The organism is Acidovorax sp. T1, assembly GCF_002176815.1.
In the GTDB taxonomy this organism is placed as follows: domain Bacteria; phylum Pseudomonadota; class Gammaproteobacteria; order Burkholderiales; family Burkholderiaceae_C; genus Acidovorax.
Genome location: NZ_CP021648.1, coordinates 1,481,966 through 1,594,753, shown reverse-complemented (window position 1 = coordinate 1,594,753; position 112,788 = coordinate 1,481,966). Strand labels below are relative to the sequence as shown.

Genomic DNA, 112,788 nt, shown 5'->3' with positions numbered 1-112,788 from the left:
CCAATGCCCAGGGCGAACGCGTTTTCCTTGATGAAGCCACCCGCAACGCGGAATCGAAACGCGTTGACGGCATTATGGCGAGCGATTGCGCACGGTAATTAAGGGATGACGGCGCAGCCATCGCCGCTGTTGCCCGGACCTCAATAGCCCGATTTACCGCCAGGGCGCTGGCGCGCAAACAGACCGGTGGTGCGTGCGCCCTGGCGTGCAAAGCGCTCGCGCCGGGCCACCTTGGGGTCCACCTTGAGGGGGCGATACACCTCTACCCGGTCCCCCGGTGCGAGTGTGCAATCCAGTGCCACCTGGCGCCCCCATATGCCGACAACGGCACAAGTCTCCCCTTGCGGCAGCAGCGACGTCACCTCGCAGGCCTTCAGCGCTTCAGCCACCGTGGCGCCTGCAGGCAGGTGCAGCGTCCACTCGCCAATGCTGCGCGGCGCTGTGCAAACAACCACCGTGATTTGCAGCGCGCCGCCTTCGTCACCCATAGACCTGCTCCGCGCGCTTGACAAACGCATCGACCATGCTGGCGGCGATGCGGTCAAAGATGGGGCCCACCAAGGCCGCCAGCGCAGCGCTTTCAAACCCGTAGTTGAGCAACAGCTCGACCTTGCACGCGCGCTGGCTGCCATCCGCCACGGCATGAAAATGCCAGTCGCCCTCCAGGCGGGAAAACGGGCCCTTGATCAGGTGCATCTGCACGCGCCGGCCCTCTTCATGGGTGTTGCGGGTCACAAAGGTCTGCCGCAGCCCCGCCATCGCGATGCCGACCTCGGCGGTCATGCCTGCATCATCGCGCTCCAGCACGGCCGCATGGTCGCACCAGGGCAGGAACTGGGGGTAGTGCTCCACCCCCGTCACGAGGGCAAACATTTCTTCGGGGCTGTACCAGATGAGGACGGATTTGTGGACGGTTTTCATGCAGACGCTGCTTCGATGCAACTGGCCCATTGAATCGGCCAGGGCATCCGGAGGAAATTAGAATCGCTCTTGCGCGACCCAACCATTGTAGGGAGGCCTTTTATCTCCCCGTTTGCGCCGCATCTAATCTTTCATGGCCAAAAAACCCGATCCCACGTCCCGCATTGCCGACAACAAGAAGGCGGCCTTCAACTACTTCTTCGAAGAGCGCCACGAGGCCGGCATGGTGCTGTATGGCTGGGAAGTCAAGGCGCTGCGCGAGGGCAAGGTGCAGCTGACCGATGGCTACGTGCTCATCCGTGACGGCGAGCTGTACCTGCTGGGCTGCCTGATCAACCCCCTCAAAACCGCCTCCACCCACGTCAACCCCGAGGCAGCGCGCACCAAGAAGCTGCTGCTCAAAAAAGACGACATCAAGCGCCTGATCGTCAAGGTCGAGCAAAAAGGCTACACCCTGGTGCCGCTGAACCTGCACTGGAAGAACGGATATGTGAAATGCGAGATTGCGCTGGCCAAGGGCAAGGCCGAACATGACAAGCGCGACACCATCAAGGACCGTGAAGGCAAGCGCGAGGTCGAACGCGCCATGAAAAGCCGCAACCGCTGAAAATTTTTGCAAGGCGGCGGGAATAAACCACCGCGTCCATGTGTTTGTCTGCGTGCAGGGCCGCATTTCGCACCCGCCTGCACCATTACCCGGAGAAACCCATGAAAAAGCTCTTGCCCATCGCCGCACTCTTTGCGCTTGCCGCCTGCTCCTCCATGGCCCAGTCCCCTGCCAAACCCATGGATGGCGTGCTGGTCGGCGCCGGCGACATGACGCTCTACACCTTTGACCGCGACACCGCGGGCAGCGGAAAGTCCGTCTGCAACGGCCCCTGCGCCACCAACTGGCCACCCCTGATGGCCACACCGGCCCAAGCGGGCGGCGACTACAGCGTCATCACCCGCGATGACGGAACAACCCAGCTGGCCTACAAGGGAAAACCGCTGTACTACTGGTCCAAGGACGCCAAGCCCGGCGACAAAACCGGCGATGGTTTCAACCAGGTCTGGCACGCTGCGCGCCCCTGACCCATCCCATCCCTGACATCGCGACATGGACCGCACCCAGGTAGTCGAACAGCTTCCCGGCCTGCGTCGCTATGCCCGCGTGCTGACGGGTGACGCCTGGGCGGCCGACGACCTCGTGCAGGACACGCTTGAGCGGGCCTGCAGCAAATGGCGGCTTTGGCGCAGCGGCAGCGATCTGCGCGCCTGGTTGTTCACGCTGATGCACCACCTTTATCTCAACCAGCGCCGGGCGATGCCCTCGCTGCAACGGCTGGAAATGGAGGACGTGCAGGACAGCCTTCAAGCCCATGTGCCCCCATCGGACGATGCGCTGGACCTGGAGCGCTGCCTGCAGCGCCTGCCGGCCGAGCAACGCGCCGTGTTGCTGCTGGTCACGCTGGAAGACCTGAGCTACGAAGACACCGCCCGCATTCTGGCCATTCCCGTGGGCACCGTCATGTCGCGGCTGTCGCGCGCACGCAGCCGCCTGCGCGCACTGATGGAACACACACCCAGCGCGGTGCCGGGCCAGCCACCGGTGCTGCGCCGCCTCCAATGATTTCGGCCTTTGCCATGGACCACTCCACCCCCTTTTCTGCCGGCCCCTCCCATGACCATGCGTGGCATGCACTGGCGGATGGCCGGCTGCCCCCCGCCGACACCAAGGCCCTGCAGCAGCAACTGGCCGCCGACGCTGCGGCGCAAGCCACTGTTGCGCAGTGGCAGGCGCAGCGCCAACAATTGCGCGCCCTGCACCAGGACATGCTGGAGGCCCCCCTGCCGGATGCGCTGCTGCAGACCCTTGCAAACGCCACGGCGCGCAGGGCAGAACAGCATCGCCAGTGGTGGCGCTGGGGCGGCATGGCGGCCTCGGTGCTGGTGGCGTTTGCACTGGGATGGGTGGGCCGGGGCCAGTGGCCCGCGGTGGCACCCACCGGTCTCCTGGCCGTCAACGCCAACGCACCGGGCCAGCGATTTGCAGCGCAAGCCGCCATGGCCCACGCGGTGTACCAACCCGAGCAGCGCCACCCCGTGGAGGTGCCCGCCGCCCAGCAGGAGCATCTGGTGCAATGGCTGTCCAAGCGATTGGGGCGGCCCCTGAAAGTGCCATTGCTGACCGCGCAGGGCTATGAGCTGGTGGGCGGGCGGCTGCTGCCCGGCGACACCGGCGCACGCGCGCAATTCATGTACCAGAACGGCGCGGGCGAGCGCGTCACGCTCTACCTGGGCGCCCTGGCGCCCGCCGCCGCCACGAAGGCATCGCCCCCTGCAGGATCGGCTGCACCGGCCACCAACCCGCCGCAATCTGCAGACACCGCCTTCCGTTTCACCCAGGAAGGCCCGGTGCCGGGCTTTTACTGGACGGACCAGGGCTTTGGCTATGCGCTGAGTGGGCAGCTCTCGCGCCCGGCCCTGCAGGCGCTGGCCACGGCGGTGTACCAGCAGCTCGGCGCTTGAGACCAGCCCAACGGCCCGCAAAGGCGGGTGAAAAAGCGCCCTCACCGACCCGATCCGACGGGCCCGTGGCGCGCCCGCCGCGCGCACCGCGCAACGCCCTTCAGCGCAACGCAGCCAACGGATGCGCGTAGGCCGGCCAGGGGCTGACGAAGAACGGGGCCACCATCTCCGGTGTCACGTCTTCGATGCGCGCGGGGCTCCACTTTGGCGCGTGGTCCTTGTCCACCGCCAGTGCGCGGATGCCCTCCACCGTTTCGCTCTGGCCGGCGCGCAGGAAAAAGCAGTGGCGCACCATGTCGCGCTCCATGCGCAAATCGTCGGCCAGGCCCATGCTGCGAGCACGGCGCACCTGCTCCAGCACCACATGCAGCATCAGCGGCGATCGCTTGCGCAGCGTGGCCGCCGTCGTGCGGGCCCAGTCGGAATCCGTGGCCTCCAGCTGGTCCACGATCTCGCGCACGGCAGGCAACGCGAAATAGTGGTCAATAGTGCCTCTAGCGCTTGATAGCATTGCGCCAACAGCTATAAATTTAGAAGCAACATAGTTCTTGATGGCCGCACCATCGGCAAAGTGTCCCGATCCCAGGGCCTCCCACACCGGCGCCTGCTGGTCCACGGGCAGGCAACCATCGGCCAGGCCAAACTCCACCGCATCGCCGGCACCGATGGTGTCGCCCGTCAACGCCAGCCACTCACCCACACGGCCCGGGCAGCGGCTCAGAAAATAGCCCCCGCCCACATCAGGGAACAAGCCGATCGCCGTCTCGGGCATGGCCATCCTGGTGCGCTCGGTCACCACGCGCAGGGCCGCGCCCTGGCTGATGCCCATGCCGCCGCCCATGACGATGCCATCCATGAAGGCTATGTAGGGCTTGCCGTAGTTGTGGATCAGGTGGTTGAGCGCATATTCCTCAGTGAAAAAATCCTCCAGCAGCGGGTTGCCCTGGCTACCCGCCTGGTGCAGAAAGCGGATGTCTCCGCCCGCGCAAAAGGCCCCAAACGGGCCTTCCTTGTTGCTGCCGCGGATGGCCACGGCCAGCACCCGCGCGTCGTTTTGCCAGGCCAGCAGGATGCCCATCAGGTCCCGCACCATACCCAGCGACAACGCATTGAGCGCCCGGGGGCGGTTCAAGGTAATGAAGCCCACCTGGCCTCGCACCTCACTGAGCACTTCACTGGCCCCTTCCACTGTCACTTGCACTTTCATCTCCGTCATTTTTGTTCCTTCCAGCCTAAAAATTCATTGATTACCAAGGCGCCAATCACCAGCAGGCCGCCGGTCAGCACGGCAGCCCCAGGGCGCTCACCTGCACCGGCCCAGGCCAGCAAGATACCGAAGATCACCTCCAGCAAGCCCAGCAAGGCCATTTCGGGGGCCTTGAGCACACGCCCACAGCGCACCGCCAGAACGCACGGAATCGCCAGCTGAAACAGCCCGAGCAGCGCCAACAGAAGGATATCGTGGCCCGTTGCCTGAAACGGCAGTGCCAGGGGCAACGTAGCCAGCGCCGACAACACGGCGCCCACCAGCACCGCCGGCACCAGGTCCACCGCGTGGCCATGCTGCTGGGACGATTGCACCACCGTCCAGTTCGCCGCTGCCGCCACCGGAATGCACAGGGCCACCAGTGTGCCCGCCAGCGGCAACCCGGCCATCTGCGCCCCATACATCCACGCCATGCCCACGCCGGCAATTCCGATGGCCACCCAGGTGCGCAACGCAATCCGGTGCCCGATAAACAGGCGTGCAAACAGGGCCGTGAGCAGCGGGCCTGCCGCCATGGTCACCAGCACATTCGCCACGGGCATGAGCATCATGGCCACCATGAAGGTGGTGAACATCACGCTCCAGCACAGACCCGACAGCCACAGTGCAGCGCCGCCGCGGCGCATGGCCGAAAACACGCTGCGGCCCTGCAGCGCAGGCAAAATCACCAGCAGCGACACCACGGTAAAAAAGCTGCGCCAGAAGGTCACTTCAAAGCTGCGCGCATGCTCCAGATGCCGCGTCACCACACCGGCAATGGACCACAGCAGCGTCACAACCAGCATCAGCGCGACCGCACGGGAATGCGTGAGTTTCATGATTTTTCGTCGGCAAACATCGCTTCAGACGGCAAAAGGGCCACTGCACTGCAGTGGCCCTGATAGAGGCGGCCAGGGGCATTTGAAAAGCCCCTGAACCCGGAATCAGCGACCAGCGCGCTTGCGATCGCTTTCCTTGAGGTGGCGCTTGCGGATGCGGATGGACTTGGGCGTGATCTCGACCAGCTCATCGTCCTCGATGAACTCCACGGCGTATTCCAGCGTGGCATCGATGGGCGGGGTGATCTTGATCGCGTCTTCCTTGCCCGAAACGCGGAAGTTGGTCAGCTGCTTGGTGCGCGTGGCATTCACCACCAGGTCGTTGTCACGGCTGTGGATGCCCACAATCATGCCTTCGTACACCGGGTCGTTCGCCTTCACGAACATGCGGCCACGGTCGTCCAGCTTGCCCAGGGCGTAGGTGAAGATTTCACCGTCGTCCATCGAAATCAGCACGCCGTTCTTGCGGCCGCCGATGTCACCCTTGTGGGGTTCGTAGCTGTCGAAAATGTTGGCAATCAGGCCGGAACCGCGCGTCAGGTTCAGGAACTCGTTGGTGAAGCCGATCAGGCCGCGGGCAGGAATGCGGTATTCGAGGCGCACACGGCCCCGGCCGTCCGGCTCCATATTCACCAGCTCGCCCTTGCGCTCGCCCAGGGCCTGCATCACGCCACCCTGGTGGGCTTCCTCGATGTCGGCGGTGACCAGCTCGATAGGCTCGCACTTCTCGCCATTGATCTCCTTGAACACCACGCGCGGCTTGGACACTGCCAGCTCGTAGCCTTCACGGCGCATGTTTTCCAGCAGGATGGTCAGGTGCAGTTCGCCCCGGCCCATCACTTCAAAGATGCCTTCCTCGTCGGTTTCCTTCACGCGCAGGGCCACGTTGTGTTGCAGCTCCTTTTGCAGGCGGTCCCAGATCTGGCGGCTGGTCACATATTTACCTTCGCGGCCCGCCAGCGGGCTAGTGTTCACGCAAAAGTTCATGGTCAGCGTGGGCTCGTCCACCTTGAGCATGGGCAGCGGCGCAGGCTTGAGCGGGTCGGTGATGGTCACGCCGATGCCGATATCGGCAATGCCGTTGATCAGCACGATTTCGCCGGGACCGGCTTCGGTGGCCTGCACGCGGTCCAGGCCCTGGAACGTCAGCACCTGGTTGACGCGGCCCTTGATGGTCTTGCCATCGGGGCCTTCCATGACCAGCACATCCATCATGGGCTTGATCGTGCCCTGGCTGATGCGGCCCACGCCGATGCGGCCGACAAAAGTGGAGAAATCGAGTGCGGAAATCTGCAACTGCAACGGAGCAGCGGGATCACCCTTTTGCGCGGGCACATGCTTGAGCACGGTGTTGAACAGAGCCGACATGTCGGGGCCCCACTGCTCACCTGGTGCGCCCTCTTCGAGCGACGACCAGCCGTTGATGCCCGAGGCGTAGACCACGGGAAAGTCGAGCTGCTCGTCGGTGGCACCGAGCTTGTCGAACAGGTCGAAAGCCGCGTTCACGACCTTGTCGGGGTTGGCACCGGGCTTGTCCACCTTGTTGACCACCACGATGGGCTTGAGCCCCAGGGCCAGCGCCTTCTTGGTCACAAAACGCGTCTGGGGCATGGGGCCCTCTTGCGCGTCGATCAGCAGAACCACACCGTCCACCATGGACAGCGCGCGTTCCACTTCACCGCCAAAGTCCGCGTGACCGGGGGTGTCAACGATGTTGATGTGCGTGCCTTCCCAGCTCACGGCGCAGTTCTTGGCCAGGATGGTGATGCCGCGCTCTTTTTCGATGGCGTTGTTGTCCATCACGGTGTCGACCACTTTTTCGTGGTCGGCGAAGGTGCCGGACTGGCGCAGCAGTTGGTCGACCATGGTGGTCTTGCCATGGTCCACGTGGGCAATGATGGCGATGTTGCGGATTTGTTTGCTCATAGTTTTTCCAATATGCCGCTGGCTTGTAGGTGCGGCGTGCCTTCCAAAATTTGTTGAATTTCCAGCGGACTCAGGAGCCTGTCGGGCACCAGTTCACCGTTTTTGATATGACCGACGCCCAGCAAGGCCGCAGGGGCCTCGCTGAAAACCGCCACGGCATTGGCGTCGGGCCAGTCGCCCCTGCGCCGCAACCCCGAAAGGAAACGAGCGGTATTGTCGCCGTCCAGCGTGACACGCATGTGTTGTGCCAGCAAGGATTCGGGCGCTTGCAGGCTGGCCAGGCGATCGTCCTCGGGCATGGCCTCCAGCTGCGCCAGCGTGATGCAGCGCTCCACGCCCAGGCCGCCGGTGTCGATACGGCGCAAAAAAGTCAGGTGCGCGCCGCAGCCCAGTGCCGCGCCGATGTCTTCGCCCAGGGTGCGGATGTAGGTGCCTTTGCTGCAGGTTACTATTATTTTGATAGCTGCCTGCGCTTTATCCGTAAGCGCTAGCGTCAGATTCAATGCATGAATGACCACATCGCGCGCCTCGCGCTCTACCGTGACGCCTGCGCGGGCGTATTCATACAGCGCCTTGCCATCCTTCTTGAGCGCGCTGTGCATGGGCGGCACTTGGCGGATGGGGCCGGTGAACTGCCGCTGCACGTCCGCCAGGCGCTCAGGGGTGAGCTGGGCGCGGTCCACATCGCAGCGCTGCACGACATCACCCTCGGCATCGCCAGTGGTCGTGGTGGTGCCCAGCAAGGCGATGGCCTCGTAGGTCTTGGGCGCATCGAGCTGCAGCTGGCTGAACTTCGTGGCGGCGCCAAAACACAGCGGCAGCACGCCAGTGGCCAGAGGATCGAGCGTGCCGGTATGGCCCGCCTTTTCGGCGCGCAGCAGCCACTTCGCCTTCTGCAAGGCGTCATTGCTCGACAGGCCGAGCGGTTTATCGAGCAGCAACACCCCATGCACAGGGCGCCGCTGCACCCTGGTGCGTGGCGCGTTCATGGCTAATCTTCCTGTGCGCGCGAGGAAACAGCCTTGGCAATCAAGGCATTCATGTCGGCCGCACGCTCGGAGGTGCGGTCAAACACGAAATGCAGCGTGGGCACCGTATGGATGTGCAGACGCTTGAACAGGCCATTGCGCAGAAAACCTGCAGCCTGGTTGAGTGCCGCCTGCGTTTCCACCGGGTCGCCCACCAGCAGGCTGAAGAACACCTTGGCGTGCGCATAGTCGGGAGTCACCTCCACACCCTGCAGCGTCACCATGCCCACGCGCGGGTCTTTCAACTCGCGCGCGATCAGTTCCGTCAGATCACGCTGGATCTGATCGGCCACCTTGAAGGCGCGGTTGGGGGTGGAAGATTTCTTGGCAGCCATGGATTACAGCGTCCGCGCGATTTCCTTGATGTCAAAGAATTCGAGGTGATCGCCTTCCTTGATGTCGTTGTAGTTCTTGAGCTTGATACCGCACTCGAAGCCTTCCTTGACTTCCTTGACATCGTCCTTGAGGCGCTTGATCGAATCGACTTCGCCGGTGTAAGCCACCACGTTGTCGCGCAGCAGGCGGAACTTGGCGTTGCGGTGCACCATGCCGGACGTGATGTACGAGCCGGCAATCGTGCCGATCTTCGTTGCCACGAACACGGTGCGGATCTCGGCCGTACCGATGATTTCCTCGCGCTGCTCAGGTGCCAGCATGCCCGACATCGCCACCCGCAACTCGTCCACAGCGTCATAAATGATGCTGTAGTAGTGCAGATCGACGCCATTGCTCTCGGCCAGCTTGCGCGCACCAGCGTCGGCACGCACGTTGAAGCCAATCACGATGGCCTTGGAGGCGATGGCCAGGTTGATGTCCGACTCGCTGATGGCGCCCACTGCGGCATACACCAGCTGCACCTTGACCTCGTCGGTGGAGAGCTTGAGCAGCGACTGCGCCAGCGCTTCCTGCGAGCCCTGCACGTCGGCCTTGACGATGATGGGCAGCATCTTCACTTCGCCCGCCGTCATGTCAGCAAACATGTTCTCCAGCTTGGCCGCTTGCTGGCGCGCCAGCTTGGTATTGCGGAATTTGCCAGCACGGTAGGTGGCGACTTCGCGCGCACGGCGCTCATCGGTCAGCACCATGAAGTCGTCGCCGGCCTGCGGCACTTCGGTAAGGCCCTGGATTTCGACCGGAATCGACGGCCCCGCCGTCTTGGCGACCTTGCCGCTTTCATCCAGCATGGCGCGCACGCGACCGTAGGTCTGGCCTGCCAGCACCACATCGCCCACCTTCAGCGTACCGGACTGCACCAGCACGGTCGCCACAGGGCCACGGCCCTTGTCCAGCTTGGCTTCGATCACCAGGCCCTTGGCCAGCGAATCGACTGGCGCCTTGAGTTCCAGCACTTCGGCTTGCAGCAGCACCTGCTCCAGCAGGGTGTCGATGCCCATGCCGGTCTTGGAGGACACGGGCACGAAAGGCGAATCGCCACCGTACTCTTCAGGAACCACCTCCTCCACCACCAGTTCCTGCTTGACGCGGTCTGGATTGGCATCGGGCTTGTCCGACTTGGTGATGGCCACCACGATAGGAACACCCGCCGCCTTGGCGTGCTTGATGGCTTCCTTGGTCTGGGGCATCACACCGTCATCGGCAGCCACCACCAGAATCACGATGTCGGTAGCCTGCGCACCGCGGGCACGCATGGCCGTGAAGGCTTCGTGACCGGGGGTGTCGAGGAACGAGATCATGCCGCGTGGTGTTTCCACGTGGTAGGCACCAATGTGCTGCGTAATGCCGCCGGCTTCGCCTGAAGCGACCTTGGCGCGGCGGATGTAATCGAGCAGCGAGGTCTTGCCGTGATCGACGTGACCCATCACGGTCACCACCGGAGCGCGCGGCAGAACCGCCACGTCCAGCTGGGCCAAATCCTCGTCGGTGAATGCTTCCGGATCGTCCAGCGCCGCCACCACGGCCTTGTGGCCCAGTTCCTCCACCACGATCATGGCGGTGTCCTGGTCCAGCGGCTGGTTCATGGTGACCATCTGGCCCATCTTCATGAGCGCCTTGATGACCTCGGAGGCCTTGATGGACATCTTGTGGGCCAGCTCGGCCACGGTGATGGTTTCAGGCACGTGCACTTCAATGGTGCGCGCCTCCACCGGAGCGGAATGCTGGTGGTGGTCATCACGGTGATCGCGGCCATCGCCACGGCGGCCACGCGGGCCACCACGCCAGTTGTTGCGACCGACACCGCCGCTGCTGTCGCCGCGGGTCTTGATTTCTTTTTTCTTGGCCGTATCGCCTGCCCAGCTGGAAGACAGCTTGGCCGACTTGACTTCCTTGCCAGCACCGGGCGCGGCTGCGCCTGCAGCCGCCGGAGCGCCCGCGCGGGCAACACCCGTCCCGACCGCAGGCTTGTGCAGCGTGCCCTTCTTGGCATCACCCACGGCTGCAGGCTTGGCCACAGGCTTGGGTTCCTCGGGCTTTTTGGCCACCATGACCGCCTTCTTGGGCGTGGCCATCATGGACCGAATAGCAGCCGCTTCGGCTTCCGCCTTGCGGCGGCGTGCATCCAGATCGGCAGCACGAGCCGCCTCTTCGTCGGAACGGGCCTTGGACTCGGCTGCAGCTTTCTCACGGGCCTCGGCTTGTGCAGTTGCGCGTGCCGCTGCTTCTGCCGCCTGCTCGCGGGTGGCTTCCTGCTTGACTGCAGAGGCCTGTGCCTTTTTCTCGGCTTCCTGGGCTGCGTAGGCGGCGGCGCGCTCTTCGGCTTCGCGCTCGCGCTTCTCACGTGCTTCGCGATCGGCACGCTTTTCGGCCAGCTCGGCTTCCTGGCGACGAATCAGCTCGGCCTGGCGGCTCGCTTCTTCTTCGCGGCGGGCCAGTTCGAGGTCTTCGCCGGCGGCAGCGACGTCTTCCACCGGGGATTCCCTGGATTCGGCAACACTTTCGACACCTTCATCGCGCTGGATGAAAGTGCGCTTCTTGCGCACTTCCACCTGGATGGTGCGCGCCTTGCCGGTGGCATCGGCTTGCTTGATTTCACTGGTGGACTTCTTCACCAGCGTGATCTTCTTGCGATCGGCAGAAGCCGTGCCATGGCTGGCCTGCAGATAAGCAAGCAATTTTTGCTTGTCCGACTCGGTCAACGCGTCGGACGGGGCAGCCTTGCCCACACCCGCAGCCTTGAGCTGATCGAGCAGGGTTTCAGGCGATTTTTTGAGTTCGGTTGCAAACTCGGCGACAGTATTACTGGACATATGTGGTTCGTGCCTCCCTGACCTTACTCTTGCCCTGCGAACCAGTGTTCGCGCGCCTTCATGATCAAGGCTTTGGCATCTTCTGCGGACTGTCCGGTCAGGTCGGTCAGTTCATCAATGGCCAGATCGGCCAGGTCGTCACGCGTGTGCACACCATTTTCTGCCAGCTTGGCAATCAATTCGGGTGTAAGGCCTTCGAGATCGCGCAGATCCTGCGAAACCTCGCCAACGCTTTCCTCGCGGGCGATTTCCATGGTGAGCAACGCATCCTTGGCACGGGTACGCAGCTCGCTCACGGTATCTTCGTCGAAGCTTTCGATTTCCAGCATTTCCTGCAGTGGCACATAAGCCACCTCTTCCAGGCTGTTGAAACCTTCGGCGATCAGGATGTCGGCGATTTCCTCGTCCACATCGAGCTTTTCCATGAACAGACGGCGGGCCGTATCAGACTCGTTGGCCTGCTTCTGGGCCGACTCGGCGGCGTCCATGATGTTGATTTTCCAACCAGTCAGGTCGGAGGCCAGACGCACGTTCTGGCCGCCACGACCGATGGCGATGGCGAGGTTTTCCTCATCCACCACCACGTCCATGGCATGCTTTTCCTCATCGACCACAATGGACGAGACGTTGGCCGGGGCCAGCGCACCAATCACGAACTGGGCCGGGTCTTCGGACCACAGCACGATGTCCACGCGTTCGCCGGCAAGCTCGTTGGTCACCGCATTCACACGGGTGCCGCGCACGCCAACGCAGGTACCGATGGGGTCCACGCGCTTGTCATGCGACAGCACGGCAATCTTGGCGCGCGAACCGGGGTCACGGGCGCAGCTCTTGATCTCCAACAGGCCTTGCTCGATCTCGGGCACTTCCTGGCGGAACAGCTCGACCATGAACTCGGGGGCCGAGCGCGACAGGATGATGGGCGCGCCGCGCAGCGTCAGGTCCACTTCCATGATCATGGCGCGAACGCGGTCGCCACTGCGCAGGTTTTCCTTGGGGATCATCTCGCTGCGACGCAGGCGGCCCTCCACGCGGCCGGATTCGACAATGATGTCGCCCTTGTCCATGCGCTTGACGGTGCCCGTGAAAATGCGCTCGCCACGCGACATGAAGTCGTTGAGCAGCATTTCGCGCTCGGCGTCGCGGATCTTCTGCAGGATGACCTGCTTGGCCGCCATAGCGCCGATGCGACCGATGGGCACCGACTCGACGCCTTCTTCGATGTATTCCCCGACTTCGATGTCGGCGATACGCTCCTTGGCGTCCATCAGCAGCTCTTCGGCTTCGGGATTTTGCAGACCCGCCTCGTCAGGCACCACCAGCCAGCGACGGAAAGTCTCATAGTTGCCGCTGTCGCGATCGACGGACACGCGGATGTCCACCTCGCCCTGGTACAGCTTCTTGGTAGCCTGGGCCAAGGCCGACTCCACGGCGCCCAAGACCACATCGCGCTCCACGTTCTTCTCGCGCGAAATGGCCTCAACCAACATCAACAATTCGCGATTCATGCGACGACTCTCCTGTTTCTATCATCCGCAGGCAACAGCTGCCAGCAACTGCCCACCTACTCCAAACCATCCAGCGACTCAGTCCGGTACTTGACCAGCCTTTGCCCCCCGCCCCTTGAAATCCACAATGAGCGCCAGTCGGGCATCCCTGAGCTCATCCAGCGCGAACCCCAGCGCCTGCAAGGGGGCTGGCACACGCTTCTTGCTTATTTTCTGACCAGGCTTGACCGCCGGCTCATCGCTCCAGACGATCTGCCAGCCACCTGATTCGGCCCGCTCCAGCGTGCCACGAAACTTTTTGCGGGTGGCATTGACCTGCCCCACCGCCGCAGCGCCGATGGGCGCTTTCAGAGTGAGGTCGATGACCGAACCTTCAAAACGCACAAAATCCTGCTCGTGGCGCAAGGGGCGATCAATGCCCGGCGACGAGACTTCGAGCCGTTTGTACTCGACCCCATCCACCTCCAGCGCAAACTGCAGCTGGCGGGTGACCTTTTCACAGTCTTCCACCGTGACGTATTGCTCGATGGCCGGCTCTGGTGCATCCACCGCGGGCTGAACCCATGGCAAATCGATGGTGACGCGCAGCAAGCCCCCCGGAGATCGCTCGATCTCCACCAGGTCATAACCCAGACCCGCCACAATTTGTTCAACGACTTGCTGTAATGCCACGTGTTCAGTTCAATCCCGGAAAAACAACACAACTTACGCAAATCAGGATCAGGCCAGCTGCCACCCCATGGAAGCACCCCTCGTGCACCCTTGTTTGCGTAAGTCCAAAACAAAAAACCCGATAACCCCCGGAGACTCTTCCCCGACAGCTTCGAGCTCCAAAAGCATTCGACCAAAAAAAACGGGCGGTTGGTACCCGCCCGTTTGGTCGTGAGACCCGTATTGTAGCGTGCAAAGTGTTGTTTTGCAAAGATGCACACGGGGAAAGCTGTTGTCAATGCGCCCAGGCCAGTGCCCACGCGGCCTGCCGGACGATGCGATACCAAAACGGCACCTGGCGCTTATTCAACAAGCGCGAGCAGCTACAACCGTGATAGCGGCTGCAGCAGTTCTGCGAGGTCGCTTTCGGTGAACATCGGCTCCTTGCGCGCAGCCGCGCCGCCATACAGGCTGCCTGCCAGCTGCGCCTTGCGCTCCTGCAGCGCCAGAATCTTCTCTTCAATCGTGCCTTGGGCGACCAGCTTGATCACCCACACGCTCTGTGTCTGGCCGATGCGGTGGGCGCGGTCGGTGGCCTGGGCTTCCACAGCGGGGTTCCACCACGGGTCGTAATGGATCACCGTATCGGCCTGGGGCAAATTGAGCCCCACCCCGCCCGCCTTGAGACTGATCAGAAACAGCGGCACCTGCCCGCTGGTGAACTGCTCGATGATCGCGTCGCGCTTTTGGCTTTGGCCGGTGAGCTTGACCCAGGGCAGTTTGCGCCTTTTCAGCTCGGCCTCGATCAGCGTGAGCATGCTGGTGAACTGCGAGAACAGCAAAATGCGCCGCCCCTCGGTCAGCATTTCGGGCAGCAGCGCCATCAACTGCTCCAGCTTGGCCGAAGTCTTGACCTTTTTGGCGGCATCCAGCGGAACCAGTTGCGGGTCGCAGCACACCTGGCGCAGCTTGAGCAGCGCATCGAGGATGGTGATCTGCGACTTGGCCAGCCCCTTGGACTGCAGTGCCTCGCGCACGGTTTTTTCCATGCCTAAGCGGATGGTTTCATACAGGTCGGCCTGCGCACCGGTCATTTCCACGGGCATCACGGTCTCGACCTTGGGCGGCAGTTCGCCGGCCACCAGCGCCTTGGTGCGGCGCAGCATGAACGGCGTGACGCGCGCGCGCAACTGCGCCATGCGCGCGCCGTCGCCCTGTTTTTCAATCGGCGTGCGAAACAGCTCGTTGAAGTGCCGCTGGCTGCCCAGAAAGCCGGGCATCAGAAAGTGAAACAAACTCCAGACCTCGCCCAGGTGGTTCTCCATGGGCGTGCCCGACAGGCACAGTCGGTGGCGCGCCTGCAGCTGGCTCACCACCTGTGCGGCATGCGTGCTGGCGTTCTTGATGTTCTGGGCTTCGTCGAGCACCACCAGATGCCACTCATGCGCCAGCCATCGTTCCCGGTCGCGCTGCAGCAATGAATACGGGGCAATGACCAGGTCGTGCTCGGCCAACGATTCGGCCACCTCATGGCGGCCCGCGCCGTGCAGCACCAGGCTGCGCAGGCCCGGGCAAAACCGAGCGGCCTCGTGCTGCCAGTTACCCATGAGGCTCACGGGCGCAATGATGAGTGCGGGGTGGGTCAGGCGGCCCGCATCTTTTTCGACCTGGATGTGCGCCAGGGTCTGCAGCGTTTTGCCCAGGCCCATGTCGTCGGCCAGCACACCGGCCAGGCCATGCGCACGCAAAAACTGCAGCCAGTTCAGGCCCTGCTGCTGGTAGGGCCGCAGCGTGGCGTGCACGCTGGCCGACAGCGGCACTTCGGGCAACGCCTTGGCGCCCTTGAGCTGCTCCACCATGGCGCGCAAAGCACCGGCACCCTCCCACACGGCCCCCTCGCCCAGCGCGGCGCTGGTGCGCAACGCATCCATGCGCGAGAGCTTGAGGCTGTCGCCGGTGAAGTCATGGGCACGGTCGCCCACCAGGTCCAGCAGCGCCGCCAGCCACGGTCGCAGCGTGTCGGTGGGCAGGCGCACAAAGCCGGGGCCCGCCTGCGACGGCAGATAGACATGCGATGGCAACTGGGGCAAGCCGGTTTCGGGGTCTGGCGGGTGGGCCGCAGCGGCGGCGATCAGGTCGGGCAGCCAGGGCAGGATGTTGTGGCGCACGCCGTTGATCTCGATGCCCAGCGACAGCGCAAACCAGGGCGATGTGGCCTCGTCGTCGCCCTCGGGCTGCAACGCCACGGCCAGTGTGTCGGCGTGCGTGATCCAGCCAGAGAGCGCGGCATCGAGCGTGACGTCAAACCCCGCCTCGCGCAGCACCCCGAAACCGTTGTCGGCCCAGTGCATCCAATCGTTTTGCGGGCGGTCGCCAGGGATGCCGAACAGGCCATCGTCGGTGGCCAGCAGGCCCAGGTCCATCAGCCGCTCGATGGCACCGAGCTCGGCTTGTGCATCGCGCTGCAGCAACACTTGGCCGCCATCTGCCGCCGGCACCAGCACATCCAGCTCCTGCCCCACCCACCAGCCCACATGGCCCTGGTAGTCGAACCGCAGCTGTGCGGTGATGAGGCCCAGGTCGGGCACATCGCCCGCCGGCACGGGCGCCAGATGCAGGCGCGCCACGGGTTGCACGCCCTGCACCCGCGTGAGCGGCCCGAGCACCGGCGGCAATGGCAGCACACCGCCCAGGCGGCTGGCGACCTCGGCCTGGTGCTTTTGCAGCGCGGCGGCGCTCAGCGCGGGCGCCTTGAGCAGCAGGGCGAGCCGTGCAGCGCTCAGGCCTTCGGCCTGCACCGCGCCAACCACGCCGTGGTCGGCATCGAGGTACAGCGGGGGGCTGTTGCCGCACAGCGTGGCCGACGCCGCAGGCAGGCTGGCACCCAGGGCCCAGGTGCTTTCACCCCCTGCGGCTGGCGTGGACTCGCGCCATGCCCAGGTGATGGGCAGCGGCTCGCCCCAGCGCAGCGGCGCGCCCACGGTGGAGCCCCCCACGTCGGCAAACAGGCGGCCGGTGCTGGCCGCCTGCTGCAGCGCGAGAACGCCCGCCGCGCCCTCCAGCACCCCCGATGGCGCAAGGCTATAGGCCGAGTAGTAACCCAGGTTGCGCGGCATGGCCCGCAGCAGTTGCAGCACCTGGTGGTCGGCATCGCTGGCGCGGTCATACACGGCCTGCCCCGGGCCAGGCTGCGTGCGAATCGGCTTGGGCTTGGCCCAGCCGCCGGTGACTTTGGGGTAAGACACCACGGCCTCCAGCTGCATTTGCGGCGCGGTGGCGCGCGGCAGCGTCACGGTGGAGAGCAGGTACAGATACTGTTCGGGCCGATCCGGCCTGGCTCCCGGGGCTGGCGTGGCTGGCACGCCCGAGGCGCTGTCCCAGTCGTGCAACCAGTGCACCAGCCGGGCTTCGGCCTCTGCGCGCGCCAGGGCTTCCTTGCGCTGCTGCAGCGCTTTGAGTCCATCGGCGGAGGGCGCAGGGGGTTGCTCCAGCGCCGGGTTTTCGTGCGCCGCTGCCAGCGTCAGCGCCACTGCATGCTTGCAATCCACGCCCACGGGGCAACTGCAGTCACCCGACCATTGCTTGACCTGGCCATTGGGCGCGATGACCAGTTCCACCGACACCTCATAGGGGTCGAACAGGCTGCCCTGCACCTCGCCATCCATCAGCCAGCGGCCATCGCCATCGGGTTCGATATCGACGTGGAGCACGTCCGCGTTGCGATAAAGCCCCATGCCACGCGACCAGGCGCCCTTGTCGCACTGCGCCTGCAACGAACGAAGATCAAACCACGAAGAGCGCACCATAGGAAAACCAAGTAAAAAGTGCCTCTAGCGCTTTATGAATAAGCGCCTGCAGCTATAAAAACAGGAGTAAAAACACCCACCGAGCCCGCAACACGCATCGCTTCCGCTCCGCGCCTGCGCGCGCACACTGGTGCCAACAGGTGCCACAAGACCCGGCGACTAGGCCCCGCGCGCGGCGCGCACGCGCTCAAACAGTTCCTGGGCCTCGCCCCCTGCCCCGGCGGCGCTTGGTGCACCGGCCTGCAGGCTGGTCAACAGCCTGGCCAGCACAGGCGCCTGCGGCAGCAGCGGCCCCAGGAACAAGGCCCGGCGGCCGTCGGCAATCAGCAGCGTGGGGAAGGTCTCCACGTCCAGATCGCCCGCGATTTCGGATTCGTCCTCGATGTCCACCCACTCAAAACGCACGCCGGGGTGCGCACGCGCCAACTCGTCAAACAGGGGCTGGTAGTCGCGACAGGTGCCGCACCAGCCGGCGCACAGGCACACCGCCCACCAGCCGCTGCCAGGGGCCGCTGGGTGGATTTCTGGCAACGCGGCCGGGCTCTGCATCGGGGGGTTCTCCTTCAAGACCCGCGCCGCTCCCGGGCACGGTAAACGCCAATGGTACCCACTGCGCTCGCCTGGTTGCCCCAGGCATTGCGCACAAAGGTGCTGACCGCCGCCACGTCCTCGTCGCCCAGCACCTGCATGAAGGGCGGCATGCCGTGCGGGCGCGGGTTGCCCGCCGTGGCCGGCAGATAGCCGCCCTGCAGCACCATGCGCACGAGGTTGGTGGGGTCTTGCAGCATCACGGCGCGGTTGCCGGCCAGGGCCGGGAACGCACCCGGTTGACCCTCGCCCTTGTCGCCATGGCACTGCGCGCAATGCTGCTCATACACCTTCGCACCGCGCTCCAGCGTGGCGTCCGCTGGTTTGGCCACCGCCGTGGCGGCGGGGGCCTGCTGCGGCAGCGCCCGCAGATACACGGCCATCGCCTGGGCGTCGGCATCGCTCAAATACTGCGTGCTGCGAAACACCACCTCGGCCATGGGCCCGGTGACCGAGCCCTGCGGCGCCACGCCGGTTTTGAGCAGGGCCACCACGTCTTCGACAGGCCAGTGCGCCACGCCCGCCTCGGCAGCGGCATTGAGTGCCGGCGCATACCAGTTTTGCACCGGAATCAGCCCGCCGCTGAAAGCCTGCGCGGGGTTGCTGGCGCCCAGCGCATTGCGCGGTGTGTGGCAGGCGGCGCAGTGGCCCAGGCCGTTGACCAGATAGGCACCCCGGTTCCATTGCGCCAACTGCGTGGGCTCGGCCGGTGGCGCGCCGGGCGCAAGCGTGGCCCCCCTCGCTCCGCCGCTTTGCGGGTCGCCGCCCCCCAAGGGGGCCGCTTTTTCAGCTGGGGGCGGCCCGGCGGTAAAAAACAACGCCCGCCACACGCCCAGGGCCGCCTGCGTGCTGTAGGGAAAGCGCAGCGCGTGCGGCCGGTTGGCCTGCGCCACGGCGGGCAGGCTTTGCAGATAGGCATAGATGGCGTCGGAATCCTCGCGCGTCACCTGCGTGTAATTGGGGTAGGGAAACGCCGGGTACAGCAGGCGCCCGTCTTTGGAGCGGCCGTTGTGCAGCGCGCGCCAGAACTCGGCGGCCGACCAGTTGCCGATGCCCGTGGCCTTGTCGGGCGTGAGGTTGGAGGTGTGGATGACGCCAAACGGCGTGTCGATGCCGCGCCCGCCCGCATAGGGCGCGCCGCCCTGCACGGTGTGGCAGGCCATGCAGTTGCCCACGCGCGCCAGGTATTCGCCACGGGCCACCAGTTCGGGCGTGCTTTGCGGGGTTTCGCCGGCGGTCAACGGCGCTTCGCCGCGCAGGTTCAGCGCCACCACGGCGGCGGCGCCCAAGCCCAGGGCGGCCATGGTGGAAGAGATCGTCCAGAGGATGCGTTTCATGGTGTTCCCCTTCAACGCGCCGCCGCGTCCACCACCGGCACACCATCGACACCACCGCAGCGCACGGGCATGGCCGCTGCCAGCCGGTCGGCGGGCTTGCCATCCCCCGGCACCGGCTGGGCCGCCAGCCAGGCCGATACCGCACTCACCTCCGCGGGCGAAAGCTGGCGCGCAATATCGGCCATGCAATCGGGCGCCTGCGCGCGGCGCTGGCCGGTTTGCCAGGCCCCGAGCTGGCTGTTGAGGTAGTCGCGCGGCAGGCCCAGCAAGCCGGGAATCGACGGCTGCAGCCCCGTCATTGCCTGGCCGTGGCACTGCACGCAGGCGGGCAGCCGGCGCGCCGCATCGCCCTGCTGCACCAGCTGGCGCCCGCGCTCCAACACCTGCGGCGCGGCCTGGGGCGCCGGGGGCGGCGCATAGGGCACCTGCAGCGCGGCAAAGTGGGTGGCGATCTCGCGCAGATAGTCGTCCGTGAGGTGCTCGATGAGGTAGCCCATCTGCGGGTAGCTGCGCCGCCCGTCCCGAAAATTGAGCAGCTGGTTGTACAGGTAGCCCGCCGGCTTGCCCGCGATGCGCGGAAAGTAACCGTCTGGCGTAGCGCGGCCTTCCTTGCCGTGGCAGGTGGTGCAGGCCAGCACGCGGGGCGCCATGGCGCTGGCGGCCATGGCCGGCGTTTCAGGAGCAGCGCGGGCCGGCGTGGCAACCAGGGCGGTTGCGCCCAGTGCGGCAACCCATAGCAAGGGCAACAAGGAACGCCGTGATTGAAGCAGGCAATAGGTCATGGGCGGATTCTGACGGGAAAGCAATGCACCCATACGGGTGCGAGCAAGCTACAAAAACAATAGCTGCATGCGCATACTGGTAAAGCGCAAACAGCCATTTTTATCTAATTATTGACTGGTTTCTCAAGTCGCTCATTCCAAGTGGTGGATTGCGCCAAGAACCTGTTCACGAACTCAGCCTCTCAGCGCAGCACGGTGATGGACCCGAACCGCAGGTGGTGCATGAACTCGCGCAGGATCAGCAGCGCGGCAGCGAAGTCGGCGCCTTGTGGCAAGCCCTCGCGCGCAACCGGGCGCCCTTCGGCCACGGCGGCCAGGCGCTCAAACACCCGTTCCATGGCATCGAGCGGCATTGCCATCGATTCACCGGGCGCCACACCCGCCAGCAGGGCCATCTCGCGCACCACCGCGTCGGCACACAGCAAGGCCGAGCCCGGCGCCAGCATGGGCACCGCCCGGATCACCTCGTCTTCGACGGTGGCAATGGCGTTTTCCATCTCCAGCGGCGTGGGCGGGCTGCGCTTGAAAAATTGCCGCGCCGTTTTCTGCGCGCCAATGTCCAGCACCAGCCAGGCAGCGGCCTCATCGCCCGGCCCCGTGGCAACGGCGGTGTGTTCGGCGCCGATGTGCAGCACCGTGACAGCCCCTTGCAGCCCCGCACCGGCGCGCAGGTGGCGGAAACGGGCGCGGATGTCGGCCTGGGCGGCCAGGGCATCCGGTGCGGGTGGCGAGTGAGCGGGTGAGGGTTCGTTCATGGGTGTTCCTTGTGCAGACGGGGCCCGGGTTGGCTGCGAAGTCGGTGCGGCTGTTCAGCGCGCCTGCTCGAAATCGATGAAACCGCGCTCCACGTTCGTGCTGACCAGCTTCACGCGGATTTTCGCCCCCACGTCGAGGTTGAAATCCCCCGCCACCAGCAGGCCCTCGGCCGGCGGCGTGAAGATGCGCACCCAGGTGGCGCTTTCGCTGCGGCCGGTGACGATGGCGTCAAACCGCTGGCCGATCAACCCCTGCATGAACAGCGCTGCCTCGGATTTGCGCACGCTGCGCTCCACCTTTTGGGCCGCGTCTTCCTGGTGGGTGCAATGCTCGGCCAGCGTGGTCAGTTCGGCCAGGCCATAGGGCGCACGCTCGCCCGACAGCAGCGCCTTGACCATGCGCAGGCTCACCAGATCAGGGTAACGGCGGTTGGGCGCCGTGGAATGCGTGTAGTCGCGCACGGCCAGGCCGAAGTGGCCGATGGGCTCGCCCCGCGCGTGCTCCACCACATACTCGCCCGACCCCATCAGCTTGACGATGACCAGCGACAGATCGGGAAAGCGCAGCGGATCGGCCTTGCGCTGGCGCGCCAGAAAGCCCTCGAGCGCGCGCGAATCGGGCTCTTTGGGCAGCGCCTCGCCATACTTGCTGGCCACTTCCACGATGCGCAGCCAGCGCTCGGGCGAGCGCACCACCCGCCGCAAGGCGCTGCCGCCATGCTGCGCCAGAAACTGCGCGGTGCAGGTGTTGGTGGCGATCATGAATTCTTCGATGAGCTGGCGCGCCCGGTTCTGCGCTTGCTGGCGAATGTCCACCACGCGGTCGCCGTCGAACACCGCGCGCGGCTGGAAGGTCTCCAGATCGAGCGAGCCCTGCTCGCGCCGGCGCGCGCGCATGCGCTGGGCCACCGCATCCTGGGTGCGCAGCTGCTCGTCCATGCCGGGCACCGCGCGCGCGGCCTCGGGCAGGTCACCCGCGCCGTCGATCCACGCGGCCACCGCGTCATAAGCCAGCTGGGCCTGGTTGCGCACCCGCGCACGGTGCACGGTGGAATGGGTGACGACGCCCTCGGCATCCACCACCATTTCGGTCACGATGGCGATGCGCTCCTGGCCGGGGTTCAGCGAGGTGAGGTCGGTGGACAAGCGCTCGGGCAACATCGGAAACACCCGCGCCGAGGTATAGACCGACGTGGTGTTGGTGTGCGCGTGCTGGTCGATGGCCGAGTTCTTTTTGACCAGGGCGTCCACATCGGCCACGGCCACAAAAATCTTCACGGCACCATGGCCCAAGGGGCCGCAGGCCGTGAGCTGGTCGAGGTCGCGCGAGTCGTCGTTGTCGATCGAGCACCAGGGCAGCGCCGTCATGTCGCGGATGCGCGGGTCGTCGTCCTGCGCGGCGGCGTCGATGGTCTGCAGCTGCTGCAGGGCGCGCGGCGGAAACTCGGGCTCCAGGCCGCGCTCCTTCATGGCATCAATGGCAATGCGCACCAGGTCGCTGCGGTGAAAGGTGTGTGGTTTGTCCATGGCCCAAATGTAAGTTGCCGCTGCGATCAGCGCCCCCCGACTGCGGCGGGCTTCGACGCAATAAACACCACCATGGCCGCCACCGACAGCACCGCGGCCAACCCGAAAGCCAGGGCTGGCGCCACCGCCCACAGCGCGCCCGCCATCAGCGATGCGGGCAGGTACAAGCCACCCGTGACGAAGTTGTAGACGCCCATGGCCGTGGCGCGGCGCTCGGGCTCCAGGTCGGCGATGAAGGCCTTGCTTTGCGACTCTTCGATGGCATAGAACACGCCATACAGGCAAAAAATGCCCACCATTTCCCCGCGGCTGGCCGCCAGCACCAGCCACACATTGAGGGCCGCATACAGCGCATAGCCCAGCACCACGATGCGGCTGCGCCCCACCCTGTCGCCCAGCCGCCCCACCAGCGGCGCCGCCACCACGCAGATGGCATTGAACAGCGCATACAGCAGCACGATGTCGGTCATGCCAAAGCCCACGGCATGGGCCTTGAGCAAGACAAAGCCCAGGCTGAAATACGCCAGCGCAAACACCCCTGCCGGCACCAGAAAACGCTTGAACGCCGGGCTGAGCTGCTGCCAGTTCTGCCGCACGCTCTCGCGCGCATGGGGCTGGCCGCGCTGGTCGGGGATGCGCGTGAGCACCACCACGGCCACCACCGCCGGCACAAAGGCCACCAGAAACAGCAGGCTGTAGGTGCTGGCCGATTCGCCCAGCGATTGGAGCACCGCATAAGCCACCAGCGGGCCCAGCACGGCGCCCGCCTTGTCCAGGGCCTTGTGCACGCCAAACGCATAGCCACGCGACTCCTTGGCGGCCATCGACGACAGCCAGGCATCGCGCGGCGGGCCGCGAAAGCCCTTGCCCAGCCGCTCGATGACGCGAAAGACCGACAACCCCACGATGGACGACGACACCAGCAAGATCAGCTTGGCCAGTGTCGAAAAGCCGTAGCCCGCCGTGGCAAACCACTTGCGCCGGCCACTGCGGTCTGAAAGCCAGCCGGCCAGGTAATTGAGGGAAGACGCCGAAAAATCTGCCAGGCCCTCGATCAACCCCAGCAACGCCGTCGAGGCACCGGCCACCGTGGTGAAGAACACGGCAAACACCGAGAAGATCATCTCGGAGCTCAGGTCGGTCAAAAAACTCACCAGGCCCAGCCTGAGCACATCGGGATGGATCGTGCCGCGTGCGGTGATGGCGGTGGTGGCCGGGTCGGCAGCGGAATCTTCGCGAACGGACGGGCGCATCGTGTTTCCTCAGCGGTACGGTGCTCGCATTGTGCAACGCCATCGGCGTGAAGATGCACCACGTCACTATTAAAACAATAGCTGCTAGCGCTTGCTACATAAGCGCTAACAGCCTATTTCATTCCAACCACCAAAACCGCAAGCCCAGCGCCATCTCGCATCCCTACACTGGCGGCAGGCCCTGCTACGAAGGGAACCGGCGGCCCACCATGGCCTATTAACCCATGAGGAAGATTGCGATGCCCACCAATCCAGCCCCACCGCCCCGCGCAGCGTCCATGCCACCAGGCTTGAGCACCGCCGAGGCGGCCCGCCGCCTGAGCGCCGAAGGCCCCAACCTGCTGCCCGGCAGCGCACCCAAATCCATGCTCGCCATCGTGCGCGATGTGCTCACCGAACCCATGTTTCTCATGCTGCTGGCAGCTGGCGGCATCTACCTGGCGCTGGGCGACCGCGCCGAGGCGCTGTTTTTGCTGGGCTTTGTGTTCGTGGTCATCGGCATCACGCTGGCGCAAGAGCGCAAAACGCAGCGCGCGCTCGAATCGCTGCGCGACCTGTCGGCCCCGCGCGCGCTGGTGATTCGCGACGGCCAGGAGCAGCGCATTGCCGGGCGCGACGTGGTGCGCGGCGACCTGCTGGTGCTGCACGAGGGCGACCGCATTGCCGCCGACGCGTTGCTGCTCGACGGCCAACTCGAAGTGGACGAATCCCTGCTCACCGGCGAAGCCGTGCCCGTGGCCAAACTGCCCGCAGCACCCAACGAGCAGCCGCCGGCAAGCATGGCGGCTATCTACGCCAGCACCGTGGTCACGCGTGGCGTGGGTGTGGCCGAGGTGTGCGCCACGGCGGCCCACACGGCCGTGGGGCGCATCGGCGCCGATCTGGCGGCAACCACCGAGCCGCCTTCTGCGCTGCAACAGGGCTCGCGCCGGCTGGTGCGCACGCTGGGCACGGCCGCCGTCGTGCTGGCGCTGGCGCAGGTGCTGCTGGGCTGGTGGTGGAACGGCCGCCCGCTGCTCGACAGCCTGCTGTCGGGCATTGCGTTGGCCATGGCCATCCTGCCCGAGGAGATTCCGGTCATCCTGACCGTGTTTCTGGCGCTGGGGGCCTGGCGCATTGCACACCAGAAGGTGCTGACGCGGCGCGTCACCGCCGTCGAGGCACTGGGCGCCATCACCGTGCTGGCGGTGGACAAGACGGGCACGCTCACCCTGAACCGCATGGCAGTGGCCGGGCTTGCCACCGCCGACCAGCATTTCGACCCCGAAGGCGCCAGCGACTTGCCCGAGCACTTCCACCTGCTGACCGAGTTCGCCATGCTGGCCACGCCGGGCGACCCGTTCGACCCCATGGAAAAGGCCATCCAGCATTTTGGCCACCAGTGGCTGCAGGGCACCGAGCATGTGCATGACGGGCGCGAGCCCGAGTTTGAATACGCCCTGTCGGGCGAGATTCTGGCCATGACGCGCGTTTTTGCCAGCGATGAGCCCAACATGCACCTGCTGGCCACCAAGGGCGCGCCCGAGGCCGTGGCCGACCTGTGCCACCTGGATGCAGCGCGGCGCGATGCCATCCGCCGCCAGGTGGAGGCCATGGCCGAGCGCGGCCTGCGCGTGCTGGGTGTGGCGCGCGGCCGCTGGAAGGGCGTGGCCCCGGCCGCCAGCCAGAGCCCGCCCTGGCCGCAGAGCCAGCACGACTTCGACTTTGATTTTCTGGGCCTGGTGGCGCTGGCCGACCCGCCGCGCCCCGAGGTGCCTGCCGCGCTGGCCGAATGCCGGCGCGCGGGCGTGCGCGTGATCATGATGACTGGCGATCACCCCGCCACGGCCCGCGCCATCGCGCAGCAGGTGGGCCTCTCAGACCGCCCCGACGTCATCACCGGCGCGCAGCTGCAGGCGCTGGACGACGCTGCCCTGACAGAACGACTGCGCCATGTGGACCTGTGCGCGCGCCTGCAGCCCCAGCACAAGCTGCGCCTGGTGCAACTGCTGCGCGCCAGTGGCGAGGTGGTGGCCATGACGGGCGACGGCGTGAACGATGCGCCCGCCCTCAAGGCCGCCGACGTGGGCATTGCCATGGGCGAGCGCGGCACCGACGTGGCGCGCGAGGCCGCCGCGCTGGTGCTGCTGGACGACAGCTTTGCCCGCATCGTCGCCGCCATCCGCCAGGGGCGGCGCATCGACGGCAACATCCGCAAGGCCATTCGCTTCACCTTTGCGGTGCACGCCCCCATCATTGCGCTGGTGCTGGTGCCCACGCTGCTGAAATGGCCCACGCTGCTGATGCCGGTGCATATCGTGCTGCTGCAGTTGCTGATCGACCCCACCTGCGCCGTCGTGCTGGAGGCCGAGCCCGAAGACAGCGCCAGCATGGAGCGGCCGCCACGGCCGGTTTCCGACTCGCCCTTTGCCATCGGCCCCCTGGTGTCCTCGGTGCTGCAGGGCCTGGGCATGGCCGCCCTGCTGTTGGGCGGTCAGTACTGGCTGGCTGGCCAGGGCTGGGGCAGCGCGCAAAGCCGCACCGTGGTGTTTGGCACGCTGGTGCTGTGCGTCATGCTGCTGATTCTGGCCAACCGCGACCTGTCGCGCACTGCGCTGCAAAGCATCACCACACCCAACCCCTGGCTGTGGCGCATTGCCGCCGCGATGGTGGTGTTGCTGGCGGCGGTGCTGGGCATTCCCTGGCTGCGCACACTCATGGGGCTGGCGCTGCCCGGCACCCCAGGCGTGGTGGTGGCCGCTGGCCTGCTGGCGCTGTGCCTGGCCTGGCTGGAACTGGTGCGGCGGGCAGCTCGGCACCGCCTGATTGCCTGATTGCCTGATTGCCTGATCGCCTGATTGCCTGTGGCAGTTACGCAGCGCCACCGCCGCGCGCGGGCTGCGCGGCATGGTCCAGGTCAGGCTTGCGCCACGGGTCCACATGGGTCATGAGGTTGAGCACGCGGTGGCGTTGCAGCACGCGCTGGCGGGCCTGCACGGCGATGTCGTGGCCCGCTTCCACCGTGAGCGCGGCGTTCACCTCCAGGTGCGCATCCACCACGATCATGTCGCCCATCTTGCGCGTGCGCACATCGTGCACACCGCTCACGCCAGGGGTTTCGAGCAGCGTCTGGCGGATGGCCTGCACCTCCTGCTCGTCCACCGAGCGGTCCATCAGGTCGTGCAAGGCGTCCCAGCCAAACTCCCAGCCCATCTTGGCCACCATGAAGCCGACGATGAGTGCTGCAATGGGGTCCAGGATGGGGTAGCCGGCCAGGTTGCCCGCAATGCCGATGCCCACCACCAGCGACGAAGCCGCATCCGAGCGCGCATGCCAGGCGTTGGCCACCAGCATGCCCGACTTGACGCGCTTGGCCACGGCCAGCATGTAGCGAAACAGCAGCTCCTTGCCCACCAGCGCGGCCCCCGCCACCCACAGGGCGATCACATGCACCTGCGGCACGGCTTGCGGGTTCTCCAGCTTGACCACCGCCGACCACACCATGCCCGCGCCCACCCCCAGCAGCAACAGGCCCAGCACCAGCGAGGCCGCCGTCTCGAAGCGGTGGTGGCCGTAGGGGTGGCCCTCGTCAGCGTCTTTTTGGGCATGGTGGTTGGCGAACAGCACCACGAAATCGGCCACCAGGTCGGACAGCGAGTGGATGCCGTCGGCAATCAGGCCCTGGGATTTGGCCAGCACCCCCACCACGATCTGGATGGTGGACAACACCAGGTTGACGCCCACACTCACCCAGGTGCTGCGCGATGCGGCGGCCGCACGCTGCGCGGGGGTGTGCGCGGTGTCTTCAGCGTCGTCGGCAAAGTCGTTGAAATTCATGGTGGATGCCTGTCAGACAGGCCGAGAACAAAAGGAAACCGCAAGGGCCAGTGTCTGGGAAACAGTGCGGGATGCCCCGCGTCGAGGCGTATTTTGCCCCGTGGCTGCAAGCCAAATGCTGTGTGATTCAGTCAATGCCGGTGCGTGTGGTGGGCGTCGGGCACATGCGCATGGGTGTGCGTCTGCGGCCCGTGCTGGTGCCCATGGCTGTGGCTGCCCTGCGGCATCGGGTCGTGGCGGTGGTTGTGGTGCCCGTCGTCATGCCGATGTGCGTGTTCGTGCTCCAGGGCGTCGTGGTCGTGCGGGTGCTCATGCGTCTCTGCCAGGTGCAACACCACCCCGGCCACCATCAGCAGGCCGCCCACCACCACCAGCCCACCGGCACTGCGGTCGCCCATGGCAAACGCCAGCACTGCGCCAATGAACGGCGCAAACGCAAACACCGAGCCGGTGCGCGCCGCACCAAACGCGCGTTGCGCCAGCAGGTAGCAACGCAGGCTGAGCCCGTAGCCCGTGGCCCCCACGGCCACCAGGCCCCAGGCCGCCGCCGCAGTGGGCAAGGGCTCGCCCAAGCCCCAGGCCAGCAGCGCCGTGGCGCAGGCGCCCAGTGCCGCCTTGACCAGCACCACCTGCGCCGGGTCGCGCTCGGCCAGGGCGCGCGACAAGGTGTTGTCCGCCCCCCAGGCCATGGTGGCCAGCAACACCGCCAGCAGGCCGGCCAGCTCCACGCCACCGAGGCGCCCCTGGTCCACCACCAGCGCCACGCCCCCGGCCAGCAGCAACAGCATGGCCGCCCACACCCGCCGGTCCATGGTTTCGTGGTAGAGGCGCCAGGCCAGCAGCGCGGTGAAAAGCGCCTCCAGCGTCAGCATCAGCGAGGCGCTGCTGCCGCTGGTGCGCTGCAAGCCCCAGGCCAGCGCCACCGGCCCCAGCACGGCACCCAACCCCGCCATGGCCAGCAGGCGGGACGCATCGGCACGCCGCAAGCGCGCTTCCTGCTGCACCGGCTTGCGCAACACCGCGCCCATGCCGGCAGCGCCCGCATACAGCAGCGCCGCCGTGCTGAAGGCGCCCAACCCCGCGCCCAGGTGCTGCACCAGCGGCGTGCTGACGCCAAACAGCACCGCCGCCAGCAGCGCCACAGCGCCTCCGCGCAAGGCGGGTCCATGGATATCGAACACCAAACACTCCTGATTTGATAGCTGGTAGCGCTTACTGCATAAGCACCAGGGCCACATTTTTATCAAACCGTGGCGCCAGGCTGCATTATTGACGCGTTCAACCCAAGCAGGCCGATGGGCCCAACACGCCGCCTACAGCAACCACCCCTGCAGCTCTGCACTGGCCAGCGGCCGCAGCCGGGCGTAATCCAGCAGCTCGGCCAGGTGCGCGCCCTTGGCCTGCCACTCGTGCACCACGTTCTCGGCCAGCAGCACGTAATGCCAGGGCAGGCCTTGCCGGTGTTCTGGCGCCAGGGCGTTGATGCGCGCTACCCAAGCCACGGCGGCTTTCAACTTGCGCTGCACATTGGGGTGAATGGCCTGCTGCTGCGCCTTGGTTTCCACCAGAAAAATGCCGCTGGCCGTGCGCACCAGAAAATCGGGGCTGTAAAACGCGGGCAAGCCGTCGTCCTTCACATAACGCAGGCGGGCAAAGTGGTGGCGGTTTTCGCTGATCTTGCAAAACGCCAGCACCTGGCTATCGGCCTGCGCCCAGTGGATGAAACTGCGCTCCAGCCCGCCATTGCGCGCGGGCCAGCCCAGGCGGGTGTAGATGCACTTGCTGACTTCTACCGAATGGGCCTCGCGCAGCATCAGGCGCGGCACCTCGCTGATCCAGCGCGCATGCACCTCGGTGTGGCCGCTGGTGTGCTGCTCTTCGGATTCGAGCAGCGCCACGGCAAACACCTTGGTGATGTGCTCCACCACCGGCTGCAGCAGCAACAGGCGCCAGTTTTCATCTTCAAGCGGGTTGAAGGCGGCGCCAAACAGCCGCGTCCAGATGTAGTCGTCCAGCCAGCCGGTCAAATCGGCGGTGTTGACTTGCAAATAGGGTTTGGCCAGGTGCGTGGCAATTTTGTTACCTTTGGGCAGCGGCTCGCTCAGCGCCTGGCTGATGCGCCGCGTCAGGCGCGCCAGATAGTCGTTGTAGCCGCCCACGTTCATCACTGCGCCATCCACGCGGTAGTCGCCAAACAACGTGGCGCTTTGCAGGTCTTGCGAGATGAAGGTGTCGCCCTTGCCCAGCAGGCCGCGCAATTCGTGCGCCGACAGGGCGGTGAAGGCGGGCAGCGCCAGCACATCGATGGCGGCGTGGTCCCGCAGCTCATCGGCCTCGCGCAGGATGAACGGGATGCCAAAGTCAAATGCCTCAAAGCCCTCGCGCAGCTCGGCGGCCATCACGTCGCCCGTGCTGGAGGTGTCGTCCATGCCCTCGCCCGTGGTGCCCGCCAGGCCTTCTTTCAGCAAGTCGTCGTAAAACGACTGAAACGCCGGGTGCTCGACGATGCTCAGCACGTCGATCAGGTTGGCAGGCTCTTGCCCGGCGTTGATGCGCTCGCGGTTTTCGCGCTTCAGGTCGGCGTATTCGGCATCGCGCCACATCAGGCGCAGGCCCCGGCCAATGGTCTGCTCCAGCAAAATTTGCGCTTGCGAGCTGCGCAGCGGCACGATGACGCAAATGTTGTTCACGTCAAAGCCCTCGCGCAGCATCAACACGCTGACAATGACGCGCGGCGTGGCGTGCCGGTCCACGCTGAACAGGCGCTCGCGCACGGGCGCCCAGTCTTTCTCGCCCAGCTCGGCTTTTTTGCCCGAGTCGATGGTCATCACCTCATCCGCCTGCAAGCCTTCCTGCTCTTGCAGAAACTGCGCCACCAGGGGCGACACCGTCGTGTCCTCGCACACCACCAGCATCTTGGGGTGGCGGGCGGGGTCGATACGGGCGAAGTCGGCTTCGAGCTTGCGCAGCTTTTGCAGCCCGGCGCGCAGCATCACGCGCTGGCCCTCGCTCAAGATGGGGTTGCCCGCCTCGTCGCGCTCGGCCTTGAACTCCAGCGGCAGCGCGCCAATTTCCTTGCGCCTGTCCAGCACCAACGACTTGACCAGCCCCGCGCGCATGGCCGACTTCAGGTCAAAGTCGGTGACGATGTGCGCAAAGTACAGCTTCTTCTTGTTCTTGCCACTGCCCACGTCGTTGTACGGCGTGGCAGAAAAGTCCACCTGCACAAAGCGTCGGCCCTTGGTTTCGGCAATGCGGGTCAGGCTCTTTTGCCACTCCACCTCGGTCACCTCGCCTTCGCGCTTGAACTCATGGATGTGGTGTGCCTCGTCGTTGAACACCATCAGCTCGGGCAGCGCAGCCAGAAACTCCAGCACATTGCCGCGCGCATAGCGGCGGTCCAGCACGTCCAGGCTGTTGCCCGTGGCGCGGCCCGGCATGAGCGGCAGCACGGCGGCCACCACCTGCTGCGGTTCCAGCGGCGCGCCTGGGGTCTCCACTGTTTCCACGTCGTCAACCACCTCGCCTTCAGCCAGCCCATCTACCAAAAGGTGCCAGTTGGTAATGGCGATCATGCCGTTGCCCGTAGCCTTCAGGCCAATCTCGCCCTTGCCACAGACGTTGCCGCGCACAAAGGCAAACACCGCATCGCGGTGCGCCTCGGGGATGAACAGGTCGGCAAACTGCGCCATGTCAGAACTGGCGAAATCCCTTGCCCCGCTTGCGCTGCCTGCTATCAATTTTCAGCAAAACGCATCCAGCAGCCGCTCGTAAACAATTAGCCCCGGCGCCACCACCATGAACTGGCGGGTAAAGCGTGCGTCGTCCATGCCCTCGGCCAGCGCCGCCGTCTTGTTGAGCAACTGCCAGATCAAGAGCGCCTGCAACACCCAGGTCTTGCCCGTGCCCGTGGCCATCTTGAAGCAGTATTTGGGGTGCGCGTGTTTGCCCGCCGACACCTCGGCCAGCCGGGTGCCCGCCAGCAGCGCATCGGGCGCCACCTGCTGGTACAGGTCTTTCAGCGTCCAGCTTGCCTTCCCGGCGCCCAGCACCTCGTGCGCCACGATGGCGTTCAGGATGGCCTGCTTTTGCCCGGCATGAAAGTTCAGCCCGCCGCGCGCGTCCACCATGTCCTGGCCGAACCACCACAGCAGCAGCTCGGCCGTGGTGGGGGTGACGAGGTCCAGCAGATCGGCGGCGCCGGATTCAAGCCCCAGGGCCAACTGGTTGGTTTTGGCCGTGAGTGCGGCGGAGAGGGCGAGGGGGTTATCGGTAGGTGTCATGGGAAGGTTGAATTCAAAAAAACAGTGTGCGTGGGAGAATTCCGGCCATGCCTGCCACCTTTCACCCACCTCGCACCGCATGGGGCGCGTTTCCTGATGTCGTGATTCACGCCACAGAATCTGCCGTCAAACAGCACCCGGCCTACAAAGCCGCGAAATCGGGTAACGACGATGCAGCCACAGATTTGGTTGTGGATACATTCAGTCTTGATAAAACGCATGTGCTGGAGGAATTGCTGGGAGGACGCGCACCGACATTGGTCAGTGCCCACGCCGTTGAGCGCGAAGGTGTCAATGCGATTCCTGAGGTTTTTGCGGAGCTGCTGGGAAAGGTGCTGGACTGGCCTGTGGATACAGGGGTTGTTCAGGTCAATGTGGTGGGGCATACCAGCGCCAAGGGTTTCTGGCGCATGGCCCGCCAAGCTGAATTCCAAGGCCCAGTGAAGGCCGGATGCGAATACGTGTTGGTTGATGACTTTGTGGGAATGGGTGGCACCTTGGCGAACTTGAAGGGCCATATCGAATCCAATGGCGGGCGTGTAGTGGCAGCGGTAACGCTGACAGGAAAGCCCTATTCGGCCAAATTGACGCCGCTGCCTCAAACTTTGCAAGCACTGAGGGAAAAACATGGAACAGAACTTGAAAACTGGTGGATCGGACATTTCGCTCACACCTTCGACGCGCTTACTGAATCAGAAGCTCGGTACCTCGCCCGAACCGAGGCGGCTGACACCATCCGAGATCGCATTGCTGAGGCAGAGCAAGCAGGAGATGGCGCAGCGCTTTCCTGAAAACTATGGTCGCCATCAAGCCAATGGCTGATGGAATCAAAGACAGCATTCGCCATGACCACCTCTCGGCCTCTCGGCAAAAGGCCCCGGCTGTCCGCACCATCCGCCGGGCCGTGCGCGACAACCCGGATTTGCAGCTCGCTTTCATTGCTGCCAGCCATGCGTAGCCAAGCGGTGGTGTTTCTTCCCTTCACATCGCGAAGAGGTACAGCCACGACAGCGCCATCCGGGCGGTCACACATGGATGCGCCCTGAGCGTTACGCCGCGCAGGCAGCCGGCACTTGTGCCACCACCTCGGCCTCAAACCCAAACACATCCACCACCCGCACGCACACCCGGCGTGGGCCGCTGTGGGCGGGCACGCTCAAAGTGGCCTGCGTGACCACGCGCAGCGCATCGGCATCGTTGGCGGTGTTGCCCCGGTAGTCCTGCCACACCGAGCGGAACACGCGCCCGTCGTAATCCGGGTCCACCGCCCAGTATTCGATCAGCGCCAGCGGCTCGGCGTTGGCCACGGCCTGCAGCTTGGCGCGGTTGGCGTCGTCGAGGTTGATGGCCTCGGGCGAGAGCAGCACGTAGTTTTTCAGGCGCACGGTCAGGGTTTCTTCGTTCATGCCGTCCGTTCGGGCTGAGCTGGTCGAAGCCTTGCGCTCGATCGGGTGAACCGTCAGGTATTGCAGCGACGAAAACCGCACCTGCCCGCGCAGCTTGTCGATGCCGCCCTTCTTTTTCAGACGGTCCATCAGGTCGGGCGGAATCACCAGCACTTCCAGACGGCTGTCGTTCAGCGCGGTGATGGTTTCGCCAATGCTGGGCTCAAAGTTCCAGCCCAGCACCACCACGCGGTCCCAGCCGCCCAGCAGGTTGTCGCGCTGGGCGATGGCTTTTTTCAGCGTGGCTGTGCCGGTGAGCTTGTTGGGCGAATCGGCCAGCACCAGCGTTTTGCTGCCGCGCCGGCCGTTCAGCTCCACGCCCGCAATCTGGCCCAGGTTGCGCTGCGGGTTGGCCTCGGGCGGCAGGGGCAGCGCGCCGTAGAGCGACAGCACGATTTGCGACAGGTCGCCAATGCGGAAGTCGCGCCCGAGCGTGGCCTTCGCGGCTTCGACCTGGTAGTCGCCGATGGCTTGGTAGAGGAAGGGCTTGGCCTCCAGGTCGATCAGGCGCTTGCGCATGATCATGCAGGCGGGCTTGCCGAGGTCGGTGGTGATCCAGCGGCGGCCGAGTTTTTCGGCTGCTGCGGCGGTGGTGCCGGAGCCGCCGTTGAAATCGGCAACGATGCCGCCCACCGGACAAGAAGCCCCTATGACTCTTTCCAAAATTCGCGGATCTTTTGCTGTGTCGTAATTCCCAGCTGCCGAACGATCAGCCGCTGGGATATGGCTCCCGCTTCGAATATCAGTCCAGTAGTCCTCGATCAGCTTTCCCTGCTCATCAAGCATTTCGAGGTAATCATCCTCGGCTCGTTTTGTAAGAGCTGTTTTCCCCGTGGCCTTGTTTGATTTCTTATAGTCCACGCGCACTGCATCTGCATCAAAGTGACGCGTGGCAGATTTCTCGTAAAAATAAATAGTGTCGTGCTTTCGGGGGAAGTTACTTTTTTGGTTTGTCGGCCCTGTGTAGCAAACGATGATTTCATTGACAAAATGACCCTTCCCAAACACCTCATCCATCACCAGCTTGACGTAATGCCCCACATGCCAATCCAGATGCACATAAATCGAGCCGGTATCCGCCAGCAGCTCCCGCATCAGGATCAGGCGCGGCGTGATCATGGCCAGGTAGGACGCGGTGCCATCGCTCCAGGTGTCGGAGTACGCGAACTGCTCAATCACCGTGGGCTTTTGCTCCAGCTCCACGCCCGGTAGCGTGACCTTGGTGCGGTAGTCGGCCTTGCTGTCAAACGGCGGGTCGATGTAGATCAAATCCACCTTGCCGCGCAGGCTGGGTGTGTCTTCATCGCCCGCCAGCAGCGCGGCCATGGCCAGCAGGTTGTCGCCGTAGATCAGGCGGTTGGCCCAGGGTGCGGGGGCCGGTGCATCGGGCGCGGCGCCCAGCATGGCCTGCGCGCTGGACAGCAGGCTGGCTTGGCCCGGCGCAAACACCTCTTGCTGCGCGCTGCGCCGCTGCTGCGTCACCCAGTCCTGCGCGGCGCTGTCTTTGGCGGGCAGCACCACCTCGCGCGTTTGCAGGCGCACGCGCTGGCGGCTTTCCAGGCTTTCGAGGATTTTTTCGGCTTGCTTGCGCCCGTTGGCGACGATTTCGGGGAGTTGTTCGAGCAGGGACTTGGGCATGGAGAGGCGCTGACATCCTCTGGCCCGCCAGACTCGTCAACGTGACTGATAGTTACGCTATTTTGGTAACTATACAGGCCTGTTCCCTCTGTGCACAAAGCCGCGAATAGCGTAACCGCATGGAAAACGCAAAGAACATGTTTGCGAACCGGTTACGTGACGCCATGAAGGCTGCGGGCTATGAGCCCAAGCCTGCGGTGCTGGAACGGGAGTTCAATACGCGCTACTGGGGCAAGCCCATGACGCTGCACGGCGTGCGCCGCTGGCTGCGCGGCGAAACGCTGCCCACGCACGAAAAACTGCTGGTGCTGGCCGAGTGGCTGGGCGTGCCACCGCAGCAGCTCAACTTTGGCGATGAAATCCAGCGCAAGGTGGAGCAGCGCCGCTCTCGTTGGGACAGCGGCATTGGCTACCAGGACAGGGATATTTTTGAGGCGTTCCTGAAACTGCCCATTCCCCAGCGCAAGCTGATCCGCGAGGTCATCCTGACCTTTGCCAAGGTGCATGCCAGCGGCACCGATGCGGGCGCAGACCCGCTCAGCAAACCGGCGCCGCGCTGAATCAGGAACTCATTTTTTAATAGCTACCAGCTCTTTACCAGTAAGCGCCAGAGCCATTTTTTGCCCTTAAAATTCAGTCGCAACCTCTGGCACCGTGGCCGCCGCCACCAGCCGCTGCGTGTAGGGGTGCTGCGGCGCATCCAGCACCTGGGCCACGGTGCCGTGCTCGACAACGGCGCCGTCTTTCATCACCAGCACGTCGTGCGCCATGGCGCGGATCACATCCACGTCGTGCGTGATGAGCAGGTAGCTCAGGCCCTTGTCGCGCTGCAGGCGCTGCAGCAGGCCCAGCACCTGCTGCTGAATGGTGACGTCGAGCGCGCTGGTGGGCTCGTCGAGCACCAGCACCTGCGGCTGCACGATGAGCGCGCGCGCAATGGCCAGGCGCTGGCGCTGGCCACCCGAAAACTCGTGCGGGTAGCGCGCCAGCAGGCCGGGGTATTGCGCTTCGGTCAGGCCCACCTCGTTCAGCGCGGCCTCCACGCGGGTGCGGCGGGCAGCCACACTCAGCGCCGCCTCGTGCACCTTGAGGCCTTCGCCCACGATCTCTTCAACGGTGAGGCGCGGCGAGAGCGACGAAAACGGGTCCTGGAACACCACCTGCACCTTGCGGCGCAGCTGCTGGTTGGCGGGCGTGTTGCGCGTGGCGGGCTGCTGCCACCCCTGCCCCGCCACGGCCAGCGCGCCGCCATGCGGCAGCAACCCCAATATGGCCAGCGCCAGCGTGGACTTGCCCGAGCCCGATTCGCCCACCACGCCCAGCGTGCGGCCGGGCAACAGTTGCAGCGTGGCGCCCTGCACGGCCACGAATTCGCCTTTTTTGAACCAGCCGCGCACACCGGGCAAGGGGGTGGGGTAAGCCACGCGCAAATCCTGCGTCTTCATCACCGGGGCGGTGCCTGCGGGCGCATGGCCCTCGACCACATCGCGCCGGGGCAGGCTGGCGATCAGGCGGCGGGTGTAATCGTGTTGCGGGGCGCCAAACACATCGGCCACGCGGCCCTGTTCCACCAGCACGCCCTGCTCCATCACGGCCACGCGGTCGGCAAAGCGGCGCACCAGGTTCAGGTCATGCGTGATGAGCAGCACGGCCATGCCGCTTTTGCGCTGCAGGTCGGACAGCAGGTCGAGAATCTGACCGCGCAGCGTGACGTCGAGCGCCGTGGTGGGCTCGTCGGCCAGCAGCAGCGCGGGCTCGCTGGCCAGGGCCATGGCGATCATGGCGCGCTGGCGCTGGCCGCCGCTCAACTGGTGCGGAAAGCTGCCCGCGCGGCGCCCGGGCTCGGGGATGCCGGTTTTTGCTAGCAGTTCAATAGCTGCTTGCGCACACTGGGCGGGGCTCAATGCCTTTTTGAGCGCTAAAACCTCGGCAATCTGCTGGCCGATGGTCATCAGCGGGTTGAGCGCCGTCATGGGCTCCTGGAACACCATGGCGATGTCGCCGCCGCGAATGCCGCGCATCTCGCGCTCTGACAATGAGAGCAGGTCGCGCCCGCGCAGCAAGGCCTTGCCGCTGATTTTGGCATCACCCGCCAGGCGCAGCAGGCTGAGTGCCGTGATGGTTTTGCCCGAGCCCGATTCACCCACCAGGGCCAGCTTTTCGCCGGGCGCGATGCTGAAGCTGGCGCTGCGCACCACCTCTTTGGCGCCAAAGCGCACGGAGAGGTCGCGCACCTGGAGCAGCGGGTTGATGGCTTCGCCCGTCATTTTTCGGCCTTTCGCGGATCGAGCGCATCCCGCAACGCGTCGCCCATGAAGGTCAGCAGCAGCAGCGTGACCACCAGCACGCCAAAAGTGCTGAGCGATATCCACCAGGCGTCGATGCTGTTCTTGCCCTGCGAGAGCAGCTCGCCCAGGCTGGGCGTGCCGGGCGGCACACCCAGGCCCAGGAAGTCGAGCGAGGTCAGCGCCAGGATGGCCGCGCTCATGCGGAACGGCAAAAACGTGACCACCGGCGTGAGGCTGTTGGGCAGGATGTGGCGCCAGATGATCTGCCCATTGCCCACGCCCAGGGCGCGCGCAGCCTTCACGTAGTCGAGCTGGCGGTTGCGCAAAAATTCGGCGCGCACGTAGTCGCTCAGCCCCATCCAGCCGAACAGGCTGAGCAAAATCAGCAGCAGCGAGATGCTGGGCGCGAACACGGCGCTGAAGATGATGAGCAAATACAGCTCGGGCATGGAGCCCCAGATTTCGATGAAGCGCTGAAACGCCAAATCGGTCTTGCCGCCAAAAAAGCCCTGGATGGCGCCCGTGACCACGCCCAGCGCCACGCCCGTGACGGTGAGCGCCAGCGCGAACAGCACGCTCACGCGAAAGCCGTAAATCAGCTGCGCCAGCAGGTCGCGTCCTCTGTCGTCGGTGCCCAGCCAGTTGTCGGCGGTGGGTGCCGAGGGGTTGGGCGATTTGGCGAAATAGTTGAGCGTGTTGGGGCCGTAGGGGTTAAGCGTGTACAGCGCCCAGTTGCTGCCCTGCGTGATGCGCTCGCGAATGAAGGGGTCGAGGTAGTCGGCAGGGGTTTCAAAATCTCCGCCAAAGGTTTTCTCGGGGTAGTCCTTGAGCATGGGGAAATAAGTCTGCCCCTCGTAGCGCACGATGAGCGGCCGATCGTTGCTGACCAGCTCGGCACACAGGCTCAGCGCCACCAGCACGCAAAAAATCAGCAGGCTCCAGTAGCCCAGGCGGTTGCGCTTGAAGCGCAGCCAGGCACGGCGGGAGGGGGAGAGCGAGACAGGTGCAACCATCGTCATGCCAAATTTTCAGGCGCCATCACGCTGCAGCACGGCCTTGCTGTATTGCAAAAAATCATCCAGATGCTTTTCGATGATGGCCACCGTGATGGGTAATTGCAGCACCTTGTAATCATGCACAGCGATATTGCGAAACCCCACCATGCGCTGCAGGCCTTCGGCCAGGTGCGCTTGTATCCAACCGCCTTGCGCCAGTAACGAAAAAACGTCCCGTGCGCTTTGCGGAACGCCAAGCCGTTCGCGCCGGATCAGGTGCTGGCCCATGTCCAGCGCGGCCTCGCAGGCGCGCTGGATATTCAGGATGGCGGCATCCTGGCGCGTGAAGTTGGTGGCAAAGGTGCCAGGCTCGCTGAAATATTCTTCGCGTGCGCGCGCCACGCAGCGCTCGATCGTGGCGGCCTTGTTCAACAGCACGTCATCTGCCATACACGCTCCCCCGCTGCGCAATGTCGGCCAGCAGACCGGCGCGCGCAGTGTCCAGCGCGGTTTTTTCGCTCAGGATGGCGCTTTCAAACAAGGCAGCCTGCGCATCCCGTGCCCACCAGCGCATGCCGGTGGTGATGATCTGGTACTGCATCACCGTGGACGCGGCGCGCAAATCCAGCAGATCCACGGGGCACCCGGCCACATCGCTCAAATCTGCGGCCCAGCGCCACAGGCTGAGCGGGTCGGCATAGCCGGCCACCAGCACCGCCACATCCAGGTCACTGTGCGGCCCGGCCACGCCCTGCACGCGGCTGCCAAAGCCGTAGATGGCCAGGAGATCAGGAACACAGGCCTGCAGGGCCTGGATAATTTCCTTGGTGCCCTCGTCGCTGGTGGACTGAAAGGTTCGGGGCAAGCGCGGTGGCAAGTTCATGGAAACCTTTATTCCGAAAAAGGATTGAGCACCGCAATGCCGCAGCCGTCAAAGTCGCGCACGTTGCGGGTGACGAGTGTGAGCGCGTGCACCTGGGCGGTGGCGGCGATCAGCATGTCGGCCTGTTCGCACACGCGCCCCTGGCGGGCGAATATCGCGCGCAATTCCCCGGCGCGTCGGGCGATGTCGCCACCCACCGAGAGCACGCTGACGCGCTGCAAGAAAAGGTCAAACCAGCGCATCTTGGCGGCATGGGGTCGCCAATGCAGGCCAAAAACGATTTCATCGACCGTGATGGCACTGACGACCACGGGCAGGTCATCCTGCTCCAGGCGTTGCATCCACTGCAGCACTCCCGCATCGGGGCGGGGGCGCATCAGTTCACTGACGGTGTGGGTATCGGCCAGATACATGGTGGCTCAAGGGTGGGCCGGTTGCTTTGCAGGGTCATCCCAGTAATGGGGATCGTCCACCATGGGGTTGTAACGCGTGGTGCGCGGTGGCAGCTCGATCCCGTCCGCGCCCTCGGCAGCCAGGATGGCGCGGATCTCTTCGAACAAAGCACTGAGCGTTGGCCGCTTGTGCTGCGCCTGCCATTGTTTGAATTGCGCATAGTCCTGCGCCGAAATCAGCACAGCCACGGGCTTGTCGCGGTTGTAAATGGCTTGCGGCTCCTCGGCGGTGAGCCGCACCACTTCAGAAAACTGCTGTTTGGCGCTGGCGATGTTCCATGTCATGGTGGCCTCCTGCGGTTGGATATCCAATATGGACATATTACCTACAAACAATGTCCAACTTCAATCAAACTTGACCCGCGGGTCTACCCACACATAACAAAGGTCGCTGACCAGCTTGGTCACCAGCCCGATCAGCGTGAACAGGTAGAGCGTGCCCAGCACCACCGGGTAGTCGCGGCGGATCACGCTTTCGTAACTCAGCAGGCCCAGGCCATCGAGCGAGAACAGCGTCTCGATCAGCAGCGAGCCCGCAAAGAATGCGCCGATGAACGCCGCCGGAAAGCCCGTGATGATGGGAATCAGCGCGTTGCGGAACACATGCTTCCACAGCACCTGGCGCTCGCTCAGCCCTTTGGCGCGTGCCGTCAGCACATATTGCTTGCGGATCTCTTCGAGAAAGGCGTTCTTGGTCAGCATGGCTGTGACGGCAAAGCTGCCCAGCACCATGGCGATGATAGGCAAGGTGATGTGCCAGAGGTAATCCACAATGCGCGCGCCCCAGCCCAGTTCATCCCAGTTGGCCGAGGTGAGCCCGCGCAGCGGAAACCACTGCAGCTGCCCGCCAAAGATGACCAGCAGCGCCACGCCCAGCACAAAACCCGGAATGGCATAGCCCACCAAAATGAGCAGCGTGGTCACCAGGTCAAACCGCGAGCCCGCGCGCACCGCCTTGGCCACGCCCAGCGGCACGGCCACCAGGTAGCTGATGAAAAACGTCCACAACCCCAGGCTGATGGAGACGGGCAGCTTCTCGACCACCAGCTGCCACACATCCTTGTTCTGGAAGAAGCTCTTGCCCAGGTCAAACCGCGCGAACTGGCCCAGCATCTGGAAGAAGCGCTCGTGCGCAGGCTTGTCGAAGCCATACAGCGCCTTGATCTGCTCCAGCCGTTTCGGGTCCACGCCCTGCGCGCCCCGATAGGCCAGGCCACCACCTTCGGCACCGCCACCACCCGCGCCGGCCTTGGCCTCGGCCATGTACTGCTCCACCGGGCCGCCGGGCACGAACTGGATCACCACGAAAGTCAGCAGCAGCACGCCCAGCAGGGTGGGCAGCATGAGCAGGATGCGTTTGAGGATGTAGGCGAGCATCTTTGATCAACCCTTGCTTTCTGTAGCGATGATGGCGGCCGCAGGGCCGGGCCGCCCCAAGCAAGGCCAGCCCCCTCGGGGGGCAGCGACCCGTGCAACGGTGGAGCGTGGGGGCCACATTACCGGGCCCACCAGGTGTCGATCACCCAGCCTTCGCCACTCGAATACGGTGGCACGGTGGCTGGCTTGGCCAGCCGCCAGGCGTTGTAGGCCATCCGGTGGGTGCCGGCCGTCCACTGGGGGAGCAGGTAGTGGCTGTGCGCAATGATGCGCTCCAGCGCATGGCAGGCTGGCAGCAGTTGGGCCTCGGTCTTGGCGGAGGTCATGGCGGTGATCAGCGCATCGACGGCCGGGTTCTTCACGCCAGCAAAGTTGCCCGAATCCTCGGTGTCGGCCGCCTTGCTGCCAAACAGGTCGGCAAACTCCTGGCCCGGGTTGTGCGTGCCCTGGAAGGCCATGGAGGTGATGTCGAAGTCAAACTTCTGCAGGCGCTGCTGGTACAGCGCAAAGTCCACCGAGCGAAAGCGCAGCGTGATGCCCAGCTTTTCGAGGCTGCGCATCCACGGCGTGATGGTGCGCACGCCGCCTTCGTTGCTGTCCATGTATTCGAGCACCATGGCCTGCCCCTGGGCGTTGCGCAGGGCGCCATCGCGCACTTCCCAGCCGGCGTCCTTCAAGAGCTGCTGCGCGCGGCGCAGGTTGGCGCGCAGGGACGATTCGCCATCGGTGCGCGGTGGCACGGTCATGGGGCCAAAGGCGGCAGCGGGGATGTCTTGGCGAAACGGCTCCATCAGTGCCAGTTCTTCAGGCGAAGGCGTGCCGCGTGTCTCGCAGGCGGTGTTGCCAAACAGGCCGTTCACCCGCTGGTAGGCGCCATAGAACATCTGGCGGTTCATCCACTCGTAGTCGATGGCCAGCCCCAGGGCCTCGCGCACGCGCAGGTCCTGCAGCAGGGGGCGGCGCGTGTTGAGCACATAGCTCTGAAAGCCCGAGGGCAGCTTGTGCGCGAATTCGCCCTTGACCAGTTCGCCGGTGTTGAACTTCTTGCCGTTGACACGCCGCGCCCAGTCGCCCGCGCTGAAAAAGCGCATCAAATCAAACTCGCCGGCCTTGAGGGCTTCGAGCCGGGCGGTGGCGTCCTTGTAGATCTTGACGGTGATGCGATCGAAGTTGGCCGTGCCCTTGCGCACGTTCAGGTCGCGCGCCCAATACTGCGGGTCGCGCACGTAGGTGATGTCCTTGCCAAAGCGCACCGGGCCGATTTTGTAAGGCCCGCTGCCGATGGGAATGTCCATCACCACCTGGTCAAAAGGCTTGGGTTGGCCGCCTTCCATGCCCCAGTCGCGGCTGAACACCGGCAGGCCGCCCACGGTGATCGGCAGCTCGCGGTTGGGCTGCTTGAAGCGAAAGCGCACGGTGCGGTCGTTCAGCACATCCACCCCCGCCACATCGATCAGCGTGGTTTTGTAGGCCGGCGATGTGAAAGGGCCCACCAACGTGTCGTAGCTGTGCTTCACATCCTGCGCCAGCACCGGCTTGCCGTTGTGAAAGCGCGCTTCGGGCCGCAGGCGGAAGGTGGCCGACAGGCCGTCGCCCGCCACCTCCACATCCTCGGCCAGCAGGCCGTAGCCGGTGGCGGTTTCGTCCATGGAGCCCACCAGCAGCGAGTCGAACATCAGCGCCGACAAATACGCCGGCGCGTTGCCCTTGATGGTGAACGGGTTGTATTTGTCAAACGTGGAAGTGCGCAGGTTGCTCACCAGCCGCAGCTCGCCGCCTTTGGGGGCATCGGGGTTCACGTAGCTGAAATGCGTGAACCCGGCGGGATAGCGCGGCGCGCCCCACAGCGCATACGCATGCGCGGCCCAGGCTGGCACAGCGCACATCCACAGCGAAAAAATCAGCCAAAACCGCATGCGACAATTCTGCACTACGTCGGCGGGGCCTTTGCGCAGACTGCGGAGATGCCCTCCGCAGCCGGGCCGTCCACGCCGCACTCCCCTTACCCCGCATTCCACAGGAGAACAACCATGGGTTTTCTGACCGGCAAAAAGCTGCTCATCACGGGCGTGCTGTCCAACCGCTCCATCGCTTACGGCATTGCCAAGGCCTGCCATCAACAGGGCGCCGAGCTGGCTTTCAGCTACGTGGGCGAGCGCTTCAAGGACCGCATCACCGACTTTGCCGCCGAGTTCGACTCGAAGCTGGTCTTTGATTGCGACGTGGGCAGCGACGAGCAGATCAACCGCATGTTTACCGACCTGGCCCAGGTGTGGCCCAAGTTTGACGGCTTTGTGCACGCCATTGGCTTTGCGCCGCGTGAAGCGATTGCTGGCAACTTTTTGGAAGGCCTGTCGCGCGAAGGTTTCCGCATCGCACACGACATCAGCGCCTACAGCTTCCCGGCCATGGCCAAGGCCGCCCTGCCCTATCTGAACGACAAATCGTCGCTGCTGACGCTGTCGTACCTGGGCGCGCTGCGCAGCATTCCCAACTACAACACCATGGGCCTGGCCAAGGCCAGCCTGGAAGCCAGCGTGCGCTACCTGGCCGAAGCCGTGGGCCGCACCGAAGACGGCCGTGCCATCCGCGCCAACGGCATCAGCGCCGGCCCCATCAAGACGCTGGCCGCCAGCGGCATCAAGGACTTTGGCAAGCTGCTGGGCCGCGTGGCCGATGCCGCGCCCCTGCGCCGCAACGTGACGATCGAAGACGTGGGCAATGTGGCCGCCTTCCTGCTGTCCGACCTGGCCAGCGGCGTCACCGCGGAAATCACTTACGTGGACGGCGGCTTCAGCCAGACGGCGGGCCTCTCCGCCGATCAGGTCTGAGCACCGCCTTCCGGGTATTTTTGATCAAATCGGCTGCTAGCGCTTACGGATAAAGCGTTAGAAGCTACACAATCAATAGCACCATGCACCGCAGAAATTGCCTCGCCTGGCTGGCACTGACCGCATTTCCTGCACTGCCCGCGTTGGCCGCAGACGCCCCAGCCCTGCTGCTGGCGCAGGTCTATCGCCCAGGCCTGCCGCTGGCCGATTACTGGGTCAGCGAGAAATACGATGGCGTGCGGGGCTTCTGGGACGGCCACACGCTGCGCACCCGGGGCGGCGAGACGGTGGCGGCGCCCGCCTGGTTCACCGCCGGCTGGCCCGAGGTGCCGATGGACGGCGAGCTGTGGGCCGGGCGCGGGCGCTTCAGCCACGCCCAGTCCACCGCGCGCCAACAGCAGCCCGATGACGCGGCCTGGCGCCAGATGCGCTTCATGGTGTTTGACCTGCCCGCGCATGGCGGCACATTCGACCAGCGCCTGCCCGCCCTGAACGTCCTCGTCGAAGGGCTGCACCAGCCCTGGGTGCAGGCCGTGCCGCAAAAGCGCGTGGCCAACGACGCAGCGTTGCAGGCCCTGCTGCAGCGCACCGTGCGCGCTGGTGGCGAAGGGCTGATGCTGCACCGGGGCGCATCGCTGTACCGCGCGGGCCGCAGCGACGATCTCATCAAGGTCAAGACGCACGAGGACACCGAGGCCCGCGTGGTCGCCCACCTGCCCGGCAAGGGCCGCCATGCGGGGCGCATGGGCGCGCTGCTGGTGGAAATGCCCTCGGGCCAGCGCTTTCGGCTGGGTGCGGGTTTCAGCGATGCCGACCGCGACCGCCCGCCGCCCGTGGGCAGCTGGGTGACCTACCGCTTTCGCGGCACCCACGACGGCGGCCTGCCGCGCTTTGCGAGTTTTGTGCGGGTGCGTGAGGACATGCCGGCCAGGTAAAACCCGCACGGTGAGCGGGCGGCTTTCGCGCCGCAGCGCCAGGCCACGGGTTGATGGCAACAAGGCGCCAACTCGCTACAAAACAATGAGCTACCAGCGCTTATCCATCAAGCGCTAGCAGCCTATTTGACCCATATTCCGGCGACCGCCAGGGCCGCCGGAGCCGTCATACGTTGCGGCCGTAGGGGCTGTCGTCGCCCATCTGCACCATGTTCGCGGTGGTGGCGAGCGGCTTGGGCTGCTTGGCGAACTTGTCGGCCACGCAGTCGGCGTAGTAACGCACTTGCCCGTTTTCGTCTTCCACCTCGACCAGGCCGTGGATATCGGTTTCAAAACCAGGGCACAGCTTGGCGAATTCGCGGGCGAACTTGAGGTAGTCCACGATCTTCTTGTTGAACACTTCACCCGGAATCAGCAGCGGAATGCCCGGCGGATACGGCGTGACCAGGCCCACGGTGATGCGGCCTTCGAGGTGGTCGATCTCCACGCGCTCGGTGGTGCGGTGGGCGATGTGGGCATAGGCATCCGAGGGCTTCATGGCCGGCGTGAGGTCCGACAGATACATCTCGGTTGTCAGGCGCGCAATGTCGTACTTGGCGTACATCTCGTGCACATGCTGGCACAGGTCCTGCAGGCCCATGCGCTCGTAGCGCTTGTGCTGCTGGCAGAACTCCGGAAGGATGCGCCACATGGGCTGGTTCTTCTCGTAGTCGTCCTTGAACTGCTGCAAGGCCGTCAGCATGGTGTTCCAGCGGCCCTTGGTGATGCCGATGGTGAACATGATGAAGAAGCTGTAGAGACCGGTTTTTTCAACCACCACACCGTGCTCGGCCAGATACTTGGTGACGATGGAGGCCGGAATGCCGGTCTTGTCGAACTCGCCATTGAGATTCAGCCCCGGTGTGACGATGGTCGATTTGATCGGGTCGAGCATGTTGAAGCCATCGGCCAGCGAACCAAACCCGTGCCACTTGCTGGCGCTGTGCTTCTTGCCTTTGCCGTCGCTGCGGATGATCCAGTCTTCGGCGCGGCCAATGCCCTCCTCGACCAGCTTGTCCGGTCCCCAGACCTTGAACCACCAATCGTCCTTGCCAAACTCCTCTTCAATCTGGCGCATGGCGCGGCGGAAGTCCAGCGCTTCGAGAATGCTCTCTTCCACCAGCGCGGTGCCGCCGGGCGGCTCCATCATGGCGGCCGCCACATCGCAGCTGGCGATGATGCTGTACTGAGGGCTGGTGCTGGTGTGCATCAGGTAGGCCTCGTTGAACAGGTGGCGGTCGAGCTTGGTGGTCTGCGAATCCTGCACCAGCACATGGCTGGCCTGGCTGATGCCGGCCAGCAGCTTGTGGATGGACTGCGTGGCGTAGGTCACCGAATGCTTGGGGCGCACGCGCTTCTTGCCCATGGCGTGGTAGCTGCCATAAAACGGATGGAAGGCCGCGTGCGGCAGCCAGGCTTCGTCAAAGTGCAGGTTGTCCACGTAGCCATCGAGCATGGCCTTGATGGTCTCGGTGTTGTAAAGCACGCCGTCGTAGGTGGATTGCGTGAGCGTGAGCACGCGCGGCTTGACCTTTGTGGCGTCCACGCCCTTGAGCAGCGGGTTGGCGCGGATCTTGGCCTGAATGGCCTCGGGCTCGAACTCGCTTTGCGGGATCGGGCCGATGATGCCGAAGTGGTTGCGCGTGGGCTTCATGAACACCGGCACGGCCCCGGTCATGATGATGCTGTGCAGGATGGACTTGTGGCAGTTGCGGTCCACCACCACCACGTCATCGGGTGCGACGGTGTGGTGCCACACCATCTTGTTGGAGGTGCTGGTGCCATTAGTCACGAAGAAGCAGTGGTCGGCATTGAAGATGCGCGCGGCGTTGCGCTCAGATTCGCCGATGGCGCCGTTGTGGTCCAGCAGCTGGCCCAGTTCTTCCACGGCATTGCACACGTCGGCGCGCAGCATGTTTTCGCCATAGAACTGGTGGTACATCTGGCCCACGGGACTCTTCAAAAACGCCACGCCGCCCGAGTGGCCAGGGCAGTGCCAGCTGTACGAGCCGTCTTCGGCATAGTCAAGCAGCGCCTTGAAGAACGGCGGCTGCACGCTTTCCAGATAGCTCTTGGCCTCACGGATGATGTGCTTGGCCACAAACTCGGGCGTGTCCTCGAACATGTGGATGAAGCCATGCAGCTCGCGCAGGATGTCGTTGGGCAGGTGGCGGCTGGTCTTGGTCTCGCCGTGCACATAGATCGGCACCTCGGTGTTCTTGCGCCGCACTTCGCCAATGAAGTTGCGCAGGCTCAGCACGATGGGGTCAAGCCCCTCGTCCGCGGTGAACTCCTCATCGTCAATCGACAGGATGAAGGCACTGGCGCGGCTTTGCTGCTGGGCAAACTGGCTCAGGTCGCCATAGCTGGTAACCCCCACCACCTCGAAGCCCTCGGCCTCGATGGCTTGCGCGAGCGCACGAATGCCAAGCCCCGAGGTGTTCTCGGAACGATAGTCTTCATCGATGATGATGATGGGAAAGCGAAACTTCATGCGCAGCCTCCGTGCAACCGTGCCATGCCGGCCAAAAAACGAAACAGGCGCGAAGTGTAAGGAATAACCGCGACACGCCTTTGAAGTGCCATTCTTTTGACCCAGAATGTGGTGCACTAAAGACGAACAAAAAAGGAGTCGGCATGGAGGAATCCACTATCTGGTGGCTGCTGGCAGGCGTGGCGGTGGTGACCGAGTTGCTCACGGGCACGTTCTATCTGCTGATGCTGGCAGTGGGGCTCGCAGCCGCGGCAGTGGCTGCCCACCTGGGTCTGGCGATAACCGTGCAGATCATCACAGCCGCTGTGGTTGGCGGCGGTGCGGTGGTGGCATGGCACCAATTCAAAAAGAAACGCCCTGGCGACCCGTCTGCCCGTGCTGACCGCAGCGTGAATCTGGATGTGGGCGAAACCGTCATGATCGACAGCTGGAATGCCGACGGCACCGCCAGCGTCAAATACCGCGGCACGCAATGGACCGCGATCCATCGCCCCGGCGTCACGCCTTCCTCCGGCATGCACCGCGTGGCCGAACTGGTGGGCAGCCGCCTGCTGGTAGACCCGCTCTGAAGTCACTTCTCACTTACTCCCGGAAAGGCTCCCATGGAAATCGCCATCGTCATCTTTGTCATCGCCGTCATCTTTATCGCGCGTTCCGTCAAGGTCGTGCCGCAACAAAACGCCTGGGTAAAAGAGCGGCTGGGCAAATACGCCGGCACGCTCACGCCGGGCCTGAACTTTCTGGTGCCATTTGTGGACAAGGTGGCCTACAAGCACAGCCTGAAAGAAATCCCGCTCGACGTGCCCAGCCAGGTCTGCATCACCCGCGACAACACGCAGCTGCAGGTGGACGGCATCCTGTACTTTCAGGTGACCGACCCGATGCGCGCCAGCTACGGCTCCAGCAACTACATCATGGCCGTCACGCAACTGGCCCAGACCTCGCTGCGCAGCGTGATCGGCAAGCTCGAACTGGACAAGACCTTTGAAGAGCGCGACATCATCAACGCCCAGGTGGTCCAGGCCATCGACGAGGCGGCCCTCAACTGGGGCGTGAAGGTGCTGCGCTACGAAATCAAGGACCTCACGCCGCCCAAAGAAATCCTGCACGCCATGCAGGCCCAGATCACGGCCGAACGTGAAAAGCGCGCCCTGATCGCTGCCTCCGAAGGCCGCCGCCAGGAACAGATCAACATCGCCACCGGCGAGCGCGAGGCCTTCATCGCCCGCTCCGAAGGCGAAAAACAGGCCGTCATCAACAAGGCAGCGGGCGAAGCCGCCTCGATCAAGGCCGTGGCCGAAGCCAACGCCGAAGCCATCGAGCGCGTGGCCGCCGCCATCCGCCAGCCCGGCGGCGAGCAGGCCGTGCAACTCAAGGTGGCAGAAAAAGCCGTCGAAGCCTATGGCAAGGTGGCGCAGGATGCCACCACCACCCTCATCGTGCCCAGCAACATGACCGAGGTGTCGGCGCTGATCGGATCAGCCATGAAGATGGCCCAGGTCCAGAAAGCCAGCTGAAACCGGCCTTTTTTGGCGCCAGCACGGCAACAGGCGCAAACACCCATTGACCTATGGCTATAATCGAGGGCTTCGGAGAGGTGGATGAGCGGTTTAAGTCGCACGCCTGGAAAGCGTGTGTGGGCTAATCCCCACCGCGGGTTCGAATCCCGCCCTCTCCGCCAGAACATGCCCTAAGTGATTGATTCACTTAGGGTTTTTTCTTTTCTGGCCGATCATCCCCCGCAGTGTCCCCCGCAGCAGATTGCGATTCATGCGGTCATGAACAAACAGCACCGTCGTTTTTTTCGCGCCGACACTTCCCAGCGTTGCGCCGGGGCAAACCTTCAAAAGCGACATAACCTACTGCGCGTCCAACAAAAAAGCCCCACGGCGGGGGCTTCGGTCGGTGCATGTAGATCAGCCCGGCGGGTGCATGAACGGCATCCTTTTCTTTTGTTGAGGATTCGCGCCATGAACCGCCGCCACTTTCAACCAGGTACCCGCGCCATCGTGGCATTCACCCTCACGGTGGTGTTGGCTGTGCTGGCTGCTGTGCTGGGCCTGTTGCCCGACTTTGTAGTGCAATCGGCCGACTCCACGACGCACTTGCCCAGCCAACTGGACCAGTTGTTGCTGACCGGGGTGTTCGAATAAGCCATACCACTCCCGCTGTGGCGGACTTGACCAGACGTATTGAAGCAACCCCGTTGGCGACGGCATCCGCCGCCAGCAGCACCCCCGTCAATCCGGCCTGCCACCGCGCTCCACGATGGCGATGCGCCGCTGCAATCTGGCGACGGCCTCGGTATCACCGGCGGCCTGCGCGCGCTGCGCCTGCACCATCAGCCAGGCCAGCAAGGGCCTGCGCCAGCCCTGTGCCGACGCCGCTTCCACCGCGATCGACAGGGTGGCCGGCGTGGCGCGGCCTGTTTTGAGCAAGACGCCCGCTGCCACCAGGCGCGACAGGGGGTCCTCGATGCCGGAAAGCGGAGCCCCAGCATCTGTTTGCACGGCCTGGGCCACGCTGCGCTGGGCGGCGGGCAATTGCGCCGCGTCCAGCGCGGCCAGCTGGCCGGCCAGGTAATCGGCGTAGGCCTTTTCGGGCGCAGCGGCATCCTGGCGCAACGCTTCAAACCCTGCGCACGGCTCAAACACCAGGCTGGCCACGCGCCCGGCGCAGCGCAGCAGCTCCAGCCGCGCCAGCAGGTCCAGGCGACCGGTGCGGGCCAAGGCTTCGCGGGCGCGGTTCCATTCCAGCTGCTCGACCCGGTTGTCGCCGGCCAGGTAGGCGTCCTGGGCCTTTTGCGCTGCCCCATGGGCGTTCATCTGCCATTCGGGGGTGGGCGGGCCGCTGGCACAGGCCGCCAGGGCCAGGCCCAGGCACAGCACGCCCCAGCGGAAAGCGCCCTTCGTCCATGCGGCGGCAATGGTCATGGCAGTTGCAGCTCCGTGTTGCGCGCAAAGGGCCATTTGCGGTTGATTTCGTTGACCAGGCTTTCCACTTTGCGCAGACTGCTTTCCACCTCGGCGCGCAAGGCGCCCAGGTCGGTGGTGGCTTCGCGGGCGTTGGCGCCAATGGCCTGCGCCTCGACCAGCACCGCGTCCACCTTCTTGAGGCTGGCGCGGGTTTCTGCCAGCAGGCCATTGAGCTGCACCACGGTGGCCCGCACCTCGGGCACCAGGGCGTCCTTGCCATCCTGGCCAAAGACCTGGCGGTCGGCGCGCGCCACCATGCCGTCGAGGCGGGCGAGCAAGGCATTGGTGCGGTCCAGTGTGGCCACGATTTTTTTGGCGTCGGCTTCGTTGCCCATCAGCACGCCCAGCGCGCCGCCCGGCCCATTGAGCCGCGCGGCCAGTTGTTGCAGCTGGCCCAGGCTGCTGCCCAGTGCGGCGTCCTGGGCCGTGAGGGTGTTGAGGTTGCCCAGCAGCTCGCGTGCCGCTGCCATGAGCTGGGGGATTTCGGCCGTGGCGTCGCCGCGCAACACGGGCCGCACGGCGCCATCGGGCAACAGCGGGTCGTTGAGCATGCCGGTGTAGGCGCGGATGTTGGTGCCGCCCACGATGCCGCGCACCAGCGTGAAAACGCTCGACTGGCGCAGCCAGTGCGCGTCCTTGCGCGGCACGTCCACGACGATGCGGGCATTGCCGTCGTCCGACAGTTCGATGCGCCGCACGCGGCCAATCGGAAAGCCCGAGAACGTCATGTCCATGCCCACCACCACGCCTTCGGAGTCGTCGGCCGTGAGCACCAGCGTTTGCGTGGGCTCGAAGGCGCCGCGCGCATACAGCAGGTACAGGCCCGAGCCCACGATGAGCGCCAGCGTGAACAACAGCAACGCCGCGGCCTTGATCTGCAAATGGGCCACCGGGCGCAGCGGCTCCACCAGCGGTGGCTGCTGCGGCGGCGGTGAAGAAGGGGTTGGTTCTGTCATGGAGCGCTGCCAGGGTTCGGTAAGGCCATCGGTATCAATAGTAGTTGCCGACGAGCGAGCCCACCTCGATCAGCAGCAGCACGGCAAACATGCGCGCGAGGCCGCCCAGCTCGGAGTCGGGCGCGGCGCCGTCGCCCGCGTCGTACATGCCGGCCGTGGTGGGAATCAAGGCCACGGCCAGGCTGGAAAACAGCGTCTTGAGCACAAACACCAGCGTCACCGCCGGCGAGAACACATGGCCGAACATGCGCGTGTAGCTGGGCAGGCCCGCCAGGTTGAAGCCATACACGCTAAGGTAGGCCATGACCAGCGCCACCACACACGACAACGCCGCCAGCGTGATGCTGGCAAACACGCCGGCCACCACGCGCGGCAGCAGCTCCATGCGCACCGGGTCGCCACCTTGGGCCCGCAGCGCGTCAAAGTGGCCCGACTGGCGCAGCAGCGCCAGTTGCGTGCCTTGGGGAATGGTGCAGCGCATCGCAACGAACAGCGTGGCCGTGAGCGGAATGAGTTCAAGCACCAGCACCCGGATCACCATTTCGAGCGCATAGCGCGACAAGCCATAACTCAGCGCCGTCACCACCACGATGCGGGTGATGACCAGGGCCAGCAATGCTGCCAGCACCGTGAACCCCATCAGGATGGGCGCTGTATCAAGGTAGATATGGCGCGCCAGCGTGCGGCGGGCCGCCCGGGTGTAACTGGATGGCGACAGCACCAACACCAGAACCACGGCACCCAGGTACACGATGCGCCCCCAGGCCAGCGCCCAGCGCCGTGCGGTGCGCCACAGGCGCTCGGGCAACGAATAACCGGGCAGGTGGGAGAGCATGGGCGGATCATAGCGTCCGCGCCACCGCGGCATTTGAAACAAAATACCGATCCAGCGCTTGACTGCAAAGCGCAAGCAGCTATCACTTCAGTAGCGTTTCAGGGTTTTGCCAGATGGCCCCGGCCTGCGTCACCAGAAAGACCTTTCCACTGCACAAAACACGCCCAAGCGCTTACTACATAATCGCTAGCAGCTATCAGTTTCATTGCAAACTCAGCCCACCCGACACGCCCAGGGTTGACGCAAAGCAAGCCGGGCACCGCCCTTGCATGCTCCAATCCACTCCCGCCCCGCCCGACTGCCATGACCCGCCCGACCACTGCCCCCCGCCCCCACCACGACACCGCCCGCCGCCAGCGTGCCGCACACCGCCACCGAAGACGCGGTGGCGATGTTCACCGGCGTGCTGCTGATCTCGGTGGGCGTGGCGTTTTTCACCAGTGCCGGGCTGCTGACGGGTGGCACGGCCGGGCTGGCTTTTTTGCTGCACTACGCCACGGGCGTCGGCTTTGGCAAGATTTTCTTCGTGCTCAACCTGCCGTTTTACTGGCTGGCCCTGCGCAAGCTGGGGCGTGAGTTCACGCTCAAGACCTTTGCCGCCGTGCTGCTGCTGTCGGTACTGACCGAGCTGCAGGCGCAGTTGCTGCAGTTCTCGCAGCTGCAACCCCTGTATGCCGCCATCGCTGGCGGGTTGATCACGGGCACGGGCTTTCTGGTGCTGTTTCGCCACCGCTGCAGCCTGGGCGGTGTGGGCATTGCGGCCCTGTATCTGCAGGACCGCTACGGCTGGCGCGCTGGCAAGGTGCAAATGGCCGTGGACTGCTGCATCGTGCTGCTGGCGCTGTGGTCGGTGGAGCCCGTGCGCGTGCTCTGGTCCATTGCCGGCGCCGTGGCGCTGAACCTGGTGCTGGCCATGAACCACCGGCCCGGGCGCTACATGGCGGTGTAGCCGCTGGATTGCGGCACCAGCCCAACGCAACAAGGGCTGCCCCCCAGCACCACGGAACCTTTTCGCGCTTGCGCCTATCATTCACCCATGCGTCGCATCCTGTCCCTGGCTTTGGTGGTCATGCTGGTCCTTCGGGGTCTCATGGGCACTGCCATGGCCGCCGGGGTGATGCCCACACTGCCGGTGCAAGCCGTGCAGGGTGCCATGCTGCAGATGCAAGCGAGCTCAGCCGAGAGCCACGCGGAACACACATTGCACGCAGAGCATGGCGATGCCCATCAGGCAGCAGCCCCGGCCAGCTGCCACGACACGCCCGCCAACGGATGCAACCCGCACGAGCACAGCCCAGCCTGCGCTGACTGCGACATCTGCCATTCGGCCATGCTGGCGCCACCCACGCTGCCAGCGCAGCCCCTGCACCTGCGTGGTGCGGTGCGGTCTGCCAATAGCGTCCCGTTTGCCAGTGTGCAAGCGGCGCGCACCATCAAACCACCCATCGCCTGATCTCCGACGCCCGAAGTGCGTCTGCCATGGCCTGATGCGTACGCATCGGGCGGTAGCGCAACGTTTTGTTCGTTGTCTGGAGATCGCCATGCGCGCCCCTGATTCACTGATTTTTTCGCCCCGACATGCGGCATGTCTGGCGCTGCTGACGCCGCTGATCGCGCTAGCCCAGGCCCCCGATTCCATGCGGGATGCGGCCAACCCCGATGCCCCTGGCGCCCCGCTGGTTCACCTCGGGATGACGCCCATGCCGCTGGGGAACGACGCACCCAGCCCCAACGCCTGGCGCGAGGCCCATGACGCGGTCGCCGCCTTCCCGCGCGGCCACGCCGACATCCTGGCGTGGGAGCAGCAATCGGCAGCCAAGCCACCCTTGGCCCCGACCAGTGCGCCGCCATCTACTGGCAGCCCGCCGCATTCAGGCCATGGCGCCCAGCCCATGCAACCGCACCAGCACATGCCCATGCAGGGGAGCAAGCCATGAGCGCCATCCATCGCCTGTCCCTGCTGGGCGCTGTCGCCTTCCTGGCCGGCTGTGCCAGCGTTTCGCCCGACGGCCTGCGCGGCGACGTGGCTGCGCTCACGGCGGGCCGCACCGGTGGTGTACAAGCCGCCCTGCCCGCTGCCGACCCAGCCGCCCGCGCCCAGGCGCAGCAATCCATCCAGGGTTGGCTGGCCCAGCCCCTCACGCAAGACGCTGCCGTGCGCATTGCGCTGCTCAACAACCCCGGCCTGCACGCCAGGCTGGCCGCACTGGGCGTGGCCGATGCCGAGCGCGTGCAGGCCATCACGCTACCCAACCCGCACCTGGCGCTGGGGCGATTCACCAACAGCCAGGAGCGCGAAATCGAGCGCACCCTGAGCTTCAGCCTGCTGGACCTCGTCACCCTTCCCTGGCGCACCGCCCGGCAGGCCGAGCGCATGCAGGTTGCCACGCTGCAAACCGCACAAGAAGTGGTCACGCTGGCCTCCGACACGCGCCGCGCCTGGCTGCGTGCCGTGGCTGCCGAGCAGGTGGCCGCCGCGCACGAGCGCATGGCCGAGGCCGCCGAAACCGGTGCCGAGCTGGCCCGCCGCATGGCGCGCGTGGGCAACTGGAGCCGCCTGCAACTGGCGCGCGAACAGGCCGTGCTGCACGAAACCCGCGCCCAGCTGGCCCGCGCTCGCCTGGCCGCCGCCACAGAGCGCGAGCAGCTCAGCCGCCGTCTGGGCGTTTGGGGCCTGCAGGCGCAGTACCGCCTGGCAGATCAATTACCCGCCCTGCCCGCCACTGCATTGCCTGCGGACGGCATCGAAGCCACCGCGCTGCGCGAGCGCCTCGATGTGCAGGCTGCCCGCCGCCAGCTCGACACCCAGGCCATCCGACAAGGCTGGAGCCGTGTGGGGGCCGTGTTTGGCGATATCGGCCTGGCTTACACCCGCAACACCACGACCGAAAGAGCGACGGGCGAGCGCGACGTAAAGCGCGGCTGGGAGCTGGACCTGCCCCTGCCCCTGTTTGACTGGGGCGGAGCCGCCCGCACCCGCGCCCAGGCCGAGGTAGAGCAAAGCGCCGCCCAGCTGCAAGACACCGCCGTGCGCGCCCGCAGCGAGGTGCGCAGCGCCTGGCGCACCTACCGCACCGCGCTCGATCTGGCACGCCAGCAGCAAGGCGAGGTCGTGCCCCTGCGCCAGTTCATCAGCGACGAGACCACGTTGCGCTACAACGGCATGCTGGCCAGCGTGTGGGAGCTGCTGGCCGAGGCCCGCGCCAGCACCCAGGCCGTGGCCAACGCCATCGAAGCGCAACGCGACTTCTGGCTGGCCGAGACGGATCTGCAACTGGCACTCACTGGCACGTCGCCAGGCGCATTGCAGGGCCTCACCTCCGGCGCCGCAGCCACCACCACCCCACAAGGCCACTGACATGAACCGTCGCAATTTCTTCTCTGGCGCCGCCACCGCCGTGGCCGCTGCCTCCGTCAGCCGCGTGGCCCTGGCCGCGCTGCCCGAGCCCGCCCTGCAGACCAGCGCCGACACCGCGCCGCCGCTGCACCCGCCCACGGGCCGCCCCTACAACCCGGTGGTCACCCTGAACGGCTGGACCGCCCCCTGGCGCATGAACGCTGGTGTCAAGGAATTCCACCTGGTGGCCGAGCCCGTGGTGCGCGAGGTGGCGCCCGGCTTCGTGGTGAATATGTGGGGCTACAACGGCCAAAGCCCCGGTCCCACCATCGAGGTGGTCGAGGGCGACCGCGTGCGCATCTTCGTCACCAACCGCCTGCCCGAGCACACCACCATCCACTGGCACGGCCAGCGCCTGCCCAACGGCATGGACGGCGTGGGCGGGCTCAACCAGCCGGGCATCCAGCCAGGCAAGACCTTTGTCTACGAGTTCGAGGCGCGCCGCCCCGGCACCTTCATGTACCACCCGCATGCCGACGAGATGGTGCAAATGGCCATGGGCATGATGGGCCTGTGGATCACCCACCCGAATGTGGGCAAGGGGGCCGCGCACCCGCACATCGCCAAGGTGCAGCGCGACTACGCTTTTTTACTCAACGCGTTTGACGTGGAGCCCGGCAGCCTGACCCCCAAAGTCAACACCATGCTAGACCACAACATCTGGTGCTTCAACAGCCGCGTCTTCCCCGCCATCAGTCCGCTGGTGGCACGTCAGGGCGAGCGCGTGCGCATCCGCGTGGGCAACCTCACCATGACCAACCACCCCATCCACCTGCACGGCCACGAATTTGAAGTGACCGGCACCGACGGCGGCCCCGTGCCCAAAAGCGCGCGCTGGCCCGAGGTAACCACCGACGTGGCCGTGGGCCAGATGCGGCAGGTCGATTTCATTGCCGACGAGCCCGGCGACTGGGCGCTGCACTGCCACAAAAGCCACCACACCATGGGCGCCATGGGCCACAGCGTGCCGACCATGATTGGCGTCGATCATCGGGGCCTGGTCGGCAAGATCCAGAAGATCGTGCCCGACTACATGGTGATGGGCGAGCGCGGCATGGCCGACATGGGCGCCATGGAGATGCCGCTGCCCGACAACACCTTCCCCATGATGACCGGCACCGGGCCGTTTGGCCCACTGGAGATGGGCGGCATGTTCACCACGCTGAAAGTGCGCGCCGACCAGAGAGCGGGCGACTACCGCGACCCCGGCGACTTCAAGCAGCCGCCGGGCACGCAGGCCTATGAATGGACGGGCGCACCCGCCAGCACGCCACGCCCCGCACGCACCGACACCCCTGGCACCGCCCCCGGCGCCGCCAACGCACGCAAGCCCGCCGCCAGCGGCCACCCACATTGAACCCGCACCCAACGAGGACTTCACCATGAAAACTATCAAATTCATAGCTGCTTGCGCTTTATTCATAAGCGCTAACGCCTCTTTTGGCCATGAAACCATGCCGCACCATGCCGCCAGCGCCGCCGTGGTCAAAGAGCAAAAGGACTGGGGCATTGCCGGCGATGCCGCTGCCGTGGGCCGCACCATCACCATCCGCATGGGCGACGACATGCGCTTTTCCCCGAGCCATATCGAAGTGCAGGAAGGCGACACCGTGCGCCTGCGCGCCCAGAACAAGGGCAAGGTGCTGCACGAGATCGTGCTGGGCACCCAAGCCGAACTCGACCAGCATGCGCAGATGATGCAGAAGTTTCCCGACATGGAACACGACGCGCCCTACATGGCCCATGTGCGCGCGGGCCAGCGCGGCGACATCGTCTGGCACTTCAACCGGCCCGGCACCTTTGACTTTGCCTGCCTGATCCCCGGCCACTACGCGGCCGGCATGACCGGAACCATCACCGTGCGGCCGCGCAGCCGTTGACTTGCCAAAACAAGTTGCTCACAAGTTTCTCCATTCACATCGAAAGCCTCCACCATGTTCAAAACCCCGGTTTTTTCTGCCGCCCCCACCACCCCCCACAGCGGCCTGAGTCGCCGCCATCTGCTGCTGGCCGCGTTACCCCTGACCGGCGCAGCCCTCATGGCGCCGCGCCTCGTGCGCGCCGCCACCGGCACCGCCATCGAGGTCTGGAAAGACCCCAGCTGCGGCTGCTGCCATGACTGGATCGCCCACATGGAAGCCAACGGTTTCAGCTTCACCATCCACGACACCGGCAACAACGCGGTGCGCTCCCGCCTGGGCCTGCCGCAAAAGCTGGGCTCGTGCCACACCGCACTCGTGGGCGGCTACCTGATCGAGGGCCATGTACCCGCCAGCGATGTGCGCGCGCTGCTGCAGCAAAAACCCAAGGCGCTGGGCCTCACGGTGCCAGGCATGCCGGTGGGCTCGCCCGGCATGGACGGCGCGGTTTACGGCAACCGCCGCGACCCCTACGACGTGCTGCTGGTGGCGCGCGATGGCAGCACCCGCATCTTCAAGAGCTACAACCAGAAGGCATCGTCATGAAACCACTCGCCCACTCCACCGCCGCACTGTTGCTGGCCAGCGCGCTGGCCCAGGCCCTGGCGCAGGCCCCCGCCGCGGCTGACGACCATGGCAGCCACCACCCCGCCACGGCCCCTGCCTCACCGGCCGCACAAGAATCCCCTGGCATCGCGCCAGCAGACCATAGTGAGCTGAGCGAAGGCGAAATCACCCGCTGGGACCCGCGCACGCTCAAGGTCACGCTGCGCCATGGCGAGATCAAGAACCTGGGTATGCCGCCCATGACCATGGTGTTCCGCGTGAACGACGCGAGCATGCTCGCCCCCTTCCAGCCGGGCGACAAGGTGCGCTTCCGGGCGGAACAGCAAAGTGCAGGGTACTTCGTCACCCGCATGGAAGCCGCGCGCTGAGCCACGACACCTTTAGAATGTGTTCACGTTCTTACCCGTGCATCCCGCCAGAAAGGCCCGCATGAACCCGTCCGATACCCCCACGCCCAGCCACCCGAATGGTCCTGCGCACCACGGCCATGGCACGCAGCCCCCATCGGCACAGGCCCCAGCGGCCCCTGGCACCATCTACACCTGCCCCATGCACCCCGAGGTTCGGCAGGACCACCCCGGCAATTGCCCCAAGTGCGGCATGTCGCTGGAGCCGCTGATTCCCGAGCTGACCGAAGAAACAAACCCCGAGCTGGTGAGCTTTCAGCGCCGCTTCTGGTGGACGCTGCCGCTCACGGTGGTGGTCACCTTCCTCGCGATGTTCGGCCACCAGTTGGGCTGGTTCGACATGGCCGTGCAAAGCTGGATCGAGCTGGTGCTCACGCTGCCGATTGCGCTGTGGGCGGGCTGGCCGTTTCTGGTGCGCGGCGTGCAGTCGGTGGCCCACCGCAGCCCCAACATGTGGACGCTGATCGGCCTGGGCACCAGCGCGGCCTTTTGCTACAGCGTGGTGGCCACCGTGGCGCCGCAGGTGTTCCCCGACTCGTTCATCTCGATGGGCCGGGTGGCGGTGTATTTTGAAGCGGCGGCGGTGATCATCTCGCTGACCTTGCTGGGGCAGATTCTGGAGTTGAAGGCGCGCTCGCAGACCTCGGCCGCCATCAAGTCTCTGCTTGGCCTGGCGCCCAAGACGGCGCGCCGCATCGCGCCCGATGGCAGCGAAGCAGACATTCCGCTGGCCCATGTGCATGTGGGCGACCGGCTGCGCGTGCGCCCCGGCGAGAAGGTGCCCGTGGACGGCGTGGTCGAGGAAGGCAGCAGCGCGCTCGACGAATCCATGCTGACCGGCGAGCCGCTGCCGGTAACCAAGCGCGTAGGCGACAAGCTGATTGGCGCCACGCTCAACACCAGCGGCGCGCTGGTCATGCGCTCCGAGCATGTCGGCGCGGCCACTGTGCTGTCGCAGATCGTGCAGATGGTGGCGCAGGCCCAGCGCTCGCGCGCGCCCATGCAGCGCATGGCCGACACCGTGGCCGGCTACTTTGTCATGGCGGTGGTGGCGGCGGCGTTGCTCACCTTCTTTGGCTGGGGGCTGTTTAGCCCGCAACCGAGCTGGGTGTACGGCCTGATCAACGCCGTGGCCGTGCTCATCATTGCCTGCCCCTGCGCGCTGGGCCTGGCCACGCCCATGTCCATCATGGTGGCCACCGGGCGCGGCGCCACCCAAGGCGTGCTTTTCCGCGACGCTGCGGCCATCGAGAACCTGCGCAAGATCGACACCCTCATCGTGGACAAGACCGGCACGCTGACCGAGGGCCGCCCGGCCTTCGAGCGCGCGGTGGCTGCGGCCGGTTTTGCCGAAGACGACGTGCTGCGCCTGGCCGCCAGCCTGGACCAGGGCAGCGAGCACCCGCTGGCGGCGGCCATTGTCAATGCGGCGCACGAGCGCGGCCTGCCGTTGACCGAGCCGGAGCAGTTCGATTCGGCTTCGGGCATTGGCGTGCGCGGCATCGTCGCCGGGCAGGCACTGGCGTTGGGCAACACGGTGCTGATGCAGCAAAGCGGTGTGGATGTGGCGCCGCTGGCCACCCAGGCCGAGGCCTTGCGCAGCCAGGGCGCCAGCGTGATGCACCTGGCGGTGAATGGCCGACTGGCCGGCCTGCTGGCGGTGTCCGACCCCGTCAAGGCCAGCACGCCCGAAGCCCTGGCCACCCTGCGCGCCGCCGGCCTGCGCGTGGTGATGGCCACGGGTGACGGCCTGACCACGGCGCGCGCCGTGGGCCAGCGGCTGGGCATTGACGAGGTGCATGGCGAGGTCAAGCCCGCCGACAAGCTGGCGCTGGTGGAGCGCCTGCAAAAAGAGGGCCGCACCGTGGCCATGGCGGGCGATGGCATCAACGACGCACCAGCGCTGGCGCGTGCCGATGTCGGCATCGCCATGGGCACCGGCACCGATGTGGCCATGAACAGCGCGCAGCTCACCCTTGTCAAGGGCGACCTGCGCGGCATTGCCACGGCACGCGCGCTGTCGGTGGCGACCGTGGCCAACATGAAGCAGAACCTGGCCTTCGCCTTCGTCTACAACGCCCTGGGCATTCCGCTGGCGGCGGGCCTGCTGTACCCGTTCACCGGCTGGCTGCTGTCACCCATGGTCGCGGCGCTGGCCATGAGCCTGAGCTCGGTCTCGGTGATCGGCAACGCGCTGCGGCTGCGCCGGGCGAAGATCCTCTGATCCCACAACGGAGGGTGCCGCGCCGGGCACCATAATCACCGGCCATGAACGCACGCCTTCCCGCCAGCGACGCTGGCAGCATCACCCGCGTGGCCGGCATCGAGGTAGGCCACTTCACCGACACGCGCCGCCCCACGGGCTGCACCGTGGTCATGGCGCGCGAAGGTGCCGTGGGCGGCGTCGATGTGCGCGGCGCAGCGCCCGGAACGCGCGAGACAGATCTGCTCGACCCGTGCAATCTGGTCGAAAAGGTGCACGCCATCATGCTGGCCGGCGGCAGCGCCTGGGGGCTGGACGCCGCCACCGGCGCCGTGCGCTGGCTGGAGGAACGCGGCGTGGGTTTTGACGTGGCGGTGGGCCGCCTGCCCATCGTGCCCGCCGCCGTGCTGTTTGACCTGCTGGTGGGCGACATGCGCATCCGCCCCGACGCCGCTGCGGGCTATACCGCTTGCGCTGCCGCATCCACCGCAGACCCGGCCGAGGGCAATGTGGGCGCCGGCACCGGTGCCGCCGTCGGCAAGGTTTTTGGCATGCAGCGGGCCATGAAGGGCGGCGTGGGCACCGCGTCGATCACCGTGGGTGGCGTCACCATGGGTGCCCTCATCGCCTGCAACGCCCTGGGCGATGTGCTCGACCCCGACACCGCCCAGCTGATTGCCGGCGCCCGCACCACAGACGGCCTGCATCTGCTCGACACCCGCCGCGCCCTGCTGCGCGGCGAGCTTCCACAACCCTTGCTGGCCGGCACCAACACCACCATCGGCGTGGTGGCCACCGATGCGGTCATCACCAAGGTGCAGGCCCATCGGCTGGCCGTGGCCGCCCATGACGGGCTGGCGCGCAGCATCAACCCGGTGCACACCCTGTCCGATGGCGACACACTGTTCACCCTGGGCACCGGCGTTTCGGGCCAACACCTTGGCATGCTGGTGCTGGCCACCATGGCGGCCGAAGCCACGGCCATCGCCACGGCCCGCGCCGTGCGCGCCGCACAGGCCCTGACCACCTCCGACGGCATGCACCTGCCCTGCGCAGCTGATATGGCCTGAGAGGCTGACTGACTCGCACCCTCGGTCCAATTGACCACAAGACCCATGCCCCAGGCTTTTCGCAACACCCTGCTCACCCTGCGCGACCTCATCGTCTCTGCCGGCCCGCTGGCCTTTCTGGCCCTGGCTCTGGTGGTGGCCGCCTACTGGTGGCTGAACCCCAACCCGCCCAACCAGGTGACGCTGGCCACCGGCCCCGCGCAAAGCGCCTACGAAGAGTTTGGCAAGCGCTACCAGAAAGCCCTGGCCGCCGACGGCATCGAGGTGGTGCTGCTGCCCAGCGAGGGCTCGTCGGCCAACCTGCAGCTGCTGCGCGATGGCAAGGCCGACCTGGCCTTTGTGCAGGGCGGAACGGCTGAGTTGCAGCCAGACGACCGCGAGCAGCTGGTGTCGCTGGGCAGCCTGTTTGTCGAACCGGTGTGGCTGTTCTATCGCGCCGATTCCGCCCTGAAGATCCACCGCAGCGGGCGGCTCGACAGCCTGCGCCAGCTGCGCGGCCTGCGCGTGAACGTGGGCTCGGAAGGCAGTGGCGTGCCCACCCTGATGGACCGATTGCTCGATGCGAACCGCGTGGAAAAGGGGCAGGTGAAACTGTCGCGGCTGGAGCAAACGCCCGCCACCATGGCTTTTCTGGCGGGCAAGCTCGATGCGCTGGTGTTTGCGTCGGCGCCCGAATCGCTCATGGTGCAGATGCTGCTGCAGACGCCCGGCGTGCACCTCATGGACTTTGCCCAGCACGAGGCCTATGGCCGCAAGTTTCCGTTTCTCACCCCCGTGACACTGCCCCGTGGGGTGGTGGATCTGGCGGGCAATGTGCCCGCGCACGATGTGCGGCTGGTGGCATCCACTACGTCGCTGCTGGCCCGCGAGGGCACGCACCCCGCGCTGCTGACGCTGTTTGCCCAGAATGCGCAAACGCTGCATGGTGGCGCGGGCTGGTTCAACCGGGCGCGCGAGTTTCCCAGCACCCGGCACAGCGAACTACCCATGGCCAAGGAGGGCGAGCGCGCCATCAACGAACCGGTGCCGCTGCTGCAGCGCTACCTGCCGTTCTGGATTGCCAACCTGATCGAGCGCATGTGGCTGGTGCTGGGTATCTTGCTGGCGGTGATGCTGCCGCTGTCGCGGGTGGTGCCACCGATCTACCAGTTCAGGGTGCGCTCACGCGTGTTCCGCTGGTACGGGCGTCTGCGCGAAATCGAAAACGATCTCGAATCGGGCAAGGCCCTGCCGCAAGACCTGCTGGTGGCGCTCGACACGCTGGAGGCCCATGTCGAAAAAGTGAGCGTGCCGCTGTCGTATGCCGACGAGTTGTATGCGCTGCGCAACCACATCCATCTGGTGCGCCGAAAACTCTTGCGCACCTGAGGGAGCACCTGCCGCAAGGCAGGCTGCATTCCTGCCTGGACTTGACCTGGACTTGGCCTGGGCTGATCTGTTCAGCGGGTTTGGCCAGGCTTTTTTGCCTGCAGCGTTGCCACCTTTGCATCCGGGGTGCGGGCCGCCTGTGGTGCACCGGGTAGAACACGCAGAGAGCCCTCGGATGCCAGCTTGTCGCGCATGCGCCGCGTCATGGACTGGGTGCTGCCGTCGGCCGCGGTGAACAAAAACAGGGTTCCGCGCGGGCTGGCCCAGGTCAGCTGGGTGCGCACTGCACGGCGGTTGGTGATCAGCTCCACCCAGACACCCACCACAAATTCGGCATAAAGGCTGTCGTCCACAGGCGCTGCAAGCGCGCTATCGGGGGGCTCGGTTGCAGCCACCGCCGCTACCGGCAGTTCGTCCGTGGGTGGGGCTTCGTGAGATGCGGGCTCGGGCTCGATCTCGGATGGTGGTTCTGGTTGCACAACCACCGGGGCCTGGGCCGGCTTTTCGAAAGCTGCCTGGTGCAGGCCCACGAGCCGCTGCATGAAGCTGCTGGCCTGGGTGGGTGGGTGCTGGATCGTCTTGAGCCCTGCGCGCACCTTGGCCAAAATGCCGGGGATGGCCTTGGTGAGGCGGTCTGGTTCGGCGCGCGTCAATACGGGCTGCGCGCTCCACAGCAGCAGGGGCACGAGTGCCAGATACCCGCCAGGGTCGCCCTCGCTACCGTTCAGGCCCTCGGGCTGCGTCACCTGGGCCAGCGCCACCACATCGGCCCACGGGCCGGTAACGAAGTCCAGGATGTCTGCGGGCACCTGTTCCAGATCCGGCAACTTGCGAATGTCGGCCGCGATCTTATCGGCCAGCATTTCACGCTGCTCGGTCTGCAGCAGAATTTTTGCCTTGCCATCGTGTTGCGACTTGGTCCTTTGCTCCTGCGAGTCCCAGGCCGCCTGCAGCGCCTTGAGCACCGTGTCAAAAGGCCCGGCATCGTGAATATTCGTGGCAGCCAGATGCCCAACCGCCTCGTTCAGCAACCGCATGAACTGGTCAAAGCCCTCTGCACTCTCCGTCTTGAACGCGAGACTGCGCTGGGTCAGTTCGTCCAGCAGCTTCCTGGCCGGATGCGCCTCATCGGTGAAAAAGCGCCCGTCATGCCGCACCAGCTGCTTGATTGCCGGCTCCAGGTTTTGCACCGCGCGCTGAACCGGAGCAAGCAGGCGCCGGTCCTGCGCAATGTTGTCCATCATGCGGCCCACCACTTCCATGGCGACCACCGGCGAATACGCCGGGTCATCCACCGGCCCCACATAGGGAGCCGCATACACGACCGGCGCCACGCCGGGGTCGTGCCAGCCTGAACCGCCGGCCAGCATCTGGCGCAGGATACCCACGGTCAACAAGGCTTCCTCGGCCGCCGAGGAAATGGGCGCCTGCAGCGAATCGCCTTGCCAACCTGCAAAACCGTCCACACCCCGGCCGCCATAGGCTGCCGGGGCGCCGTGCGCGCTGACGGGTGCACCCAAGGAGTGCCCGCCGTAACCGGTCGAGTAGCCCCCGCTATAGCCGTTGCTCGGATTGAGCGCACCGGAGCCGCTGCGACCGCCGGAGGGCATGCCAAGCACGGCATACCCCACCGGTTCGATGCCATGCTCGCGAAGATTGGCGGCAGCACTTTTGTATTCGGTGACCAGCAACTGGCCCAGCACTTCGCGCATGTGCTCCATCCAAAGTTGCCGCACGGGTGGCTCCACCCCGGTCTCGGCCACCACCCTCAGCAAGGCGCGGATGTAGTTTTCCGGGCGCAAGGGGTTGCGTTCGGGCTGAACACTGCGCAATCCCTGGGCGGAGCTGACCAGGGTGTTGAGTTCCGCCAGCACCGCGTCGGTGGCATGGGCTGCCAATTGCTGGGCCCGCGACAGTTCCACCTGGTCCTGCATCTCGGTTTCGTCCATGAGCGAAAGCTCGCCGAAATCCATGCCCGTGTCAGTCACCGTGCGAGCGCCCGATTTGGACGGCCCTTGGGCAAAAATTTCCAGCAAGGCCATGGGGTAAGCCTTGACCAGCGATGGCTCGTGCTGCTTGAGCAACCGCCAGGCGTCGCCGACCAGAGCGCGCTGTTGAATGTCGCGGGTGAAAGACTCCTCCCTCTCCAACGCGCCCTTGGCGACCTGCACCAGCTGCCCCATCAGGGCTTCGCCCCCGCGCACCGCGTGGACAACGCAGGCACGGAAGACCGTTCTCGATTGGTGCGCAGTGACAGACATGCAGGAAGGAGGAAAGAAAGGTTTCCGGTGGCAAAGCAAGTTGACCGGAAACCCTCAGACTTACTTCAGTGCCTTGAAACGCATGCGCTTGGGCTTGGCGCCCTCTTCGCCCAGGCGTCGCTTCTTGTCAGCCTCGTACTCTTGGTAGTTGCCGTCAAAGAACGTCCACTGGCTATCGCCCTCGGCGGCCAGGATGTGGGTGGCAATGCGGTCGAGGAACCAGCGATCGTGGCTGATGACCAGCACCGTGCCGGCATATTCCAGCAACGCATCTTCCAGGGCGCGCAGGGTTTCCACGTCCAGGTCGTTGGAGGGCTCGTCAAGCAGCAGCACGTTGCCGCCGGAGATCAGCGTCTTGGCCAGGTGCAGGCGCCCGCGCTCGCCGCCCGAGAGCATGCCCACCTTCTTTTGCTGGTCGCCACCGTTGAAGTTGAAGCGGCCCGCATAGGCGCGGCTGGCCATGGTGAACTTGCCAATGTTGATCATGTCCAGACCGCCGGAGATGTCTTCCCACACGGTCTTGTCATCCGACAGCGCATCGCGGTGCTGGTCCACAAAAGCCATCTTCACGGTCGAGCCAATGACGACTTCGCCGTTGTCGGGCTTTTCCTTGCCGGCGATCAGCTTGAACAGCGTGGACTTACCGGCGCCGTTCGGGCCGATGATGCCGACGATGGCGCCGGCCGGCACGTTCATGGTCAGGTTGTCGATCAGCACACGGTCGCCGAACGACTTGGTGACGTTCTTGAACTCGATCACCTGGGTCCCCAGGCGGTCGGCCACAGGAATGAAGATTTCGTTCGTCTCGTTGCGCCGCTGGTATTCGAAATCGGACAGTTCCTCGAACCGCGCCAGACGGGCCTTGCTCTTGGCCTGGCGGGCCTTGGGGTTCTGGCGCGACCATTCCAGCTCCTTCTTCAGGGCCTTGGCGCGCGATTCCTCGCCCTTTTGCTCGGATTCGAGGCGGGCCTGCTTCTGGGTCAGCCAGTCGCTGTAATTGCCTTTGTACGGAATGCCATGGCCCCGGTCGAGTTCCAGAATCCACTCGGCCGCGTTGTCCAGAAAGTAGCGGTCGTGGGTGATGGCCACCACGGTGCCGGGATAGCGCTGCAAAAACTGCTCCAGCCAGTCCACCGATTCGGCGTCCAGGTGGTTGGTGGGCTCGTCAAGCAGCAGCATGTCGGGCTTGGACAGCAGCAGGCGGCACAGCGCCACGCGGCGCTTTTCGCCCCCCGACAGCACACCGACCTTGGCGTCCCAGGCAGGCAGGCGCAGCGCGTCGGCGGCGATTTCCAGCTGGTGCTCGGAGTCGGTGCCGGCGGTGGCAATGATGGCTTCCAGGCGGGCCTGCTCGGCCGCCAGTGCGTCGAAATCGGCGTCTGCGTCGGCATAGGCGGCATACACCTCTTCGAGCTTGGCCTTGGCAGCGAACACCTCGCCCATGGCTTCCTCGACGCTTTCACGCACCGTGTGGTCCGGGTTGAGTTGCGGCTCCTGGGGCAGGTAGCCAATTTTGATGCCCGGCATGGCGATGGCCTCGCCTTCGATCTCCTTGTCCACGCCCGCCATGATCTTGAGCAAAGTGGACTTGCCAGAGCCATTGACCCCCAGCACGCCAATCTTGGCGCCGGGGAAGAAGCTCAGGGAAATGTCTTTCAAGATCTGCCGTTTGGGCGGCACGGTCTTGCTGACACGGTTCATGGAAAATACGTATTGGGCCATTCGTTCTCTAACCTGCAAAAGTGGGCAGAAATTCTGCGTACAAACCGCGATTATCGGCCCATGCGACAATACGCGGCGTTGCGGGCTCCAGTTGCCCGCCACATCAGCAGTCTGCTGGGGACGAAGGAAGCGCATCTTCCGGGCTCCCACCCTTGAACCTCATCTGCCTAAGACTGGCTCGGCAACCCACCGGTTGCCACGACAGGCCGATACCCAGCGCCCCGGACGGGTGCATCCATTGACATGAAATTTGAAGAACTGAATCTGGCTCCTGCCATTTTGAAGGCCGTGCTCGAACAAGGCTACGAGACGCCCACGCCCATCCAGGCACAGGCCATTCCGGCCGTACTGGCGGGCCATGACCTTCTTGCCGGCGCACAGACCGGCACCGGCAAGACCGCCGCATTCACCCTGCCCATGCTGCACCGCCTGTCGCAAAGCGCTGCACCCAAGAACAAGTTTGGCGGCAAGGGCATCCGCGCCCTGGTGCTGACCCCCACCCGCGAACTCGCGGCCCAGGTGGAAGAGTCGGTGCGCGAATACGGCAAATACCTTGATATCAACTCCACCGTCGTCTTCGGCGGTGTGGGCATGAACCCCCAGATCGACCGCATCAAGCGCGGCGTGGACATCCTGGTGGCCACCCCCGGCCGCCTGCTCGACCTGCAGCAACAGGGTTTCCTGGACCTGTCCACCGTGCAGGTGCTGGTGCTCGACGAAGCCGACCGCATGCTGGACATGGGCTTCATCCACGACGTGAAGAAGGTGCTGGCCCTGGTGCCCAAGGACAAGCAAAGCCTGCTGTTCTCGGCCACCTTCAGCGACGAAATCCGCGAGCTGGCCAACACCCTGCTCAAGAGCCCGCAAAGCATCCAGGTCACGCCCAGCAACACCACGGTGCAGCGCATCACGCAGGTCATCCACCCCGTGGGCCGCGGCAAGAAAAAGCAGGTGCTGCTGCACATCATCCAGCAGCACAACTGGAGCCAGGTGCTGGTGTTCACGCGCACCAAGTTCGGCGCCAACAACGTGGCCGAATTCCTGACCAAGAACGGCGTCAACGCCATGGCCCTGCATGGCAACAAGAGCCAGAGCGCCCGCACGCAGGCCCTGGCCGGCTTCAAGAGCGGTGACATCCGCGCCCTGGTTGCCACCGACATCGCGGCGCGCGGCATCGACATCGACGAGCTGCCACACGTCGTCAACTACGAAATCCCGAACGTGTCGGAAGACTACGTGCACCGCATCGGCCGCACGGGCCGTGCCGGCAACAGCGGTGAAGCCGTCAGCCTGGTCTGCATGGACGAGGAAGGCTTCATGATGGACATCGAGCGCTTCACCAAGCAGCAGATTCCCGTGCAGGTCATCGAAGGCTTCGGCCCCGACGCCGGCGAAAAGGCCGAGCCCATTGCCATGGGCCGCCAGACCATCTGGGGCGGCGCAGGCAAGCCCCCAAGCCGCGATGTCATGCAGGCAGCGGCCAAGGCGGCGCGCAGCGAGATGATGGAACGCATCCGCACCAACAAGGCCGGCCAGGGTGGTGGCGGCGGCGACCGCGGCCCACGCCAGGGTGCGGGTGGTGGTAACGGTGGCGGCAATGCCCCCCGCTCCGGCCGCGGTGGCGGCGGCGGTGGTGGCCAGGGCGGCGGCGCGCGTGGGGGTGCCCAGGCACCGGCACGCGGCCGCGCTCGCCCCGCCGGTGGCGGCGGCTATGAAGGCGGCGGTGGCGGCAACCGCTACGACGACGCACAACCCCCCCGCCCCAATGCCCACCTGGGCACGCAGTCGGGCCACAGCAACCCGGGACAGCGCAACGCGGGCCATTCGGCCGGCGGCCAGCCTGACCCGATGCGCACCAGCGTGGACAGCATGGCCGGCAGCGGCCGCCGTGGCGGTGGTGGTTACCGGGGCAACTCGGGCGGCGGTGGCGGCTATGGCGGTGGCACGGGTGGCGCTGGCGGCCGGGGCGGCGGGTCTCGCGGGCCCGGTGGCAATCGCGGCTCTTTCGGCCGCTGAGCGCGCTCCCGTCACGCCCAGCCATAGCCTGCATGCAGCGGGGCGCCACGCGCCTGCTGCCATGCAGCAAGGACGACCGGTGTGCAGGCGCTGTCCGATCCGTGCCCACGATCCTGGTGCAGTATCTGACGCTATGCGGCACACAAAACCGCGCTTTTGGGCGCGTGGCGTTGCAAATTCGCTGAGAGCCCCCCAGCCAGGGTGGCGCGGTGTACGCTGACACACCCGCTGTAAGACTCGCAGTTAACATCGCGCCAGTCCTACCGGCTCTCAGGCAATGCACACCATGACCCAGCGCCCCGCTCTATCCATTTCAGCCACCGCCCACGCCGCGCGGTCCACGCCGTTGATTGCACGCCGCACGCCATGGCGCAGTTCTTTGGCCCTTTTGGCCGTGCTGCTGTCCGCCTGTGCCAGCACGCCACTGCCGCCCTGGCCCGGCACGCCCGCCACGACACGCGCCCGTGCGCCGGATTCCGTGCCGCGTGTGCAGCGTGGCACCGTGGTGCCGCCGCCGCTGGGGCAGCCGCGCGAGAACGTGGTGGTCACGCCATTGCAGCCCAGCGCGCCCGCGCTGGCTGCCGCAGACGCTGCGTCGGCCGCGCCCTATGGCCCTGCCGTGGCCGCGCGGTTTGCCGAACCTGCCACCCAATACAGCACGCCCGGGCTTGCCCCCGAGCGGCGCAGCTTCACCACCAACGCCGAAGTGGGGCAGTGGCTGCGCGAAGTGGCCAGCGCCACGCCACGGGGGTCAACAACGGCCAGCGTTCTCAGTCTTGGCACGTCGCAGCACGGCGAGCCCATTCTGGGCCTGCTCCTGACCCACGCCAAAGGCACCGATGTCGCCAGCCTGGAGGCCAATGGCCGCTCCACCGTCGTGCTCATCGGCCAGCAGCACGGCGACGAGCCCGCCAGCAGCGAGGCCCTGCTGGTGATTGCCCGGGAACTCGCACAGGGCCTGCTGGAGCCCCTGCTCGACCGCATCAACGTGGTGGTGATCCCCCGGGCCAACCCCGATGGCGCAGCCAGCGGCAATCGCACCACGGCCAGCGGCGTGGACATGAACCGCGACCACCTGCTGCTGCAAACACCCGAAGCCCAGGCACTGGCGCGCGTGGTGCGCGATTACCGCCCCATCGTGGTCCTGGATGCGCACGAATTCACCGTGGTCGGGCGCTACCTGCAAAAGTTCAACGCTATCCAGCGCTACGACGCCCTGCTGCAATACACCACCACGGCCAACTACCCCGAATTTTTGACCAAAGCCTCGCTGGAGTGGTTTCACCAGCCCATGCTCGGTGCGCTGCAGTCCCAGGGCCTGTCGAGCGACTGGTACTACACCACCTCCACCCAGCCGGACGACAGGCGCATCTCCATGGGCGGCGCGCAGCCCGACACTGGGCGCAACGTCAATGGCCTGAAAAACAGCGTCAGCCTGCTGGTTGAAACCCGGGGCGTGGGCCTGGGGCGCATGCACATCCAGCGCCGCGTGCACACCCAGGTCACCGCCATCACCAGCGCCCTGCGCAGCACCGCAGAGCGTGCCGCCAACCTGGAACAAGTGCGATCATTCGTGGTGCGCGACACCGCCTCCAAGGCCTGCAAAGGCCAGGTGGTGGTGGAAGCGCAGGCCACGCCCACGCAGCGCGAGCTGACCATGCTCGACCCCGAAACCGGCGCCGACCGCACCCTGAAGGTGGACTGGAATTCATCGCTCACCCTGCAGCCCGTGAAAACACGCGCCCGGCCTTGCGGCTACTGGCTGGCGGCCAGCGCCACCATGGCGGTCGAGCGGCTGCAACTGCTGGGTGTGCAGGTGCTGCGCATCGCCGAACCCGGTGGTGTGCTGGCCGACACCTACAGCGAAACCGCCCGCGAAACCACCGAACGCGCCGATGTGCGCGGCACCGTCGCGGGCAGCGACGGCACCATTCGCATCCAGGTAACCCCCGTGCGCCGCGCCATCGACGTGCCCGCCGGCAGCTTCTATGTGCCGCTGAACCAGGGCCTGGCCAACCTGGCCGTGGCGGCCCTGGAGCCCGACACCCAAAGCAGCTTCTTCGCCAACCGCCTGATCGACGACCTGGCCAGCACGGCCCGCGTCATGACGGTGCCTTCACTGGTTTTTGAAGACAGCGACGAATAAGGGTGTTGAAACGCCGCGCTCTGGCAGACAGCAACCACATCAAAAAAGATAGCATCTAGCGCTTAATACACAAGCGCTACAGGCCAATTTTGCTATAAATCCAGCCAAGTCAAGCCGATTCATGCAGCGCCCCCGGCGCCGTTGCACTGAATCCCCGGGCAACCGCGCGGGCCAGTACATGGCCTGCCATGGCCTGGGCCAGGGCTTCGTCGCCCAGAAACACCGTGCTGCCGCATTCTTTTTCGAGCCGGTGCGCCTCTTCTTCGCCGTGGCTGCGCACCACGGTCTCGATGGTCGGGTTGAGCGCGCGCGCCGTGGCAATGATCTGCTGCACATTCAGCGTGTCGGGCGTGGCAATCACCAGCATGTAGGCGCGAGCGATGTGGGCCTGGATCAACACCGCAGGGTCTACCGCGTCGCCAAACACGGCCGCCATGCCCTGTGCGCGCAGCTTTTCCACCAGTTCACGGTTTTGCTCGGCCACCACCAGCGGAATATCGTGCGCGGCCAGCGCGCTGGCCACGCGCCGCCCCACGCGGCCATAGCCCACCAGCACCACCTGGCGCGCCAGATAGCGCTCGTCCGTGCTGGTGGGCAACTCGGCCAGCGGGTCGTCGCGCTGCTCCAGCCGCCGCGCCAAGGCCGAGCGCGCCAGCAGCCATTTCTGCAAGGGCGCTATGGCCCGAAAAACCAGCGGATTGAGCGCAATCGAAATCAGCGCACCGGCCAGCACCAGGCTGGCGCCCTCGGGCGGCAACAAGCCCAGTGAGGCACCCAGCCCCACCAGGATGAAAGAAAACTCCCCAATCTGCGCCAGGCTGGCCGACACCGTCAGCGCCGTGTGCAGCGGATACCGAAACACCAGCACCAGCGCAGCCGCCGCCAGCGACTTGCCCACGATGATGATGGCCACCACCGCCAGCACCTGTAGCGGCCGCTCCCACATCACCGAAGGGTTGAACAGCATGCCCACCGACACAAAAAACAGCACGGCAAACGCATCGCGCAGCGGCAAAGACTCTTGCGCTGCGCGGTGGCTGAACTCGGACTCGCGCATCACCATGCCCGCAAAAAAGGCCCCCAGCGCAAACGACACCCCAAACAGCGCGGCCGAGCCAAACGCAATGCCCACCGCCGCCGCCACCACGCACAGCGTGAACAACTCACGCGAACCCGTGCGCGCCACCTGCCACAGCACCCACGGAAACACCCGCCGCCCCACCACCAGCATCAGCGCCACAAACCCGCCCACCTGCAGCAGCGTCCACCCCAGCGTTTGCCAGATGCTGGCCGACGTGGCTGCGGCAGCATTGCCGCCCAGCACACCCGACAGCGGCGGCAGCAACACCAGCACCAGCACCATGGCCAGGTCTTCCACCACCAGCCAGCCCACCGCGATGCGCCCGGTGTAGGTGTCGAGAATGCCCAGGGTTTCCAGCGCGCGCAGCAGCACCACCGTGCTGGCCACCGACAGCGAAATGCCAAACACCAGCGCGCCGCCCAGGTTCCAACCCCACCCCCAAGCCACCGCCATGCCCAAGGCGGTTGCCACCATGATCTGCACCACCGCGCCAGGCACGGCAATCTTGCGCACCGCCAGCAGGTCGCCCAGCGAGAAATGCAGCCCCACCCCAAACATCAGCAGCATCACGCCGATTTCGGCCAGCTGGCTGGCCATGGCGGCATCGGCCACAAAACCGGGGGTATACGGGCCAATCACCACACCCGCCAACAGGTAGCCCACCAGCGCCGGCAACCGCACACGCGTGGCCAGAAAACCCAACACCAGCGCCAGGCCCAGCGCGGCCGCGATGGTGTTGATCAGGTTAAGGCTGTGCGGCATGGCTGATGGGGCGAAAGTCGCCAGCGGTGGATGGATGCATCGTTATAACTGCAATCACCGCCCTCCGGCCATGTGCGCGGCCCCGCGCTTAAAGCAGGCGCCGCGCCGGGTATGATTCACCCCCTCAGAGCGCTGCCCAGGCGCCCAGCACCACATCCATCTGCCCGTAGCTCAACTGGATAGAGCAATAGCCTTCTAAGCTATAGGTCGGGGGTTCGAGTCCCTCCGGGCAGGCCAAAAAAATCGGCGCTTCAGCCAGCCTCCACACACCGCAAAACCCGCACGCCTGGTGGCGTGGCGGGTTTTTTCTTGCTGCCTTACACCGAAGACACCTCGTGCACCAGTGCCTCGGCCAGACGGGCCTGCACTGCCTCGCGCTCGGCCAGACGCTGGCGCAGGTCGGCGCACAGGCGGCGCAGGGCGGTGACGCGGGTGACGATGCGGGATTGTTCGGCGAGGGGTGGGAGGGGCACCAAATATTCTTGGATGCTCTTTAAGCCCACATTTGGCTGCGTAGTCTTATTTGTCGCGCTAGCCGCCTGCGCCTTTGCGCATCCGGAGACAGAGAACAGGTACTGGTAGTCAGGCTCTATAAAACCGCGTAGGACTTTGATGACCGCACAAGAGTAAGAGGCAAGAAATTCACGATCAGTAGTTACCTTCCGGACAACGCCGATAGTTCCGTATCGGGGGTAAATCAGGTCACCAACCTCTGGCCGAATTTTTGAAGCCAGCTCAACGTAGTCGCTGTATGCGATTCTCTTTGCGCCGTCAAAGTCAATGTCATTCGTGCCATAAAAATCTCGAGGCGAAACGTAGGGCACCCCGTCTTTAGCTTCAGACGGCATCTTGTGATCGATGTCACCAATCTTCATTGCAATGTTGGCCCACCTCACCCACTCCCACCCCACCGGCAACTCAAACGGCTTTTCCTCGTCGGTGATGGGCGGCAGGGGTTTGTCGCGTTTGATCTGGCCGATGGCGATGAGGCGGTCTTTTTCGGTGCACATGCGGGCCAGCAGGATGCTGGCGGGTTCGTCGGTGGGGTCTTGGGGCACGAGCAGGCCGCGCACGGCCAGTTGCAGCAGGGTTTGCTCCAGGGCGTCGATGGCTTCTGGGCGGTCCAGCAGCAGGTCAAAGTGCTGGGCCACGCGCTGCCAGTTTTCGGCCAGCTCTTCGGGCGTGGCGCTGGCGGTGAGCGTGCCCAGCAGGGTGCTGACCAGTTGGGCGTGTTGCGTGGCCTGCAGCTGGCCCTTGGCCTGTAACGCATCGCACAGGCGCATGAGTTCTTCGACGCGGGTGACGATGCGGGATTGTTCGGCGAGGGGTGGGACTGGAAAAGCGAGAGGCCGCAACTTACCAAGCGAAACGTTGGCAATGTTGGTTGTTTGGCTTGCACTGTCGATTAACGTCGAACGCGCATACGGTGTGCGCAATAAGGCCATGACAAAACGTGGCTCCAGCTGCCATGGGCGCAACACCCCAAGAAAACCGCCGAAAGTTGCCTGGGAATGCGGAATTTGCTTCACCAATGCCACTTTGCCGACCAACTCACGACTGTTCGCCATCGACATAACGATGTCATGCAATTGAAGCTTTTGGTCTTCTCGGCCAACAAACGATTCAGCGATGAACAACAGGTCATCCCATTCAATCTGCTCTTGAACGTTCGCTGTTCGCACCCTGATGGCCACCCAAATTCCCCCGTCTATGGCCACCTCAAACTCCCCCACCTGAACTGATCGGGGATAGGGGTTTAACGCCGGCGTCGTCGGCACCTGTTGGCAGGACATTGATCCAGTCTTCCCCGAGGGAAGGCCAAGGAGTGAATGTCTTGAAGTCCAACCAACGCGCCACCATAGAGACACTGCTGGAGCGCAACACATCGCAACGCGAGATCGCCCGCATCACGGGCATCGACCGCAAGACGGTCAGGAGCTACCACCAGCGCTGGCTGGAGCAACTGCAGTCAAATTCCCCCGGGGTGGCCACCGGCTCGGCAGGTCAAATTCCCCCACCCTGGCCACCGGCTCCTGGGCCGGTGGCCACCTCCCTGTGCGAACCCTGGCGCGAGTTCATCGAAGCCCAGCTGCGGCTGAAGCGAAACGCCACGGCCATCTACCAGGACCTGGTCGACCAGCACGGCTTTGATGGCCAGTACAACTCGGTCAAACGCTTCTGTGCAAAGTTGCGGCACAAGGAGCCCGAGCAGTTCGATCGCCTGTCCTTCCTGCCCGGCGAGGAGATGCAGGTGGACTACGGCGAGGGCGCGCCCACCCGCGTGCCCGGCAGCGACCGGTACCGCAAGCCCCGCCTGTTCGTGGCCACCTTGCGGTATTCCCGTGCCAGTTTCCGGTGCGTGGTCTGGAAGTCCAGCCAGCAGATCTGGGCCGAGCTGCACGAGCGGGCCCTGCGGTACTTCGGGGGCTGCCCCCAGTACGTGGTGCTGGACAATCTGAAGGAAGGCGTCCTCAAGCCCGACCTGTACGAGCCCGATCTCAACCCGGTGTACGCCGCCGCCCTGGCGCACTACGGCGTGGTGGCCGACCCGGCGCGGGTGCGAGACCCCAACCGCAAGGGCACGGTGGAGCATGCCATCGGCCATACCCAGGCCACGGCCTTGAAGGGCCGGCGCTTTGAGTCCATCGAGGCCCAGAACGAGTTCCTGGCGCACTGGGAGAAGAGCTGGGCATCCAAGCGCATCCACGGCACCGAGCGACGCCAGGTGCAGGCCATGTTCGAGGAAGAGCGCAGCCACCTCAAACCCCTGCCAGTGCTGGGAATGCAGTATTTCGACGAGGCGGTGCGCACCGTCTGCGACGACAGCTGTGTGCGGGTGGATCACAGCAGCTACGCCGCTCGCCCGGCGAACATCGGCTCCAAGGTGTTGGTGCGCATCTACGCCCAGCGCATCGAGATTCGTGACATGCACACCCGTGCCTTGCTGCGCACCCACGCCAAGGCCGAGCGTCCCGGCACGGTGATTCTGCCCATGGAGGAGCGGGTGTTCAATCCGTCTCGCGAGACCCGCCTGATCCTGCGTCAGGCCGGCGAGATTGGTGAGCACGCCAGCCGGCTGTGTGAGCTGCTCTTTGCCATCGAGGGTCGTGTCGGGCAGCGCAAGCTCTGGGGCATTGTGGGACTCATGCGCCGTTACCCGGCGCACTGCATCAATGCCGCCTGCGCCCAGGCCCTGGAGCAAGGGGTCTACAGCTACAAGCGCGTGCTGGCGCTGACCGAAGCCCTCTTTGCCCAGGCGATGGCGGCCATCGAGGCTACCTGCGGCGAAGCACCCGCCGCCGGTGCCCACGCGCTGACGCAGCAGCATGAGCTCATCCGAGACGCTGAGGAGTACAGCGATCTCTTCGCGCTCGCCGCCGCCACGGCAAACACCACCACCACCACCACCACCACCACCAACAACAACACCACCAACGCACCCGGGAGTTCAGCCCATGAACATGATCGAGATCGAACGCGCGCTGCGCGAGCTGCGCCTGTCCGGCATCGCCGAGACCCTGTCCACCCGCGTGATGCAGGCCCAGGCCGCCCAGCAGCCTTTCCTGGAGACCTTCGCCGCCATGCTGCAAGACGAGCTGGACCGCCGGCGCTCTCGCCTGACCGAGCGCCGCTTCAAGCGCTCGGGTCTGGATGAGCGCCCCTCGCTGGCTGACTTCGACTGGCGTTTCAACCCGAAGCTGCCGCGCAGCGCCTGCTTCGAGTTGCACACCCTGAAGTTCATCGGCGAGGGGGCCAACGCGCTGATCATCGGCAAGCCGGGCACCGGCAAGAGCCATGTGGCCAAGGCCGTGGCCTACCAGGCCACGCTGCAGGGCTATGACGTGCGTTACCTGGAAGCCGACACCGAGTTCGCCCGTTACGCGCTGGCCACTACGGCAGAGCGCACCGAGCTGCTCAAGGACTGGGTCGCGCCGGACCTGCTCGTCCTCGATGACCTGTTCCTGGCCAGACGCATCAGCGAGCATGCCGCTGAAGTCCTACAGGCCATCGTGCACCAGCGCTACAAGCTGCGCCGCGCTGTTCTCATCACGTCCAACCGCGTGGTGCAGGACTGGGGCAAATACCTCGGCGACGCCACCATGGCCAGCACCATCCTGGATCGCCTCATGCACCGCTGCGCGATGCTGGAGTTCGAGGGCAAGAGCTACCGCCTCAAGGAGGCCGCTGCACGCATCGCCATCACACCCGAGTCGTCATAATCCGACCGTCCTGCCTGGGGGAATTTGGGGTGGCCAAGGGTGGGGGAATTTGACCTGGCCATCGGGGTTCGCAAGCAGGCAATTCGACCAGGCGCTTCTTCTTTGGTCTTTTCATTGGCCGGAAAAGTAATTCCTCGAACTATTTCCACTACCTCGCCGAGCGGTGCCCACTCCCATGTCTGCGGCAATTCAAACGGCTTTTCCTCCTCCGCAATCTCCGCCAGCGGCTTGTCCCGCTTGGATTTCCCCTCGGCAATCAGCCGATCCTTCTCCGCCCGAATCTTCTGCAGCAGCACACCCGCCGGTTCATCGGCCGGGTCTTGCGGCACCAGCTTGCCTTGCACGGCCAGGGTCAGGATGAGTTCACGCAGACGCGCCACGCCGCCGGGGGCGGTGGCCAGTAAATCTAAATTTGATAGCAGCATGCGCTTGATCTGTATGGGCTAGAGCCCGATTTTGCATAAAAACAAACGCCAGCACCTTGCGCCGCTATTGCTGGGGGAGCAGCAGCTCGGAAAGCGACGGGGATGTTTTCAAATGAGAAACGACTGTTTTTCATTGGAAACGTGTTGTGGCCCCCCACTGCTTCAAGACCGCACTTCGGCGAGCAGTTCCGGGTGGCGGTCCAGCACTTTCAGCAGCTTGACCAGCGCCAGCGGGGGCTTGGTTTTGCCGGTTTCATAGCGCGAGAAAGCGTTGACGCCGCCGCCAAATATTTCGGCGGCTTCGCGTTGGTCGAGGGCGAGTTTTTTGCGCACCTCGGTGATGTAGCCGGGGGCGACGAAGGCCGCGTTGACCTGGCGCTGGAAAGCGCCCACCAGTTCGCTGTAGCGGTCGCCCTGCTCGCGGTCTAGCAAAACCTCGCTGCACGCGGGGCAGTAATCACCGGTGACGGCAGGAATCACCGTGGTTTCGCCTTTGTAGGTATAGGTTTCGTCACGGGTGTCATGAATCAGTTCGGCGGCGCCGCACACGGGACATTTCATGTCAGAGCTCCTTGAAGCAAACAATCAATACATCGTCAATGACGGTCAGTTTCAGATACACCGCCTGGCCCCAGGCCGTGCGTGCGCGGTACACGTCTTGCCAGATTCGGTGGTCTGCATGGGTCGTCATGCTTTTGTAAAAGTCGGCACTGGTCAGCGACATGACCACGGCGCACATGCCCGCAAGGTCGTTGATGCCCAGTTCACGCGCACCGACAAATGCGCTACCCGTGGCACGCACGGCACCGGCCTGAACCAAACCCTGAACGACGGTTAGCTTGCAATGCGGTGTGCTCTTTCCCATGAATTTTAACCTACTTGGTTATTTTCAACCCAGCGACTGCGCCAGGATGCCCTTGAGTTCGTCGCGCAGCGCCTGGGCCTCGGCCTGCAGGCGGGCGTGCTGGGCCAGCAGTTCGTCGGGGTCGTGGCTGGTTTGTTCGCCGACGTGGGGGTTCTTCTGGTCGAGGTTCCAGTTGGCGGCCTTGATTTGCTCCAGATTGACCCGCCAGGCGCGCTCGTTTTCTACGCGGGCGGCAAAGCCATCGGCCTCGGTGCCCCACCAGGCTTTTTCGGCGTCGAATTCTTCGATGCGGATGGGTTTGGTCTTGTTGTAGTTTTTGACGCCCGGCGGGTAGGGGTGTTCGTAGTACCAAACGTGCTGCGTGGGCTGGCCCTTGGTGAAGAACAGCAGGTTGGTTTTGATGCCGGTGTAGGGCGCAAACACGCCGTTGGGCAGGCGCACGATGGTGTGCAGGTTGCATTCCGCCAGCAGTTGCTCTTTGATGCGGCTTTTGACGCCCTCGCCAAACAGGGTGCCGTCGGGCAGCACCAGGGCGGCGCGGCCGTTGGTTTTGAGGATGTGCTTGATGAGCACGAGGAAGAGGTCGGCGGTCTCTTTGGTGCGCACGTCGGCGGGGTAGCCTTGTTCGATGCCGGGCTCTTCCACGCCGCCAAAGGGCGGGTTGGTGAGCACCACGTCCACGCGGTCGGCGGCGGTGTAGTCGCGCAGGGGGCGCACCAGGGTGTTGTCGTGGCGGATGTGGCTGGGCACCTCGATGCCGTGCAGCAGCAGGTTGGTGACGCAGAGCATGTGGGGCATCTGCTTTTTCTCGACGCCGCGAATGCTGTTTTGCAGCACGGTTTCTTGTTCGGTGTTGTGCACCTGTTTGCGCAGGTGCTCGATGGCGCACACCAGGAAGCCGCCGGTGCCCGTGGCCGGGTCGAGCACCACCTCGCCGAGCTGGGGGTTGACCATGTCCACCATGAACTGGGTGACGGCGCGGGGGGTGTAGAACTCGCCCGCGTTGCCGGCGCTTTGCAAGTCTTTGAGGATTTTTTCGTAGAGGTCGTTGAACTGGTGGCGTTCAGACTGGCGGTTGAAGTCGATGGCGCCCAGTTTGTTGACCACCTGGCGCAGCAGGTGGCCGCTTTTCATGTAGTTGTAGGCGTCTTCAAACACGCCGCGCACGACGTAGCCGCGCGGGTTGCGCGCGGGGTCGGCGCTGAGGCTTTTGAGGGTGGCAAAGAGCTGGTTATCGACAAAATCGAGCAGTGCATCGCCGGTGATGCCTTCGGGGTTGGCGGCCCAGGCACGCCAGCGCATGGCCTCGGGGATGGGGCTTTGGTAGTGGTCGCGCGTGAGTTCGAGCTCTTCTTCGAGCGCGTCAAATACTTTCAAAAACAGCAGCCAGGTGAGTTGGCTGATGCGCTGGGCGTCGCCATCGACGCCGCTGTCCTGGCGCATGATGTCCTGGATGGATTTGATGACGGGGGTGAGGTTGGACATGGGTTGCAGACTTTGAGCAAAAATGGGCTCTAGCGCTTATGGGATAAGCGCTAGCAGCTATCAAAAACAGAGTGATTAGGCTGCCACGGTCAAGCAGCCGGGGGTGTAGCGTACAGCTCGCGCTCCAGGTTTTGTAGCGCACTCAGATATTGCGGGCGGCCGCCAAAGCTGCGCACCAGTTCCGAGGGGCTGCCCAGGTCGGAGAAGGGCTGGATCTTGAAGACGTCGTTGCTCTCGATGGTGGCGATGCCTTCGTCGGCGTATTTGTCGAGCAGGGCCTCCAGCACCTTGCGGGCCACGGGGCCGTAGTGGGTGAAGACGTTGCGCTTTTGCACGCGGCGTGCGCGTTCGCGGCGGGTGAGCGGGGGCTGGTCGTAGGCGACGTGCAGCAGCAAATCGAAGGGGTCCAAGTCTTTGCCCACCTCGTCGGCCAGGGCTTCGAGCAGCACGCCCTGCCCTTCCAGTTCTTGCAGCAAGGCGGCCTTGCGGTCGGCCTGCTGCCAGGCTTGCAGGAACTGGTCGAGCGAGTCAAAGCGCTTCTTCAGGTTGATGCGGGTGTAGTCGCGCAGGCTTTCGGTGATGAGCTGGCCCTGGGCGTTGAGGTATTGCACGCGCTCGCGGGCAATCATCACGGTGACGTTGTTGCCGAGGATGTATTTTTTGGGGCCGTCCGCTGCGCCGCTGCCGCCCGCGAAGGGGCCCAGCGGGTCGTGCGCCGGGCCTTCGACAGGCTGAACGGGTTGGGATGGATCGGAGATCGCGGGCGCATCGGGCGGGGCCACGGGCTCGCCGCTGCCGGGTTCGTAGATTTGCACGGGCTCGCCGTCAAAGTCTTTGTCGGCAAACAGCTCGGTGGCGCGCTTGAAGTCGAGGATGGTGAACCAGGTTTTGCCCAGGTCTTCGCGCAGGCGGGTGCCACGGCCAATGATCTGCTTGAACAAGGTCATCGACTTGATGCCCTGGTCGAGCACGATGAGCTTGCAGGTTTGCGCATCGACCCCGGTGCTCATGAGCTTGGAGGTGGTGGCGATGACGGGGTAGGTTTTTTCGGGGTCGATGAAGTTGTCGAGCTCCAGCTTGCCTTCGGTGTTGTCGCCGGTGATTTGCACCACGTATTTGGGCTGGGTGGCGCACAGGTCGGCGTTGGCGTTGCTCAGGGCCTGGCGCATGCGGGCGGCATGGTCGATGTCTTCGCAAAACACGATGGTCTTGGCGTAGCGGTCGGTGGCCTTCAAATATTCGGTGATCTTGGCGGCCACGGCCATGTCGCGCTGCTCCAGCACGAGCTTGCGGTTCATGTCGGCGCCGGTGTAGATGCGGTCTTCGATGGCGTGGCCGTGTTTGTCGGTCATGCCCGCCGTGGGGCGCCAGCCGAAGGTGTCTTTGTCCAGATCGACGCGGATGACCTTGTAGGGGGCCAGGTAGCCGTCTTCAATGCCTTGCTTCAAGCTGTAGGTATAGACGGGTTCACCAAAGTAATCAGTATTGGAAACGTCCTTGGTTTCCTTGGGCGTGGCGGTCAGGCCGATTTGCGTGGCGCTGGCAAAGTAGGTGAGGATGTCGCGCCAGGCAGAGTCTTCGGCGGCGCTGCCTCGGTGGCATTCGTCCACCACGATGAGGTCGAAAAAGTCGGGACTGAACTGCTTGTAGATGTTGCGCTCTTCCTCGGTGCCGGTGACGGCCTGGTAGAGCGAGAGGTAAATCTCGTAGCTTTTGTCCACCAGTTTGGTGGTTTTGTTGACGGCGAGCTGAACGTCTTCAACCGACACGGTGCCCTGCGCATCGACGCGTTCCACCCCTTTGGCGTTGGGGCTGAGCTTGGCCATGGCGCCCTTGAAGGGGCGAAAGTCGTTGACCATGGTCTGGTCGATGAGGATGTTGCGGTCGGCCAGGAACAGGATGCGCTTTTTGGCGCCGCTCTTCCACAGGCGCCAGATGATCTGGAAGGCGGTGTAAGTTTTGCCCGTGCCGGTGGCCATGACCAGCAACACGCGGTTTTGCCCGGCGGCAATGGCTTCGACCGCGCGGTTGACGGCGTTGAGCTGGTAGTAGCGCGGGGTTTTGTTGGGGGCGTAGTCAAAACCGGCGACGCGGCTTTGCTCGGCAGTCCAGCCTTTCCAGGCGCAGTAGCGGCGCCACAGCTCTTGCGGCGAGGGGAATTCTTCGAGGCTGAGGTTTTGCTCCAGCACGCCGGTGGCCAGGGTGGCATCGCGGAACACAAAGCCGTCGCCGTTGCTGGCAAAGCTGAATGGCACATCCAGCAACTGGGCGTATTGCAGGGCCTGCCCCATGCCGGCACCAATGGCGTGCTTGTTGTCTTTGGCTTCAACGACAGCCAGCGGAATGTTGGCCTTGTAGAACAGCGCGTAGTCGGCGCGCAGCACCGTGCTCTTGTCGCGATAGGCCTTGCTGCCGCGCACCACGACACGCCCGGCGCGCAAGGGGTATTCACGGAAGATCTGGTCCTGACCGCTCCATCCCGCGTCCACCATGGCGGGCCGGATGAATTTGTCGCAGATGTCGCTTTCGGAGAGGTTTGTCTTGTCCATTCGGCAGTGCGCACTCACCTCGGGCAAGCAAGGAAGGCGTTGAGTTGTTACCGGATACTACCGCCACCGCGTGGCAACCCGAAGACCCGTAGCCTGCGCATCCACGGGGGCCAGGCCTGCTCCGGCTAGGTATGCACTGACTCGGAGCATGGATTATTGCGAATAATTCGCGTTTGCCTTAACATCCATCGTTTCCAACCTCCAGAGATGTATTCCATGTCGAAGACCGTCAAAGCCCTGCTCACCGCCTGTGCCCTGGCTGCTGCAGCGGGTGCCGCCATCGCCCAGGAACAGGTGGTCAACCTTTACTCGGCGCGCCACTATTCCACCGATGAAGCCCTGTACACCGGCTTTACCAAGGCCACCGGCATCAAGATCAACCGGGTGGACGCGGACGATGCGGGCATTCTGGCGCGGCTGAAAGCAGAAGGCTCGGCATCGCCCGCAGATGTGATCCTGCTGGTGGATGCAGCCCGGCTTTACCGGGGAGAAATGGACGGCCTGTTCCAACCAATCCGCTCCAAGGTGCTCGAAGACGCCATTCCCGCCAACTTGCGCAGCCTGCCGGCCGCCGATGGCGGCATCTCGTGGTTTGGCCTGTCCACCCGTGCGCGACTGATTGTGTTCAACAAGGTCAGGGTTCAAAAAAGCGATGTGGATACCTATGAAGAACTGGCCGATCCCAAGAACAAGGGCAAGCTGTGCATTCGATCGGGTTCGCACCCTTACAACCTGAGCCTGTTTGGCGCCGTGACAGAACACCTTGGCGAACAGAAGGCCGAGGCCTGGCTCAAGGGCATGGTGGCCAACCTGGCCCGCGCGCCCAAGGGCGGCGACACCGACCAGATCAAGGCCGTGGCTTCTGGTGAGTGCGACATTGCCGTCACCAACAGCTATTACCTGGCGCGCATGATGCGCTCCAACAAGCCCGAAGATGTGGCCGTGGTCAACAAGGTGGGCGTGGTGTTTCCTAACCAGCAGTCCTGGGGCACGCACATGAACATTGCCGGCGGCGCCGTGGCCCGCCATGCCAAGAACCAGGCCAACGCCGTGAAGTTTCTCGAATACCTGGCCAGCGCCGATGCGCAGAATTATTTTGCCAATGGCAACAACGAATGGCCTGCAGCCAAAGGGCTGAACATCGAAAATCCGGCGCTCAAGGCCATGACGCAGGGCCAGCCTTTCAAGAGCGAAACCATTCCGATCAGCGCGGTGGGTGCCAACATCACCAAGGTGCAGCAAATGCTGGACCGCGTGGGTTTTCAATAAACCAGCCCCTGCGAACACCCCCTTTTGAGGGGCATTCGAATCCTGCCCGGCACTGCCCGGGCATTTTTTTGCCCGTCGGGGCGTGAATCCTTCGGTGATAATTGACGTAAACGTCAACGTCACTCACTGGAGACAGAACATGGAAATCAAGGGCAAAGTATTCATCGTGACCGGCGGCGCGTCGGGCTTGGGCGAAGGCACGGCGCGCATGCTGGCCGCGCAGGGCGGCACTGTGGTCATTGCCGACATGCAGGCAGAAAAAGGCGAGGCCGTGGCCCAGGAAATTGGCGGCGCCTTCGTGAAGTGCGATGTGAGCAACGAGGCCGACGGCCAGGCCGTGGTAGCCAAGGCGGTATCGCTGGGCAAGCTGATGGGCCTGGTGAACTGCGCTGGCATCGCCCCCGCCGAGAAAACCGTTGGCAAGAACGGCGCGCATGCGCTGGCCGTGTTCAGCAAGACCATCACGGTCAACCTGATTGGCAGCTTCAACATGATCCGCCTGGCCGCTGAGGCCATGTGCAAGAACGAACCCGAGGCCACCGGCGAGCGCGGTGTGTTGATTTCCACCGCCAGCGTGGCAGCCTACGACGGCCAGATTGGCCAGGCCGCTTATTCCGCCTCCAAGGGCGGCGTGGTGGGCATGACACTGCCCATCGCCCGCGACTTGGCCAGGAGCGGCATCCGCAACATGACCATCGCCCCCGGCATCTTCGGCACGCCCATGCTGTTTGGCATGCCGCAGGAAGTGCAGGACGCGCTGGCCGCTGGCGTGCCCTTCCCCAGCCGCCTGGGCACGCCGCAGGACTATGCCAAGCTGGTGCAGCACATCTTTGAAAACGACATGCTCAACGGCGAGGTAATTCGTCTGGATGGTGCCATTCGTCTGGCTCCTCGCTGAACACAAATGCTACTGTATTTATAGCTCCCAGCGCTTACCCATAAAGCGCTGCAAGCGTATTTGGCTCAAATCCTGGAGCTGCAAAGGCTGCGGGATCTTTATTGAACAAATTGCCCATAAAAAAACCGCTGCAGCCTTGCGACTGCAGCGGTTTTGATCTGGCGGAGTGGACGGGACTCGAACCCGCGACCCCCGGCGTGACAGGCCGGTATTCTAACCAACTGAACTACCACTCCTGGCAGGCAGCTTTTGCTTGCATCTTTTCAACACAAGCCAAGCGCTACAACTTGGCGACCCCACGGGGATTCGAACCCCGGTACTCACCGTGAAAGGGTGATGTCCTAGGCCTCTAGACGATGGGGTCAAAACCTTGGAACTAACCGTATCTATCAACAAACTTTGGTGGAGGTAAACGGGATCGAACCGATGACCTCTTGCATGCCATGCAAGCGCTCTCCCAGCTGAGCTATACCCCCAAAATTTCTCTGGTTCTCACCAAAGAAAAACCCTTGCACATCAAAGACCTGCAAGGGCTTTTGACTGGCGGAGTGGACGGGACTCGAACCCGCGACCCCCGGCGTGACAGGCCGGTATTCTAACCAACTGAACTACCACTCCTGGCAGGCAGCTTTTGCTTGCATTCTTCACACAAGCCAAGCGCTACAACTTGGCGACCCCACGGGGATTCGAACCCCGGTACTCACCGTGAAAGGGTGATGTCCTAGGCCTCTAGACGATGGGGTCAAAACCTTGGAACTAACCGTATCTATCAACAAACTTTGGTGGAGGTAAACGGGATCGAACCGATGACCTCTTGCATGCCATGCAAGCGCTCTCCCAGCTGAGCTATACCCCCACTTGACAACCTCGATCACACTGCAACCGTTGTCATCATCTGAGCCTTGAATTATAGACAGATTTTTAGCGGTTTCGCAAACGCGCTACAACTTTTTCGCGTCCGACCAGTTCCAGCACCGCATCGACCGATGGCGTGTGGGCCGATCCGACGGTCAGAACCCGCACCGGCATGGCCAGCTGCGGCATCTTCAGCCCCTGCGCCGTCAACACCTGCTTGAAGGCCGCACTGATAGACGCTTTGTCCCATTCGGATGCGGACAACGCATCGGCCAGCGCATCCAGAGCAGGAGCGATGGCATCGGTCACATGCTGTGCGCGCTCTGCCTCCAGGACCGAAACGGGCCCATAGAACACAAAGGCCCAGTCCGCGAGGGCCACCGTGGTATCGCACCGGTCTTTGAACAGTGCACAGATACGTGGCAGACGGCCATCGGCCAGGTCTGCCGCAGCAATGCCGCGCTTTTCCAGCTGGGGGGCGACCAGTGCCGCCAGCGCATCATCGGCCATGGCCTTGAGGTGTTGGGCATTCACCCAGCGCAGCTTGGCTTCATCAAACTGCGCGGCGCTGCGCCCCAGATGGTCCAGGTTGAACCACTGCAGAAACTGCCCGCGGCTGAAAATTTCGTCGTCCCCATGGCTCCAGCCCAGGCGCGCCAGGTAGTTCACCATGGCGTCTGGCAAGTAACCCTCGTCGCGGTATTGCGTGACGGGCTTGGCGCCGTTGCGCTTGCTCATCTTCTCGCCCTGCTCGTTGAGCACGGTGGGCAGGTGGGCATACACCGGCGGTTCCTTGCCCAGGGCGCGGAAGATGTTGATCTGGCGCGGCGTGTTGTTCACATGGTCATCCCCGCGGATCACATGGGTGATGGCCATGTCGATATCGTCCACCACTACGCAGAAGTTGTAGGTGGGCGTGCCGTCAGGGCGCGCAATCACCAGGTCGTCCAGTTCGTCGTTGCTGATCTCGATACGGCCCTTGACCTTGTCGTCCCATGCCACCACGCCGCCTTGCGGGTTCTTGAAGCGCAGCACGGGCTGGACACCCTCGGGCACGGGCGGCAGGGTCTTGCTCGCCTCTGGGCGCCAGGTGCCGTCATAGCGGGGCTTTTCCTTGGCGGCCATCTGCTTTTCGCGCAAGGCATCGAGCTCGGCCACGCTCATGTAGCAGGGGTACACATGGCCTGTGGCCTGCAACTGAGCCAGCACTTCCTTGTACCGGTCCATGCGTTGCATCTGGTAGAACGGACCTTCATCATGGTCCAGCCCCAGCCAGGCCATGCCTTCAATGATCACATCCACTGCCGCCTGGCTGGAGCGCTCCAGGTCGGTATCTTCAATGCGCAAGATGAAATCCCCGCCCGTGGCGCGCGCAAACGCCCACGGATAGAGCGCCGAGCGGATATTGCCCAGGTGAATGAAGCCAGTAGGCGATGGTGCGAAACGGGTGCGCACATGCACGGGGAAACTCTGTTCAGTCATGGCAGGTAGGCCGGGCGCATCGCCCCGGCTTGGTGGTCTTGGTCTGCAATAGGGGCAGCATGCACAGGCTCATGAGGAAGCCCGGCCTGCAATCGTCGTGTCAGGCAACCTGCGCGTTGGGCAGCGCCAGGCGGGAAGTGTCTTCTTCGCCCTCCTCCCCACCCACGCGGCCTTCGTTGAGGCGCGCAATATCGTCCGCCGTGATGTCTCCGGTGACATAGACACCGTCGAAACACGAGGCATCAAACCCCGCAATGGCGGAATTGAGGGCACCGACGGCCCGCTTCATGCCATCCACGTCCTGGTAGATCAGCGCATCACAGCCAATGGCCTGGCGCACCTCTTCCACCGTGCGGCCATGGGCCACCAGTTCGCTGCTGGTGGGCATGTCAATCCCGTACACATTGGGGTAGCGCACTGGGGGCGCAGCGCTGGCCAGATACACCTTGCGGGCACCGGCGTCGCGCGCCATCTGCACGATCTCGCGCGAGGTCGTGCCACGCACGATGGAGTCATCCACCAGCAGCACGTTGCGGCCCTTGAATTCGCTGCCGATCACATTGAGTTTCTGGCGCACAGACTTCTTGCGCACGCCCTGGCCGGGCATGATGAAGGTGCGGCCCACGTAGCGGTTCTTGACGAAGCCCTCGCGGTACGGAATGCCCAGCAGATGCGCCAGCTGGGTTGCGCTGGGGCGGCTCGACTCTGGGATGGGAATGATCACATCGATCTCGTTCGGTGGCACGGTGGACACCACCCGTTTGGCCAGCGCCTCGCCAAGATTCAGCCGCGCCTGGTAAACCGAAATACCGTCAAGCACCGAATCCGGCCGCGCCAGATAGACAAACTCGAAAATGCAGGGGTTCAGCTGCGGATTTTCCGCGCACTGGCGCGCATGCACCGTGCCGTCGAGCGTGATGAAGATGGCCTCGCCCGGATCGATGTTGCGTTCGAAAACATGCGAGGTGCCTTCCAGCGCCACCGATTCGCTACCCACCATCACGGTGCCATCCTGGCTGCGCCCCATGGCCAGCGGGCGGATACCGTGGGGGTCGCGGAAAGCCAGCAGACCATGCCCAGCGATCAGGGCGATGACGGCATACGAGCCCTTGATGCGCTTGTGCACGGCACGCACCGCCGTAAAAACGTCCTCGGGCTGCAGCGGCACACCCCGGGTGGCGCGTTCAAGTTCGTGGGCAAACACGTTGAGCAACACTTCCGAATCGCTGTCGGTATTGGTGTGCCGATGGTCGGTCTGAAAGAGCTCGTTGCGCAGGGACAGCGCATTGGTCAGGTTGCCGTTGTGCACCAGCACGATGCCAAACGGCGCGTTCACATAAAACGGTTGCGCCTCTTCTTCGCTGAAGGCGTTGCCGGCCGTGGGGTAGCGCACCTGGCCCAGCCCCACATTGCCTGGCAAGGCCCGCATATTGCGCGTGCGAAACACATCGCGCACCATGCCCTTGGCCTTGTGCATGAAGAATTTGCGGCCCTGCTGGGTCACGATGCCTGCGGCATCCTGGCCCCGGTGCTGCAGCAGCAGCAAGGCGTCATAAATCAGCTGGTTGACGGGCGCTGCGCTGACGACGCCGACGATTCCACACATAGTTCGATTCCATCCATTTGCGGGAACATCCCGCGCCAATTTTCTCGGCAGCAGCTTGTGGCCGCCACCCTGTCATGAAGGCAAATGCCTTGCAAATTCTTCGGGCAATGCCGGCCTCAGGCTCTTGAGCAAGCCACCCAGCACCGGTGCGCTGTACGACGCCTGCCACCACGCAGCCTCGTGCAGGGGCGTCAAGCCCACCACCACGGCCACTGCCAGCAGCAACACCAGGCCCCGCACCACGCCAAACAAGGCCCCCAGCGTTCGGTCCGCCGGACGCAACCCCATGGCGTCCACCAGTTTCTTGGCCAGCCAGGCCAGAAAACCGCAGGCAAACACAGCGCCGACAAAAACCACGATAAAGCCCGCCGCATAGCGCAGTGCCCCTTCGCTCCCCCCCAAAGGCAGTAACGCCGCCATGTCGGAGGCAAACCACTGGGCCACAAAAAACGACGCCACCCAACCTGCCACCGACAACACCTCAAACACCAGGCCGCGCCAGGCGCCAATGGCCATCGATGCCAGCAAAATTGCCGCAAAAATCCAGTCCAGCGATGCCACGGTGTGCGATTTGGTATGCAAGCAACCCTGCAGCCGACTGCGGCTACAGCGTCAACACCGAGGCCGTCAACCCCAGTCCCTTGATGCGACTGGCAGCCTTGTCGGCCTCGGCCCGGCTGGCCAGCGGCCCCACACGCACCCGCACACGCTTGCCATCCTTGGTATCCACCACCTGGGTATAAGTTTTGAGCCCGGCCCGCTCCAGCCTGGTGCGCGCCTCGCGGGCCTTGTCGGCATCGGCAAAAGCGCCCACCTGGACGATGAAGCGCCCATCCTCGGCCTGTGCACCGGCAGCGGGCTGCACCGCGCGCCCTTCCAGCAAGGCACGGGCGCGGGCGGCGTCTTCGGCCACTGCCGGCTTGGGTTCGGGGGCCGATGGTGATTTGGCATCAGGCTTGGGTTTGGGTTCCGGCTTTGGTTCGGGAACCGCCACGGCCTTGGGCTTGACTTCGGGTTTGGCGATGGCCTTTGCAGTGGCGGATTCGCCGGCCGACTCCTTGACAGCACTGCGGCTGCTTGCCACCAGCTCTTCGCCATCCCCCAGGCCGGCCGCAGCAGCGCTGCGCTCAGGCGCTGGCGCGGCTGCCGCGGGCGCCTTGAGCGGCGGCACAGCGGGCCGCGATGACGCAGAATCAGGCGTGCCGGCGGGCACAACCAGCGGCGCCACCTTGTTGCGGTCGGGGATCTCGATGGGAATATCCACCGGAATGGGCCGCGGTTGGGTATCAAACAGCAGCGGGAAACCCACCACACCGAGCAAGACCAGCACCGCAGCGCCAATGAGCCGATGCCTTGCGCGCCGGCGCATAGCCTCAATGCTCTCTGCCTGGGGCGAACGGGAGCGCTTGCCCGGCTTGTCAGCCTGTTCACTCTGACCCGGCCACCGAAACTTGAAAAATGCCATGGAATAGGGACTTGTGCGGAGCTTATGCGCCCAGATGCTTGGCGTGCAGGCGGGGGATTCCATTGATCAGCACACCACCCACCGTGTAAAACGAGCCAAAGACCACGATTCTATCAGCGGGGTCTGCCGCGACCACCGCCGCCTGCAAGGCCTGCAGCGGGTCGGCGTGGACACTGGTGGTCACCTGGCGCCGGCCACCCGACACCATCTGCAGCGCGTTCCATTTCTGCTGCAACACCGCACCTGTTTCGGCCCGTGGCGTGGGCAGATCGGTGAAATACCAGTGGTCCACCAGCGGCCCCACCTTGGCCAGCATGGGCGCGAGGTCCTTGTCGGCCATGGCGCCAAACACGGCGTGCGTGGCCGGAAAATAGCCCATGGCATCCAGGTTGGCCGTCAGCGCCGCCACGGAATGGGGGTTGTGTGCCACGTCCAGCACCAGCGTGGGCTGCCCGGGCACGATCTGGAAACGACCCGGCAATTCCACCAGCGCCAGACCATTGCGCACGGCCTGCGCCGTCACGGGCAGGCGCGTGCGCAGCGCTTCAAACGCCGCCAACACCCCCGACGCATTCACCAGCTGGTTGGCCCCGCGCAGCGCCGGGTAGGCCAGCCCGGCATAGCGCCGGCCCCGCCCGGCCCAGCTCCACTGCTGCTTGTCGCCCGAAAAATTGAAATCGTGGCCAAAACGCCAGAGGTCGGCCCCCATTTCACGCGCATGGTCGATCACGCTTTGCGGCGCCATGGGATCGCTCACGACCACCGGGCGGCCCGTGCGCATGATGCCGGCCTTTTCGCGACCGATGCTTTCGCGGTCCGGCCCCAGGTATTCGGTGTGGTCGATGTCGATGCTGGTGATGATGGCGCAATCGGCATCGATGATGTTGGTGGCATCGAGCCGGCCGCCCAGCCCCACCTCCAGGATGGCCACATCCAGCAGGGCGTGGCTCATCAGCCGCAGGATGGCCAGCGTGGTGAACTCGAAGTACGTGAGCGAAACATCATTGCCATTTTGCGTTCTGGCGCTTTCCACGGCTTCAAAGTGCGCTATCAGATCAGAAGCATTCACGGCCTCGCCATGCACCCGGCAGCGCTCTTCAAAATGCACCAGGTGCGGCGATGTGTACACCCCGGTGCGAAAACCCGCCTGCTGGGCCACGGCCTCCAGCATGGCGCAGGTGGAGCCCTTGCCATTGGTGCCGGCCACGGTGATCACCGGGCAGTCAAAACGCAGGCCCATGCGGGTGGCCACTTCACGAACCCGGTCCAGGCCCATGTCGATGTTCTGAGGGTGCAGCTGCTCGCAATGGCGGAGCCAGCCTTCCAGGGTGTGGATTTTGGTGTGCATACCCTGGCAATTGTCGCCGAGGCACACCTTCGCGCATGATGGCGGCCATGAAGACACCTCACATCACTCTGTACGGAATCCCCAACTGCGACACGGTCAAAAAGGCGCGCGCCTGGCTCACCGACCAGGGGCTGGAATATGCCTTCCACGACTTCAAGAAACAGGGCGTTCCCGCCGAACGCCTGCCCGACTGGCTGGCCGCCGCAGGCTGGCAAAAGCTGGTGAACCGGCAGGGCACCACCTGGCGCAAGCTCGACCCAGGCACCCAGGCGGCCGTGCAGGACGACGCCAGCGCCAGCGCACTGATGCAGGCGCAGCCCAGCACCATCAAGCGCCCGGTGGTCGAGTGGAACCGGGGCGAGCGCCGCACCATCACGGTCGGCTTTGATGCAGCGCAGTGGCAAGAATTGCAGAAAACGCTGTCCAGCGAATGAACCGGCTGAACCGGCCAAACCGGCGAATTGCCGCGCTGATCTTTACGCAGTTTTACCGGCCCGTGCAGGGGGATTGACGCGGTGCGCCTCAACTTTTTCTCGGTCTGGTGCGTTATGCACCGAACCGTCAGGAGTTTTCCCATGAAAAAGATCGCCCTATTTTCCGTTCTGGCCGCCGTGGCCACTTTCGCAGCCGCACAGGAACAAGGCCGCGTGCTGTCGGCCACGCCCGTGGTGCAGCAAGTGGGCATTCCGCAGCAGGTGTGCGGAAACGAAACCGTTTACAGCGGCTCGCGCAACTCGGGCGCTGGCGCTTTGCTGGGTGCCATTGCCGGTGGCGCGGCCGGCAACGCGGTGGGCCATGGCGGCGGGCGCGCGGCAGCCACCGCCATAGGCCTCATCGGCGGCGCCGTGCTGGGCAACCAGATTGAAGGCAGCGGCCAGCCCCAATACCAGAACGTGCAGCGCTGCACCACCGAGACGTATTACGAGAACCGCACCATGGGTTACGACGTGGTGTATGAATATGCCGGACGCCAGTACAGCACCCGCACCCCAACCGATCCGGGTGGCTGGATCCCCGTCAGCGTCCAGCCGCTGAACGGCAACCCGGGACAAAACTATTCCACCCAGCCCAATTCTTATGGACCACAGGGTGTGTATTCGCAGCCCGGGGTGGTCACGTCCACTTACACGGCCCAGCCCGCCTATCCGGCGCAACCTACCTACGCGAGCCCGCCAGTCACGGTGATCGAATACGGCTATGGCCGCCCCTACTACCCGGCCCACCGCAACCCTTACTGGCGCTGAACAGCATCCAGCGCCCAGCGGCACCCGAGCCCCTGCATGGGGCTCTTTTTTTTGCCCGCCACGCCAGCAAACCCCAGCCAGCGCGGACGACGCCGCCCTGCGGCCACGCCCCCTGCCCTAAAATCTTGGGTTTCCCACAATCTATCTACCCGCGCAACCATGACCACCGAAAAAATCGACGGCGTGTCCGTCACGACCAAGGCCAGTGTGTATTTCGACGGCAAGTGCGTGAGCCACGGCATCACCTTCCCCGACGGCACGAAGAAGTCGGTGGGCGTGATCCTGCCCGCCACGCTGACGTTCAACACCGGCGCGCCCGAGATCATGGAAGGCGTGGGCGGTTCGTGCGAATACAAGCTCGACGGCTCCGACATCTGGGTGAAGTCTGGCGCGGGCGAGCAATTCAGCGTGCCGGGCAACTCGAAGTTCGACATCCGCGTGACCGAGGCCTATCACTACATCTGCCATTTCGGCTGAAATTCAGAGCATTTTTGGCCTCTAGCGCTTATGCAGCAAGCGCAAGCAGCTATCATTTTTGAGAAAATTCCATGGCAACCATCCTCCAACACCTCCCCCTCGGCCAGAAGGTCGGCATCGCGTTTTCCGGTGGCCTGGACACCAGCGCGGCCCTGCGCTGGATGAAGAACAAGGGCGCCCTGCCCTACGCCTACACGGCCAACCTGGGCCAGCCCGATGAGCCCGACTACGACGCCATCCCGCGCAAGGCCATGGAATATGGCGCCGAGGCCGCCCGCCTGATCGACTGCCGCACGCAACTGGCCCACGAAGGCATCGCCGCGCTGCAGGCCGGCGCCTTTCACATCAGCACCGCCGGGGTGACCTACTTCAACACCACGCCGCTGGGCCGTGCCGTCACGGGCACCATGCTGGTGTCGGCCATGAAGGAGGACGACGTCCACATCTGGGGCGACGGCTCGACCTTCAAGGGCAACGACATCGAGCGGTTTTACCGCTACGGCCTGCTCACCAACCCGCTGCTCAAGATCTACAAGCCCTGGCTGGACCAGCAGTTCATCGACGAGCTCGGCGGCCGCGCCGAAATGTCGGCTTTCATGACCAAAGAAGGCTTTGGCTACAAGATGAGCGCCGAAAAGGCCTACAGCACCGACAGCAACATGCTGGGCGCCACGCACGAGGCCAAAGACCTGGAGTTTCTGAACAGCGGCATCCGCATCGTCAACCCCATCATGGGCGTGGCGTTCTGGAAGCCAGAGGTCGAAGTCAAGGCCGAGGAAGTGTCCGTCACGTTCAACGAAGGCCAGCCCGTGGCCCTGAACGGCAAGGAATACACCGACCCGGTGGAGCTGATCCTGGAAGCCAACCGCATCGGCGGCCGCCACGGCCTGGGCATGAGCGACCAGATCGAAAACCGCATCATCGAGGCCAAGAGCCGCGGCATCTACGAGGCCCCGGGTCTCGCGCTGCTGCACATCGCCTACGAGCGCCTGGTGACCGGCATCCACAACGAGGACACTATCGAGCAGTACCGCATGAACGGCCTGAAACTGGGCCGCCTGCTTTACCAGGGCCGCTGGTTCGACCCCCAGGCCATCATGCTGCGCGAAACCGCCCAGCGCTGGGTGGCGCGCGCCATCACCGGCACCGTCACGGTGGAGCTGCGCCGCGGCAACGACTATTCGCTGCTCAACACCGAAAGCCCCAACCTGACCTACGCACCCGAGCGCCTGTCGATGGAAAAGGTGGAAGACGCGCCGTTCTCGCCACTGGACCGCATCGGCCAGCTGACCATGCGCAACCTGGACATCGTGGACACGCGCGCCAAGCTGATGACCTATGCCAAGTCCGGCCTGCTGACCCTGGGCCAGGGTTCGCCACTGCCCCAGCTGAGCGACGAATCCTGAACGAGCTGCCTTGCCGCTCAGCCAACAAAAAACCGCCTTCGGGCGGTTTTTTTGGTCTTATTGGCCTGCAGCGCTTACAGATCAAGCGCAAGCAGCTATAAATATTGAAGCACGAAAGGTGTCAATCACCACACCACCGGCTCGGGCTCCAGCCGGATGCCGAAGCGCTCGTACACGCTGGTCTGGATGGCGCGCGCCAGCGTCATCACCTCGCCGCCGGTCACGCTGTCGTCCGGTGTGCCGCGGTTGACCAGCACCAGCGCCTGCTTTTCGTACACGCCGGCCTTGCCGATGGACTTGCCCTTCCAGCCACAGGCGTCGATCAGCCAGCCGGCGGCCAACTTGATGCTGCCATCGGGCATGGGGTAGTGCACGATTTTCGGGTCGCGCGCGATGATGTCGGCGCACTGCTCAGGCGTCACGGTGGGGTTCTTGAAGAAGCTGCCGGCGTTGCCCAGCACGGCCGGGTCGGGCAGCTTGGCACGGCGGATGTCGCACACCCAGTCGAAGATCTGCTGCGCCGTGGGCTGGTCGACACCGGCCTCGGCCCGGCGCCGCTCCAGATCGAGATACCCGAGCACCGGTTTCCACGGCTTGGGCAGCCGAAAGCGCACATGGGTGATCACGGCGCGGCCCGCCAGGCCCATGCCGCGCGGCAGGCCGCTGCCGTCCGTCGATTCGGAAGGTGCGTGCTTGAAAACGGAGTCGCGGTAGCCAAAGGCGCATTGGGCCGCATCGAGCGTGAAACTTTGGCCGGTGGCCAGGTCCACCGCATCCAGCGACTCAAAACGGTCTTGTAGCTCCACGCCATAGGCACCGATGTTCTGCACCGGCGAGGCACCCACCGTGCCAGGAATCAGCGCCAGGTTTTCGAGCCCCGCAAATCCCTGCGCCAGCGTCCAGGCCACGGTGTCGTGCCACACCTCGCCCGCGCCCGCCTCGACGATCCAGGCGCGGTCGGTTTCTTGCACCAGGCGCAGGCCCTTGATCTCCATCTTCAGCACCACGGGTTTGACATCGCCCGTCAGGATGATGTTGCTGCCCCCGCCCAGCACAAATTTCGGCAAAGGGGCCCGTTGGGGATCTGCCAGGACGGCGTGCAAATCTGCCACGGAACGCACCCGAACCAGGGTGTGGGCGCGTGCGGCGATGCCAAAGGTGTTGCAGGGCTGCAAAGGGACGTTTTTCTCGACTACCATTGGTCCGATTGTCGCACCGGGGGCCTGCGCGCCTGTCCGGCCCACCCCGTTTTTCCAGAGACTACGAACCGCCATGCCCTCTTTTGACACCATCTGTGAAGCCAACCTCGTTGAAGTGAAGAATGCGGTGGAAAACACCGTGAAAGAGATCACGACCCGCTTTGATTTCAAGGGCACCTCGGCCAGCATTGAAATCAAGGACAAGGAAATCACCATGGTGGGCGATGCCGAGTTCCAGCTCACCCAGATCGAGGACGTGCTGCGCAACAAGCTCACCAAGCGCAACGTGGATGTGCGCTTTCTGGACATGGGCGATGTGCAGAAAATGGGTGGCGACAAGGTCAAGCAGGTCATCAAGGTGCGCAACGGCATCGAGAGCGAGCTGGCCAAGAAGCTGCAAAAGCTCATGAAGGAAAGCAAGCTCAAGGTGCAGGCCGCCATCCAGGAGGACAAGGTGCGTGTCACCGGCGCCAAGCGCGACGACCTGCAGGCGGCCATGGCGCTGATCCGCAAGGAGATCAACGACGTGCCGCTGTCGTTTGACAACTTCCGCGACTGACCTGCGGGTCTGGCCGATATCACCGCCCCCTTGCCGCCCCACGCATTGCACCATCGCGCACCAGCCGCTCACCATGAAAAAGCACCTGTTTCGCCCCGCCGCTGCGCTGCTGGCCGCCGCACTGCTGGTGCCCCTGTTGGCGCACGCACAAACGGTGGCGTTGGGCGGCATTCTGGGCACCAAGGCCCTGCTGATCGTGAACAACAGCGCGCCCCGGGGTGTTGCGGCTGGCGAATCCCATCAGGACGTGAAAGTGGTTGCCGTCGGCAAGGACCAGGCCGTGGTGGAAATCGCGGGCGCCCGGCGCACCCTGCACCTGGGCGAAGCACCAGTAAGCGTGGGCAGCAAGAGCGGGAGCCGGCGCGTTGTGCTGACGGCCGACAGCCGGGGGCATTTTGTCAACAGCGGCACCATCAACGGCAGCACGATGCAATACATGGTGGACACGGGCGCCTCCACCGTGGCCATTGGCCGCCCCGATGCGGAGCGCATGGGCCTTAATTACATGAGCGGCCAGCCCGTGCGCATGAACACCGCCAACGGCGTGGCCCAGGGCTGGCGCATGAAACTCGATTCGGTGCGCATCGGCGACGTTGAAGTGTTTGGCGTTGACGCCATCGTCACGCCACAACCCATGCCCTTTGTGCTGCTGGGCAACAGCTTTCTGACCGAGTTCCAGATGACCCGCACGAACGACCAGATGGTGCTGGAAAAGCGCCACTGACCCACTGCCCATGTCCGTCCGACATTCCCCTGGCAACCAGCGCCACGATGACGAGTACGAAGACCTGCTGAGCCTGTGGTCCGATCTGGAGTCAGCATTGTCGATCGTGCTTTCTGCGCCGCTGCGGGTGCAGGATTTTCCGGCCAAGGTGCGCCAGCTCGACCACTGGCTGCAAGACCTGGTGGCCCACGATATCGACGCCGCGCTGTACTTGATGTTCCAGCTGGCCTCGACCTCCACGGTGGGCTACAGCGCCTCGCACGCCGTGGTGTGTGGCACCCTGTGCCACATCATGGCGCAAGCGTTGCAACTGCCCACGCAAGAGCGCGACAGCCTGGTGCGCGCCGCCCTCACCATGAACATCGGCATGACGGCGCTGCAGGACCTGCTGTCCGAGCAGCGCGAAAAGCCCAGTGCCACACAGCAAGATGCGATTCGCAACCACCCCCAGGAAAGCCAGGCCTTGCTGGAACGCCTGTTCATCACCGACAGCCTCTGGCTGGACGTGGTAGGCCAGCACCATGCCAGCATCTCCGACCGCGTGCCGCTGGCCAACCAGGAGCCGCAAGACCGGCTGACCCGCATCCTGGGCACCATCGACCGCTATGCCGCCATGATCAGCCCCCGCAAGTCGCGCCCCGGCCGCAGCGCCACCGACTCGGTGCGCGCCATCGTGGGCAACGAAGTCGATCAGCGCGACGAGGTGAGCTACACGCTGGTGCGCTCCGTGGGCCTGTGCCCGCCCGGCACCTTTGTGCGCTTGGACAACGGCGACACAGCCATCGTGCTGCGCCGGGGCGAAAAGGCCAACCAGCCCCTCGTGGCAAGCCTGCTCGACCGTGCGGGAGCGCACCACGCGCGGCCGGGCATCTACCACACGGGCACCACGGGCAAGCCGCGCATCCAGTCGGCACTGGCCCGCTCCGCCGTGACGGTGGAGCTCAACCACCGCACGATGGTGCGGCTGGGCTTGTATGCGGCGTCAAAGCACAACTCGGGCTTGATGGGACTGGTGACCGCGTCCGGGGCGCTCTGAGCCGCCAACCGCTCTGAGACGCCCGTCGGGGCACGCACCAAAGGTGCCCGAAAAATGCCAGGCGACGCGCGCTACGGCTTGTGCTTGGGCGCAGGGGCCGCCTTGGACCGGCCCAGGCGCGATTCCTTGCCTTCGATCAGGCGCCGGATGTTGTCCTTGTGGCGCCAGGCCAGCAGCGCGGACATGATGGCAATGGCCACGGCAATGCTGGCTTCGGCATACCATGCCACGCCGCTGACCAGCAGGTAATACACCGGCGCAAACACCGCCGCCACCAGCGAGGCCAGCGACGAATAGCGAAAGAAAAATGCCACGATGAGCCAGGTGGCCGCCGTGGCCAGCCCCAGCCAGCCGCTGATGCCCAGCAGCACCCCTAAAGCGGTGGCCACGCCCTTGCCGCCCTCAAAGCGAAAGAACACCGGCCACAGGTGGCCCAGAAACGCCGCCAGACCCACCAGCGCGATGGTGCCGTCTTCCAGGCCATAGGGCTTGCCAAACCAGCGCACCAGCACCACGGGCAGCCATCCCTTCACCGCATCGAGCAGCAGCGTGACAATCGCGGCGGCCTTGCTACCCGAGCGCAGCACGTTGGTGGCGCCGGGGTTCTTGCTGCCATAGGTGCGCGGGTCGTTCAGCCCCATCAGGCGCGTCACGATGACTGCAAACGACAGCGAGCCCAGCAAATAGGCAGCCAAAGCGGCAAGGACGGGATACACGGCGTTCAAATCAACTCCTTCGGGGGAACAACAACGCGGCGCAGGCACGCCGGGGCGGCCTATTCTGCCAGCGCGCAGTGCACCGGCGTGGCACCCAGCAACTGAACGCACACCTGCGGGTCGATCTGCACCAGATAACCGCGCCGCCCGCCATTGATGGCAATGCGCGGCAGCTCCAGCACCGATGCTTCGATGTACACCGGCATGGCCTTGCGCGTGCCAAACGGCGAGGTGCCGCCCACCAGGTAGCCGCTGTGGCGGTTAGCCACCTCGGGCTTGCACGGCTCGACCGATTTGGCGCCGATCTGCCGCGCCAGGTTCTTGGTGGACACCTTGCAGTCGCCGTGCATCAACACAATGAGTGGCTTGGCGTCCTGGTCCTGCATCACCAGGGTCTTGACGACCATGTGCTCAGCAAGCCCCAGGCTGGCCGCGCTGTGCGCGGTGCCGCCATGCTCCACATAGTCATAGGGGTGTTCAGTGAACGCCACCTGGTGTGCCTTGAGCATTTGCGTGGCGGGGGTCTCGCTCACATGCACGCCCTTGCCGTCTTTCTTGGCCATGATTACTTCAAAAACAATAGCTAATAGCGCTTTACCAGCAAGCGCTGCAGGCTGATTTCATCTCAAATAGCGGGGTCGCCCACCTGCCAACGAATCTGGTCGATGGCCGCCAGCAACTCGGGCGACAGCGCGGTGCCCCAGGCGGCCAGGTCTTCGTCGAGCTGCGCCAGCGAGGTCACGCCGATGATGGTGCTGGCCACGCGCCAGTTGGTGTAGCAAAAGGCCAGCGCCAGCTGCGTGGGCGTCAGGCCATGCTCGCGCGCGAGCTGGTTGTAGCGGCGCGCGGCGGCCAGCGCCTCGGGGCGGCCCCAGCGTTGCTTGCGCACCGATTCATAGCTGGCAATGCGGGCGCCCTGGGGCGCGCCCGGCCCCTCGATGCCGCTGGCGTCGTACTTGCCCGTGAGCAGGCCAAAGCCCAGCGGCGAATAGGCCAGCAGCGACACGCTCAGGCGGTGGCAGGTTTCGTCGAGCGCGTTGTCGTAGCTGCGGTTGATCAGGCAATAGGGGTTCTGCACCGTGGCCACGCGCGGCAGGCCATGCTGCTGAGCCAGGCGCACGAACTCGTACACGCCGTAGGGCGTTTCGTTGGACAGGCCAATGTGTCGCACCTTGCCGGCCTTGACCAGCCCGGCCAGCGCCTGCAGCTGCTCGTGGATGGGCGTCTGCTCGGTTTCCTTGGCCGGGTCGTAGTATTTGGTGCCAAAGGCCGGCACATGGCGCTCGGGCCAGTGGATTTGGTAGAGGTCGATCACATCGGTCTGCAGGCGCCGCAGGCTGCCCTCGCACGAGGCCACGATGTCGGCGGCCGTCATGCCTTTGCCTTCGCGAATCCAGGGCATGCCGCGCGAAGGCCCGGCCACCTTGCTGGCCAGCACCAGCTTCTGGCGCGCGCCCGGGTTCTTGGCAAACCAGTTGCCGATGATGGTTTCGGTGGCGCCAAAGGTGGGCGCCCGGGCCGGCACGGCATACATCTCGGCCGTGTCGATGAAGTTGACCCCGCGCGCAAGCGAGCGATCGAGGATGGCATGGGAATCGGCCTCGCTCACCTGCTCGCCAAAGGTCATGGTGCCCAGGCAGATGGGGGTGACATGCAGGTCGCTCTGACCGAGCTGGATGGTTTTCATGCGGGCTCCAAAAATGATGTGGCGCAGTGTAAGAGCTGCTTTGGCCTGGCCGCTTGCCGCCGACGGATCGCTCAGTGCGCCAGGGGGGCATTCCCTGGCCACCCCGGCCCGGCGCAATCGGCCAGCACCCGGCAGTCTTGTGGTTGACAGCCATCGGCCGCAGCGCCCCCAATAATGCTGCCATGTACCCAGCACTCCGCACCAGCCGCAGCCACTTCATCCCCCTGCGCACGCTGCGCTACCACCTGCATCTGTGGGGCGAGGCCCGGCCCGGCAGCACCCCGCTGGTGCTGGTGCATGGCTGGATGGATGTGGGCGCGTCCTACCAGTTCGTCGTGGATGCGTTCTCCGAGGCCTTTGCGGCGGGGCGCCAGATCATTGCGCCCGACTGGCGCGGCTTTGGCCAAAGCCGCCTGCCCTCGCCCTGCGATCACTATGTGTTTGCCGACTACCTGGCCGACCTCGACCAGCTACTGGACCAGATGGTGGGCGAGCAGCCCGTCGATCTGGTGGGGCACAGCATGGGCGGCAACGTGGCCATGCTGTATGCGGGCGTGCGGCCCGCGCGCATTCGGCGCCTGGTCAACCTCGAAGGCTTCGGCCTGCCCGCCACCCGGCCCAGCCAGGCGCCGGCGCGCTATGCGCAGTGGCTGGACGAGATGAAGCAGCTGCCGCAGGGCGGGATGGCGCTCAAGGCCTATGACAGCGCGGCCAGCGTGGCCCAGCGCCTCATGAAGACCAACCCGCGCCTGTCGCAGGACAAGGCCGACTGGCTGGCCCGGCACTGGGCCGCGCCCAAGGCCGGCGGGCAGTGGGAAATCCTGGGCGACCCGGCGCACAAGGTCACCAGCGCGCAGTTGTTTCGCCTGGACGAAGTGCTGGCGCTTTACGAAGCCATCAGCGCGCCCACGCTGGCCGTAGAGGCTGGCGACGACAGCCTGGGCCGGTGGTCGAAGGGCCAATACAGCCTGGACGAATACCACCAGCGCCTGACCCATGTACGCAACTGCCGCATTGCGGTGGTGCCCGACGCCGGCCACATGCTGCACCACGACCAGCCCGAAGCCGTGGCGGCACTGATCGAGCAGTTTGTGGGTGATATATAAAGAAAATGGCTCTAGCGCTTATGTACCAAGCGCAAGCAGCTATCTTTTTTGATATTTTTTGGGCGATATCCCGGTGATCGCCGTGGCCGCCCGGCTGGCCGCAGGGCCTTGGGCACCGGGGATCTGCTCCCATGAGAAAATCACGGGTTATTCCACAAGACACCCAGGACAACACCATGGACGCAGAACGTATCAACCTCATTGGCAACACCCTCAACGACCTGGCCGTGCGAACGCAAGAGTTACGGAGGTATCTTTGACTTCGATGCCAAATTTGAACGCCTGCGCACGGTAAACGCATCGCTCGAAGACCCTTCGGTCTGGAACGATCCCAAGAAAGCCCAGGAGCTGGGCAAGGAAAAGAAATCCCTGGACGGCGTGGTACTCACGCTCGACAAACTCACGCGTGAGCTGGCCGACAACAGCGAGCTCTACGACATGAGCAAGGAAGAAGGCGACGAAGCGGGCTTGATGACCATCGAAGCCGAAACCGCCAAGCTCAAACCCGAGATCGAACAGCTCGAGTTCCGGCGCATGTTCCGCATGGAAGCCGATCCGCTCAACTGCTTTGTCGACATCCAGGCCGGCGCCGGCGGCACCGAGGCCTGCGACTGGGCCAGCATGCTGCTGCGCCAGTACCTCAAGTACGCCGAGCGCAAGGGCTTCAAGGCCACGGTCGAAGAAGAAACCCCAGGCGACGTGGCCGGACTCAAGAGCGCCACGATCAAGATCGAGGGCGAATACGCCTATGGCCTGTTGCGCACGGAAACCGGCGTGCACCGCCTGGTACGCAAGAGTCCGTTCGACAGCTCGGGCGGACGCCACACCTCATTTGCTTCGCTGTTCGTCTACCCTGAAATCGATGACTCCATCGAGATCAACATCAACCCGGCTGACGTGCGCACCGATACCTACCGCGCGTCCGGCGCGGGCGGCCAGCACATCAACAAGACCGATTCGGCCGTGCGCCTGACGCACATGCCCACGGGCATCGTGGTGCAGTGCCAGGATGGCCGCAGCCAGCACGGCAACCGCGACATTGCCTGGCAGCGCCTGCGCTCCAAGCTCTACGATTTCGAGATGCGCAAGCGCCAGGAAGAGGCGCAGAAGCTGGAAGACACCAAAACCGATGTCGGCTGGGGCCACCAGATTCGCAGCTATGTGCTGGACAACAGCCGTATCAAGGACCTGCGCACCAACGTCGAAATCTCTGCCACCCAGAAGGTGCTGGACGGCGACCTCGACGCATTCATCGAAGCCTCCCTCAAGCAGGGCGTTTAAGGAAAACCCATGTTGCAAATGCGTGACGGCCAGGGCCCAGCGCCCGCCATTCACCGCGCCGACTACCAGGCCCCGGCTTGGTGGATCGACACCGTCGACCTGACGTTCGACCTGGACCCCGCCAAGACCCGCGTGCTCAACAAGATGCGCCTGCGCCGCAACCCGGACGTGGCCGCGCAGCCGCTGCGCCTGGACGGCGAAGAGCTGAACTTGGCACGCGTCATGGTCAATGGCGGCGGCACCTCGTTCAAGATGGATGGCAACCAGCTGGTGTTGGAGAACCTGCCCGAAGGCACCGAGCCCTTCGATCTGGAAATCTTCACCACCTGCGCGCCGGCCAAGAACACGCAGCTCATGGGCCTGTATGTGAGCCAGGGCACGTTCTTCACGCAGTGCGAGGCCGAGGGCTTTCGGCGCATCACCTATTTCCTGGATCGCCCGGACGTGATGGCCAGCTACACCGTCACGCTGCGCGCCGACAAGATGCTGTACCCGGTGCTGCTCTCCAACGGCAACCTGGTGGACAGCGGTGCGCTGGACGATGGTCGTCACTTTGCCAAATGGGTCGATCCGCACAAAAAGCCCTGCTACCTGTTCGCCCTGGTGGCGGGCAAGCTGGTGGCGCGCGAGCAGAAGATCAAGAGCCGCTCGGGCACCGAGCACCTGCTGCAGGTGTATGTGCGCCCCGGCGACCTGGGCAAGACCGAGCACGCCATGAACTCGCTGATGTACAGCGTGGCCTGGGACGAAGCCCGCTTCGGCCTGCCGCTGGACCTGGAGCGCTTCATGATCGTCGCCACCAGCGACTTCAACATGGGCGCCATGGAGAACAAGGGCCTGAACATCTTCAACACCAAGTACGTTCTGGCCAGCGAGTCCACCGCCACCGACACCGACTTCGGCAACATCGAAAGCGTGGTCGGCCACGAATACTTCCACAACTGGACCGGCAACCGCGTCACCTGCCGCGACTGGTTCCAGCTCTCGCTGAAGGAAGGCCTCACGGTCTTTCGCGACCAGGAGTTCAGCCAGGATCTGGCCGGCAGCCCGTCGGCCCGCGCCGTCAAGCGCATTGAAGATGTGCGTGTGCTGCGCACCGCCCAGTTCCCCGAAGACGCCGGCCCCATGGCCCACCCGGTGCGGCCCGACAGCTACATCGAGATCAACAATTTCTACACCGTCACCATCTACGAAAAGGGTGCCGAGGTGGTGCGCATGATGCACACCCTGGTGGGCCGCGAAGGCTTTGCCAAGGGCATGAAGCTGTATTTCGCGCGCCACGACGGCCAGGCCGTGACCTGCGACGACTTCGCCCAGGCGATTGCCGACGCCAACCCCACCAGCGACCTCGCGCGCCTGCTGCCCCAGTTCAAGCGCTGGTACAGCCAGGCCGGCACGCCCCGCGTGCAGGCCACGGGCCAGTACGACGCTGCTGCCCGCAGCTACACGCTCACGCTCACGCAAAGCTGCGTCCCTACGCCCGGCCAGAGCGCCAAGGAGCCGTTCGTCATTCCGGTGGAGCTGGGCCTGCTCAGTGCCAGCGGCGATGCCCTGCCCTTGCAGATGGCGGGCGAAAGCGCCGCAGGCGCCGCATCGCGCACCGTGGTGCTCACCGAGCCCACGCAAACGCTCACCTTCGTGCATGTGGATGCCGAGCCGGTGCCCTCGCTGCTGCGCAACTTCAGCGCCCCCGTGGTGCTGGACATCGAGTACACCGATGCCCAGTTACTCACGCTGCTGGCGCACGATGCAGACGCCTTCAACCGCTGGGAAGCAGGCCAGCGCCTGGCGCTGCGTACCGCTATCAATGCAATAGCTGATAGCGCTTACCAAGCAAGCGCTAATGGCGTTTTTGACCATAACTTTCTTGATGCCGACTTCATCGAGGCCATGCGCACCGTGCTGCGCAACCCGGCGCTGGACGCGGCCTTCAAGGAGCTGGTGCTCACCCTGCCGTCTGAAACCTACATCGCCGAGCAACTCGATGTGGTGGACCCGCAGCGCATCCATGCGGTGCGCGAAGCCATGCGCGAGCAGCTGGCGCTGGCCCTGCAGGCCGACTGGGAACGGGCCTGGGAGCAAAACCAGGACACCGGTGGCTACCGCCCCGACCCGGTCTCGTCGGGCCGTCGCGCCCTGAGCGGCCTGGCGCTGCACATGCTATGTATCGCCGCCCGGCGCACCGGCGATGTGGTCTGGCCCGGCAAGGCCTACCAGCGCTTCAAGGTGGCGGCCAACATGACCGACCGCTTCAACGCCCTCACCGCCCTGGTGGCAAGCGGCAGCGAACTGGCAGCCCCTGCGCTTGCGCGCTTTCATGTGCTGTTCAAGGACGAGCCGCTGGTCATCGACAAATGGTTTGCCCTGCAGGCGGGCGCGCCCGACCGCGCCGGCAACGTGCTGCCCGCCGTGCGCCAGCTCATGCAGCACCCGGACTTCAGCCTGAAGAACCCCAACCGCGCGCGCAGCGTGGTCTTCAGTTACTGCAGTGCCAACCCCGGCGCCTTTCACCGTGCGGACGCGGCGGGCTACGTGTTCTGGAGCGATCGTGTGATCGAGCTCGATGCCATCAACCCGCAGGTCGCCGCACGCCTTGCGCGCGCGCTAGACCGCTGGAAGAAGCTGGCCGAACCCTGGCGCACCGCCGCGCGCGAAGCCATCGCCCGCGTGGCCGCACGCCCTGACCTGAGCAACGACGTGCGCGAGGTTGTCACCCGCGCACTGGCCGAATAAGGAGAATTTTCATGGCAAACAAAGTCAGCCTGACCCGCTACCTGGTCGAACAGCAGCGCGTGGACGGCCTCATCCCCGGCCAACTGCGCCTGCTGCTCGAAGTGGTGGCGCGTGCCTGCAAGAGCATCAGCCACGCCGTCAACAAAGGCGCCCTCGGTGGCGTGCTCGGCAGTGCCGGCAGTGAGAACGTGCAGGGCGAAGTCCAGAAAAAGCTCGACATCATCGCCAACGAGGTGCTGATCGAGGCCAACGAATGGGGCGGCCATCTGGCCGGCATGGCCAGCGAGGAGATGGACGGCATCTACGTCGTACCCAACCGCTACCCCAAAGGCGAATACCTGCTGCTGTTCGATCCCCTCGATGGCTCCAGCAACATCGACGTCAACGTGAGCATCGGCACCATCTTCAGCGTGCTCAAGATGCCCGAAGACGACCGCGGTGTGGACGAAGGCGACTTCCTGCAACCTGGCAACCAGCAGGTGGCTGCAGGTTATTGTGTTTATGGACCACAGACCACGCTGGTGCTCACGGTGGGCGACGGCGTGGCCCTGTTCACGCTCGACCGCGAACAGGGCTCGTTCGTGCTGACGCAAGAAAATGTGCGTATTCCTGAAGACACCAAGGAATTCGCCATCAACATGAGCAACATGCGCCACTGGGACGAACCGGTCAAGCGCTACATCGACGAATGTTTGCAGGGAAAGGAAGGCCCGCGCGGCAAGGACTTCAACATGCGCTGGATTGCCAGCATGGTGGCCGACGTGCACCGCATCATGACCCGCGGCGGCATCTTCATGTACCCCTGGGACAAGCGCGAACCCAACAAGCCCGGCAAGCTGCGCCTGATGTACGAAGCCAACCCCATGGGCTGGCTCATCGAACAGGCAGGCGGCGCCGCCACCAACGGCAAACAACGCATCCTCGACATCCAGCCCACCCAGTTGCATGAACGCGTCAGCGTGATTCTGGGTTCAAAAAATGAGGTGGAGCGGGTGACAAGCTATCATTCCAAGCTATAATCGCAGGCTTACGCCGGTGTAGCTCAGTCGGTAGAGCAGCTCATTCGTAATGAGAAGGTCGGGTGTTCGATTCATCTCTCCGGCACCAGATAAAAGCCCCTGATTCGCAAGAGTCAGGGGCTTTTATATCTTGCGGCCAGAAAAACACCTGCCCCCAGCACTGCCAATGATGCATCACCGAAACCGTCGCAGCGAGTGATTCATGCAGCAGACCTGCACGCCATCTATGTAACCCCGCCACTTCGCGCCTCATTCATCTTCTGCAGCACCAATGCCCGGAAAAAGCACCTCGGTATAACCAAACTGCGCAAAATCGCGCACCCGCATGGGATACAGCTTGCCAATCAGGTGGTCGCATTCGTGCTGCACGACGCGAGCGTGAAACCCGTCTACCGTCCTGTCGATCGGGTCACCATAGGGGTCAAACCCCATGTAGCGAATACGCGACCAACGTGGCACCTTGCCACGCAATCCCGGCACCGACAGACATCCCTCCCAATCCTCATCCTCCTCTGCACCCACTGGGGTAATAACCGGATTGAGAAGCACCGTCGGCGGCACCAGAGGCCGATCGGGGTAGCGGGGATTGGCGTCGGCCGAGCCGAAAATCACCACCTGCAGATCGACACCAATCTGGGGGGCCGCCAGACCCGCACCATTGACCGATCGCATGGTGTCGAACATGTCGCGCACCAACAGATGCAGCGCATCGGTATCAAACCTCTGCACGGGCTGGGCAATACGCAGCAAGCGCGAATCGCCCATCTTCAAAATGGTATGAATGGTCATGGGAACAGGCCTGTCAATTGCTGTAATTCACTGCATGTGCGAAAAAGCAGGCAAGCATAGCGCGAGCAACATGCCCATGCATCCATGCAAAATCACGGTCAATGGCTTCGCCCTTCGACGATCATCTCGACACCCAAATGCCCAAAGAGCTACCGCTACCCTTGCGCTGGCTGCTGAAGGTTTTTGCAGCGATGTGCCTGATTCTGGGCGTTGCAGGTATGTTTGTGCCCGGGCTGCCAACCACCGTTTTCATCCTGATGGCGGCATGGGCTGCAGCCCGCAGTTCGCCCGCGATGTTTCGATGGCTTTGGCACCACCGCCTGTTCGGCCCCATGCTGCGTAACTGGGCCAATGGCGGCTGCGTAAGCCGCCGGTCCAAGTGGACTGCCACCCTGATGATGGCCCTAAGCAGTGTCATTCTGATGTTTACAGACGCACCGCGCTGGGCTGTGATGCTTGCGTGCATCTGCATGGCGTGCGTGTTGGCGTGGCTGTGGCGCAAGCGGGAGCCAGCACAGTAGCTTTTTGGACAGCCGCCAGTCACGTAAAAATGCGCATTTTTATGTATATAATTTAAGTCTTGTTCCTCGATAGCTCAGTCGGTAGAGCGCCGGACTGTTAATCCGTAGGTCCCTGGTTCGAGCCCAGGTCGAGGAGCCAAAGAACTTTCGTTGAAAAGACGATATGAATCAAGCACTTAGATAAATCGTCCAAGTGCTTTTTTCATTTCTGCCTGCCCAAAAAACCTCCTCTCAGAGGCACCCCTTTCAAGGTGTTTAAAAGGAAACCGTCGTAATCTTCTGATTTCTCTGGAATCAGAAACAAGATGGTCTGGCAAGCAGTGGTAGAGCGGTTCGAACAGCAAGCACCCGCCAGCGTGATGGCACGCCTGGCCCTGGAGCAGGCACTGCCAGCGCACTGGATCGATGAAGTGTTCGAGACGCACCGCCAGCGCCAGTACCCGCGCGAGTTGTTGTTCTCCACGGTGGTGGAGCTGATGACGCTGGTATCCCTGGGCCTTCGGCCCTCGCTGCACGCGGCAGCGCGCAAGCTCGATGAACGACTGCCGGTGTCACTGGCGGCGCTGTACGACAAAGTCAATCGCTGCGAGCCCGCAGTGCTGCGCGCGCTGGTGCAGGGCAGCGCGCAGCGGCTTGCGCCGTTGGCCGCGTGCCTGCCCGAGCAGGCCAGCTTGCCCGGCTGGCAACTGCGCGTGCTGGACGGCAACCACTTGCCCGCCAGCGACAAGAGACTGGCCGTGCTGCGCGGCTTTCGCGGCGCGGCTCGCCCGGGCCACACCCTGGTGGTCTACGACCCCGACAGTGCGTTGATGTGCGACATCGTGGCGTGTGAGGATGCGCACCAGAGCGAACGCGTGGCAGCGGCCGCGCTGATCGAGTCCGCCCTGGCGCAGCAGGCATGGATTGCAGACCGGCACTTTTGTACCGAAGCGCTGCTGCGCGGCCTGAGCGAGCGCCAGGCCTGCTTCATCGTGCGCGAGCATGCGCGCCATCCCCGTCTGGCTGAGCGTGGCCCATGGGGCCAATGCACCGACATCGAGACAGGGCGCGTGCGTGAGCAAAGCATCAAGCTCAAGAACCACGCGGGTCAGGAACAGCCCTGGCGGCGCATCGAGATTGAACTGTCATCACCTACAGAGTCGGGCGACACGCACATCGCCCTGTGGAGCAATCTGCCCGAGGAGATCGAGGCAGCCACCATTGCGCGCCTGTATCGCAAGCGCTGGCGCATCGAAGGCATGTTCCAGCGGCTGGAGTCGGTGCTGCACAGCGAGATCAAGAGTCTGGGTCATCCACGCGCGGCGCTGCTGGATTTTGCCGCAGCGGTGCTCGCCTACAACGTGCTGGCCCTGCTCAAGCGGGTGATTGAGAAAGCGCACGAGGCCACGCATCCCGAACTGGATGTGTCCACCTTTCACCTGACGGTGGAGATCAACAGTGGTTATGAAGCAATGGCTTTGGCCTTGCCGCCCGAGCATTTGCCACAAGTGGGCGACGTGCAGCCATGCCAGCTCATGGAGCGCTTGTTGCTGCTGGCCGCTCGCCTCAAGCCCAGACAGCTGACAACCAGCAAGCGGGCACCCAAACCACAGGTTCCAAAAGGGTTTGTGGACGGCAGCCTCGCTCGTTCGCATGTGGCAACCGCCCGGGTTATCCAGGCTGGGAGGGCAACACCTTGAAAGGGGTGCCTCTCAGAGGCCCATGGGACACTGGCCCTAAATCCGGCAGTTCCCCCCGCCAAAGCTGAGCAAACCCGGCACTGGCGCGGGCTGGCGCTGATTTGGCACACTCACCCGAAGGGTGAAAGCAAACGCAGACGAATGGGAGCCCTTGTCAAGGGCGAGCAAAAAACCGTTGAGCCGCAGATCGTGGACACGCTGGGCGGGAGCATGCATGTGCGCGGGGACTCAGACGCGGCGGCCACGCCGCATGGCCAGCTGGTCTTTTTTGCGCAGTTCCTGGCCGCCACCGGAGTCTTCGATCGCTGGGTGTCGCAGTGCCCCCTGCCCTTGATGAACCCAACCACTTGCGACACCGCGTACTTCGGCGGGATCGATAGCATCACATGCACCTCATCAGGCATCGGGTGCCCTTCCTCCACCCTGTACTCCTTTTGCGCCGCCAGCTTGCGAAACACCTCTCCAAGGTGCTGGCGCAGTTGGTAGTACTGCGTCCTTCGCCGACATTTCGGCATGAAACCACGTGATATTTGCAGTCCCATGCCGTTTGATTCAAACTCTCATACTTGTCCATCCTCATTATTCCTTTCGTTTGCTGGGCGGCTCACGTCTGGAAGTCTCTGCGATGGACAACTCCTGAAAAGTCAAACTCCTACTGCCTCCCCGGCAGAGCCGGGGGTTTTCCTGCTATTAATAAACTGCGTCGAATCAATAACGTTCTGGACACCGGGCGTCCACCCTCATAGCCAGTGCCGGGCAAACCCGTCAGCCTTTGGGCGCCTGGCGCGCGGCAAACGCCAGCACGGCCTCCAGCATGCGCCGCAGGTGCGGCTGCACGCCCGCAGCCACCTCGGGCAGGTAGTCAAATGGCAATGCTTCTTGCATATAGCTGCACTGGGTCATCTCCAACTGGATGGCATGCACGCCCTGCCCCGGCTGGCCATAGGTGCGTGTAATGTGCCCGCCCTTGAAGCGGCCATTGAGCACTGCCGTATACCCACTGGCTTGCTTCGCAATCGACAGCACTTCTTGCGCCAACGCAGGGTCGCAGCTTTCGCCGTTGGCCGTGCCCAGATTCAGATCCGGCAGCTTGCCGTCAAAGAAGCGCGGCAACACCGAGCGGATCGAATGGGCATCCCACAGCACCGCCACGCCATGCAGAGCGCGGATGCGATCCAGCTCTGCGCGCAGTTGCGCGTGGTACGGCGCCCAGACCGCATCACGCCGCCCAGCAACCTCTGCGTCATCTGGCACATCACCGTTGGCATAGATGGGTGTGTCGTCAAAGGTATCGACAGGACACAGGCCGGTGACGCTCTGGCCCGGGTACAGGCTGGCGCCGTCGGGCGGGCGGTTCAGATCGACCACATACCGCGAATGCGTGGCCACCAGGATGGACGCCCCCATGTCTTTGGCAAAGGCGTAGAGGCGCTCCATGTGCCAGTCCGTGTCGGGCACCTGGCGGGCTTCTTCCGTGAAGCGAGCGGCCAGCGCCGGGGGCACATAGGTGCCTGCGTGGGGCATGGAGATCAGCAGCGGCTGCGTGCCCTGGTAAAAATTGAACGACGGTGGTGGTGCGGTATTGGCGGTATTGGTCATGGCGGGTTCAGAAAAAAGGGGGAAAGGGATCAGTCGCGTGCAATGGTGGCAGAGCGCGCGGCCACAAAGGCCTGCGCGGCGGCCTCGTGCAGCGCATGGCGGCCTTTGGACACACGGCACACGCCACCTGCCCACAGGCTATCAAGGGCTGAAGTGCGGTGGCTGCCAAACACATGGGCCGACAGCATGCTGTGCACAGGCAGATCACGCAGCGCCACATGCTGCGCGTCCAGCACCACCATGTCAGCCTGCTGGTCCACGGCCAGGCCACCAACAGCGCGCCCGGCGGCCTGCGCGCCACCCGACACGGCCTGCAAGCTCATGGCCGTGGCGACCTCGGGCTGCGCCGCACTGGCCAGCACGTTGCGCTGACGCCGCGACAGGCGCTGGCTGTACTCCAGCATCTGCAACTCTTCGGCCGCGTTCACGCAGGCATGGCTGTCCGAGCCCACGCCCCAGCGGCCGCCATGTTGCAGCCACAGCGGCATGTCAAAAATGCCATCGCCCAGATTCGCTTCTGTCGTGGGACAGATGCCTGCCACGGCGCCCGTGCGTGCGGCAGCGGCGTATTCATCCGGCGTCATGTGCGTGGCGTGCACCAGGCACCAACGGGCGTCCACGGGTGCATGGTCGAGCAGCCATTGCACGGGGCGCTGGCCGCTCCAGGCCACACAGTCATCCACCTCCTGCGTCTGCTCGGCAATGTGGATGTGGATGGGAGCCTGCGGGTTCAAGGCGGTAAGGCCCTGCACGGCAGCGGCCAGGCTGTCGGGCGGCACAGCCCGCAGCGAGTGCGGCGCCAGACCCAAAACGGCCCCTTGCGCTTGTGCAGCGGGCGCAAGGCGCTCCAATAAAGAGAGCATGTTGTCCGTGCTGCGGATGAAGCGCGCCTGGTCAGCACGCGGCGGCTTGGCGCCAAAGCCGCTGGTCTGGTACAGCACCGGCAGCAGTGTGATGCCCATGCCCGCGTTGCGCGCGGCGCGCAGCAGGGCCAGAGACAGCGTGGCGTCGTCGGCATAGGGCCTGCCATCGCGGTCGTGGTGCACGTAGTGAAACTCGCACACCGAGGTGTAGCCCGCCTCCAGCATCTCCACGTACAGCCAGGTGGCAATGGCCTCCAGCGACTCGGGCGTGATGCGCGCGGCAAAGCGGTACATCAGATTGCGCCAGCTCCAAAAGCTGTCCTGGCTTTCTCCCCGGTATTCAGTGAGTCCGGCAAACGCGCGCTGGAACGCATGCGAATGCAGGTTGGGCATGCCGGGTAGCAGAGGCCCGGCTGCCACCGGCGTGCCCTGTGGCGCGGTGGTGTCCGCAGTGACCGCACCAATGCGCCCCGCCCCATCCCAATGCACCAGCACATTGCGCGCCCAGCCGGTGGGCAGCAGCGCATCGGCCGCAAAAAGGCTGTGTGAAGCGTCAAGCGCCATGGCGAACTCCCTGGTGTGTGTGAATGCCCAGGCCGTCGGCGGCCACACGGCCCTGGCGCACGATGGTGCAGGCG

General features: G+C 64.5%; 100 protein-coding genes, 10 tRNA genes and 2 pseudogenes (2 of these 112 only partly in view). 48 read left to right on the top strand and 64 right to left on the bottom strand.

Features of this window, described 5'->3' with window-relative positions; genetic code table 11:
• Positions 1-98: the end of a DUF4124 domain-containing protein gene (locus tag CCX87_RS07565; RefSeq protein ID WP_087745161.1), read on the top strand. It extends 421 nt beyond the left edge of the window; only the last 98 of its 519 coding nucleotides appear in the window; its start codon lies beyond the left edge, outside the window; the stop codon is at positions 96-98.
• 42 nt (positions 99-140) lie between these two features.
• Here CCX87_RS07565 and CCX87_RS07560 read toward each other — a convergent pair whose 3' ends face one another.
• Entirely contained in the window at positions 141-488 is a 348-nt protein-coding gene (locus tag CCX87_RS07560; protein ID WP_087745159.1) for an RnfH family protein, read from the bottom strand.
• On the bottom strand, positions 481-921 hold the full coding sequence (locus tag CCX87_RS07555; protein WP_087745157.1) for a type II toxin-antitoxin system RatA family toxin: 441 nt from the start codon (positions 919-921) through the stop codon (positions 481-483). Before CCX87_RS07555 ends, CCX87_RS07560 begins: the two co-directional genes overlap by 8 nt.
• A 133-nt stretch (positions 922-1,054) precedes the next feature.
• Between CCX87_RS07555 and smpB the strand changes: the two genes are divergently transcribed.
• From smpB to CCX87_RS07535, 4 genes are all read left to right on the top strand, one after another.
• Entirely contained in the window at positions 1,055-1,528 is a 474-nt protein-coding gene (gene smpB / locus CCX87_RS07550; protein ID WP_087745155.1) for an SsrA-binding protein SmpB, read from the top strand.
• 101 nt (positions 1,529-1,629) lie between these two features.
• Complete coding sequence (locus CCX87_RS07545) at positions 1,630-1,995, top strand: COG4315 family predicted lipoprotein (protein ID WP_087745153.1); 366 nt, start codon at positions 1,630-1,632, stop codon at positions 1,993-1,995.
• A 25-nt stretch (positions 1,996-2,020) separates the two neighbouring features.
• Positions 2,021-2,533 carry a sigma-70 family RNA polymerase sigma factor gene (locus CCX87_RS07540; protein ID WP_087745152.1) on the top strand — a complete coding sequence of 171 codons (513 nt, stop codon included), beginning with the start codon at positions 2,021-2,023 and terminating at the stop codon, positions 2,531-2,533.
• 14 nt (positions 2,534-2,547) lie between these two features.
• Positions 2,548-3,432 carry an anti-sigma factor family protein gene (locus CCX87_RS07535; protein WP_198314773.1) on the top strand — a complete coding sequence of 295 codons (885 nt, stop codon included), beginning with the start codon at positions 2,548-2,550 and terminating at the stop codon, positions 3,430-3,432.
• A 100-nt stretch (positions 3,433-3,532) separates the two neighbouring features.
• On the opposite strand, the gene CCX87_RS07530 is transcribed toward CCX87_RS07535, so the two are convergent.
• From CCX87_RS07530 to CCX87_RS07460, 15 genes are all read right to left on the bottom strand, one after another.
• A complete protein-coding gene (locus CCX87_RS07530; RefSeq protein ID WP_087748237.1) occupies positions 3,533-4,639 on the bottom strand; it encodes an enoyl-CoA hydratase/isomerase family protein in 1,107 nt (368 codons plus the stop codon).
• 5 nt (positions 4,640-4,644) lie between these two features.
• Positions 4,645-5,517 carry a DMT family transporter gene (locus CCX87_RS07525; RefSeq protein ID WP_087745147.1) on the bottom strand — a complete coding sequence of 291 codons (873 nt, stop codon included), beginning with the start codon at positions 5,515-5,517 and terminating at the stop codon, positions 4,645-4,647.
• Between the two features lie 105 nt (positions 5,518-5,622).
• Positions 5,623-7,443, bottom strand: a complete 1,821-nt coding sequence (gene typA / locus CCX87_RS07520) for a translational GTPase TypA (protein ID WP_087745146.1) — start codon at positions 7,441-7,443, stop codon at positions 5,623-5,625.
• Positions 7,440-8,432 (bottom strand): tRNA pseudouridine(55) synthase TruB, encoded by a 993-nt coding sequence (truB, locus tag CCX87_RS07515; RefSeq protein ID WP_087745144.1) that lies wholly within the window; start codon positions 8,430-8,432, stop codon positions 7,440-7,442. Before truB ends, typA begins: the two co-directional genes overlap by 4 nt.
• Before the next feature lie 2 nt (positions 8,433-8,434).
• On the bottom strand, positions 8,435-8,806 hold the full coding sequence (rbfA, locus tag CCX87_RS07510; RefSeq protein WP_087745142.1) for a 30S ribosome-binding factor RbfA: 372 nt from the start codon (positions 8,804-8,806) through the stop codon (positions 8,435-8,437).
• Between the two features lie 3 nt (positions 8,807-8,809).
• A complete protein-coding gene (gene infB / locus CCX87_RS07505; protein ID WP_087745140.1) occupies positions 8,810-11,677 on the bottom strand; it encodes a translation initiation factor IF-2 in 2,868 nt (955 codons plus the stop codon).
• Between the two features lie 23 nt (positions 11,678-11,700).
• A complete protein-coding gene (gene nusA / locus CCX87_RS07500; protein WP_087745138.1) occupies positions 11,701-13,185 on the bottom strand; it encodes a transcription termination factor NusA in 1,485 nt (494 codons plus the stop codon).
• Positions 13,186-13,263: 78 nt separating this feature from the next.
• The gene (rimP, locus tag CCX87_RS07495; RefSeq protein WP_087745136.1) at positions 13,264-13,857 is read right to left on the bottom strand and encodes a ribosome maturation factor RimP; all 594 of its coding nucleotides are present in this window, start codon (positions 13,855-13,857) and stop codon (positions 13,264-13,266) included.
• A gap of 362 nt (positions 13,858-14,219) precedes the next feature.
• Positions 14,220-17,570 (bottom strand): DEAD/DEAH box helicase, encoded by a 3,351-nt coding sequence (locus CCX87_RS07490; RefSeq protein WP_087748236.1) that lies wholly within the window; start codon positions 17,568-17,570, stop codon positions 14,220-14,222.
• Positions 17,571-17,801: 231 nt separating this feature from the next.
• Entirely contained in the window at positions 17,802-18,191 is a 390-nt protein-coding gene (locus CCX87_RS07485; RefSeq protein WP_087745133.1) for a thioredoxin family protein, read from the bottom strand.
• 14 nt (positions 18,192-18,205) lie between these two features.
• Entirely contained in the window at positions 18,206-19,567 is a 1,362-nt protein-coding gene (locus tag CCX87_RS07480) for a cytochrome c (protein WP_087748235.1), read from the bottom strand.
• A gap of 11 nt (positions 19,568-19,578) precedes the next feature.
• Positions 19,579-20,349 carry a c-type cytochrome gene (locus CCX87_RS07475; protein WP_232476501.1) on the bottom strand — a complete coding sequence of 257 codons (771 nt, stop codon included), beginning with the start codon at positions 20,347-20,349 and terminating at the stop codon, positions 19,579-19,581.
• A 182-nt stretch (positions 20,350-20,531) separates the two neighbouring features.
• Positions 20,532-21,104 (bottom strand): hypothetical protein, encoded by a 573-nt coding sequence (locus CCX87_RS07470; protein WP_198314772.1) that lies wholly within the window; start codon positions 21,102-21,104, stop codon positions 20,532-20,534.
• Between the two features lie 54 nt (positions 21,105-21,158).
• Positions 21,159-22,631, bottom strand: coding sequence for an RNB domain-containing ribonuclease (locus CCX87_RS07465; RefSeq protein ID WP_087745131.1), 1,473 nt, complete (start codon positions 22,629-22,631; stop codon positions 21,159-21,161).
• Between the two features lie 26 nt (positions 22,632-22,657).
• Positions 22,658-23,884, bottom strand: coding sequence for an MFS transporter (locus tag CCX87_RS07460; protein WP_087745129.1), 1,227 nt, complete (start codon positions 23,882-23,884; stop codon positions 22,658-22,660).
• 239 nt (positions 23,885-24,123) lie between these two features.
• Between CCX87_RS07460 and CCX87_RS07455 the strand changes: the two genes are divergently transcribed.
• A complete protein-coding gene (locus CCX87_RS07455; protein ID WP_087745128.1) occupies positions 24,124-26,697 on the top strand; it encodes a cation-translocating P-type ATPase in 2,574 nt (857 codons plus the stop codon).
• A gap of 37 nt (positions 26,698-26,734) precedes the next feature.
• Here the strand turns inward: CCX87_RS07455 and CCX87_RS07450 are convergent, their stop codons facing one another.
• The 4 genes from CCX87_RS07450 to CCX87_RS21075 all read right to left on the bottom strand — a co-directional run bounded on the left by CCX87_RS07450 (position 26,735) and on the right by CCX87_RS21075 (position 31,983).
• Positions 26,735-27,700 carry a cation diffusion facilitator family transporter gene (locus CCX87_RS07450; RefSeq protein WP_087745126.1) on the bottom strand — a complete coding sequence of 322 codons (966 nt, stop codon included), beginning with the start codon at positions 27,698-27,700 and terminating at the stop codon, positions 26,735-26,737.
• Positions 27,701-27,831: 131 nt separating this feature from the next.
• Positions 27,832-28,881 (bottom strand): DMT family transporter, encoded by a 1,050-nt coding sequence (locus tag CCX87_RS07445; protein ID WP_232476500.1) that lies wholly within the window; start codon positions 28,879-28,881, stop codon positions 27,832-27,834.
• Positions 28,882-29,013: 132 nt separating this feature from the next.
• Entirely contained in the window at positions 29,014-31,392 is a 2,379-nt protein-coding gene (locus tag CCX87_RS07440; RefSeq protein ID WP_198314771.1) for a DEAD/DEAH box helicase, read from the bottom strand.
• Positions 31,393-31,443: 51 nt separating this feature from the next.
• Entirely contained in the window at positions 31,444-31,983 is a 540-nt protein-coding gene (locus CCX87_RS21075; RefSeq protein WP_198314770.1) for a DEAD/DEAH box helicase family protein, read from the bottom strand.
• A gap of 47 nt (positions 31,984-32,030) precedes the next feature.
• Between CCX87_RS21075 and CCX87_RS07435 the strand changes: the two genes are divergently transcribed.
• Both CCX87_RS07435 and CCX87_RS20745 read left to right on the top strand, forming a co-directional pair.
• Positions 32,031-32,774, top strand: coding sequence for a phosphoribosyltransferase (locus CCX87_RS07435; RefSeq protein ID WP_087745122.1), 744 nt, complete (start codon positions 32,031-32,033; stop codon positions 32,772-32,774).
• Between the two features lie 5 nt (positions 32,775-32,779).
• Positions 32,780-32,941: a hypothetical protein gene (locus CCX87_RS20745; RefSeq protein ID WP_157667109.1), complete on the top strand. Its 162-nt coding sequence runs from the start codon at positions 32,780-32,782 to the stop codon at positions 32,939-32,941.
• A 91-nt stretch (positions 32,942-33,032) separates the two neighbouring features.
• Here CCX87_RS20745 and CCX87_RS07430 read toward each other — a convergent pair whose 3' ends face one another.
• Positions 33,033-35,066 carry a DNA methyltransferase gene (locus CCX87_RS07430; protein ID WP_087745120.1) on the bottom strand — a complete coding sequence of 678 codons (2,034 nt, stop codon included), beginning with the start codon at positions 35,064-35,066 and terminating at the stop codon, positions 33,033-33,035.
• Positions 35,067-35,185: 119 nt separating this feature from the next.
• On the opposite strand from CCX87_RS07430, the gene CCX87_RS07425 reads away from it, so the two are divergent.
• Entirely contained in the window at positions 35,186-35,626 is a 441-nt protein-coding gene (locus CCX87_RS07425; RefSeq protein WP_087745118.1) for a DNA-binding protein, read from the top strand.
• Between the two features lie 66 nt (positions 35,627-35,692).
• Here CCX87_RS07425 and CCX87_RS07420 read toward each other — a convergent pair whose 3' ends face one another.
• The 8 genes from CCX87_RS07420 to CCX87_RS07385 all read right to left on the bottom strand — a co-directional run bounded on the left by CCX87_RS07420 (position 35,693) and on the right by CCX87_RS07385 (position 42,977).
• The gene (locus CCX87_RS07420; protein ID WP_087745116.1) at positions 35,693-37,333 is read right to left on the bottom strand and encodes an ABC transporter ATP-binding protein; all 1,641 of its coding nucleotides are present in this window, start codon (positions 37,331-37,333) and stop codon (positions 35,693-35,695) included.
• Positions 37,330-38,373, bottom strand: a complete 1,044-nt coding sequence (locus tag CCX87_RS07415; protein ID WP_087745113.1) for an ABC transporter permease — start codon at positions 38,371-38,373, stop codon at positions 37,330-37,332. The genes CCX87_RS07420 and CCX87_RS07415 overlap by 4 nt, the downstream gene beginning before the upstream one ends.
• Before the next feature lie 9 nt (positions 38,374-38,382).
• Positions 38,383-38,799 carry a type VII toxin-antitoxin system HepT family RNase toxin gene (hepT, locus tag CCX87_RS07410; RefSeq protein WP_087745111.1) on the bottom strand — a complete coding sequence of 139 codons (417 nt, stop codon included), beginning with the start codon at positions 38,797-38,799 and terminating at the stop codon, positions 38,383-38,385.
• Positions 38,789-39,232: a type VII toxin-antitoxin system MntA family adenylyltransferase antitoxin gene (mntA, locus tag CCX87_RS07405; RefSeq protein ID WP_087745109.1), complete on the bottom strand. Its 444-nt coding sequence runs from the start codon at positions 39,230-39,232 to the stop codon at positions 38,789-38,791. Before mntA ends, hepT begins: the two co-directional genes overlap by 11 nt.
• Before the next feature lie 8 nt (positions 39,233-39,240).
• Positions 39,241-39,645 (bottom strand): type II toxin-antitoxin system VapC family toxin, encoded by a 405-nt coding sequence (locus CCX87_RS07400; protein ID WP_087745107.1) that lies wholly within the window; start codon positions 39,643-39,645, stop codon positions 39,241-39,243.
• 6 nt (positions 39,646-39,651) lie between these two features.
• Positions 39,652-39,969 carry a type II toxin-antitoxin system Phd/YefM family antitoxin gene (locus CCX87_RS07395; RefSeq protein ID WP_157667108.1) on the bottom strand — a complete coding sequence of 106 codons (318 nt, stop codon included), beginning with the start codon at positions 39,967-39,969 and terminating at the stop codon, positions 39,652-39,654.
• A 60-nt stretch (positions 39,970-40,029) separates the two neighbouring features.
• Complete coding sequence (locus CCX87_RS07390) at positions 40,030-41,061, bottom strand: microcin C ABC transporter permease YejB (protein WP_087745103.1); 1,032 nt, start codon at positions 41,059-41,061, stop codon at positions 40,030-40,032.
• Positions 41,062-41,180: 119 nt separating this feature from the next.
• A complete protein-coding gene (locus CCX87_RS07385) occupies positions 41,181-42,977 on the bottom strand; it encodes an extracellular solute-binding protein (RefSeq protein ID WP_087745101.1) in 1,797 nt (598 codons plus the stop codon).
• 114 nt (positions 42,978-43,091) lie between these two features.
• Between CCX87_RS07385 and fabI the strand changes: the two genes are divergently transcribed.
• Both fabI and CCX87_RS07375 read left to right on the top strand, forming a co-directional pair.
• Positions 43,092-43,892: an enoyl-ACP reductase FabI gene (gene fabI, locus CCX87_RS07380; protein ID WP_087745099.1), complete on the top strand. Its 801-nt coding sequence runs from the start codon at positions 43,092-43,094 to the stop codon at positions 43,890-43,892.
• Positions 43,893-43,975: 83 nt separating this feature from the next.
• Positions 43,976-44,827: a DNA ligase gene (locus CCX87_RS07375; protein ID WP_087745097.1), complete on the top strand. Its 852-nt coding sequence runs from the start codon at positions 43,976-43,978 to the stop codon at positions 44,825-44,827.
• Between the two features lie 166 nt (positions 44,828-44,993).
• Here CCX87_RS07375 and CCX87_RS07370 read toward each other — a convergent pair whose 3' ends face one another.
• Positions 44,994-47,360: an arginine/lysine/ornithine decarboxylase gene (locus CCX87_RS07370; RefSeq protein WP_087745095.1), complete on the bottom strand. Its 2,367-nt coding sequence runs from the start codon at positions 47,358-47,360 to the stop codon at positions 44,994-44,996.
• A gap of 143 nt (positions 47,361-47,503) precedes the next feature.
• On the opposite strand from CCX87_RS07370, the gene CCX87_RS07365 reads away from it, so the two are divergent.
• The 3 genes from CCX87_RS07365 to CCX87_RS07355 all read left to right on the top strand — a co-directional run bounded on the left by CCX87_RS07365 (position 47,504) and on the right by CCX87_RS07355 (position 49,041).
• On the top strand, positions 47,504-47,929 hold the full coding sequence (locus tag CCX87_RS07365; RefSeq protein WP_087745093.1) for an NfeD family protein: 426 nt from the start codon (positions 47,504-47,506) through the stop codon (positions 47,927-47,929).
• A gap of 33 nt (positions 47,930-47,962) precedes the next feature.
• A complete protein-coding gene (locus tag CCX87_RS07360; RefSeq protein WP_087745091.1) occupies positions 47,963-48,877 on the top strand; it encodes an SPFH domain-containing protein in 915 nt (304 codons plus the stop codon).
• Positions 48,878-48,951: 74 nt separating this feature from the next.
• Positions 48,952-49,041, top strand: a tRNA-Ser gene (locus tag CCX87_RS07355).
• Positions 49,042-49,063: 22 nt separating this feature from the next.
• Here CCX87_RS07355 and CCX87_RS20740 read toward each other — a convergent pair.
• Positions 49,064-49,216 carry a hypothetical protein gene (locus tag CCX87_RS20740; RefSeq protein ID WP_157667107.1) on the bottom strand — a complete coding sequence of 51 codons (153 nt, stop codon included), beginning with the start codon at positions 49,214-49,216 and terminating at the stop codon, positions 49,064-49,066.
• 114 nt (positions 49,217-49,330) lie between these two features.
• Here CCX87_RS20740 and CCX87_RS07350 point away from each other — a divergent pair, with 114 nt between their 5' ends.
• On the top strand, positions 49,331-49,513 hold the full coding sequence (locus tag CCX87_RS07350) for a hypothetical protein (RefSeq protein WP_087745089.1): 183 nt from the start codon (positions 49,331-49,333) through the stop codon (positions 49,511-49,513).
• 87 nt (positions 49,514-49,600) lie between these two features.
• On the opposite strand, the gene CCX87_RS07345 is transcribed toward CCX87_RS07350, so the two are convergent.
• Genes CCX87_RS07345 through CCX87_RS07335 form a run of 3 tightly spaced genes read right to left on the bottom strand, consistent with a single transcriptional unit; the run spans position 49,601 to position 52,126 of the window.
• A complete protein-coding gene (locus tag CCX87_RS07345; RefSeq protein WP_087745087.1) occupies positions 49,601-50,293 on the bottom strand; it encodes a hypothetical protein in 693 nt (230 codons plus the stop codon).
• A complete protein-coding gene (locus CCX87_RS07340) occupies positions 50,290-51,291 on the bottom strand; it encodes an MlaD family protein (RefSeq protein ID WP_087745085.1) in 1,002 nt (333 codons plus the stop codon). Before CCX87_RS07340 ends, CCX87_RS07345 begins: the two co-directional genes overlap by 4 nt.
• Positions 51,292-51,325: 34 nt before the next feature.
• On the bottom strand, positions 51,326-52,126 hold the full coding sequence (locus CCX87_RS07335; RefSeq protein ID WP_087748232.1) for an MlaE family ABC transporter permease: 801 nt from the start codon (positions 52,124-52,126) through the stop codon (positions 51,326-51,328).
• Positions 52,127-52,517: 391 nt separating this feature from the next.
• On the opposite strand from CCX87_RS07335, the gene CCX87_RS07330 reads away from it, so the two are divergent.
• The 11 genes from CCX87_RS07330 to CCX87_RS07280 all read left to right on the top strand — a co-directional run bounded on the left by CCX87_RS07330 (position 52,518) and on the right by CCX87_RS07280 (position 63,057).
• Positions 52,518-53,075, top strand: a complete 558-nt coding sequence (locus CCX87_RS07330) for a YitT family protein (protein WP_232476552.1) — start codon at positions 52,518-52,520, stop codon at positions 53,073-53,075.
• A gap of 87 nt (positions 53,076-53,162) precedes the next feature.
• A complete protein-coding gene (locus tag CCX87_RS07325) occupies positions 53,163-53,579 on the top strand; it encodes a hypothetical protein (protein WP_087745081.1) in 417 nt (138 codons plus the stop codon).
• An 88-nt stretch (positions 53,580-53,667) separates the two neighbouring features.
• Positions 53,668-54,063 (top strand): hypothetical protein, encoded by a 396-nt coding sequence (locus CCX87_RS07320; RefSeq protein ID WP_087745079.1) that lies wholly within the window; start codon positions 53,668-53,670, stop codon positions 54,061-54,063.
• Positions 54,060-55,484, top strand: a complete 1,425-nt coding sequence (locus tag CCX87_RS07315; RefSeq protein WP_087745078.1) for a TolC family protein — start codon at positions 54,060-54,062, stop codon at positions 55,482-55,484. Before CCX87_RS07320 ends, CCX87_RS07315 begins: the two co-directional genes overlap by 4 nt.
• A gap of 1 nt (position 55,485) precedes the next feature.
• Positions 55,486-56,880: a multicopper oxidase family protein gene (locus CCX87_RS07310; RefSeq protein WP_087745076.1), complete on the top strand. Its 1,395-nt coding sequence runs from the start codon at positions 55,486-55,488 to the stop codon at positions 56,878-56,880.
• 25 nt (positions 56,881-56,905) lie between these two features.
• Complete coding sequence (locus CCX87_RS07305; RefSeq protein ID WP_087745073.1) at positions 56,906-57,403, top strand: cupredoxin domain-containing protein; 498 nt, start codon at positions 56,906-56,908, stop codon at positions 57,401-57,403.
• A gap of 159 nt (positions 57,404-57,562) precedes the next feature.
• Positions 57,563-57,988 (top strand): DUF411 domain-containing protein, encoded by a 426-nt coding sequence (locus CCX87_RS07300; protein WP_232476551.1) that lies wholly within the window; start codon positions 57,563-57,565, stop codon positions 57,986-57,988.
• Entirely contained in the window at positions 57,985-58,377 is a 393-nt protein-coding gene (locus CCX87_RS07295) for a copper-binding protein (RefSeq protein ID WP_087745069.1), read from the top strand. The genes CCX87_RS07300 and CCX87_RS07295 overlap by 4 nt, the downstream gene beginning before the upstream one ends.
• A gap of 61 nt (positions 58,378-58,438) precedes the next feature.
• Entirely contained in the window at positions 58,439-60,640 is a 2,202-nt protein-coding gene (locus CCX87_RS07290; protein ID WP_087745067.1) for a copper-transporting P-type ATPase, read from the top strand.
• Between the two features lie 44 nt (positions 60,641-60,684).
• Positions 60,685-61,689 carry a P1 family peptidase gene (locus CCX87_RS07285; RefSeq protein ID WP_087745065.1) on the top strand — a complete coding sequence of 335 codons (1,005 nt, stop codon included), beginning with the start codon at positions 60,685-60,687 and terminating at the stop codon, positions 61,687-61,689.
• A 45-nt stretch (positions 61,690-61,734) separates the two neighbouring features.
• The gene (locus CCX87_RS07280) at positions 61,735-63,057 is read left to right on the top strand and encodes a TAXI family TRAP transporter solute-binding subunit (RefSeq protein WP_087745063.1); all 1,323 of its coding nucleotides are present in this window, start codon (positions 61,735-61,737) and stop codon (positions 63,055-63,057) included.
• Between the two features lie 71 nt (positions 63,058-63,128).
• Here CCX87_RS07280 and CCX87_RS07275 read toward each other — a convergent pair whose 3' ends face one another.
• Both CCX87_RS07275 and ettA read right to left on the bottom strand, forming a co-directional pair.
• Entirely contained in the window at positions 63,129-65,318 is a 2,190-nt protein-coding gene (locus CCX87_RS07275; protein ID WP_087745061.1) for a DUF1631 family protein, read from the bottom strand.
• A 60-nt stretch (positions 65,319-65,378) separates the two neighbouring features.
• Positions 65,379-67,040, bottom strand: coding sequence for an energy-dependent translational throttle protein EttA (gene ettA, locus CCX87_RS07270; protein WP_087745059.1), 1,662 nt, complete (start codon positions 67,038-67,040; stop codon positions 65,379-65,381).
• A gap of 243 nt (positions 67,041-67,283) precedes the next feature.
• Between ettA and CCX87_RS07265 the strand changes: the two genes are divergently transcribed.
• Together CCX87_RS07265 and CCX87_RS07260 are read left to right on the top strand one after the other, a co-directional pair.
• Entirely contained in the window at positions 67,284-69,056 is a 1,773-nt protein-coding gene (locus CCX87_RS07265; RefSeq protein WP_087745057.1) for a DEAD/DEAH box helicase, read from the top strand.
• Positions 69,057-69,342: 286 nt separating this feature from the next.
• Entirely contained in the window at positions 69,343-71,202 is a 1,860-nt protein-coding gene (locus CCX87_RS07260; RefSeq protein WP_087748231.1) for a M14 family metallopeptidase, read from the top strand.
• A gap of 109 nt (positions 71,203-71,311) precedes the next feature.
• Here CCX87_RS07260 and ybaL read toward each other — a convergent pair whose 3' ends face one another.
• The gene (gene ybaL / locus CCX87_RS07255; protein ID WP_087745055.1) at positions 71,312-73,045 is read right to left on the bottom strand and encodes a YbaL family putative K(+) efflux transporter; all 1,734 of its coding nucleotides are present in this window, start codon (positions 73,043-73,045) and stop codon (positions 71,312-71,314) included.
• 160 nt (positions 73,046-73,205) lie between these two features.
• Here ybaL and CCX87_RS07250 point away from each other — a divergent pair.
• Positions 73,206-73,282, top strand: a tRNA-Arg gene (locus CCX87_RS07250).
• An 80-nt stretch (positions 73,283-73,362) separates the two neighbouring features.
• On the opposite strand, the gene CCX87_RS07245 is transcribed toward CCX87_RS07250, so the two are convergent.
• The gene (locus tag CCX87_RS07245; RefSeq protein ID WP_087745053.1) at positions 73,363-74,838 is read right to left on the bottom strand and encodes a restriction endonuclease subunit S; all 1,476 of its coding nucleotides are present in this window, start codon (positions 74,836-74,838) and stop codon (positions 73,363-73,365) included.
• Between the two features lie 2 nt (positions 74,839-74,840).
• On the opposite strand from CCX87_RS07245, the pseudogene istA reads away from it, so the two are divergent.
• Positions 74,841-76,421: pseudogene (gene istA, locus CCX87_RS07240) on the top strand (IS21 family transposase); the annotation flags it as partial.
• Between the two features lie 79 nt (positions 76,422-76,500).
• Positions 76,501-77,265 (top strand): IS21-like element helper ATPase IstB, encoded by a 765-nt coding sequence (gene istB / locus CCX87_RS07235; RefSeq protein ID WP_056269326.1) that lies wholly within the window; start codon positions 76,501-76,503, stop codon positions 77,263-77,265.
• Here the strand turns inward: istB and CCX87_RS07230 are convergent.
• From CCX87_RS07230 to hsdR, 5 genes are all read right to left on the bottom strand, one after another.
• On the bottom strand, positions 77,211-77,690 hold the full coding sequence (locus CCX87_RS07230; protein ID WP_087745051.1) for a hypothetical protein: 480 nt from the start codon (positions 77,688-77,690) through the stop codon (positions 77,211-77,213). The two genes, istB and CCX87_RS07230, sit on opposite strands and share 55 nt — an antisense overlap.
• Before the next feature lie 162 nt (positions 77,691-77,852).
• Positions 77,853-78,251 (bottom strand): type II toxin-antitoxin system MqsA family antitoxin, encoded by a 399-nt coding sequence (locus CCX87_RS07225; RefSeq protein ID WP_087745049.1) that lies wholly within the window; start codon positions 78,249-78,251, stop codon positions 77,853-77,855.
• A 1-nt stretch (position 78,252) separates the two neighbouring features.
• On the bottom strand, positions 78,253-78,555 hold the full coding sequence (locus CCX87_RS07220) for a type II toxin-antitoxin system MqsR family toxin (RefSeq protein WP_087745047.1): 303 nt from the start codon (positions 78,553-78,555) through the stop codon (positions 78,253-78,255).
• 24 nt (positions 78,556-78,579) lie between these two features.
• Positions 78,580-80,040 (bottom strand): type I restriction-modification system subunit M, encoded by a 1,461-nt coding sequence (locus CCX87_RS07215; RefSeq protein WP_087745045.1) that lies wholly within the window; start codon positions 80,038-80,040, stop codon positions 78,580-78,582.
• Between the two features lie 89 nt (positions 80,041-80,129).
• Entirely contained in the window at positions 80,130-82,589 is a 2,460-nt protein-coding gene (gene hsdR, locus CCX87_RS07210; RefSeq protein ID WP_087745043.1) for an EcoAI/FtnUII family type I restriction enzme subunit R, read from the bottom strand.
• 216 nt (positions 82,590-82,805) lie between these two features.
• On the opposite strand from hsdR, the gene CCX87_RS07205 reads away from it, so the two are divergent.
• Both CCX87_RS07205 and CCX87_RS07200 read left to right on the top strand, forming a co-directional pair.
• Positions 82,806-83,858 (top strand): extracellular solute-binding protein, encoded by a 1,053-nt coding sequence (locus CCX87_RS07205; RefSeq protein ID WP_087748230.1) that lies wholly within the window; start codon positions 82,806-82,808, stop codon positions 83,856-83,858.
• Between the two features lie 139 nt (positions 83,859-83,997).
• The gene (locus CCX87_RS07200; protein ID WP_087745041.1) at positions 83,998-84,756 is read left to right on the top strand and encodes a 3-hydroxyacyl-CoA dehydrogenase; all 759 of its coding nucleotides are present in this window, start codon (positions 83,998-84,000) and stop codon (positions 84,754-84,756) included.
• Between the two features lie 159 nt (positions 84,757-84,915).
• Here CCX87_RS07200 and CCX87_RS07195 read toward each other — a convergent pair.
• From CCX87_RS07195 to folC, 11 genes are all read right to left on the bottom strand, one after another.
• Positions 84,916-84,992, bottom strand: a tRNA-Asp gene (locus CCX87_RS07195).
• Between the two features lie 52 nt (positions 84,993-85,044).
• A tRNA-Glu gene (locus CCX87_RS07190) sits at positions 85,045-85,120 on the bottom strand.
• A 36-nt stretch (positions 85,121-85,156) separates the two neighbouring features.
• Positions 85,157-85,232, bottom strand: a tRNA-Ala gene (locus CCX87_RS07185).
• 65 nt (positions 85,233-85,297) lie between these two features.
• A tRNA-Asp gene (locus tag CCX87_RS07180) sits at positions 85,298-85,374 on the bottom strand.
• Between the two features lie 50 nt (positions 85,375-85,424).
• Positions 85,425-85,500 (bottom strand) — tRNA-Glu (locus tag CCX87_RS07175).
• A 36-nt stretch (positions 85,501-85,536) separates the two neighbouring features.
• Positions 85,537-85,612, bottom strand: a tRNA-Ala gene (locus tag CCX87_RS07170).
• Between the two features lie 65 nt (positions 85,613-85,677).
• The gene (gene gltX, locus CCX87_RS07165) at positions 85,678-87,093 is read right to left on the bottom strand and encodes a glutamate--tRNA ligase (protein WP_087745039.1); all 1,416 of its coding nucleotides are present in this window, start codon (positions 87,091-87,093) and stop codon (positions 85,678-85,680) included.
• A 100-nt stretch (positions 87,094-87,193) separates the two neighbouring features.
• Positions 87,194-88,699, bottom strand: coding sequence for an amidophosphoribosyltransferase (gene purF / locus CCX87_RS07160; RefSeq protein WP_087745038.1), 1,506 nt, complete (start codon positions 88,697-88,699; stop codon positions 87,194-87,196).
• A gap of 72 nt (positions 88,700-88,771) precedes the next feature.
• Entirely contained in the window at positions 88,772-89,260 is a 489-nt protein-coding gene (locus tag CCX87_RS07155) for a CvpA family protein (protein WP_087748229.1), read from the bottom strand.
• Positions 89,261-89,303: 43 nt separating this feature from the next.
• Positions 89,304-90,164: an SPOR domain-containing protein gene (locus CCX87_RS07150; protein WP_087745036.1), complete on the bottom strand. Its 861-nt coding sequence runs from the start codon at positions 90,162-90,164 to the stop codon at positions 89,304-89,306.
• 22 nt (positions 90,165-90,186) lie between these two features.
• On the bottom strand, positions 90,187-91,512 hold the full coding sequence (gene folC, locus CCX87_RS07145) for a bifunctional tetrahydrofolate synthase/dihydrofolate synthase (RefSeq protein ID WP_087745034.1): 1,326 nt from the start codon (positions 91,510-91,512) through the stop codon (positions 90,187-90,189).
• 47 nt (positions 91,513-91,559) lie between these two features.
• Here folC and CCX87_RS07140 point away from each other — a divergent pair, with 47 nt between their 5' ends.
• From CCX87_RS07140 to argG, 4 genes are all read left to right on the top strand, one after another.
• The gene (locus CCX87_RS07140; RefSeq protein WP_087748228.1) at positions 91,560-91,946 is read left to right on the top strand and encodes an ArsC family reductase; all 387 of its coding nucleotides are present in this window, start codon (positions 91,560-91,562) and stop codon (positions 91,944-91,946) included.
• A 141-nt stretch (positions 91,947-92,087) separates the two neighbouring features.
• Complete coding sequence (locus CCX87_RS07135) at positions 92,088-92,756, top strand: glycine zipper 2TM domain-containing protein (RefSeq protein WP_087745032.1); 669 nt, start codon at positions 92,088-92,090, stop codon at positions 92,754-92,756.
• Positions 92,757-92,915: 159 nt separating this feature from the next.
• Entirely contained in the window at positions 92,916-93,233 is a 318-nt protein-coding gene (gene ppnP, locus CCX87_RS07130; protein ID WP_087745030.1) for a pyrimidine/purine nucleoside phosphorylase, read from the top strand.
• Between the two features lie 71 nt (positions 93,234-93,304).
• A complete protein-coding gene (argG, locus tag CCX87_RS07125; protein WP_087745028.1) occupies positions 93,305-94,639 on the top strand; it encodes an argininosuccinate synthase in 1,335 nt (444 codons plus the stop codon).
• A gap of 125 nt (positions 94,640-94,764) precedes the next feature.
• On the opposite strand, the gene murB is transcribed toward argG, so the two are convergent.
• Complete coding sequence (gene murB / locus CCX87_RS07120; protein WP_087745026.1) at positions 94,765-95,838, bottom strand: UDP-N-acetylmuramate dehydrogenase; 1,074 nt, start codon at positions 95,836-95,838, stop codon at positions 94,765-94,767.
• A 73-nt stretch (positions 95,839-95,911) separates the two neighbouring features.
• Between murB and CCX87_RS07115 the strand changes: the two genes are divergently transcribed.
• From CCX87_RS07115 to CCX87_RS07105, 3 genes are all read left to right on the top strand, one after another.
• Positions 95,912-96,397 (top strand): YajQ family cyclic di-GMP-binding protein, encoded by a 486-nt coding sequence (locus CCX87_RS07115; RefSeq protein WP_024814772.1) that lies wholly within the window; start codon positions 95,912-95,914, stop codon positions 96,395-96,397.
• 73 nt (positions 96,398-96,470) lie between these two features.
• Positions 96,471-97,121 (top strand): retropepsin-like aspartic protease family protein, encoded by a 651-nt coding sequence (locus tag CCX87_RS07110; protein ID WP_087745025.1) that lies wholly within the window; start codon positions 96,471-96,473, stop codon positions 97,119-97,121.
• A 10-nt stretch (positions 97,122-97,131) separates the two neighbouring features.
• Positions 97,132-98,157 carry an HD-GYP domain-containing protein gene (locus CCX87_RS07105; RefSeq protein ID WP_087745023.1) on the top strand — a complete coding sequence of 342 codons (1,026 nt, stop codon included), beginning with the start codon at positions 97,132-97,134 and terminating at the stop codon, positions 98,155-98,157.
• Between the two features lie 71 nt (positions 98,158-98,228).
• On the opposite strand, the gene plsY is transcribed toward CCX87_RS07105, so the two are convergent.
• The 3 genes from plsY to CCX87_RS07090 all read right to left on the bottom strand — a co-directional run bounded on the left by plsY (position 98,229) and on the right by CCX87_RS07090 (position 100,560).
• Positions 98,229-98,882, bottom strand: coding sequence for a glycerol-3-phosphate 1-O-acyltransferase PlsY (gene plsY / locus CCX87_RS07100; RefSeq protein ID WP_087745021.1), 654 nt, complete (start codon positions 98,880-98,882; stop codon positions 98,229-98,231).
• 50 nt (positions 98,883-98,932) lie between these two features.
• A complete protein-coding gene (ybaK, locus tag CCX87_RS07095; RefSeq protein WP_087745020.1) occupies positions 98,933-99,436 on the bottom strand; it encodes a Cys-tRNA(Pro) deacylase in 504 nt (167 codons plus the stop codon).
• A gap of 62 nt (positions 99,437-99,498) precedes the next feature.
• Entirely contained in the window at positions 99,499-100,560 is a 1,062-nt protein-coding gene (locus CCX87_RS07090) for an aldo/keto reductase (protein ID WP_087745018.1), read from the bottom strand.
• Between the two features lie 182 nt (positions 100,561-100,742).
• On the opposite strand from CCX87_RS07090, the gene CCX87_RS07085 reads away from it, so the two are divergent.
• The 5 genes from CCX87_RS07085 (at position 100,743) to CCX87_RS07065 (ending at position 106,787) form a co-directional block, all read left to right on the top strand.
• Positions 100,743-101,666 carry an alpha/beta fold hydrolase gene (locus CCX87_RS07085; RefSeq protein WP_087745016.1) on the top strand — a complete coding sequence of 308 codons (924 nt, stop codon included), beginning with the start codon at positions 100,743-100,745 and terminating at the stop codon, positions 101,664-101,666.
• Between the two features lie 176 nt (positions 101,667-101,842).
• Positions 101,843-102,947, top strand: a protein-coding gene (gene prfB, locus CCX87_RS07080; RefSeq protein WP_143218377.1) for a peptide chain release factor 2 whose coding sequence is annotated in 2 segments (ribosomal slippage) — positions 101,843-101,923 and positions 101,925-102,947 — 1,104 coding nt in all. Because the reading frame shifts where the segments join, the coding sequence is not laid out codon by codon here.
• 9 nt (positions 102,948-102,956) lie between these two features.
• The gene (gene pepN / locus CCX87_RS07075) at positions 102,957-105,680 is read left to right on the top strand and encodes an aminopeptidase N (protein ID WP_087745014.1); all 2,724 of its coding nucleotides are present in this window, start codon (positions 102,957-102,959) and stop codon (positions 105,678-105,680) included.
• Between the two features lie 11 nt (positions 105,681-105,691).
• Entirely contained in the window at positions 105,692-106,699 is a 1,008-nt protein-coding gene (locus tag CCX87_RS07070; protein WP_087745012.1) for a class 1 fructose-bisphosphatase, read from the top strand.
• A gap of 12 nt (positions 106,700-106,711) precedes the next feature.
• Positions 106,712-106,787: transfer RNA gene (locus tag CCX87_RS07065), tRNA-Thr, on the top strand.
• Positions 106,788-106,948: 161 nt separating this feature from the next.
• Here the strand turns inward: CCX87_RS07065 and def are convergent.
• Positions 106,949-107,488 carry a peptide deformylase gene (def, locus tag CCX87_RS07060; RefSeq protein ID WP_087745010.1) on the bottom strand — a complete coding sequence of 180 codons (540 nt, stop codon included), beginning with the start codon at positions 107,486-107,488 and terminating at the stop codon, positions 106,949-106,951.
• 101 nt (positions 107,489-107,589) lie between these two features.
• Between def and CCX87_RS07055 the strand changes: the two genes are divergently transcribed.
• The 3 genes from CCX87_RS07055 to CCX87_RS07045 all read left to right on the top strand — a co-directional run bounded on the left by CCX87_RS07055 (position 107,590) and on the right by CCX87_RS07045 (position 109,688).
• Positions 107,590-108,009, top strand: a complete 420-nt coding sequence (locus CCX87_RS07055; RefSeq protein ID WP_087745008.1) for a YbaN family protein — start codon at positions 107,590-107,592, stop codon at positions 108,007-108,009.
• 63 nt (positions 108,010-108,072) lie between these two features.
• A tRNA-Asn gene (locus tag CCX87_RS07050) sits at positions 108,073-108,148 on the top strand.
• 220 nt (positions 108,149-108,368) lie between these two features.
• On the top strand, positions 108,369-109,688 hold the full coding sequence (locus CCX87_RS07045; RefSeq protein ID WP_087748227.1) for an IS4 family transposase: 1,320 nt from the start codon (positions 108,369-108,371) through the stop codon (positions 109,686-109,688).
• 110 nt (positions 109,689-109,798) lie between these two features.
• Here CCX87_RS07045 and tnpA read toward each other — a convergent pair.
• From tnpA to hutI, 4 genes and pseudogenes are all read right to left on the bottom strand, one after another.
• A pseudogene (tnpA, locus tag CCX87_RS21280) lies at positions 109,799-110,262 on the bottom strand (IS200/IS605 family transposase).
• 191 nt (positions 110,263-110,453) lie between these two features.
• Complete coding sequence (hutG, locus tag CCX87_RS07035; protein WP_087745006.1) at positions 110,454-111,287, bottom strand: N-formylglutamate deformylase; 834 nt, start codon at positions 111,285-111,287, stop codon at positions 110,454-110,456.
• Between the two features lie 29 nt (positions 111,288-111,316).
• On the bottom strand, positions 111,317-112,714 hold the full coding sequence (locus tag CCX87_RS07030; RefSeq protein WP_087745004.1) for a formimidoylglutamate deiminase: 1,398 nt from the start codon (positions 112,712-112,714) through the stop codon (positions 111,317-111,319).
• Positions 112,704-112,788, bottom strand: the final stretch of a protein-coding gene (gene hutI / locus CCX87_RS07025; RefSeq protein WP_087745002.1) for an imidazolonepropionase. Its footprint extends 1,238 nt past the window's final position; only the last 85 of its 1,323 coding nucleotides appear in the window; the start codon falls outside the window, past its right edge; its stop codon occupies positions 112,704-112,706. The genes CCX87_RS07030 and hutI overlap by 11 nt, the downstream gene beginning before the upstream one ends.

What these genes read in the sequence shown, in the direction of transcription:
- CCX87_RS07300 (WP_232476551.1), top strand. Translation starts at nt 57,563, where the DNA reads ATGGCGCCGCGCCTCGTGCGCGCCGCCACCGGCACCGCCATCGAGGTC.
- CCX87_RS07465 (WP_087745131.1), bottom strand. Translation starts at nt 22,631, where the DNA reads ATGGACAAACCACACACCTTTCACCGCAGCGACCTGGTGCGCATTGCC.
- CCX87_RS07485 (WP_087745133.1), bottom strand. Translation starts at nt 18,191, where the DNA reads ATGCAGAGCCCGGCCGCGTTGCCAGAAATCCACCCAGCGGCCCCTGGC.
- argG (WP_087745028.1), top strand. Translation starts at nt 93,305, where the DNA reads ATGGCAACCATCCTCCAACACCTCCCCCTCGGCCAGAAGGTCGGCATC.
- CCX87_RS07470 (WP_198314772.1), bottom strand. Translation starts at nt 21,104, where the DNA reads ATGAACGAACCCTCACCCGCTCACTCGCCACCCGCACCGGATGCCCTG.
- CCX87_RS07475 (WP_232476501.1), bottom strand. Translation starts at nt 20,349, where the DNA reads ATGACCTATTGCCTGCTTCAATCACGGCGTTCCTTGTTGCCCTTGCTA.
- pepN (WP_087745014.1), top strand. Translation starts at nt 102,957, where the DNA reads ATGTTGCAAATGCGTGACGGCCAGGGCCCAGCGCCCGCCATTCACCGC.
- CCX87_RS07455 (WP_087745128.1), top strand. Translation starts at nt 24,124, where the DNA reads ATGCCCACCAATCCAGCCCCACCGCCCCGCGCAGCGTCCATGCCACCA.
- CCX87_RS21075 (WP_198314770.1), bottom strand. Translation starts at nt 31,983, where the DNA reads ATGACACCTACCGATAACCCCCTCGCCCTCTCCGCCGCACTCACGGCC.
- CCX87_RS07415 (WP_087745113.1), bottom strand. Translation starts at nt 38,373, where the DNA reads ATGACGATGGTTGCACCTGTCTCGCTCTCCCCCTCCCGCCGTGCCTGG.
- CCX87_RS07275 (WP_087745061.1), bottom strand. Translation starts at nt 65,318, where the DNA reads ATGTCTGTCACTGCGCACCAATCGAGAACGGTCTTCCGTGCCTGCGTT.
- CCX87_RS07450 (WP_087745126.1), bottom strand. Translation starts at nt 27,700, where the DNA reads ATGAATTTCAACGACTTTGCCGACGACGCTGAAGACACCGCGCACACC.
- truB (WP_087745144.1), bottom strand. Translation starts at nt 8,432, where the DNA reads ATGAACGCGCCACGCACCAGGGTGCAGCGGCGCCCTGTGCATGGGGTG.
- CCX87_RS07325 (WP_087745081.1), top strand. Translation starts at nt 53,163, where the DNA reads ATGCGTCGCATCCTGTCCCTGGCTTTGGTGGTCATGCTGGTCCTTCGG.
- infB (WP_087745140.1), bottom strand. Translation starts at nt 11,677, where the DNA reads ATGTCCAGTAATACTGTCGCCGAGTTTGCAACCGAACTCAAAAAATCG.
- CCX87_RS07535 (WP_198314773.1), top strand. Translation starts at nt 2,548, where the DNA reads ATGGACCACTCCACCCCCTTTTCTGCCGGCCCCTCCCATGACCATGCG.
- CCX87_RS07350 (WP_087745089.1), top strand. Translation starts at nt 49,331, where the DNA reads ATGAACCGCCGCCACTTTCAACCAGGTACCCGCGCCATCGTGGCATTC.
- CCX87_RS07140 (WP_087748228.1), top strand. Translation starts at nt 91,560, where the DNA reads ATGAAGACACCTCACATCACTCTGTACGGAATCCCCAACTGCGACACG.
- CCX87_RS07220 (WP_087745047.1), bottom strand. Translation starts at nt 78,555, where the DNA reads ATGGGAAAGAGCACACCGCATTGCAAGCTAACCGTCGTTCAGGGTTTG.
- hsdR (WP_087745043.1), bottom strand. Translation starts at nt 82,589, where the DNA reads ATGGACAAGACAAACCTCTCCGAAAGCGACATCTGCGACAAATTCATC.
- CCX87_RS07315 (WP_087745078.1), top strand. Translation starts at nt 54,060, where the DNA reads ATGAGCGCCATCCATCGCCTGTCCCTGCTGGGCGCTGTCGCCTTCCTG.
- def (WP_087745010.1), bottom strand. Translation starts at nt 107,488, where the DNA reads ATGACCATTCATACCATTTTGAAGATGGGCGATTCGCGCTTGCTGCGT.
- CCX87_RS07285 (WP_087745065.1), top strand. Translation starts at nt 60,685, where the DNA reads ATGAACGCACGCCTTCCCGCCAGCGACGCTGGCAGCATCACCCGCGTG.
- CCX87_RS07440 (WP_198314771.1), bottom strand. Translation starts at nt 31,392, where the DNA reads ATGGCGCAGTTTGCCGACCTGTTCATCCCCGAGGCGCACCGCGATGCG.
- gltX (WP_087745039.1), bottom strand. Translation starts at nt 87,093, where the DNA reads ATGACTGAACAGAGTTTCCCCGTGCATGTGCGCACCCGTTTCGCACCA.
- CCX87_RS07135 (WP_087745032.1), top strand. Translation starts at nt 92,088, where the DNA reads ATGAAAAAGATCGCCCTATTTTCCGTTCTGGCCGCCGTGGCCACTTTC.
- CCX87_RS07150 (WP_087745036.1), bottom strand. Translation starts at nt 90,164, where the DNA reads ATGGCATTTTTCAAGTTTCGGTGGCCGGGTCAGAGTGAACAGGCTGAC.
- CCX87_RS07395 (WP_157667108.1), bottom strand. Translation starts at nt 39,969, where the DNA reads ATGACATGGAACATCGCCAGCGCCAAACAGCAGTTTTCTGAAGTGGTG.
- CCX87_RS07390 (WP_087745103.1), bottom strand. Translation starts at nt 41,061, where the DNA reads ATGCTCGCCTACATCCTCAAACGCATCCTGCTCATGCTGCCCACCCTG.
- hepT (WP_087745111.1), bottom strand. Translation starts at nt 38,799, where the DNA reads ATGGCAGATGACGTGCTGTTGAACAAGGCCGCCACGATCGAGCGCTGC.
- CCX87_RS07545 (WP_087745153.1), top strand. Translation starts at nt 1,630, where the DNA reads ATGAAAAAGCTCTTGCCCATCGCCGCACTCTTTGCGCTTGCCGCCTGC.
- CCX87_RS07085 (WP_087745016.1), top strand. Translation starts at nt 100,743, where the DNA reads ATGTACCCAGCACTCCGCACCAGCCGCAGCCACTTCATCCCCCTGCGC.
- CCX87_RS07290 (WP_087745067.1), top strand. Translation starts at nt 58,439, where the DNA reads ATGAACCCGTCCGATACCCCCACGCCCAGCCACCCGAATGGTCCTGCG.
- smpB (WP_087745155.1), top strand. Translation starts at nt 1,055, where the DNA reads ATGGCCAAAAAACCCGATCCCACGTCCCGCATTGCCGACAACAAGAAG.
- CCX87_RS07460 (WP_087745129.1), bottom strand. Translation starts at nt 23,884, where the DNA reads ATGCGCCCGTCCGTTCGCGAAGATTCCGCTGCCGACCCGGCCACCACC.
- purF (WP_087745038.1), bottom strand. Translation starts at nt 88,699, where the DNA reads ATGTGTGGAATCGTCGGCGTCGTCAGCGCAGCGCCCGTCAACCAGCTG.
- CCX87_RS07360 (WP_087745091.1), top strand. Translation starts at nt 47,963, where the DNA reads ATGGAAATCGCCATCGTCATCTTTGTCATCGCCGTCATCTTTATCGCG.
- CCX87_RS07115 (WP_024814772.1), top strand. Translation starts at nt 95,912, where the DNA reads ATGCCCTCTTTTGACACCATCTGTGAAGCCAACCTCGTTGAAGTGAAG.
- CCX87_RS07385 (WP_087745101.1), bottom strand. Translation starts at nt 42,977, where the DNA reads ATGCGGTTTTGGCTGATTTTTTCGCTGTGGATGTGCGCTGTGCCAGCC.
- CCX87_RS07030 (WP_087745004.1), bottom strand. Translation starts at nt 112,714, where the DNA reads ATGGCGCTTGACGCTTCACACAGCCTTTTTGCGGCCGATGCGCTGCTG.
- CCX87_RS07480 (WP_087748235.1), bottom strand. Translation starts at nt 19,567, where the DNA reads ATGAAACGCATCCTCTGGACGATCTCTTCCACCATGGCCGCCCTGGGC.
- fabI (WP_087745099.1), top strand. Translation starts at nt 43,092, where the DNA reads ATGGGTTTTCTGACCGGCAAAAAGCTGCTCATCACGGGCGTGCTGTCC.
- CCX87_RS07205 (WP_087748230.1), top strand. Translation starts at nt 82,806, where the DNA reads ATGTCGAAGACCGTCAAAGCCCTGCTCACCGCCTGTGCCCTGGCTGCT.
- ybaK (WP_087745020.1), bottom strand. Translation starts at nt 99,436, where the DNA reads ATGGCCAAGAAAGACGGCAAGGGCGTGCATGTGAGCGAGACCCCCGCC.
- CCX87_RS07430 (WP_087745120.1), bottom strand. Translation starts at nt 35,066, where the DNA reads ATGCCCAAGTCCCTGCTCGAACAACTCCCCGAAATCGTCGCCAACGGG.
- CCX87_RS07320 (WP_087745079.1), top strand. Translation starts at nt 53,668, where the DNA reads ATGCGCGCCCCTGATTCACTGATTTTTTCGCCCCGACATGCGGCATGT.
- murB (WP_087745026.1), bottom strand. Translation starts at nt 95,838, where the DNA reads ATGGTAGTCGAGAAAAACGTCCCTTTGCAGCCCTGCAACACCTTTGGC.
- CCX87_RS07310 (WP_087745076.1), top strand. Translation starts at nt 55,486, where the DNA reads ATGAACCGTCGCAATTTCTTCTCTGGCGCCGCCACCGCCGTGGCCGCT.
- ybaL (WP_087745055.1), bottom strand. Translation starts at nt 73,045, where the DNA reads ATGCCGCACAGCCTTAACCTGATCAACACCATCGCGGCCGCGCTGGGC.
- folC (WP_087745034.1), bottom strand. Translation starts at nt 91,512, where the DNA reads ATGCACACCAAAATCCACACCCTGGAAGGCTGGCTCCGCCATTGCGAG.
- CCX87_RS07435 (WP_087745122.1), top strand. Translation starts at nt 32,031, where the DNA reads ATGCCTGCCACCTTTCACCCACCTCGCACCGCATGGGGCGCGTTTCCT.
- CCX87_RS07305 (WP_087745073.1), top strand. Translation starts at nt 56,906, where the DNA reads ATGAAAACTATCAAATTCATAGCTGCTTGCGCTTTATTCATAAGCGCT.
- CCX87_RS07345 (WP_087745087.1), bottom strand. Translation starts at nt 50,293, where the DNA reads ATGACCATTGCCGCCGCATGGACGAAGGGCGCTTTCCGCTGGGGCGTG.
- nusA (WP_087745138.1), bottom strand. Translation starts at nt 13,185, where the DNA reads ATGAATCGCGAATTGTTGATGTTGGTTGAGGCCATTTCGCGCGAGAAG.
- CCX87_RS07090 (WP_087745018.1), bottom strand. Translation starts at nt 100,560, where the DNA reads ATGAAAACCATCCAGCTCGGTCAGAGCGACCTGCATGTCACCCCCATC.
- CCX87_RS07420 (WP_087745116.1), bottom strand. Translation starts at nt 37,333, where the DNA reads ATGACGGGCGAAGCCATCAACCCGCTGCTCCAGGTGCGCGACCTCTCC.
- CCX87_RS07295 (WP_087745069.1), top strand. Translation starts at nt 57,985, where the DNA reads ATGAAACCACTCGCCCACTCCACCGCCGCACTGTTGCTGGCCAGCGCG.
- ppnP (WP_087745030.1), top strand. Translation starts at nt 92,916, where the DNA reads ATGACCACCGAAAAAATCGACGGCGTGTCCGTCACGACCAAGGCCAGT.
- CCX87_RS07225 (WP_087745049.1), bottom strand. Translation starts at nt 78,251, where the DNA reads ATGAAATGTCCCGTGTGCGGCGCCGCCGAACTGATTCATGACACCCGT.
- CCX87_RS07265 (WP_087745057.1), top strand. Translation starts at nt 67,284, where the DNA reads ATGAAATTTGAAGAACTGAATCTGGCTCCTGCCATTTTGAAGGCCGTG.
- CCX87_RS07200 (WP_087745041.1), top strand. Translation starts at nt 83,998, where the DNA reads ATGGAAATCAAGGGCAAAGTATTCATCGTGACCGGCGGCGCGTCGGGC.
- hutG (WP_087745006.1), bottom strand. Translation starts at nt 111,287, where the DNA reads ATGACCAATACCGCCAATACCGCACCACCACCGTCGTTCAATTTTTAC.
- CCX87_RS07335 (WP_087748232.1), bottom strand. Translation starts at nt 52,126, where the DNA reads ATGCTCTCCCACCTGCCCGGTTATTCGTTGCCCGAGCGCCTGTGGCGC.
- CCX87_RS20740 (WP_157667107.1), bottom strand. Translation starts at nt 49,216, where the DNA reads ATGTCGCTTTTGAAGGTTTGCCCCGGCGCAACGCTGGGAAGTGTCGGC.
- CCX87_RS07490 (WP_087748236.1), bottom strand. Translation starts at nt 17,570, where the DNA reads ATGGGGCTTTATCGCAACGCGGACGTGCTCCACGTCGATATCGAACCC.
- CCX87_RS07530 (WP_087748237.1), bottom strand. Translation starts at nt 4,639, where the DNA reads ATGAAAGTGCAAGTGACAGTGGAAGGGGCCAGTGAAGTGCTCAGTGAG.
- typA (WP_087745146.1), bottom strand. Translation starts at nt 7,443, where the DNA reads ATGAGCAAACAAATCCGCAACATCGCCATCATTGCCCACGTGGACCAT.
- CCX87_RS07045 (WP_087748227.1), top strand. Translation starts at nt 108,369, where the DNA reads ATGGCACGCCTGGCCCTGGAGCAGGCACTGCCAGCGCACTGGATCGAT.
- CCX87_RS07525 (WP_087745147.1), bottom strand. Translation starts at nt 5,517, where the DNA reads ATGAAACTCACGCATTCCCGTGCGGTCGCGCTGATGCTGGTTGTGACG.
- CCX87_RS07330 (WP_232476552.1), top strand. Translation starts at nt 52,518, where the DNA reads ATGTTCACCGGCGTGCTGCTGATCTCGGTGGGCGTGGCGTTTTTCACC.
- rbfA (WP_087745142.1), bottom strand. Translation starts at nt 8,806, where the DNA reads ATGGCTGCCAAGAAATCTTCCACCCCCAACCGCGCCTTCAAGGTGGCC.
- CCX87_RS07425 (WP_087745118.1), top strand. Translation starts at nt 35,186, where the DNA reads ATGGAAAACGCAAAGAACATGTTTGCGAACCGGTTACGTGACGCCATG.
- CCX87_RS07105 (WP_087745023.1), top strand. Translation starts at nt 97,132, where the DNA reads ATGTCCGTCCGACATTCCCCTGGCAACCAGCGCCACGATGACGAGTAC.
- CCX87_RS07540 (WP_087745152.1), top strand. Translation starts at nt 2,021, where the DNA reads ATGGACCGCACCCAGGTAGTCGAACAGCTTCCCGGCCTGCGTCGCTAT.
- mntA (WP_087745109.1), bottom strand. Translation starts at nt 39,232, where the DNA reads ATGAACTTGCCACCGCGCTTGCCCCGAACCTTTCAGTCCACCAGCGAC.
- CCX87_RS07230 (WP_087745051.1), bottom strand. Translation starts at nt 77,690, where the DNA reads ATGCTGCTATCAAATTTAGATTTACTGGCCACCGCCCCCGGCGGCGTG.
- CCX87_RS07365 (WP_087745093.1), top strand. Translation starts at nt 47,504, where the DNA reads ATGGAGGAATCCACTATCTGGTGGCTGCTGGCAGGCGTGGCGGTGGTG.
- CCX87_RS07110 (WP_087745025.1), top strand. Translation starts at nt 96,471, where the DNA reads ATGAAAAAGCACCTGTTTCGCCCCGCCGCTGCGCTGCTGGCCGCCGCA.
- ettA (WP_087745059.1), bottom strand. Translation starts at nt 67,040, where the DNA reads ATGGCCCAATACGTATTTTCCATGAACCGTGTCAGCAAGACCGTGCCG.
- CCX87_RS07340 (WP_087745085.1), bottom strand. Translation starts at nt 51,291, where the DNA reads ATGACAGAACCAACCCCTTCTTCACCGCCGCCGCAGCAGCCACCGCTG.
- istB (WP_056269326.1), top strand. Translation starts at nt 76,501, where the DNA reads ATGAACATGATCGAGATCGAACGCGCGCTGCGCGAGCTGCGCCTGTCC.
- CCX87_RS07400 (WP_087745107.1), bottom strand. Translation starts at nt 39,645, where the DNA reads ATGTATCTGGCCGATACCCACACCGTCAGTGAACTGATGCGCCCCCGC.
- CCX87_RS07245 (WP_087745053.1), bottom strand. Translation starts at nt 74,838, where the DNA reads ATGTCCTGCCAACAGGTGCCGACGACGCCGGCGTTAAACCCCTATCCC.
- CCX87_RS20745 (WP_157667109.1), top strand. Translation starts at nt 32,780, where the DNA reads ATGGTCGCCATCAAGCCAATGGCTGATGGAATCAAAGACAGCATTCGC.
- CCX87_RS07215 (WP_087745045.1), bottom strand. Translation starts at nt 80,040, where the DNA reads ATGTCCAACCTCACCCCCGTCATCAAATCCATCCAGGACATCATGCGC.
- CCX87_RS07560 (WP_087745159.1), bottom strand. Translation starts at nt 488, where the DNA reads ATGGGTGACGAAGGCGGCGCGCTGCAAATCACGGTGGTTGTTTGCACA.
- CCX87_RS07055 (WP_087745008.1), top strand. Translation starts at nt 107,590, where the DNA reads ATGGCTTCGCCCTTCGACGATCATCTCGACACCCAAATGCCCAAAGAG.
- CCX87_RS07370 (WP_087745095.1), bottom strand. Translation starts at nt 47,360, where the DNA reads ATGAAGTTTCGCTTTCCCATCATCATCATCGATGAAGACTATCGTTCC.
- CCX87_RS07260 (WP_087748231.1), top strand. Translation starts at nt 69,343, where the DNA reads ATGACCCAGCGCCCCGCTCTATCCATTTCAGCCACCGCCCACGCCGCG.
- CCX87_RS07280 (WP_087745063.1), top strand. Translation starts at nt 61,735, where the DNA reads ATGCCCCAGGCTTTTCGCAACACCCTGCTCACCCTGCGCGACCTCATC.
- CCX87_RS07070 (WP_087745012.1), top strand. Translation starts at nt 105,692, where the DNA reads ATGGCAAACAAAGTCAGCCTGACCCGCTACCTGGTCGAACAGCAGCGC.
- CCX87_RS07375 (WP_087745097.1), top strand. Translation starts at nt 43,976, where the DNA reads ATGCACCGCAGAAATTGCCTCGCCTGGCTGGCACTGACCGCATTTCCT.
- CCX87_RS07555 (WP_087745157.1), bottom strand. Translation starts at nt 921, where the DNA reads ATGAAAACCGTCCACAAATCCGTCCTCATCTGGTACAGCCCCGAAGAA.